This is a genomic window from Arthrobacter sp. 10L430, assembly GCF_056395245.1.
This window is the reverse complement of sequence record NZ_JBFTJD010000002.1, coordinates 114,046-228,685: the sequence shown is the minus strand read 5'-3', so window position 1 is coordinate 228,685 and position 114,640 is coordinate 114,046. Positions and strand designations below refer to the sequence as shown.

Genomic DNA, 114,640 nt, shown 5'->3' with positions numbered 1-114,640 from the left:
ACCGATTACACGTTCACTGTGTCGGCCACCAACAAGGCGGGAACGTCCGGGACCAGCGCACAGTCGGCGGCCATACGCGCAGCAGGAAAGCCGGGCACGGCCAACAGCGGCAGCGTGCGCGCGCCAGGAAACAGCGGACAGCTGGACGTGACGTTCACGCCGCTGACCGAAGCCCAGCGCAACGGCTCCCAAGCCGATGAAATCCGCTACCGCTGGTCCACCGCCTACGGCTCAGGGCCCATTGCCGCCGGCGGGGGAACCATCACGAACCAGCCCAACGGCAGGAACGTGACAGTCAACATCATCGCCACGTCCACTAAGAACAACGTGTCCGGGGACGCCAAGGCGATTGGATCAGCAGTGCCGTATGGCCCGCCCGCCACACCGGCGGTTTCCGGCGAGACGTCTGCCAAGGGAGACCCCCAGGTGCACTGGACATGGAGCGCACCCAACAACAACGGGCGGCCCATCAACCGCTATGAGGTCAACTATGACGGCACCGGCTTCAAGTCCGTCGGCCTGACCCGGCAGTACAACCACTCCGGCGGCGGCTGGGGCCAGCGGCATACCCTGGCGGTCCGCGCCTGCAACGGCACCAACGGGATCAAGGACTGCGGCGCGGCCGACACCGCAGCCTCCACTTCGGGGGCCGATCCCGCGCCGCCGCTGACTGAGGTCAGGGTCAAGAGAAGCGACAACAACAGCTGCCCCGGCAAGCCAGGCGTCGCGGATCGGTACAACGCCGCAACCCGCAGCTGCGGCGGGAGCGACGCCAACTGGGTGTCCTATTCGGACGGCTGGATCGCCACGCCCTGCTGGGCCGACATCTACAACAACAACGGCCGGTGGTACAAGATGAACGGCGGCCCGCACTCCGGCTGGTACGTCAAGGGCATCACGGTGGACGTCAGAGGCCCCGGCGTGGGCCAGTGCTGATCCCTCGAGCCCCGCAGGAAACATGAAGCATCACGGATTTAGCTTGCAAGTGCAGGCCGGACGGAAGAGGACCGACACATGACCATGACAACCGAGCAGGCCGAGTGGTTTGCAGCCACCTTTGAGAAGCTCGTGGCCAACGTGGGGCAGGCGGTTCTGGGCAAGGCCCACGTCATCCGCCTGACCTTCACGGCCATGCTCGCCGAGGGGCATGTCCTGTTCGAGGACGCCCCAGGGACCGGTAAGACGTCGCTGGCTCGCGCCCTGGCAGCGACTGTCAAGGGATCCAACAACCGTATCCAGTTCACCCCGGACCTGCTGCCCTCGGACGTGACGGGCGTGACCATCTACGACCAGAAAACGCAGAAGTTCGAGTTCCACAAGGGCCCGATCTTCAGCAACATCGTCCTTGCCGACGAGATCAACCGCGCATCGCCCAAGACCCAGTCGGCGCTGCTTGAAGTCATGGAGGAATCGCGCGTTACGGTGGACGGCACCACGTACGAGGCCGGCCGCCCGTTCATGGTGATGGCCACCCAGAACCCGATCGAGCAGGCCGGCACCTACCGGTTGCCCGAGGCACAGCTGGACCGCTTCCTCATCAAGACCTCCATCGGGTACCCGGACCACGCCTCCACGGTCCAGCTGCTGGGCGGCACCAACCTCAGGGACCGCTCCAAGGGCCTGCAGCCGGTCATCACCACCCAGGCAGTGGCGGACATGGCCGACCTCGCCGCAACCACCCACGTGGACACCGCGGTGCTCGAGTACATCTCCCGGCTCTGCGAGGAGACGCGCAATGCCCCGGAGACCCGCCTCGGCGTTTCCGTCCGCGGCGCGCTGGCCATGGTCCGGGCAGCCAAGGTCTGGGCGGCGGGCCAGGGGCGCAATTTCGTCCTGCCGGACGACATCAAGGACCTCGCGGCGGTGGTCTGGACCCACCGCTTCGTCATGGACCCCGAGGCCGAGTTCTCCGGGGCCACCCCTGAGGCCGTCCTCTCCCGGGTACTGGCCGACGTCGCCGCTCCGCAGCAGCGAGCGGCAGTCTAGGACGCGGCCCCCAAGGCACGGCAGCTACCGAACCGACACCCACCGAAGCATCGCTAACAAAGGTTTCCACATGTCCTCCGGCACTCCCTTTACCAGGCTTGCTGACCGCATCCGCCGGCCGTTCGGGGAACGGCGCCCCTTCGGCGAAGGGCGGCCCGTCACGAAGGCAGGCGGGCCCGGCAGGCTTCACCCGTCGGCAGTATGGTCAGAGGCCAGCAGCATGGCCGGCCTGGCCCTCGTTCCGGCCTGGCGTGCGGTCAGCCGGTGGTGGACACACCGTATCCAGCCCGTGCTGGCGGTGGTGAGCGTCCTCGGCTGGTCTGTTGTCGGGGCAGCGGTCCTCCTGTGGACTGCCGGACAGGCTTACGGCTGGCAGGAGGCCAAGGCCGCGGCCATCGCAGCGCTCGTGCTGTTCGTCATTGCCGTCGGTTTTATCCTGGGCAGGTCCTCGTACGGCGTCCTGCTGGATCTGGCCCGTACCCGGGTGGCGGTGGGGGACAGCGCAGTGGGGAGCATTGTGGTGTCCAACACCTCCGCGCGGCCTCTGCTGCCCGCAGATCTGGAACTGCCGGTTGGCTCGGCGACGGCCGTCTTCCACCTGCCGCGCATGAAGCCGCAGCAGGTGCACGAGGACCTGTTCACCATTCCCACTGCACGCCGTGCGGTCATCGTGGTGGGGCCCGTGCGTTCTGTCCGGGCCGATCCGCTGCACCTGCTGCGCCGCCAGGTCCTCTGGACGGAGCCCGAGGACCTCTACGTCCACCCGAAAACGGTGGCGCTGGCCGGTTCCGCGGCCGGATTCATCCGCGACCTTGAGGGCATGCCCACCACCGATCTTTCCAGCGCAGACGTATCGTTCCACGCGCTGCGCGACTATGTGCCGGGCGATGACCGGCGCCACATCCACTGGAAGACCACCGCGCGGACCGGCAAGCTCATGGTGCGCCAGTTCGAGGAAACCCGCCGCGCCCACCTGGCCGTCTCACTGTCCATCAACACCGATGAGTACGCCTCCGTACACGAATTTGAAATGGCCATCTCCGCGGCAGCCTCGATCGGCCGGCAGGCCATCCGCGAACAGCGCGAACTGGACGTCCTGACACAGGCGGGGCCACTCCGCTGCGAGACGGGCCGCACCATGCTCGACGGCATGACCCGGATCGTGGGCACCCCGCTGCGGAAGACCGCCGTCGACCTCGCCCGGACCCTGGCGGACACTGTCCCCAACGCGTCCGTCGTGTTCTTCGTGGTGGGCAGCCATGTGACGCCAACCCAGCTCCGCTCTGCGGCGGCCTCGGTGCCGCCGGGCGTCCGCAGCCTTGCCGTGCGGGTGGACGAGCATGCTGCACCGGCGCGGGCGAATATCGCCGACCTTACGGTGCTGACCCTCGGCGACCTGTCAGACCTTCCCGCCGTCCTGCGAAAGGCAGCCGCATGAGCCAGGCAACAGGACTCCGACGGCGGCGGCAGGCTTCGCCGCCGTCGTCCGCCTTCGCCGGCGGCCAGCCGCCGTGGCATTTCCTGCTCGACGCCGGTGCGCTCACCGTCCTGCTGGGCCTTGGCGTCCTCGGGTTCAGCCTCAGCTTCGGCGGCGACCCGTACTATCTCGTGGCAGGATTCGGCGGCATCATTCTTGGCCTGGCCATTGCTGCCTGCAACGCGCATTTCCGGCTGGGGCTTCTGATCACCACCGCCCTGGCACTTGGCGCGTATCTGGTTTGTGGCACCGCCCTCGCCGTGCCGGGCGCAGCCATCGCCGGAGTCATCCCGAGCCCGGACTCGCTTCGGACGCTCCTTCTGGGAGTCGTTTTCGCCTGGAAGGACATGCTCACCGTCGGGGTTCCGGTGGGTACGGCCGGGGGAGTGCTGATCGTCCCCTTCCTCAGCTCGCTCATCGCCGCGGTTGCCGCAGGAGTGCTGACCTGGCGGCTCAGGAGCCCGTACTGGCCCCTGCTGCCCGTGCTGCTCCTGTTTGTCACCGGCATCGCCTTCAGCACCAATGCGGGGTTCCTGACGGTGGAAAGGGGCGTTGCCCTGACTGTGGTGGCCATTGCGTGGGCGTCCTTCCGCCGGGACTGCCTGCGGAGCACCGACACGCGCAAGGTGTCGGTCAACCGTCCCCAGCACGACGCCGAAACCGCCGCACGGGTCCGGACGCGGCGGCTCGCTGCGGGGGCCGCCGTCATTGCGGCGACGGTGGGCGTCACGGCAGCTGTATCGCCACTGATCTCCGCAGGCGACGAACGCAGGGTCTTGCGCAACGTTGTTGTGCCGCCTTTTGATCCCAAGGACTACGTCACGCCTTTGGCGAGCTTCCGCAACTTCGTCAAGGACAAGAAGGACGACGCACTGTTTGTCGTCAAGGGGCTCCCCAAGGATGCCCGGGTCCGGCTGGGCGCGCTCGATGCCTTTAACGGCACCAACTACACCATGGACCCGAACGGGTCCGGCAACTTCAGCAAGGTGGGCGACGCCAAGTCGATCAACACACTGGCGGATCCCACGGGAACTGTCCCCACGAACGAGTACACCCTGGACATCACGGTGGCGGACTACCAGGGCTACTTCGTTCCCGGCGGCAGGAAGACCACCGGCCTCAGCTTCGCCCCGGGCTCCGCGAGCGCCGCGTCAGGGCTGTATTTCAATTCCGGAACCGACACGGCAGTGACCACGAAAGGCCTGTCCACGGGCGATTCCTACACCGTCCAGGTCTCGGATCCGGTGAAACTCGAACACGGCCAGCTGACCCAATACGACTTCGCCAAGGTGACGCTCCCGGATGCCTCCGAGATCCCGCCGGTGGTTGGTGCCCAGGCCAACGATCTCTCGGCCGATGCCCCCACGGCCATTGACCGGGTCCGGCAGATCGAAGCCCATTTCCAGAAGGCGGGTGCCTTCAGCAACGGGCTCATCGCTGACGGACAGCTGCCGAGCGTGTCCGGACACAGCGCTGCCCGCATCCGCGACCTGCTGACTGCCAAGCAAATGCTCGGCGACGACGAACAGTACGCCGTGGCCATGTCCCTCATGCTTCGCCACCTGGGGATCCCCGCGCGCGTGGTCATGGGCTTTTACCCGGACCCGAAGAGCCCCGAAAACGGTGCCGGCGAAATCAAGATCCTGGGCAAGGACGTCCATGCCTGGGTGGAGGTGGCCTTCGACCGTGTCGGCTGGGTCACCTTCGACCCCACGCCGCCCAAGGACAACATCCCCATCCCGCCGGACCCCGAAAATAAGTCAAAGCCCAAGCCTCAGGTCCTGCAGCCACCGCCCCCGCCGCAGGAACCGGCCGATCTTCCGCCGGATTCCTCACCTGACGCGCTGGACGCCGACGAAAAGAAGAACAACCCGTGGCTCTTTTGGGGACCGATCCTGAGTGCCATCGGCATTGCCGTGATTCCGCTCGGAATCCTTGCCATCCCGCTGGTGCTCATCGCCCTGCTGAAGTCGCGGCGGCGAAGGGCCCGATTCACGGACGGACACCCCGCCCAACGCGTGGGCGGCGGCTGGAACGAGGTGCTGAGCCTGGCCACCGACATGGGCGCGGCCGTGGACAGCCGCGCGACGCGGCGTGAGTCGGCAGCCATGGTCGCCGAGACCTTTCCGAGCACGAGTGCCACCACCACACTGCTGGCGCACCGGGCGGACGCTTCGATTTTCGGCGCCGGCCAACCCAGCGAGGAAGATGTCCGCGAGTATTGGACCATCGTTGACGGGTCGCTCAAGGAAATGACCGGGACGGTGGGCTTCTGGCGGCGCCAGCAGGCGCGCTTCTCGCCGAGATCGCTGCTGGGCGACGCCCGGAGCGCTCTCAACCGCCGTCGCGCCACCAATGTCAGGGGCGCCTTCAATGTCCGGAGTGCCTTCAATGCGAGGAGCGCCTTCAATGTCCGGCGGCTGTGGCCGTCGGCCACAGTGCGGCGCACGGCAGCCGGGGACGCCGGGAAGCAAACAGACCATGCCGGGACCGATCATGACTAACAGCTCGACGGAGCAGCGGAAGCCCTGCGGCCGCTGCGGGCAGCCGGTCCGTGCCGGCGCAAGCTACTGCGCCGCCTGCGGGGCGGCGACGCACCCGGCGAAATTTCCCGGTAGCATCCCGGTAGGGCAGGGGGAAGGAACGGAAATGGGAGCCAAACTGGAGCTGGTCCCGGCCGCGCCGGGCAAGCGCCTTGGCGCGGCGGTGCTTGACTGGCTGGCACCCGCGGTTGTCCTGGTGGTTCTCTTCTCCCTCGGGTTCGCCAGTGTCACGAGTTTGCACAGCGGCGGCTTCATCATCTATGACACCGGAACGCTGGTCCTGCTGGGAAGCATCGCGGTGGGCCTGACCCTCATCTACATGTTTGTCCTTGCCGGCTTCGAGGGCCGTTCCGGCAACACCATTGGCAACCAGCTCATGGGCATCCGCAGTACGGACAGGGACGGGTACGCACCCGGCACGGGCGCCGCCTTCCTCCGGGGGACCGTCACGGGGGCCGGGGTGCTGCCGGCAGTCCTCGCCGCCGCCGTGGTGGTGATCTTCAAGTGGTTCGACTCAGCCCTGTGGATCTTGGTTCCCCTTGCCCTTTTAGGATGTGCGTGGGCTTTCCTCGTGGTGCTGTCCAGCTCCTGGGACAGGAAAGGCGGGCTCCAGGGCTGGCAGGACCGTGCGGCGAAAACCCTCGTTTTTGACGTCACCGCCGGACGCAATCCCGTAACGTCGGGTGGCATCCAGGGACCGTATAGCTTCGCCCCGCTGGACCTTCCTCCCGTCCAGCAGGTGGCGTCACCGGTGGCTGTGGCCACCAGGACCGGCGGCCATGTGCACGACGCCGTGCCCTCCATCAGCCATCCGGACGACGGCGTCGACCGCACCCGGCTGCGCGGTGTCGGGCAGGATGCGCCCATTGCGGTGCTCAGGATACGGCTCGACGACGGCCGGGACTTCCGGCTGGAGCGGAACGCGCTGATCGGGCGCAATCCCGCTGCCGGTTCTGGAGAGTCGCAGGCGCAACTGCTCGCCGTGCCGGATCCCGGGCGGACCATTTCGAAGACCCACCTGCACCTGCTCACCGATGGCGCGGGCGTCTGGGTAACGGACCGGAATTCCACCAACGGCAGCGCCGTCACCACACCGGACGGCGTCCGCACGGCCTTGCAGCCGGGCGTCCCCTCATTTGTCAGCCCCGGAACCACCGTTCACTTCGGGGACCGCACCTTCACCGTAGGACAAGCATGAACTCACAGCAGGCAGCCCGCACCGAACCGGCCGGAAGCACGCCAGGCCTTAGCCTGAGCTACGGCTATGGAACGGACCGTGGCCTGCGCCGCGAGCTTAATGAGGACTCGTTCATTGCCTCCGACCCCGTATTCGCCGTGGCAGACGGAATGGGCGGCCACGAGGCAGGTGAAGTTGCGAGCGGCATGTGCGTGCGGGCCCTGGCAAAGATGCCCCAGCTGGCCACAGGAGCGCGGACAGCCACGGCATCGGTGGTGCAGCAGTACCTTGCCATGGCGGACGATTCCATCCGCACTGCGACCGGATCGCGGGCGGGCACCACGCTGACCGGCGTGGTGGTGGTGGAACAAATGGGCATACCCTACTGGCTGGTCATGAATGTCGGGGACTCCAGGACCTACCGGCTGAGCCAGGGCACGCTCACCCAGGTCAGCGTGGACCACTCCGAGGTCCAGGAGCTTGTGGACAGCGGGGAGATCACCGCCGAGCAGGCCACGGTCCACCCCCGCCGCCACGTCGTGACCCGGGCTCTGGGCACGGGCGATGACACGGAAGCCGACTACTGGCTGCTTCCGATCGAGGAGGGTGACCGTGTCATGGTCTGCTCGGACGGGCTTAACGGCGAGCTCTCGGACGACCAGATGCTCGGCGTCCTTAGCTCGGCAGCAGACCCGCAGGAGGCCGTTGACCTGCTGATCCAGGCCGCGCTGCGGAGCGGCGGCCGGGACAACGTTACGGTGATAGTGGTCGATGCCCGGAACGTCCTCAATGAAGATGGCGTCTCCACCACGGCGCCGAGGACGGCCTCCGCGGCGGAAGATGAGGACACGCTGCCACGTCCTGGGGGAAGGGATGGCTCTGCCGACAGCACCGAAGCCGCCGGAACTGAGGAAAATGCGCATGGCCGAAGCTAGCTACGTCCCGGGTGGGTGGTTTGGGCTGGTTCGTTCCGGTACGGCGGTCATCCTGGGCCCGGGATCCCCGCCGACACTCATCCGGACCGTATGGGAGCTGCTCCAGAACGGGCCCGAAGTGCACGAGGTGCTCCACGCCGTGACGGGCGGGCTCGGCATTCCGCTGTCCAGCTGCCCGCCGTTTGGGATCATCGGCTTCCGTGAATCACTGCGGGTCTTCCTCCGCGGCGACCTCGACCTCAGCGTCACCCTTCCGGCCGGACCGCTGAAGCTGGACGGCCGAAATGTCACCACCTGGACCGAGCGATGGCTGGACTCCCCGGAGCGGTTCAGCCTTTCGGTAACGGGCGAGGCGGCCCAATCCGGCGGGTTCAGTGCGTTGGAGTTGCCCGTGGCCGACGGCGTGGTCCTTCTCCAGGCCCTGCGCGTGGATGTGGCTGGCGCCGGAACCACTGCCGTCACCGGAACCACTGCCGTCACCGGAACCACTGCCGTCACCGGAACCGCCACCGGACCCACTGCCGTGACCGGGGCCCTGACGGAAGCATCGGCAGAAACCATGGTGGGGCTGGAAGAGACAGGGCTGCAAGACGCGCCGCTGGACGACCCGCCGCTGCAAGTCGCGCCGCTGGAAGACGACGGAACTCCCGCGGATGCGCCGCCGCCCGCCACAGAAGCCACGAGTTCGTACGACCATCTGTGGGAAAAAACCGTGATGCGGAGCATCGAGGACGCGGCCGTCCGCACCGGGGAGGACGACGACGGCGGGCCTCAGGCAGTCGCTGCGAGCGTGGAAACTGAGGCTCCTGGTCCTGGCTTTGCGCGTGAGGAGGACCTTCCGGCCGCACCAGCCGAGAGCCGGCCAGCGCCGCCAGAGGTGAGCCCGCCGGCGCCCGGAGGGTTGATTGATTCCGTGCCATGGGTCACCGGCGGTGAGAGTGCCCCGCGTCCGTCCGTGCCGCCGTCGTTCATCGCCATGCCGGATCACCGCGCCACCGCGGCGGAGACGTCACAGCCAGCGCAAATCCAGCCAGCGCAAATCCAGCCTGTGCAAAGCCAGCCTGTTCCAGCCACGGCCGGGGCGTCGGCCGGGGCGCCGGCACCGCCCTACTCCGCCGAGGGGGACCACGACGGACAGACTGTACTCAAAAGTGAACTCAGGGCCGCTCGCGGGCAGGCTCCGGCCGCGCCCGGCGCAACGCCCGGGGATGGCCCGCTGGTCCTGGCGCGCGTGTGCGGCTCGGGCCACGCGAACCCGCCCACCAGCGGCCAGTGCTCCAGCTGCGGCTCGCCGCTTCCTGATGTCGCTGTCCAGACGCCCCGTCCGCGGCTGGGACTCGTGCGGCTTTCCACAGGGGAGGTGATCGAGCTGGAGGAATCGCTGGTGATCGGGCGGCAGCCGTCCGTGTCCCGGGTTCAGGGCGGCTCCATGCCCCGGCTCATCCAGGTGGCCAGCCCCGGCGGCGACATTTCACGGTCCCACGTGGAGGTGCGGCTAGAGGGCTGGCACGTGATGCTGTGCGACCTCAAAGCCACCAACGGCACGGTGCTGATCCGCGAAGGGCAGCCGCCGCGGCGCCTTGCCCAGAATGAAATGGCGATCGTCCTCGACGGCGACATCGCCGAGCTTGGCGACGACGTTTCGTTGCGTTTTGAGGAGATCCTTTGAGTTCCAAGCGGCCCGCGGCCCCGCCGCCCCGCCTGCCCGGTTTCACTTACGTCAGCCTGCTCGGATCGGGCGGGTTCTCGGACGTCTATCTGTATGAGCAGGACCGGCCGCGCCGCAAGGTTGCGGTGAAGGTACTCCTGTCGGGGCTGAAGACGGAAGATGCGCGGCGGAGGTTCGAGTCCGAGGCCAACCTGATGGCGCAGTTGTCCTCGCACCCTTTCATCGTCACCATTTTCGAGGCCGAGGTTACGGCCGACGGCCATTCCTACCTCGCCATGGAGTACTGCTCGCGGCCCAGCCTTGACGTCCGCTACCGCGGGCAGCGCTTCAGCGTGGACGAAGTCCTGGCCATCGGCATCCAGGTGGCGTCCGCCGTCGAAACGGCACACCGGGCCGGCATCGCGCACCGTGACATCAAACCGGCCAATATCCTGGTCACCGACTACAACCGGCCGGCGCTGACAGACTTCGGCATCTCCGGAACGCTCGGCAGCGTCGCGGAAGAAGACGCCGGTATGTCCATTCCGTGGTCGCCTCCGGAACAGTTCCGGGAGGGAACTGTCGACGGCGTCATGGTGGACGTGTGGGCGCTGGGCGCCACGCTGTACACGCTGCTCGCGGGACGCTCACCGTTCGTCCTGCCCGGAGCGGACAACTCCCAGCGCGAGCTGATCTCGCGGATCACCGGCATGCCCGTCCCGGGGCTGGGCCGGGCCGACGTGCCCGAGTCGCTGGAGCTCGCCCTGGCAACGGCGATGGCAAAGTCGCCGGCCTCCCGCTACTCGTCCGCCCACGCCTTTGCCCTGGCACTGCAGCGCATCCAGGCGGAGCTGAACCTGTCCGTGACCCCGTTCGAGGTCCTGGAGGAGCGGCAGCAGGAGGACGTCCACCCCGACGACGGCGTCGAGGAAACCCGGGTCCGCAACGTTGCCTCGGTCGACCCGGAGAAAACAGGAAGTGCGCCCACCTTCCCGGCCCGGACCTGGCCCCTGAAGGGCGAAGTACCGGAACCAGCTCCCTCCGCCGCACCAGCTCCCTCCGCCGCACCAGATCGCCCGGCCGTGCCAGATCGCCCGGCCGTGCCAGATCGCTCGGCCGTGCCAGCCGTGCCAGCCACAGAGACCGCCGGCGGCGATGACTGGGCCCAGGCCACGGTCCTCCGGAGCAACCCGGCCGGGAGCGAGGGCGCGCCGAAAAGCGAAGAGCCCGCGCCGGATCACGGGAAGCGGAACCTCTGGCTGGCCATCTCCGGGGGGACGCTCCTGGTGCTCGCGATCATCGTGGGGATCGTGGTGGCGTCAGCTGCGCCGCAGCCCAAGGTCCTGCCCAGCGAACAGCCCAGCAAGCCGCCGGCGGACGCCCTGGACGACGGATCCGTGCCGGACGTCGCCAGGCTTGCGGGCAGCGCTGCTGCCGGCAAGGTCCGGTTCACGTGGACCAACCCGCAGCCGAAACCGGGAGACACGTACAAGTGGAGGATCAAGACCGTCAAGGGCGGCGGGAACTACCTGTCAACGTCCGCGACGCGCGTGGACGTGAGCCCCAATCCCGATGAAGCCACGTGCGTGCAGGTGATCATCGTGCGCAGCGACGGCTCGGCGTCGCCGGCAGGGGAGGATTCCATCGCGTGCGCCTGACGCCCCGGCACCAAAGGCCCGGCACCAAAGGCCCGGCACCAAAGGCCCCGCAGCCGCGGACAGCATGATGGCTCAGCAGAGCATGAACAGCCCAACAAGGAGACACGGAAAAATGGGAGATCTGGCGGTAGATTTCTGCGGCGAGTGGTACGAGCCGTCGGATGACGACGTCTTCAGCATCGGCCGGGAAGGTGATCTGGAAGTGGATGACAACCCGTACCTGCACCGGCACTTCCTGCAGATCGCCCGGTACGACGGCATCTGGTGGCTCAGCAACGTGGGCAGCATGCTCTCCGCCACCGTGGCCGATGCCTCCGGCGGCATGCAGGCCTGGCTTTCCCCGGGCGCCCGCCTGCCATTGGTCTTCAGTCACACCAACATCATCTTCACGGCGGGCCCCACGACCTACGAATTCGCCGTCCACCTGAAGACGCCCTCGTTCCGGCAGGAAACCCGAAGCGAGGACACCGCCGGCGACACCACCATCGGCCCGGTGGTCTTCACCGACTCCCAAAAGGCGCTGATCGTCGCGCTCGCCGAACCCATGCTCCGCCGGGAAGGCACCGGATTCAGTGCCATACCGTCGTCCGCGGCTGCCGCCAAGAACCTCGGCTGGGCAATCACCCGGTTCAACCGGAAGCTGGACAACGTGTGCGACAAGCTGGACCGGGTTGGCGTGGCCGGGCTCAGGGGAGGTGGCGGCAAACTGGCCACCAACCGGCGCGCCCGGCTCGTGGAGCATGCTGTCACCTCGCACCTGGTGACTCCTGACGACCTGCACCTGCTCGACAAGATGAGGGGGATTGACGAAGGATGAGAATCCGACTGACGCTCCGGCGCGAGCCCGCCAACGCCAAAGACCTCGCCGTCACGGTGGACGGACTGGCCACGGTGGCCGACATCGCCACGGAACTCTGGACTGCGGACCCGGGTCGGCGGCGCGAACCCGCCCCGTCCAACCTCTCACTCAGGATTGACGAGGCGTTTGTGGCCGGCGGAATGCGGGGAATCGTCCTCAACCGGGGCGACATCCTGCTGGAGTCCGGCCTGAGACCCGGATCCGTCGTCTCCCTGACCCAGGTCAGCGACCAGTTCGGCACCGCGGAGGCCGGCGGGTCAGCTGCCGGCCGCGGCCCTGCCGCCGCGACGCTCCGTATTTTGTCCGGGCCCGACGTCGGGCGCGAGTTTTCGCTGCCGTCCGGCACCAGTTACATCGGCCGGGACCGGGACGCGGACATCCGGCTCACGGACCCCCTGACATCGAAGCGGCACGCGCGTATCACCGTGGGGGAGAGCGTCGAGATCGTCGATACGAACTCCGCCAACGGGCTCCTGCTGGGTGGGCTGCCTGCCACCCGTGCCACGCTCAGCTCCTCGGACACCGTGACGTTGGGGGACACGGAAATCACGGTGGTGCCGCTGGCACGCAGCGGCGCGGCAGCACCGACGTCGCCCCTCGTTGATTTCAACCGGTCACCGCGCGTGGTTCCCCGGTTCAATCCGTCCAAACGCGTGCCGCCCGCGGGACCAAAACGCCAGGACCATCACCCGTTCCCCTACATCATGCTGATCGCCCCGCTGATGATGGGGGCCGTCCTTTTCGCTGTGACCCAGAGCCTGCTGTCGATGCTGTTCGTGCTGATGATGCCGTTGTTCATAGTGGGGCACTACGTGGACCAGAAACTGCAGACCAAGCGGGAACGGAAGGAACAGCTCAAGGAGTACCGGGAGTCCATGGCGGCGTTCCGTCAGGACATCGTTGCGCTTCAGCAGGTGGAACGAGCCGTGCGGCTGCAGGAGGCCCCGTCCGTCAGCGACACCGTCGACTCCATCTACAAGCTCGGCCCCCTGCTTTGGACGCACCGGCCCGAACACCCCGGCTTCCTGGGCCTCCGGTTCGGGCTCGGGACGGCGCCGTCACGCATTCCGTTTGAGGAGCCCAACTCCTCGGAAACGGAAGCGGAGTACCGGCGTGAAATCCAGGACTGCCTGGACCAGTTCCGGGACATCGAGGGCGTGCCCATCCTTTCCCAGCTGCGCTCCGCGGGGTCGTTCGGCCTGGCCGGCCCGCGCGGGCTGGTGGATGACGTTGCCCGGGGAATGGTTCTGCAGCTTGTGGGCCTCCATTCGCCGGCCGAAGCCGTGGTGGCAGCCATCACCTCCGCCCGTTCCCGGGAACGCTGGAACTGGCTGCAGTGGCTGCCGCATGTCGGCTCGAGCCACAGCCCGCTCCCTGGTGACCACCTGGCGGCCGGTTCTGCCAGCGGCGCAAGCCTGCTGGCGCGGCTCGAGGACCTGGTGGAATCACGCGAAACCGCCATCCAATCGACCGGTCCTGCCCACCGGCCCGGCATCCACGAGGAAAACGGGGACGTCCCGGCTCCTGTGCTGCCCTCGGTCCTGGTCATCATTGAAGACGACGCACCAGTGGACCGCGGACGGCTCACTCGTTTGGTGGAACGGGGGCCCGATGCCGGTGTGCACGTTCTGTGGGTGGCCACCGGCGTTGAGGCCCTTCCGGCCGCGTGCCGCGACTTCATGGAGGTCGACGGCGAACACGGCACCACCACCGGACAGGTCAGGCTGGGACGCCACACCTATCCCGTGAGCTGCGAGAGCCTCGACGCCGAACTCGCCGGCCAGCTGGCCCGCATGCTCTCGCCCGTGGTGGACGCCGGAAAACCCTTGGAGGACGACTCGAACCTGCCGCGGGCAGTGTCTTACGCGGCGCTGATCGGCAAGGACTTCCTGGACAACCCGGACGTCGTGGCCGAACGGTGGCAGGAGAACAACTCTGTCCGCTCCACCGCCGTCGCAAACCGCAAGGACAACGGGTCGCTGCGTGCACTGGTGGGCTCCAAAGGCATCGAGCCGCTTTACCTGGACCTCAAGAATGAGGGGCCGCACGCCCTGGTGGGCGGCACCACCGGCGCCGGCAAGTCGGAGTTCCTGCAGTCCTGGGTGATGGGCATGGCCACCGCCTACAGCCCGGACCGGGTCAGTTTCCTCTTCGTGGACTACAAGGGCGGCGCCGCGTTCGCGGACTGCCTTAACCTGCCGCATACGGTGGGCCTGGTCACGGACCTTTCCCCGCACCTGGTGCGCCGCGCCCTGACATCCCTCCGCGCCGAACTTCACTACCGGGAACGCCTGCTGAACAGGAAGAAAGCCAAGGACCTGCTGGCCCTGCAGCGCGAGGCCGATCCCGAAGCGCCGCCGTACCTGGTGATCGTGGTGGACGAGTTCGCGGCGCTCGCCACCGAGGTGCCGGAATTCGTGGACGGCGTGGTGGACGTCGCCGCCCGCGGCCGGTCCCTCGGGCTGCACCTGATCCTCGCGACCCAGCGCCCCGCCGGCGTCATCAAGGAGAGCCTGCGCGCCAATACCAACCTCCGGGTGGCGCTGCGCATGGCCGATGAGGACGACGCCACGGACATTCTCGGTGTCCCGGACGCCGCGTATTTCGACCCGTCCATTCCCGGGCGCGGCGCAGCAAAAACCGGCCCCGGCCGCATCCAGGGGTTCCAGACCGGCTATGCCGGCGGCTGGACCACCGAGCGGCCTCAGCGTCCGCAGATCGACATTGTGGAAATGGCCTTCGGCTCCGGGCCCGCGTGGGCCGCGCCCGTGCCTGAAACTGTGGCCAAGGAAGAGCCGGCCGGGCCCAACGACATCGCCAGGATGACGGCCAACGTCATCCGGGCGGCCGACATGCTTGCCATTGCGCCGCCCCGAAAGCCGTGGCTGAACGAACTGGCCATGACCTACGATTTCTCCCTCCTGCCAAACCCCCGCACCGACGAACGGCTCCTGCTGGGAGTTGCCGACGACCCTGCGCGCCAGGACCAGCCCACCGTTTTCTACGAACCGGACAAAGACGGCAACATGGCCATTTACGGCACAGGCGGTTCCGGCAAGTCGGCGGCGCTGCGGGGCATTGCCATTGCCGCAGCCGTCACTCCGCGCGGCGGCCCGGTTCAGGTCTACGGCATTGACAGCGGCTCCGCCGGACTGAAGATGCTCGATGAGCTGCCGCACGTGGGCGAAATCATCGACGGCGACGACGCCGAACGCGTGGGCCGGCTCCTGCGCTGGCTGCACGACCTTGCCGAGGACCGGGCCTCCCGCTTTGCCGAAGTCCGGGCGTCCACCATCGTGGAATACCGGAAGCTGGCCGGACTGCCGGACGAGAAACGCATTTTCGTCCTCGTGGACGGCATGTCCGCTTTCCGCGAGGCCTACGAATACACCCGGCTGTCCGGGCTGTGGGATATTTTCCTGCAGCTGGCCACTGACGGCCGTCCCTTGGGCATCCACCTCATCGTTACCGGTGACCGCCCCAACTCCGTCCCGCCGTCGTTGCTTGCCTCCATCCAGCGGCGGCTGGTGCTGCGGCTGTCCTCGGAGGACGACTACATGTCGCTGGACGTCCCCAAGGACGTCCTGGGCCAGGCGTCACCTCCCGGGCGCGGACTCCTCGGAAGCCACGAAGTGCAGCTTGCTGTCCTGGGCGGCAACTCCAACTTGGCGCTGCAGGCGCGCGAAGTCCACAAGCTGAGTGAGGCCATGCTGCGCCAGGGCGTCGAAAGGGCACCGCGGATCGAACGCCTGCCGGAGCAGGTGGATCTGGATGTCCTGCCGGCCGGACAGACTGACCACCCGGTGATCGGCGTCGACGACGAAACGCTGCAGCCCGCCGCGCTGATGGCCAAGGGTCCGCTGCTGCTGGCCGGCCCTCCGGGTGCCGGGCGGACCGTGGCGCTGGTGACGCTGGCTTACGCGCTGCGCCGTTCGAACACGGACACCGAGCTGGTCTACATCGCCTCTCGGAGATCCGCGGCCGCGTCACTGCCCGTCTGGAGCCGCTCCCTCGTCGGCGCGGACGACGTGGAGGAGGCGGTCGATGAGCTCACGGACCATTCCTCAGCCAACCCGGGAAAGCTCGCCATCTTCATCGAGGGGCTCACGGAATTCACGGACACACTTGCCGAATCCGGCCTTGAGCGGCTGGTCACGTCCTCGATCAAGGCGGACCAGTGGGTGGTGGGCGAATCCGAGACCTCCACCTGGTCCTCGGCATGGTCCCTGGCCCAGCCGTTCAAGTCCGGGAGGCGGGGACTGCTGATCAACCCGGGTGATATGGACGGCGACAGCCTGCTCAACACCCCGCTCGGACGGGTCGGTTCCGACTTCATTCCGGGCCGGGGCTACATCGTGGGCAGGGGCAAGGTGCGCAAACTTCAGATCGCGCTGCCGCCGGAAGACCGGAAGTAAGAAATTTGGCGATCCACGGAACCCTATAGGAAGATACCCGGGACACAACTCGGTGCGGGAGAGTCCTGCTCGCTGCTGCAAAGGTAATCCCATGATCCCACCCAATAGCCTGCGGACCGTGCTGGTCCCCGGACTCGCTGCCACGGTGCTGGCACTGACCGCGGCGGTGGGAATTGCCGGGGCCGTGCACGCGGAGTCCGGCTCACCGGCTCCCACCACCGCTCCTCCTCCGCCGGCCACGGCCGCACCCGCCCCCACCGCGTCCGCTCCGGCTCCGGCGCCCGTGCCACCCGCACCCAAGCCGGCACCCGCGCCGGTGCGAAAAGCCCCGGCCCCGGCCCCGGCGCCGGCCAAGCCGCAGCCGGCAGCACCGGTGGCCCCGGCCAAGGGCCCCGCCCCGGCGGTGCGGACTGCGGTTCCGCCCGCATCTGTACCGGACGCTGGCGTCATGCCGACGACGGCGGAACCGGTCGTTGCGGTTGCGCCCGCCACGGCGGGCCGCACGTCAGCCGGACCCACCACGAGTGCCGGGCCGTCCGGCGCCCCCGTGGATTCCAACTGGACCCGGCCGATCGAAACCCAGGCCGAGGCGAGCCACGAAGCCGTCGTCAGCGCGAACGGAAAAGGGCCGGGTGCCGGCATGTTCGGACTCTTCGCGCTCATGGGAGGGGTGCTGCTTGTTGGCCTTGGCGGACTCGCCTTCGCACTGTGGAGCCGGAACCGCCTCGCGTCCCACTGGTAGGCACCTTCCGGCGACCGATCCCGGTAAGCACTGCACCGTCGGCACAATGTCCGGGGTGTAGGGCAAGATAGGTCTGTGAGCACAGCATCAGGTCCCGCAGACATGGCAGCATCCGGAACTGACCAGCTCGAGCCGGAAGCGATTCCGTCTGAGTCGGTCCGCGGCGAATACGAGAATCTGGCGGACCTCGTCAGGAAGTACCGGTTCGCCTACTACCAGGAGGACGAGCCGCTCGTCTCTGACGCGGAGTTCGACACCCTGTTCCGGCGGCTCGAGGAGCTGGAGGCGCTCCACCCGGAGCTGGTGGCCAACGACTCACCCACCCAGGAAGTGGGCGGGGAAGTGTCGGCGGCCTTTGCCGCCGTCGAACATCTGCAGCGGATGTACAGCCTCGAGGACGTCTTTTCCCTCGAGGAACTCGAAGCGTGGATCGCCAAGGCTGAGGCCGGGATCGCGAAGGTCGGCAATCATCAGGCCTCCTGGCTGACCGAGCTGAAAATTGACGGCCTCGCGGTCAATCTGCTGTACCGGGACGGAAAGCTGATTCGGGCCGCCACCCGCGGCGACGGCACCACGGGCGAGGACATCACGCACAATGTGCTGACCATCAAGGAAATCCCGCAGGAGCTCAGTGGCTCCGGCTTTCCCGCCGAGATGGAAGTGCGCGGTGAAGTTTTCATTCCGTCCAAGGCGTTTGCTGAGTTCAACGAGGCACTGATCGAGGCGGGAAAGGCCCCGCTCGCCAACCCGCGAAACGCCGCCGCAGGCTCACTCCGGCAGAAGGACCCCGCCGAGACAGCCAAACGGCCCCTGAAGATGTTCGTCCACGGTATCGGCGCCCGCGAAGGCCTCGCAGCAGCCAGCCAGTCCGAAACCTACAGGCAGCTGGAGGAGTGGGGACTGCCCGTCAGCCCCTACTTCGAAGTGCTCGGCGGCCTGGCAGACGTGCTGAAATTCATCTCCAGGTACGGTGACAAGCGGCACAGCCTGCTGCACGAGATCGACGGCATCGTGGTGAAGGTGGATGATTTCGCCACCCAGCGCGCCCTCGGCTACACCACCCGCGTCCCGCGCTGGGCCGTTGCCTACAAGTACCCGCCCGAGGAAGTGCACACCAAACTGCTGGACATCGCCGTCAACGTCGGACGTACCGGGCGTGTCACCCCGTACGGCGTAATGGTGCCGGTGAAGGTCGCCGGATCCACCGTGGAAATGGCCACGCTCCACAACCAGGATGTGGTCAAGGCCAAGGGCGTGAAGATCGGCGACATCGTGGTCCTCCGCAAGGCCGGCGACGTGATTCCGGAGATCGTGGGTCCCGTGCTGGCGCTGCGCGACCAGCAGGATCCGCCGGTGCGTGACTTCGTCATGCCCACGGAGTGCCCCTCCTGCGGCACCCGTCTTGCTCCGGCAAAGGAGGGCGACGTCGACATCCGCTGCCCCAACGCACGGTCCTGCCCGTCCCAGCTGCGCGAGCGGGTCTTCCACCTGGCTGGCCGCGGAGGCTTCGACATCGAGGCCCTGGGCTGGGAGGCCGCCATCGCCCTGACGCAGCCGACGGAACCGGAGGTCCCTCCGCTCACCACCGAAGCTGCCCTGTTCGATCTCACGCCGGAGGACCTCGCCCCGGTGAAGATCCGGCGCGAGAAGCGGTCCAAGGGCGTGGGCACGGGGGAGTACGAACTCGTCCCGTACTTCTACAGCAAGGGCACCGCGAAAACGCCGTCCAAGCCCACCGCCACCACGGACAAACTCTTCAAGGAACTCGAAAAGGCCAAGACCCAGCCTCTGTGGCGGGTGCTGGTGGCGCTCTCCATCCGGCATGTGGGGCCGCGGGCGTCCCGGGCGCTGGCCACGCATTTCGGCACCATGGACGCCATCCGGCAGGCCTCGGAAGACGAACTCGCCGGCGTGGACGGGGTGGGCCCCACCATCGCCGCGGCGCTCACGGAATGGTTTGCCGAGGACTGGCACGTGGAGATCATCGACCGCTGGGCGGCTGCCGGGGTGCGGATGGAAGATGAACGTGATGAATCCATGCCGCGCACCCTTGAGGGGCTGACGATCGTGGTGACGGGAACGCTGGAAGGCTTCAGCCGGGACGAGGCCAAGGAAGCCATCCTGGTCCGCGGCGGCAAGGCGGCCGGTTCGGTCTCGAAGAACACCAGTTACCTCGTTGCCGGAGAAAACGCCGGCACCAAAATGGACAAGGCCGAACAGCTGGGCGTTCCGGTCCTCGACGAGGACGGCTTCCGGGAGCTGCTGACCAACGGTCCGGCAGCCGGGGCTGCCGACGCGGAGGCCGTTCCCGAGGTCTCGGACGATGACGGAAACGGCCCGGAATGAGCCCTGATCCGAACGGGCTGCTTGACGTGGCCCAGGCGGCGGCCGCCGCTGGCGCCGCCGTCCTGTCCACCCGGGGCGGCGATTCCCTGGCGGACGGCGCTGTCAGCAACAAAGGCGAGGCGGGGGACTGGGTCACGGCGTTTGATGTGGCCGCCGAGAACGCTGTCTGCAGCGCCATCCGCGCGGCGCGTCCGCAGGACACCATCACCGGCGAGGAACACGGCACTACCCGCCCGGAGAATCCCAGCGGGCTCCGCTGGTCCATTGACCCGCTGGACGGCACCACCAACTTCATCCGCAACATCGTCTACTACGCCACCTCCGTGGCGGTGGCCGATGCCGACGGCGTCTGGCTGGCCGGCGTCGTCAACGCCCCGGCGCTGGGGCGCGTGTACTACGCCTCAAGGGGCCACGGCGCCTGGCTCGAACAGGGCGGCCACCGCGTCCAGCTCACCGGTCCAGTGTCCGGCCGTGCGGGCCAGATCCTGGCCACCGGATTTAGCTACGATCCCGCTGTCCGTGCGGAGCAGGCCGCGGCGCTGGGCGGGTTCATGGAGGGGTTCGCGGATGTGAGGCGGCTCGGTTCGGCGGCCCTGGACCTTTGCCTTGTGGCTGATGGCACGCACGATGCCTTCGGCGAGCGAGGCCTCAACGAACACGACTTTGCCGCCGGAGCCCTGATCGCCGAGGAAGCCGGCTGCTGGGTGCGGCGTCCCCGGCTGACCAGCCCGCTGAACGGCGGGCCATCGGATGACGAACGGTTGGCAGCGTGGACGTGCGCGGGAACGCTGGAGATGTCCGGCAAGTTTCCGCTCTGAGACGATGAGCCGGACGCCAGTTGCCCGCCAGTGATAGTTCGATCACGGAAACAGCTCTTTCGCGCTGCGCATCCGGCCGCTGGAACTAGCATTGACAGGTGCAGCCGCAGATCAATATCCGTCCAGCAGTCCCCGCCGATTACGAGGCGATAGCCCGGATCACCCGCGATTCCTATCTGGCGGCGGGATATTTCGACAGTGCCGATCACCCCTACATGCAGCAGATCCAGGACGTGGCCAGGCGGGCGGAGCAGGCCACCATCTGGGTGGCCGAACGGAATGGCCGGATTGTGGGGTCCGTGACGCTGGCCGTTGCGGGCGAGCCGTATGCGGACATCGCCCTCGGCGACGAACTCGAATTCCGGATGCTCGTGGTGGACCCGGCGGTGCAGCGCAGCGGCGCCGGTCAGGCCCTCGTGGGAGCGATCATCGAGCACGCGAGGTCGTTGGAAGGCATCAGCGGCGTGGCCCTGACCACCGGCGGGACGTGGGAGAGCGCCCACGGCCTGTACCGGAAGACCGGTTTCCGGCGGGTTCACGAGCGGGACTGGTTCGTGCCGGACACCGACATAAAACTGCTGGTTTTCCGGCTGGACGTCTAGCCGCCCTAGAGTGGTGCCGACTCATTTCCACGGCCCCGTTCACCGGCTGCGTATGCGCCGGCCGGCAGCGGCCCCAGTGAAAGGCGCACCATGCGCAAGACTTTCGGCACCGGTTCCGTCTGGGAACAGACCCTCGGCTACTCCCGCGCTGTCCAGGTGGATAACACGCTGTACATTTCCGCCACCGCCGCCAGCGGTGAGGACGGCATCGTCGGCACCGACTTCTACGAGCAGACCAGATACATCCTCCAGAAGCTGGAGACTGTCCTGGCCGACGCGGGCTTCGGCTTGGCCGACGTCGTGCAGTCCAAGCTGTACCTGACGGACATCAGCAAGTGGGAAGACGCGGGCAAGGCCCACGGCGAGGTCTTCGGTGACATCCGCCCCACGCTGTCCCTCGTGCACGTCCTGCCGTTCCTCGACCCGAAGATGCTCGTGGAGATCGAGCTCGTCGCGCAGAAGAGCGTTAACTAGCCACCACCACTCGGCTGAGACCTCTGTCGGCCGGGCGAGGTGGGTTATTGGGGCGGGAGGCCGTAGCGGTGTTCCGGGCGGCCGGTGGTTCCGTAGCGGAGCTGGATCTCGACGGCGCCGTCATCGGCGAGCGACGAAAGGTACCGCTGGGCGGTGGCCCGGGAAACACCCACCCGCCCGGCCACGTCCGCCGCGGAATACTGTTCGCCCGGGACCAGGGATTCCAGCACCGCCGCTTCGGTGGCGGAGCGCGGCCTGGCCGACGGCGAGACGTCCCCCGGAATCAGAGCGCGCTTGGCCCGCTCCACGGTGTCCTGATCCAAGGACCCGGGCTGGGAAAGGATACGCCGGTACCGGGCATAGGACCTCAGCTGCTGGGACAGGGACTCTGCGGTAAAGGGCTTCAGCAGGTACCCGAGGGCGCCGCGGCGGAATGCCGTCCGCAGCGAGGCGGCATCGGACGCCGCGCTCAGGATCATCGTGTCGACGTCCAGCTGGTGCAGCAGGTCCAGGCCGGAGGCGTCCGGCAGGTACACATCCAGCAGCACCAGGTCCGGACGCAGGCTGTGGATGGACTGCAGGGCCAGCGACGCCGAACCCGCCGGCGGCAGCGCCAGGAAGCCCGCCACCGAGTCCACGTAGGCGGCATGGAGCTTGGCAACATGGAAATCGTCATCCACGATCAGCACCCTGAAATCCTCAGACATCATCGTCCTATCCTTGCTCGTCACTCAATCGTTGCGCCGTTGTGGTGCCCGGCAGCGTCGCCATGAACACGGCGCCGGGCCCCCCGGCGGCCCCGGGCTCCAGCATCCTGACGTCGCCGCCGCGGCGCCGCGCCAGCTGGCGCGCCAAAGCCAGCCCCAGGCCCTGGCCGCCGCCCGCGCGTACCGGGCCGGCCGCCGTCGTAAATCCTTCCGCGAACACCGACTCCGGATCGGCGTCGCCCTGCAGCCCGTCGCCGGAATCGGCGACGACGATATGCAGCGTCCCGCCGTCGTCCGATGGTTCGTCCAGCAGCTCAAGCTCCACCCAGCGCTCGCCGGCTGAGCCGGCCACGGCCGCGTTGACCGCGTTGTCGATGAGGTTGCCCAGGACCGTGGTGACATCCTGCGGCTCCGTGACCTGGCCGCGCACCAGGGTTTCCGGCCCGATCCGGAGCGCAACGCCGCGTTCGTCCGCTTCCACGCCCTTCGCGCCGACAAATGCCTGAAGGTAGGGGTCCTGCAGCAGCTCGGCCTGTTCCACCGGGAATTTCAGCGGCCCGGTGGCGGCGAGGCGCTCCAGATACTCGCGCGCCTGCTGATGCTGGCCGATGCTGATGAAGCCGGCGATCGTGTGCAGCTGGTTGGCAAACTCGTGCCGCTGCGCCCGGAGCGCCGTGGACATTGTGCCAACGGCGTCGAGCTGGCGCGTCAGCTGCTGGAGCTCGGTGCGGTCGCGGAGCATGACCACCCAGCCAAGGTCCTCCTGACGGTGCAGGGCCTTGCGGGCACTCGCCACCAAAACCTGGCCGCCGGCCAGAAGCTCCACGGCTTCGCCCTCCCGGGCATCGGCCTCTGTGAGCGCCTTGAGCTGGGCCGGAACCGGGGCCGCCGACCACAGCGTTCCGGTCAGGTCGGGCTGGCCCAGGAGCCGCTGGGCCGCGGCATTGAAAACGCTGATGCGGCCCTCGGCGGAAACGCCCACCACGCCCTCGTCCACACCCTCCAGCACGGCCACCTGGTCATGCACCAGGGTGCTGATTTCCTCAGGTTCCAGGCCAAGTGTGAGCCGCTGCAGCCGGCGACGGAGGAGGAATGACGCCAGGACTCCAGCCAAGAGGGCGCCGGCCGCCGTGACGGCGATGGGCACGATGTCCCGGGCAAGGCTCTGGCCGATGGTCTCGGTGGAATAGCCCACGCTGACCTCGCCGACGACGGTTTGGGGTGCGACGCTGGAACCGGCCGGGGAACCGGCCTCGGAGCCAGGCGAGCCAGGCGGGTCGGGCGCGAAAACCGGCACCTTGGCACCCGCCGAGGGTCCCAGTGTCCCGGTGTTGCGGGTGGTGACCTCACGTCCGGCCAGCGCCTCCGACGGATCAGTACTCACCCGCTCGCCCAGCCGCTCGGCGTCGGGATGGGCCAGCCGGATCCCGGTTTCGTCAGTGATCACCACGAACAGGGCGCCGGTCCGGGTGCGCGCCCCTTCGGCCGCCGCCATCAGCGGACCGGCAAGCAGTTCGGCCCGCGGGGGAGTGCCCGCCTGCCGGCTGATGGCCTGCACCTCGGCGCGGACCGAGGGATCCGAGGCCACCGTCCGGGCCAGCGTGAGCGCCTGGTTCTCCGCCTCGCGGCCCAGGCGTTCGAACGTCAGCCAGGCATGGACGGCGCCGCTGAGGAGCACCACCAGGAGCACCACGCCCAGCTGCAACAGCAGCGTCTGCGTGGAGAACCTGAGCGGCAGCCGTCGGGTCGTTCTGGCCATGGCGCTCCTCCTTCGGGCGGTCTTTCCGGCCCGTGGGGCCGGGCAGACGGGGTTGTGCGCAGGCCTTCGGACGCCCGTGAGCAAAATGCGCAAAATGCTCCCAATAAGCAGTATGCCAATCAATTGAGCCAAAGGCACTGCCGTGACCCGCGCCACTCTAACGTCTGTAGTGCGCATCACATCGAGGTGGTGCCAATCATCAAGAAGGAGCCGGCTGTGCTGGTATTACTTGGATTCGCCATGATCGCGGTATTCATGGTGCTGATCATGACGAAGAAGTTGACGCCAGTGCTGGCGTTGATCATTGTCCCCACCATTTTCGGTCTTTTCGCAGGCGCAGGCCTCGGCATCGGTGACATGGTCATGGACTCAATGAAGTCCATGACCTCCACTGCCGCCCTGCTCATGTTCGCCATCATCTACTTCGGCCTGATGATCGACGTCGGGCTGTTCGATCCGCTGGTCCGGTTCATCCTGCGCAAGCTCGGCAATGATCCCGCCAAGGTTGTTCTCGGCACCGCTATGCTCGCGGCCGCAGTCTCCCTCGACGGCGACGGCTCCACCACCTTCATCCTCACCACGGCAGCCATGCTGCCCATCTACCTCCGGCTGAAGATGAGCCCCGTTGTCCTCACCTGCGTGGCTGGCCTGGCTAACGGCACCATGAACATCCTGCCGTGGGGCGGCCCCACCGCCCGCGCTGCCACCGCGCTCAAGCTCGACGTCAACGACGTCTTCGTTCCCATGATCCCCTCGCTGATCGCCGGCCTGGTTGTTGTCCTCGTCTTCTCCTGGCTGCTCGGCCTGCAGGAACGTAACCGCCTCCGCGCCACGGCGCCGGAAATCTGGTCCGTGCCGGACACCGCCGACGCGTTCGACGGCGGAACGTCCGGCGGCGGTTCGGGAACCGGCCGCGGACGCAAGGGCACCGGAACCGCCCCTGTCCCCGCAACGGGAGGCCCCGCCGTCGGCGGCTCCTCCGTGGCTGTCCTGGAGCGCACCGAGACGCTCGCCGACAGCGACACCGGTCTCACGGACACGGCACTGGACCCCAACCGCAAGACCCTCCGGCCCAAGCTGCAGTGGTTCAACCTGGGCCTCACTGTCGCCGTGATGGTCATGCTCGTGGCCGACCTCGTGCCGCTGCCGTTCGTCTTCATGGTGGGCTCCGCCATCGCCCTGCTGGTGAACTTCCCCAAGGTCAAGGACCAGGGCGCCCAGCTCGTGGCGCATGCACCTTCCATCGTCGCCGTGGTGAGCATGGTCATGGCCGCGGCTGTCCTGACCGGTGTGCTCAAGGGCACCGGCATGGTAGAGGCCATGTCAGCCTGGCTCGTGGCCATCATCCCTTCCGACATGGGCCCGTTCATGGCAGTCATCACCGGCATCCTCAGCATCCCCATGACGTTCTTCATGAGCAACGACGCCTTCTACTTCGGCGTTCTTCCGGTCCTGAGCGAGACCGCCGCCCACTACGGCGTCAGCGCCGCGGAAATGGCCCGGGCCTCCATTACCGGCCAGCCGTTCCACCTGCAGAGCCCGCTGGTTCCCGCCATCCTGCTGCTCGTTTCGCTCGCCAAGGTGGACCTGGGCGACCACCACAAGAAAGTCCTGTGGCGGACCGCAGTCATCTCGCTCGTCATGCTCGGCGTCGGGATGCTGACCGGAGCCATCGGCGTCGGCTAGCAAACCAAACACCCGCACCAAGCAACGCGGGGTCACTTACGGCCCATTCCGGACCTCCGGATGGGCCGTAAGTGACCCCGCGTTGTTCGTCGTCCAACCCACGTAGACTGGTTCGGAAAACAATCCGAACTTGCAGGGGAGATCCATGGCTGCGATCAACCGTGACGACGTCGCGCACCTCGCGCGGCTCGCGCACATTGAGATGAGTGCTGAAGAGCTGGACAGGATGGCCGGCGAACTCGCCGTCATCGTAGATTCGGTGAAGTCCGTAAGTGAAGCCGCCGGTGATGACGTTCCGGCCACCTCGCACCCGATTCCGCTGACCAACGTGTTCCGAGAAGACGTCGTGGGGCACACGTTCACGGCCGAGCAGGCACTCTCCGGCGCTCCGGATTCCGATGAGAACCGTTTCAAGGTCCCGGCAATCCTGGATGAGGCATAAAAGAACATGACTGAAACCAACAGCAACCAGCTGATCCGCCTCTCCGCCGCCCAGCTGGCCGCAAAGCTTGCCGCCCGCGAAGTCACCGCCGTCGCAGTGGTGCAGGCCCACCTTGACCGCATCGCCGCCGTCGACGGCGGCGACCGCGGCGTCCACGCGTTCCTGCACGTCAACGCGGAAGAGGCCCTCGCCGTCGCCGCCGAGGTGGACGCCATCCGCGCCGCCGGCGGTGCCGCCGCCGAGGAGCTGCACGAACTCGCCGGCGTCCCCATCGCCGTGAAGGACCTCATCGTCACGGTCGGCCAGCCCACCACAGCCGGCTCCAAGATCCTCGAAGGCTGGCACAGCCCCTACGACGCCACAGTCGTGCAGAAGCTCCGCGCCGCGAAGATGCCCATCCTGGGAAAGACCAACCTGGACGAATTCGCCATGGGCTCCTCCACGGAGCACTCGGCGTACGGCCCCACCCGCAACCCGTGGGACCTGGACCGCATCCCCGGCGGCTCCGGCGGAGGTTCGGCAGCCGCCGTCGCCGCCTTCGAAGCGCCGCTGGCCCTCGGCACCGACACCGGCGGATCCATCCGCCAGCCGGGCGCCGTCACCGGAACCGTGGGCGTGAAGCCCACCTACGGCGGCGTCTCGCGCTACGGTGCCATCGCCATGGCGTCCTCCCTGGACCAGATCGGCCCCGTCTCCCGCACCGTCCTGGACTCGGCGCTGCTGCACCAGGTCATCGGCGGCCACGATCCGAGAGACTCCACCTCGCTGGCTGACCCGCTTGCGGACCTCGCAGCCGCGGCCCGGCTGGGCAACGTGGACGGCATGAAGATCGGCATCATCAAGGAACTCCACGGCGAGGGCTACCAGGCCGGCGTCGAGAACCGCTTCAATGAATCGCTCGAGCTGCTCAAGCAGGCCGGCGCGGAAATCGTTGAGGTCTCCTGCCCCAACTTCAAGTACGCCCTCGGCGCCTACTACCTGATCATGCCATCCGAGGCATCCTCTAACCTGGCCAAGTTCGACGGCGTCCGGTACGGGCTGCGCGTCCTCCCCGAGGACCCGCCGCTGACCATTGAGCGCGTCATGGCCGCCACCCGCGCCGCCGGCTTCGGCGACGAAGTCAAGCGGCGCATCATCCTGGGCACCTACGCCTTGAGCGCCGGCTACTACGACGCCTACTACGGCTCCGCGCAGAAGGTCCGCACGCTCATCCAGCGCGACTTCGACGCCGCCTTCACCAAGGCCGACGTCCTGATTTCCCCGACCGCCCCCACCACGGCGTTCAAACTGGGCGAGAAGCTGGACGACCCCCTGGCCATGTACCTCAACGACGTCGCCACCATCCCGGCCAACATGGCCGGCGTCCCGGGGCTGTCGCTGCCCGGCGGCCTGGCGGACGAGGACGGGCTGCCCGTGGGCATCCAGCTTCTGGCGCCGGCCCGTGAGGACGCCCGCCTGTACCGCGTGGGTGCGGTCCTGGAATCGCTGCTGGAAGAGAAGTGGGGCGGTCCTCTCCTGGACCGTGCTCCTTCGCTGCCGGCACCCGCACTCGCTGAGACTGTTCCGAGCCACGGAGGTTCACACTGATGTCTGACGCAACCCTGAGCTTCGAAGAGGCCATGGAGAAGTACGATCCCGTCCTGGGGTTCGAGGTCCACGTGGAACTGAACACCAAGACCAAGATGTTCTCCTCCGCCCCGAACGTCTTCGGCGACGAGCCCAACACCAACGTCAACGAGGTGGACCTGGGGATGCCCGGCGTCCTGCCGGTGCTGAACAGGACGGCGGTGGAGTCCTCCATCAAGATCGGCCTCGCGCTGAACTGCAAGATCGCCGAAAACTGCCGCTTCGCCCGGAAGAACTACTTCTACCCGGACACTCCGAAGAACTTCCAGACGTCCCAGTACGACGAGCCCATCGCCTACGACGGCTACCTGGACATCGAGCTCTCCGACGGCACCGTCTTCCGCGTCGAGATTGAACGGGCGCACATGGAAGAGGACGCCGGCAAACTGACGCACCTCGGCGGTTCCGCGGGACGCATCCAGGGCGCCGACTACTCCCTCGTGGACTACAACCGCGCGGGTGTTCCGCTCGTGGAGATCGTCACCAAGCCGATTGAAGGCGCCGGGTCCCGCGCCCCCGAACTGGCCAAGGCCTATGTTGCCGCGGTCCGCGAGATCGTCAAGAACCTCGGCGTCTCGGACGCCAAGATGGAACGCGGCAACGTCCGCTGCGACGCCAACGTCTCCCTCCGCCCGCACGGACGCGAACGCTTCGGTATCCGCTCCGAGACCAAAAACGTGAACTCGCTGCGCGCCGTCGAACATGCCGTCCGCTACGAGATCCAGCGGCACGCAGCCGTCCTGGACTCCGGCGAGCCCGTAATCCAGGAGACCCGCCACTGGCACGAGGACACCCGCACCACCACCTCCGGCCGTGCAAAGTCCGACGCCGATGACTACCGCTACTTCCCGGAGCCTGACCTCGTTCCTGTGGTTGCCTCGCGGGAATGGGTGGAGGAGCTGCGCGCCACGCTGCCCGAGCCGCCGGCCACCCGCCGCAAGCGGCTGCAGGCCGACTGGGGTTACTCGGACCTCGAGTTCCGCGACGTGGTCAACGCCGGCGTCATGGACGAGATCGAGGAAACCATCGCCGCCGGCGCCACGGCTTCCGTGGCCCGCAAATGGTGGATGGGCGAGATCGTGGGCCGCGCCAAGAACGCCGACGTCGACCCCGGCCAGCTGGGCGTCTCACCGGCCACCATTGTTGAGCTGAGCAAGATGGTGGACGACGGCAAGATCAACAACAAGATGGCCACCGAGGTGCTTGACGGCGTGCTCGCCGGTGACGGCACACCCGCCGAAATCGTCGAAAAGCGCGGCCTGGCCGTGGTGTCCGACGACGGGCCGCTCCTGGAAGCCATCGATGCTGCCCTCGCCGCGCAGCCCGACGTCGCAGACAAGATCCGCGCCGGCAAGTTACAGGCCATCGGCGCCATCGTGGGTGGCGTCATGAAGGCCACCCGCGGCCAGGCCGACGCCGGCCGCGTCCGCGAGCTGATCCTCGAGAAGCTGGGCGTCAGCGCCTGAGTTTCCACCCGACTGGGTCGCAGTTATCGTCGTTTTGAGCCGTCAAAACGACACCGACTGCGACCCAGTTGGGGGTTAACGGGGCGGTGGCGTCCATGTTCTCCATAAGGTCGCGGCCATAAACTGCGGGCTCAGGCTCAGGGCGTCACCGCGCCCTGCCGGTCCCTCGGGAGGATGCGCATGCCGGTTCAACAGACCAACAAAGTACGCCGGGCCAACAAAGTACGCCGGGCCAACAAAGTACGCCGGGCCCTGCTGGCGGGCGCCGTGGTGCTTGCCCTGAGCGGGGCCGGCGCCGCCGTCGTGTGGGCTGCGGGCGTGCCGGTAGCACCGTCCCAGGCAACGGCCTCGGAACCGACGTCGTCGGCAACGGCAACGGCAACGGCAACCAACCGGGCGCAGGCAGCTGCATTGCCGGGTGCCTCTTCGCCATCCGCGGCGTCTGCTGCAGTCTCGAAGGATGCGGGCACGGCGAAGGAAAAAGGCCGTGCCCGGGAGCTGCACGGCGAAAGTGTGGTCAGGAAAAGCGACGGAAGCCTGGAGTCCCGGGTGACGCAGTTCGGCACCCTTGACTCGGCCGGTGATTCGTCCATCACCGTCAAGAGCGAGGACGGTTTCAGCCAGAGTTACGCCATCATCGCTGACACCAGGACCTTCAGGTTGCCCAAGGCGGCGGCGGACGGCACCGCCCCCAAAGATAGCGCCGGCAAGCTCATCAAGCCCTCCGCCGCCACCGTTTCGGATCTCAAGCCGGGGGACGCAGTGCTCATCAAGGGCATCAGGAATGGTGAGGACCTCACCGCGATTACGGTGGTTGCGGGTCCCTCCGCCGCCAAGGGACTCGGCCAAGGTAAAGGCAACGGAAAGGCCAGCGGCAACGGCAAGCGCAAGTGAGCAGCCGTCAGTCGTGGACGAGGCTGGCCATGATGTCCTCCAACGCCTCGCAGACCAGCCGGACCGAAGCGCGCTTGAGGTTCTCGGGCCTTGCAAGGATGTCGATCCTGCGGCGGGTGCTGATGCCCCTGAGCGGCCGCAGCACGATGTCGGGGCTCAGCACGGGGCGCGCGGTGTGCCTGGGCAGCAGCCCGATCACGCCGCCCGCTGCCACCAGGGCCGCCACGGTGGAGTAGTCGTTGATCCGGTGGACGATGTTCAGCTCCCGGCTGGAGACGGCGGCGACGGCGGACAGCACATCCGCGGGGGAGTAGCCCGTGCGGCTGGTCACCCAGGGTTCGCCGACGACGTCGTCCGTTTCCAGCGACACCTGGGCAGCGAGCCGGTGCCCGGCCGGGAGCGCCACGTCAAGAGGCTCATGCGCCAGCGGTATCACCGCCACCCGCTCCTCCGGCCAGCGCGGGCTGTGGTCCATGCGGTGCGCCAGCACCAGGTCGTACCGCGCCGTCAGCGCGGGGAAGTCCTGTTGGGCCACGTCCTCGTCAAACAGCTGCACCTTCGGCTTGCCGGGTCCGTCCAGGAGCCGCGCGAGCGGCGCGAACAGCGCCTGTCCGGCGCTGTGGAACCCGCTGACCGTCACCGGCGCCACCGTGGACCCGTGGTAGGCGCCGATCGCCATGCGGGCGTCGGCCATGGCGCTGACGACGGCGGCCCCGGCGTCCGCCAGCACCTGGCCCGCCTCCGTGAGGACCAGGTTCCGGCCCTCCTTGCGAGTGAGAGGAACCTCGACGCTCTTTTGCAGCTGTGCCAGCTGCTGTGAGACGGCCGACGGCGTGACCAGCAGCGTGTCGGCCACGGCCTTGACGCTTCCCAGTGCCCCGAGTTCGCGCAGCATCTCAAGCTGGTGGATCTCCATGGATCCCATCCTATGCCTTAGCAACTACTAAATCGTCGATTGAGAAAAATCCCCTTGTGCTAATGCGTTGGAGTGACTCTAATGAAGGGAGACCCCGCCCGCATGCCGCTGCCGCGCATGCCAAAAGTTAGGAAGCCAATGAAGGCTCTGTTCAAGGCCGGCGCACACGCCGGATTCGAGCTCGTCGACCGCCCGGAGCCTGAAGCCGGCCCCGGCGACGTCAAGATCCGCGTCATCACCACGGGCATCTGCGGCACCGACCTGCACATCCAGTCCTGGGACGCCTGGGCCCAGGGCATCATCCAGGCACCGCTCATCGCAGGGCACGAGTTCTACGGCGAGGTTGTGGAGACCGGAGAGGACGTCCGGGACGTCAAGGTGGGCGACCGGGTCTCCGGCGAGGGCCACATCGTCTGCGGAATTTGCCGCAACTGCCGCGCCGGCCGCCGCCAGATGTGCATCCACACCGTGAGCGTGGGCGTACAGCGGGACGGGGCGTTCGCCGAATACGTCGTTATCCCGGAAACCAATGTCTGGGTCCACCAGGATCCTTCCGTGACGCCGGAGCTCGGCGCCATCTTCGACCCCTTCGGCAACGCCGTGCACACAGCACTGAGCTTTCCACTCGTAGGCGAGGACGTGCTGATCACCGGCGCCGGGCCCATCGGGCTCATGGCCATCGCCGTGGCGCGCCACGCCGGGGCGCGCAAGATCGCCATCACCGATGTGTCGGCGCCGCGGCTGGAACTAGCCCGCCAGCTCGGCGTTGACCTGGCCATCGACGTCTCCAGGACGCGTGTCCGCGAGGCGCAGCGCGAACTGGGCATGCGCGAAGGCTTCGACATCGGGCTGGAAATGTCCGGTCACCCCACCGCCCTGCCGGAGATGATCGACAACATGAACCACGGCGGCCGCATCGCCATGCTGGGCCTCCCCAGCCAGTCCATCGACATCGACTGGGGCAAGGTGGTCACGCATATGCTGACCCTGAAAGGGATCTACGGCCGCGAAATGTTCGAGACCTGGTACGCCATGAGCGCCATGCTGTCCTCCAACCCGACGCTGCACGCCAACATCTCCGCCGTAGTCACGGACGTACTGCCGGCAGCGCAGTGGGAGAAGGGCTTCGAAATTGCCCGCGCAGGAGTCGGAGGCAAGGTTGTGCTCGACTGGGTTGAAATGTGACCAGCGCCGAAGTCTAACCAGCGCTGAAGTATAACCAGCGCTGAGCACCAGCAACGACCCGACCCGAGACACTCCCACCCCCAGCATCAAGACACCAGACTTTCAACGAGCCGAGGAGCACACCGTGTATTCAGCAATCAAGGACCAGCTGCGCAGCGAACTGGAGGAGATCCGCGAGGCCGGCCTCTATAAGACCGAGCGCCACATCGACTCCGCCCAGGCCAGCCACATCACGGCCGGCCAGATCGGGCAAGCGGGGTCACCCGTGCTGAACTTCTGCGCCAACAACTACCTGGGCCTGGCGGACCACCCGGACATTATCGCCGCGGCCAAGTCCGCCATGGACGAGCGCGGGTTCGGCATGGCCAGCGTCCGGTTTATCTGCGGCACCCAGGACCTCCACCTGCAGCTTGAAGCCCGCGTGTCGAAGTTCCTTGGCACCGAGGACACCATCCTGTTCTCCAGCTGCTTCGACGCCAACGGCGGCGTTTTCGAATCGCTGTTCGGCCCGGAAGACGCCGTCATCTCCGATGCACTGAACCACGCCTCGATCATCGACGGCATCCGGCTCTGCAAGGCGCAGCGCTTCCGCTACGCCAACCAGGACATGGCAGACCTTGAGGCGAAACTCATCGAGGCGAAGGACACCCGCCGGAAAATAATCGTCACGGACGGCGTCTTCTCCATGGACGGCTACCTTGCGCCGCTGGAGGCCATCTGCGACCTCGCCGAAAAGCACGATGCCCTGGTGATGGTGGATGACTCCCACGCTGTGGGCTTCATGGGCGCCACCGGAGCGGGAACCCCGGAACACGCCGGTGTGTCTGACCGGGTGGACATCTATACCGGCACGTTCGGCAAGGCACTCGGCGGCGCCTCGGGCGGCTACGTCTCCGGCCGCAGCGAAGTGGTGGCGATGCTCAGGCAGAAAGCCCGCCCGTACCTGTTCTCCAACTCCCTGGCCCCGGCCATCGTTTCGGCCACCATCAAGGCACTGGACCTTGTGGAGACCTCCGGTGAGCTGCGGACCCGGCTGTTCGAGAACGCGGAACTGTTCCGCCGCCGCATGACGGAGGAGGGTTTTGACCTGCTCGACGGTGAACACGCGATCGTTCCGGTGATGTTCGGCGATGCCGTCGTTGCAGCAAAAGTGGCCGACCAGATGCTGCAGAACGGCGTCTTCGTTACGGCCTTCAGCTTCCCGGTGGTGCCGCGCGGCGCGGCCCGCATCCGCGTGCAGCTGTCCGCGGCGCACAGCGCCGACGACGTCGAAACCTGCGTGCGGGCGTTCGTCAAGAGCCGGAACGCCGTCGCCGCCTAGCATCTGCAAGGGTGCCTATCATCTGCAAGGATGTAGCCATGGCAGCAACTTATGACGTGGTGATCGTTGGCGGCGGGATCGCAGGACTGTCCTTGGCATCCGCCCTGGCCGGCAAATGCAGCGTGGCACTGGTCGAAGCCGAGCAGCAGCTGGCGTACCACACCTCCTCCCGCTCGGCCCGGCAGCTCATCCCCAGCTACGGCCCGCCCGTGGTCCAGGAGCTGACGGTCCGCACCCTGGAGCTGATCGCGGCCAGGGATGCCTCGCTGCCTGAACCTGTGCTGTCCCCGCGGAGCTTCATGCTGGTCGGCGACGAGGAAACCGTCAGGACCGAAGCCAGCGGCCACATGCGGATGGTCAGCCACGCGGAAGCGCTGGCGCTGTGTCCTGTCCTGGAACCAGGGTCATTCTCCGCTGCAGGCCTGGACACGGGATCGTTCGGCTGCAACGCGCCGGTCCTGCTTGACGACCACCGGGCACGCGCCGAAGCTGCGGGCGTGGACATCATCACCGGCGCCCGGCTGCATTCGGCGCAGCGGCTTGGCAGCGGCTGGGAGATCGGCGCCGGCCAGGAGGCCTTCCAGGCCGGCGTCGTGGTCAACGCGGCCGGGGCATGGGCGGACGAGGTGGCCGTCGTCAGCGGCGTGGAAAAGCTCGGACTCCAGCCGTACCGGCGCACGGCGGCGATTGTCGGCGTCGAGCATTCCCTGCCTGTTGGAAGCCCCATGGTGGCGGCAGCGGACGACTCCTTCTACTTTCGGCGGGAGGGCAACGATGTTCTTGTCTCGCCGTCGGAACACGTCGCCAGCGGGCCGGAGGATGCCCGGCCGTTCCCCGGCGATGTCGAGCGGCTCATAGCCCGCCTCAACACCTTGACCACGCTGGGGATCAGCGCCGTCCGCACTGCATGGACCGGCCTGCGCACCGAAGCGGCCGATGGCGTCCCCGTCGTGGGCTTCGACGCCGAGGCCACCGGATTCTATTGGCTGGCTGGCCAGGGCGGGTACGGCTTCCAGACTTCGTCTGCGATTGCCGAGCTCGCAGCGGCACAAATACTCACCGGACCCCAAAATGGCGCCGGACAGGCCACCGGTCCGGAATCCCGGACAGCGGAGGCGCTGGCCGCGACGCGTTGGTCCATCCGGCGCTGAAGAATGGGTTCATGACTACCCTCATTACCAACCTCGGCGAGCTGATGACCCAGGACCAGGAACACCGCGTCCTCCAAAATGCCGCCGTGGTGATCGAGGGCGAGCGGATCGCCTGGCTGGGGGCGGCGGCGGACGCACCGGCGGCGGACGAGTCGGTGGACGCGGGCGGCAGGGCCCTTCTGCCTGGCTGGGTGGACTCGCACACGCACCTCATTTTCGCCGGTGACCGGACGGCGGAGTTCGCAGCCCGGATGGCCGGAGAGAGCTACAGCGCAGGCGGCATCGCCGTCACTACCGGAGCAACGCGCAGCACCGGGGACTACGACCTCACCCGGCTCGCGATGGGCCGCGTGGCGGAAGCGGTGTCGCAGGGCACCACATATGTGGAGACCAAGACTGGGTACGGCCTGGACGTTGAGCAGGAGGCGCGCAGCGCGCGGATCGCGTCGACAGTGGCCGATGAAGTCACGTACCTTGGTGCGCACCTGGTGCCTGCGGACATGGACGCCGACGAGTACACCGACCTCGTGTGCGGCCCGATGCTGGATGCGGTCCGCCCGTACGTGACGTGGGCCGACGTGTTTTGCGAACGGGGCGCCTTTACCGAGGAGCAGTCGCGCCGTGTGCTTCAGGCCTGCCGCCACGCCGGACTCGGGCTGCGCGTCCACGGCAACCAGCTGGGTCCGGGCGCGGGTGTCCAGCTCGCAGTGGAGTTCGGTGCGGCCAGCGTGGACCATGTGAACTATCTGTCCGATGAGGACGTGGAGGCGCTGGCCGCCAGCTGGTCCGGCTGGAGTGCGGGGACAGGTGCCGGTTCGGATAATCGCGGCACCGTGGCCACCTGCCTGCCGGCGTGCGACCTTTCCACCCGGCAGCCCCTGGCGCCCGCCCGCCGGCTCCTGGATGCCGGCGTGCCAGTGGCCCTGGCCTCCAACTGCAATCCCGGGACGTCGTACACGAGCTCCATGGCATACTGTGTCACCACTGCAGTGCTGCAGATGCGGCTGACCGTCCACGAAGCGGTCCGCGCGGCGACGTACGGCGGGGCCCTTGCGCTGGGGCGCGGGTCCGGGACCGACGTCGACGGCGAACGCGCGGTGGGCTCAATCGCCGTCGGGCACCGGGCTGACTTGCACCTGCTCAACGCACCGTCGGCCACGCACCTGGCCTACCGCCCGGGCATGCCGCTGACGCACGCGGTCTGGCGCGCCGGAGTGCGCGAGAGGTAACCCTGATCCCTGGGGATAATGACGGGAACTGATCGTTTAGGGTCTGTTACAATCAACAAACGTCACTTTCTGGTGACGGTTTGATCCCCGAGAGGCTAGCTACGCATGACCCGCACCGACCGACTGACGGCAATCCTTGATCTCCTTGCCGAAACCGGGCAGGTGGAGGTGGAGGAAATCGTCACCCAGCTCGGCGTTTCGCCGGCAACGGCCCGGCGGGATCTGGACAGCCTGGCCAACCGGCGTCTGCTGACCCGGACCCGGGGCGGAGCCACGACAGGTGCCCTGGCCTACGACCTGCCCGGCCGGTACAACCGGGACGACCACGCGGCCGCCAAGCAGCAGATTGCCCTCGCCGCGTCCGCGCTTATCGCGCCCGGCATGGTCATTGGCCTCTGCGGCGGAACCACCAGTACCGCCCTCGCGCAGATCCTGGCAACCCGCGAGGACCTCAATTCCCCGTCCAACCAGCCCACGCTGACGGTGGTCACCAACGCCATCAACATCGCCGCCCAGCTGGCGGTGCGGCCCAACATCAAGGTTATGGTGACCGGCGGCATCCTGAACCCGCGGTCCTATGAGCTTGTGGGCCCCTACACGGACATCATCATGCAGAAGGTGGTGCTGGATATCGCGTTCATCGGCGTCAACGGCATTGATCCCGAAGTGGGACCCACCAATACCGGAGAAGGCGAAGCCTCCGTCAACGCTCTGCTCGCCAGCAGGGCCAGCATTTCCTATGTCCTTGCGGACTCGTCCAAGGTGGGCCGTCGGGCTTTCGCCACTATGGACGGGTACGCGTTCACGCGGCTGATTACCGATTCGGGTATCTCGGCCCAGGACAAAGCCGCCTTTGAAGCCATCGGCACGGACGTCATTGTGGCGCCGGAAACGCCCCGCACACGCAAGTCCTAAGGACGCTCCGGCCCAGGGAGAACCGCGCAGGCCCTAGAAGAACACGGGAGGTGCGTCGAGCACTGTCTCGTCCACGCGGCGCTGCACCCATTGCGTGAACGGCTGGTCGAGTTCGTACTTGCCGTCCTCGGTGCGCATCAGCATGCGGATCTCAGCGTTGTCCGGGTTGTTCAGCGACTCGAAGTATTCTACGGACCAGTGGAACCAGCGCATGCAGAACAGGCGCATGGTGAGGCCGTGCGTGACAAGGAGGGTATTGGCGGAGTAGTCCGGCTTGGCCCAGTGGCGGTAAAGAGTCTCCATGAATGACGAAATGCGGTCGTAGACGTCCGACCCGGACTCGCCCTCCCGGAAGCGGTAGAAGAAATGCCCGTAGGCGTTGCGCAGTTCTTTCTGGTCCTCGATTTCGCCGGCTATTTGGAAATTCGCCCAGTCCTGCTCACGGAGCCGCGGCTCCTCGACGACCCGTTCCGTGAGGGAGCCAAGGTTGAGCGCTTCGAGTGTCTGGTAGGCGCGCAGGTAGGGCGAGACGTAGACGGACACCTCTTGGCCGTCCAGCTCGCGCCGGATGCGCTCACCGGCAGCCTTGGCCTGCTCAATACCCAGGGGAGTCAGCGGAATCCGGTAGTCGGGCACCCTGTTGTAAATGGAGGTGTCGGCATTGGCGGCGGACTGGCCGTGCCGGATCATGATGATTTTCCCGGGCGCACTCATACTTCCCCAGCATAGGGGCCGCCGCGGAGGAGACAGGTTCCTGAAGTACTACAGTGTCCGGAAGCCAAACAGGAAAGTACCAGCAACTGCAGGCAAGATAGGAACATGTTGGTTCCTTCCCGCCGTCGCCTGCGGATCGAAGTCTGGATAGTCCTGGGACTGTCGTTGGGGCAGTCCGCCGTGTACTCCGTGGTGCAACTCCTGGACAAGATGACCCGGGCGCCGCTGGCGCAGGGCACATCCACGCTGAACCGCTCGCAAAGTACACGGGAATATTTCGATCTGACGTACCAACTCCTGGACATCATCTTCGCGCTGGTGCCCCTCTTGCTGGTGATCTACTTCCTGACGGAGCACCGCCAGACGAAGGCAGGAACGGGCTACGTGGGTGGCTCTGCATTCCAGAAGCTGGGTTTCAATTTCGCCCGCCCCGGAAGGGACCTGCTGCAGGGCGTGGGGCTGGCCGCTTTGATCGGCATACCATCACTGGGCCTCTATGCGGCGGGGCGGGCGCTGGGCATCACGACGGCGATCATCCCCAGTGCCCTGAACGCGTACTGGTGGACGGTTCCCGTGCTGATTCTCTCCGCGGCGCGGCACGCGGTCGTCGAGGAAGTCATCGTGGTGGGCTACCTCCTGGACCGGTTCGGGAAGTTCGGCTGGTCCATGCCGCTGTCAATCTTTGCCAGTTCCATGCTCCGCGGCAGCTACCACCTGTATCAAGGGTTCGGGCCCTTCATTGGCAACGCCATCATGGGCGTGGTGTTCGCCTGGGTCTACACCAAAACCCGACGGGTGATGCCCCTGGTCATAGCCCATGCACTGCTGGACATTGTGGCGTTCGTCGGCTTCAGCCTGTTCGGAAAGGCCGTCGGGCTGGGCTAGGCATTGGGTAATCAGGCGTTAAAGTAATTCGGCCGCCATCGGTGGGTGACGTCGTTGGCACCCGCTGATGGCGGCCGAAGCTTGTTGGCAGCGCTGCGTCAGATTGTGACGGCGCCCGCTGCAGTTTCAAACGTGACGGACAGGATGCCCGGGGTTCCGTGCGGAGCCACCCAGTTCACGGCGACGTCCTCGAGGGGCCGCTCTACAGGTTCGCCGAGCCATTCGGTAACGCGCTCGGCGGAGCCTGCGATGGTGAGACTGGACATCTTGACGTTGCTGTCATAGGCGTTGGACGGGTGAAGCCCCGGATCGCCTTCCCACTTGAGCATGTACGGAACCTGCGGGTCTGCAATGAGGCCCAGGATTCCGATCTGCTTCCACACGAGTTCACGGCCGTCCGGGAACTTGCGGTTGCCGTTGACGGCGGAACGTCCCAGACGGTCCTCAAACGGGGCGAGGTCGTCCACTTCGACGCACCATCCCATCCAGCCGCCACCGGCAGCGGACCGTGCGCGCACGGCCTGCCCGAACGGAGCTTTATCCGACGCCGGGTGGTCCAAGACCTCCACGACCTCAAGGTACTTGTGCCCGGCGAGCGGGATAATCATGTTTCGGGTTCCGAAACGGGGGTGCACTCCACCCTTCACGGCTTCGACGCCGAGGGCGGACGAAATACGTTCGGTGGTGGCAGCCAGGCCATCGTGTTCACAGGCGTAAGAGACGTGATCCATGCGCATGCCCTCATCTTGGCATCTTGTGACGCGGCTCTCAGCTAAGGGCAGCCTAACCCTCATGGGACGTCCGGGCTGTGCGGAAGTTTCGTCGCAAGCTTTGAACGGCTTTGGCTCCCGATGGTGTTGCCGGGAGTCACACAGCCGTCACAATCTTCGCGTGGGCGGCGCCCTCTTTCGTAAACTTGCCCTAGGTCATGAGTGCCAGCAACAGCCCCGGCTTGCTGGCCGGCAACCCTCCTTCCGCGGTGGGGTGCCCCGGGTGAAGACCTGGCCCGCCGGTCAGCTGGCGGCGGGCAAGCGCGTAGAAGAGGTTTACCTATGACGATTTCCGTCACCCGCACAGAAGTTCCGAATGTCGAAGTTACGGATGGCGCTGCGGTTCCCGTTGGCACCGCGGTTACGGACGGCACGGCAGTTAAGGATGGGACAGTCCAGTACGTCAGCATCGGCAACCTTGAGCTTGAGGCCGGCGGATTCCTGCCCGACGTTACCCTCGCCTATGAAACCTGGGGGACGCTCAACGAGGACTGCTCGAACGCCATTCTCGTGGAGCACGCCCTGACGGGCAGCACGCACGTTACCCGCGGCACGGATGACGAAGAAGGCTGGTGGGAGCAGCTGGCCGGTCCCGGCGCCCCGGCGGATACGGACAGGTTTTTCGTCGTCTCCATCAACATCGTCGGCGGCTGCTACGGATCCACGGGGCCGTCGTCGGCTGCTCCGGACGGCAGGCCGTGGGGTTCACGCTTCCCGCTGGTCACGCTCCGCGACACCACCGCGGCCGAAGCGCGGCTTGCGGACCAGCTGGGCATCAGCAGCTGGTACGCCGTCCTTGGCGGCTCCATGGGCGGAGCCCGGGCGCTGGAGTGGGCCGTCACCTACCCGGAGCGGGTGCGGCGCTGCGGCGTTATTTCCATCGGCGCCAGCAGCACGGCCGAACAGATCGCCTTCGCGCAGGCACAGACGCTGGCGATTCGGCAGGATCCTCACTTCAACGGCGGCGACTACTACGCCGGCCCGGTGCCCGAGGCCGGACTGGCGCTGGCACGGCGGATTGCGCACATCACCTACCGGTCCGCGCAGGAGCTGGATTTCCGGTTTGGCCGGAACGCCCAGGCCAGCGAGGCGCCGTTGCAGGCGGATGCCCTTGCTGCCCGCGGCCGGTACCAGGTGGAAAGCTACCTGGACCACCAGGGGAGCAAGCTCGTGGGGCGCTTCGACGCCAACAGTTACATTGCAATCACCGAAGCGCTGATGAGCCACGACATCTGCCGCGGGCGCGGATCGCTGAAGGAGACTCTGGCGCGGACCACCGCCGACTTCTTTATTGCGGCCGTAAGCACAGACCGGCTTTACTTCCCCTCGCAGTCCCGGGAGCTAGCAGACGCACTGCCGGGGGACGTGGACGTCCATGTGATCGAGGCGCCGATCGGCCATGATGGCTTCCTCACCGAGATTGGGCAGCTGGACGCGCAGCTCCGGGGAGTCTTTTTCGCCTGAATCTTGCTTGAATCTTCGCCTGAGCCGACGCTGAGCGGACGCTGCACCCAAGCTGGACACCCTGGCGCCAGCATCTCCCGAATGTGCATTTATGCAGATGCGTTCTGCACTTTTTGTCGTTGAGCTTGCAGCAATGGCAGACCATACTCGTTGGAACCGGTGATTCGTGGTGCACATCACACACGTCCGCCAAAGTCAGGTCCCAGTGGCGTCGAGGGAGACGCCGAAGGAGTTCACAATGAGTACGGAAAACTCCGCCGCAAGGCGCGTAGAGGAACCCGATGTCAAGGCATCAGGCCTAAAGAAAGTCGTTACGGCCTCCATGGCCGGCACAGTAGTCGAGTGGTATGAGTTCTTCCTCTATGCCTCCGCAGCCACCCTGGTGTTCGGCAAGATGTTCTTCCCCAATTCGGGGACGGAGCTGGACGGGATCATCGCCGCATTCGTCACGTACGCGGTCGGCTTCGTTGCCCGGCCTATCGGCGGCATCGTCTTCGGCCACTTCGGGGACAAGTTCGGCCGGAAGCAGCTGCTCCAGCTGAGCATCATTCTCGTGGGCATTTCCACGTTTGCGATGGGCTGCCTGCCCAGCTTTGCGCAGATCGGCTACTGGGCACCGGCCCTGCTGGTGTTCCTGCGCTTCGTCCAGGGCTTCGCCGTCGGCGGCGAATGGGGCGGCGCAGTGCTCCTCGTGGCAGAGCACAGCCCGAACAAGTCGCGCGGGTTCTGGGCCAGCTGGCCGCAGTCCGCCGTTCCGATGGGCAACCTGCTGGCCACCGGCGTCCTCTTCACCCTGTCCTCCACGCTGTCGTCCGCGGACTTCCTCGGCTGGGGCTGGCGCGTTGCGTTCTGGCTCTCCGCGGTGATCGTCATCATCGGCTACTACATCCGCACCAAGGTCCAGGACGCACCCATCTTCCTGGAGGCCCGCAAGGAAGTCACGGTCGAGAAGAAGGGCTACGGCGTAGCCGAAGTGTTCAAGCGCTACCCGCGCGGCGTCTTCACCGCCATGGGCCTGCGGTTCGCGGAGAACATCCTCTACTACCTCGTCGTTACGTTCTCCATCACCTACCTGAAGGTCGTGGTCCAGACCGACACTGCCCGGATCCTGCTCCTGCTGCTCGTGGCCCACTTCATCCACTTCTGCGCCGTGCCGCTCGTGGGCAAGCTCTCCGACTCATTCGGCCGTCGCCCGGTTTACATGGCCGGAGCGATTCTCGGCGGAACCTGGGGCTTCTTCGCCTTCCCCATGATGGACACCGGCAATGACATGACCATCCTCGCGGCGATCACGATCGGCTTGCTGTTCCACGCCCTGATGTACGCAGGGCAGCCGGCGATCATGGCCGAGATGTTCCCAACCCGGATGCGCTACTCAGGCGTCTCCCTCGGCTACCAGGTGACGTCGATCGTCGCCGGTTCACTGGCGCCGATCATCGCCACGTCGCTGCTCGGCAGCTTCAAGTCCTCCACCCCTGTTGCCCTTTACCTCGCGGCAGCCTGTGTGGTGACCGCCGTCGCGGTGTTCTTCCTCAAGGAAACCCGCGGCGTCTCGCTCCGGGACGTCGACGCCGCCGACGCCCGCGGCACCGCCGACCTCCTGGCGGCTGCGAGGAAGTAAGCGCGGCCATAGCCAGAAGCAGCTGCCCGGACCCGCGACTGACGCAGGCCCGGGCAGCTGTGTGTCAGCCATCGATGCAGAAGACAGGAATCACCATGCGAGCAGCCATCCTTTATTCCACAGTTCCGAGTCCCACCGATTCCTCCGGAACCAGCTACGCGGAGGCGAAGCCGCTCGTGGTGCAGGAACTGGACCGACCGGAACCGCGCGCCGGAGAGCTCGGCGTTGCCATCACGTACTCCAGCCTTTGCCACTCAGACCTGTCGGTGGTGGACGGCTCCAGGGTGAGGCCGCTTCCCATGGCGCTCGGGCATGAGGCCGTGGGCCGCGTCGTGGCCATGGGAGCAGGCATTACGGACATTTCCGTGGGGGACCACGTGGTGCTGGTCTTCGTGCCGAGCTGTGGGGATTGCCGGGCCTGCCGCTCGGGGCGCCCCGCACTCTGCCACCGGGCCGCTGAAGCCAACGGTTCCGGCGACCTCCTGCACGGGGAAGCGCTGCTGCGGACGCCGTCGGGGGAGCGGATCAACCACCATCTCGGAGTCTCTGCCTTTGCGGACTACGCAGTGGTGGCCAGGGAATCCGTGGTGGCCATTGACGACGACGTCCCGGACACGGTGGCGGCCATGTTCGGCTGCGCCGCACTCACCGGCATGGGGGCAGTGCTCAACACTGCCGCCGTCACCGCCGGCCAGTCGGTTGCGGTTTTCGGACTGGGGGCCGTGGGGCTCTCCGCCGTCATGGCGGCGGCCCTCGCGGGCGCCTCGGCGGTGATCGCCATTGACCCCAACACGAGCAAACACCAGCTGGCACTGGAGTGTGGCGCAACGGCAGTGGGCACGCCGGATGATGCGCCGCGGCTGATCGCGGAGGCCACCGGCGACGGGGTGGACGTTGCGATCGAAGCCGTGGGTTCGGCCCGGGTGATTGCGTCCTGCCTGGAGCACGTGACGAGGGGCGGCGCCGTGGTCTCGGTAGGCCTCCCGCATCCGTCCGCGGAGCTGACAGTCCCGGCCCTTCAGTTCGCGGGCGCAGGCAAGCGGCTGCTGGGCTCCTACATGGGTGACGCCGTGCCCAGGCGCGATATTCCCCTCTATCTGGGCTACTGGCGCGAGGGCCGGCTGCCCGTTGAGCTGCTGCACACGGATACGAAGCCACTGGCCGAGATCAACGAGGGGCTCGACGCCCTGGCCGCCGGAAAAGTGGTGCGGCGGCTGTTCGAGGCCTGACGCCATTCAGCGAGCCAGCAACTCCTGGCGTTCCTGCACTTCCTCCCGGATCGCCGCAATGACGGCCTGCACCCGGCCGGACCGCAGCGATTCGGGGCGCGCCACCGCCCAGATGGGGAGCTGTCGCTGGAAGTCGTGGGGAAGCACCGGCACGAAGTCCGGCTTGCCCGCCACCATGAAATTCGGCAGCAGGCCGATTCCCGCACCAAGGCGCACCGCCTCCACCTGGGCAAAGATGCTGGTGGCCTGGAAGCTGGACTTCGGCATCGGCAACTGCGAGGAGCGGTGTCCCAGCTCTGCCACCTGGAGCGCAGATTCAACGTAGGACACGAAGCCGTGCTGCCCCACGCCGTCGAGCGTTTCAGGCAGGCCGTGCTCGGCGGCGTACGCAGGGCTGGCGTAAAGCCGCAGGAAATAGTTGGTCAGGAAAATTGTCTGAGCGTTGCTGACATCGGTCCGGCCCACCACGACTTCGAGGTCCACGCCGGACCGGTTCTGGCTGACCTTACGGGTGGCGCTCAGCATCTCCACATTCAGCAGCGGGTGCCGGTGCTGGAGCCGGACCAAGGCGGGCGTGACGAATTCGGCACCGAAGCCGTCCGACGTGCTGATCCGCACCAGCCCGGAGAGGGCATTTTCGTCGCGGCCGATGAGGCCGGACAGCGATCCCAGCGTCTCCTCAATGGCTTCGGCGGCGGCCACCGCCGACGCCCCAAGCTCCGTGAGTTCCCAGCCGTGAGGGCTGCGTTCCAGGGTGCGCCCGCCCAGCTGTTTGTCGAGGGCCAGGATCCTGCGGGAAATCGTGGTGTGCGTGGTGCCCAGCGTCTCGGCTACGGCGTTGAACCGGCCCAGGCGGGCCACGGTCAGCAGGATCAGCAGGTCGTCCGGACTCGGAAGCCGCCTCACGTGGTGTGCCTTTCACTCGTATGTGCATCAGTGCACATGCCCTCTGTACTTTTTCCCCTTGATTGCACTGTAACAGGGTGTGATGGTGGACACAGAACTTCCGGCTAGGCCGGACACGAAGCAAAGGAGCTTATGCCATGGCAGTAGTCGGTTGGATCGGTCTGGGGAACATGGGCGGTTCCATGTCAGCAAACCTGGCAAAGGCAGGGCACGACGTGCGGGGATTCGACCTGAATCCCGCCGCCGTCGCCGCCGCAGAAGCTGGCGGAGTAAAGCCGGTGAAGAGCATAGCGGACGCCGTGAATGGCGCCGACGTCGTTTTCACCATGCTGCCCAAGGGCGAGCACGCCAAGGCCGTTTACCTCGGCGAGGAGGGCGTCCTGGCGCTCGCCGACGCCCGGACGCTGCTGGTGGACTCCTCCACGATCGACATCGCCTCCGCCCAGGAACTGCACGACGCCGCTGCTGCCGCCGGCTTCCGCTTCGTTGACGCGCCCGTTTCAGGCGGCATGAGCGGGGCCAAGGCGGGAACCCTCACCTTCATGGTGGGCGGCGAAGCCGGCGCCGTGGCTGAGGCCACAGGGTACATCGAGCCCATGGCGTCCAACATCATCCCCACCGGAGGTGCCACCACCGGGCAGGCTGCCAAGATCTGCAACAACCTGATGCTCTTCATCAACCTTGCGTCCACGGCCGAGGGTGCCGTGCTGGCAGACCGGCTCGGCCTGGACAAGCAGGTGTTCTGGGACATAGCGTCAGTCTCCTCGGGGGACAGCTGGGCCCTGCGCACCTGGTATCCCGTTCCGGGCGTGGTCTCCACCGCCGCCTCAAACAACGATTTTGCGCCCACGTTCACGACTGAGCTGGCCAACAAGGACATCGGCCTGGCCATCAGCGCCGCCGAGGACACCGGAACGCCCCTCGAAATCGGCAAGCACGTCCAGCAGCTGTTCCAGCAGCTCATCGACGCCGGCGAGTCGGGCAAGGACTGCTCCATGATCATCAAGCTCGTAGACGGCTCGCTGGGGTCCGCCCAGTAGCAGCCGAGTTCAGGAAATCCCACCAGGCCCCCTTCGCCGGACCGGCAGGTACATTCGCCGTGCCCCGGATCGCCTTGCACTAAGAAAGAGACACCCATGGAAACCATTCCGCATTTCATCAACGGCAGCCGCGTCGGCGATGCCGATCGCTTCGGCCCTGTCTTCAACCCGGCAACGGGGGAGCAGGAGAAGGAGGTTGCCCTCGCCTCCGCCGCCCGGGTCGAGGAAGCCATCACGGCCGCCAAGGCCGCCCTTCCCGGATGGCGGGCCACCAGCCTGGCCAAGCGCACGAACATCTTCTTCCGGGTCCGCGAAATCCTGACGCAGCGAAAATCAGAACTGGCGGCCATCCTCACCAGCGAACACGGCAAGGTGCTTTCCGATGCCGAAGGCGAGATCTCCCGTGGCCTCGAGAACATCGAGTTCGCCACCGGACTGTCCCACATGCTCAAAGGCGAGCGTTCAGAGCAAGTCTCCAGCGGCGTCGACGTTCACTCCGTCCGCCAGCCTGTCGGCGTAGTGGCATGCATTACTCCCTTCAACTTTCCGGCGATGGTGCCGCTGTGGATGATCGGCAGCGCGCTGGCCTGCGGCAATACCGTGCTGCTGAAGCCCAGCGAGAAGGACCCGTCCTCGGCCGTGTTCATCGCTGAGGTCTTCGCCGAGGCCGGGCTGCCGGCGGGCGTGCTGAACGTGGTCCACGGTGACAAGGAAGCGGTGGACGTCCTGCTTGACCACCGGGATGTGAAGGCTGTCAGCTTCGTGGGGTCCACGCCTATCGCGCAGTCCATCTACAAGCGCGCGGCCGATCACGGCAAGCGCGTCCAGGCCCTCGGCGGAGCCAAGAACCACATGGTGGTCCTGCCCGACGCCGACCTCGACATGGCGGCCGACGCAGCGATCTCCGCGGCCTACGGATCCGCCGGTGAACGCTGCATGGCAGTCAGCGTGCTGGTGGCCGTCGGGAACATCGCCGACGACCTCGTGGCCGCAATCACCAGCCGCATGGCCACACTGAAGATCGGTCCCGGCACCGACCCGTCATCGCAGATGGGGCCGCTGATCACCGCGGAACACCGTGACAAGGTCGCCTCCTACGTGGCCGGCGCCGAAAACGAAGGTGCCACGGTCGTCGTCGACGGCCGCTCGCAGCAGTTCGATTCGAACGGCTTCTTCATCGGCGTCAGCCTCGTGGATCACGTGAAGCCCGGCATGAAGGTCTACGACGACGAAATCTTCGGCCCGGTCCTGTCGGTTGTGCGCGTTGATACCTACAACGACGCCGTCCGGCTGGTCAACGAGAACGAGTTCGGCAACGGCGTTGCCATCTTCACCCGCGATGGCGGCGCCGCGCGGCAGTTCGAGTTCGACGTCGAAGTCGGCATGGTGGGCGTCAACGTGCCGATCCCGGTACCCGTGGGCACCTTCTCCTTCGGCGGCTGGAAGAACTCCCTGTTCGGCGACACCCACATGTACGGGCCGGACAGCATCCGCTTCTACACGCGGGGCAAAGTGGTCACCACCCGGTGGCCGGACCCGTCCACGTCCGTCATCGACCTCGGATTCCCGCAGGTCGACTAAACGGCCAACGAAGCGTCAGGCCGCCAGGCCCCTGGTCCGCAGACAGCCCGTGCCCCGCGATTGGGTTGCGGCCGCTGGTCAATGTCCGAGCCACAACGCGCAGACGCGACGTTAAATGTCGGTGGTGCCTGGAAGACTCAGTTCATGGATGCAGAGTCTTTCTACGGTCTTGGATCGGGTGCCTAAAATGGCTTCCAGGGCCGCGGGTGCTGTGACGGTCACCGAGGTGGCTGGCTTGCTCGCTGCTGTCCGCCCGAGCGCCGACAGCGCTGGGCTGATCGACCAGCTGCGAGGACTGGAGGACCTGAAGTCCGCAGCGGCTGCGTTGCAGGCGCGCATGACTGTGGCCTTCGATCTGCAGCAGCGCCGCGCCCAGGCCCGGGCCGGTGTTCCGGCGGCGGAACTGGGCAAGGGCGTCGCCGCGCAGATTGCCCTGGCCCGGCGGCAGTCCCCGGCCCGCGGTGGGCGGCTCCTAGGCCTGGCGAAGGCCCTCGCCACCGAAATGCCGCACACCCTCGCGGCCCTTGAGGCCGGTCAGCTAAACGAGTGGCGCGCGACGCTGCTGGTGAAGGAAACGGCGTGCCTGTCCGCCGTGGATCGCTGTGCCGTCGACGAGGAACTGGCGGCCGACGCCGGGACGCTGAGCGGTGCCGGTGACCGGGCCATCATCGCCGCGGCGCGTGCCGTGGCCTACCGGCGGGATCCGCGTTCCGTCACGGAGCGGGCCAGCCACGCCGCCGCGGAACGGCACGTCAGCCTCCGCCCGGCCCCGGACGCCATGGCGCTCCTGACCGCCCTGCTCCCGGTCACCGCAGGGTCGCGGTCCATGCCGCCCTGACCCGGCACGCGGACTCCCTGCGCTCGGCCGGGGATCCCCGCTCCCGCGGACAGATCATGGCCGATGGCCTGGTCGAAAGGATCACCGGCACCCCCGGCGGGATCACCGGGATCGAGATCCAGCTCATCATGACTTACCGCACCCTCTTCCAGGGCGACTCCGAACCGGCCCGCCTCCCTGGCTACGGTGTGGTCCCGGCAGGCTGGGCCAGGAGTGCCGTCACGCCAGCACGCGCACGGGCAGGGCCGCGGCTTCCCACAACGATCCAGCCGTAGCTTCCGCTTTCGCAGAGCCGGCCCCGGGGAATGCCGCCGTCAACGTCTGGCTGCGCCGGCTCTACACCGCACCGGGCACCGGGGAGCTCGTCGCGTTGGACTCCCGGGCCAGGCTCTTCCCGGCCGGGCTACGCCGCTTCCTCCAGGCCCGGGATGAGACCTGCCGCACGCCCTACTGCGACGCCCCGATCCGCCACCACGACCACATCATCCCCTGGCACTCCGGCGGCACCACCACCGGCACGAATGGCGCCGGGCTCTGCGAAGCCTGCAACCACACCAAAGAAACCCCCGGCTGGACAGCGAAGCCCCGCTCCGGGCCCATTGGCACGGGCTGGCTTAGGCACACCCTCGAGATCCGGACCCCGACCGGCCACACTTATCACTCGACCGCACCCCCACTGCCCGGAACGCCGCAATCCGGCGTTACGTTGCCAGGTACTACGTTGATGGGCATTAGGTTGACGGGCACTGGGTTGACGGGCACCGGGTTCTCAAACCGCCGTCAACGCCGCGAACTCCTCCAGCGCGGCAAGACGCTCAAACTCGCCAGCCGCAATGGTGCATTGGCGGCGTAAAGCCGCTCCCAATCGTAAAGACGCCCCCACCATGGGGGCGTCCACGAATTACCTCATCACTCGTCGGCAACCCTCATGGCCGAAGGCGGCGGCGTCGCCGGATAATTTCGGATGAAGCCGGCCGCCAGTTGCCTGGGCCTAACCGTTCATGATGTCGTTGCGCCGGGTCATGTACTCCTCCATGGAGATTTCTCCGTTGCTGTACTGCTGATCGAGTTCGGCCAGTTTGCGCGCGCGGAAACCCTGCGGGGCCGACGGCGGCGGGGGCGTCGAGGGGGCAGCTCCATGCTGTGGCTGCGGGTGGTGCGGCCGGGGAGGGCTGGCATTGAATCCCGGGCTGTCCTCGTAGGGGACCTGTCCCTGATAACCCTGACCCTGGTACCCCGGGCCCATGGATCCAGGCTGACTCGGGCCAGCGTCGGGGTACTGGGAGTTCGGGTACTGCGGGCTCGGGTACGGCTGCCCCGGGTATGGCTGGTCCAGCGGAGGAAGCTGCTGCTGGCCTCCGCCCGGGGGAAGGCCAAAGCCGCCGCTGAGGTAGTCCTGCTGGGTGTAGCCGTCCCGCGGCTGGTTGCTCGGCCGGCCCTGGTAGGAACCCGGGAACTGGTCCGGATACTGTCCGGAGAAATTCTGGCCTTGGTTCCGCCTCTGGACGGACCTCCGGTACATGCGCATTCCCATGGGGATGAGGAACGACAAAACAATGATCCAGAAAAACATGTTGTTCACGGTGCTGGGCCTCTCATGAGTGTCAATCCAGCTTAGTCCCCGGATCAAGGAGTGAGCCGGACAAGGAGCGGAGGCCGCCGGGTCACGAGACGCTGCCAGGGTTCGAGACGCTACGCAGTGCTGTCCGTGCAAGCCCCGTGCCGTCCGCTCAGATGCGGGTCGTCGGCATTCCGAGGAACCCGCTATACCTTTCCACGGCCTGGGCCACCGCCGCCGCTGTTCCCTGGCCGTGCGTGGCCGCCTCCGATGCACCTCCGGCCGAAGCGCCGCTGGAAACGGCCATCCGGACGTCGAGTTCGCAACGCTGGTCGGGCGTAGCGGGCCGTACAAAGGTGTGCCGCCACGAGCCAGCCATCGCGCCGTCCAGCAGAACCACATGCATGGGAGTGTCATCCACCGGAAGGGCCGGGGCGACCCCGCCGAGGTATCCGCGGGAGGCCGAGTACCCCATGACGTATTCGTCATAGCACTGGATCAGGTCGATGCGGGGGGAGTCGATGCGCGGGGAATGGTTGACAACGCCGTTACCGGCGCCGGCATCGCCGCGGGGGAAATCTTCCGGGCCGCGATAAAATACGACGCCGTCAATCACCGCGGTCTCCAAAGCCGTCGGATCGTCCGCCAGGACAAGCGACAGCCCCTGCCGCACGTCCGCCATCGTCAGCCCGGACCAATCTGCGCAGTCCTTGACTGTGGCGGGTCCGCGGCTCCGGAAGTACCGCATTGCCAGGGCAGCGAGGGACTGTTCCCTTGGCGCCGTCGCCTGATTGGACGCCGCCGCTGTGACACGTTCGTCGAATGCTGCATACGTCTGCCGGAGCGCGCCACCGGCACTCCGCACGGGCGTGCCGCTCACGAGCACGCCGCTGATCTCGGCGTGCATGATGAGGTACGCCAGGACGAGTCCCTTCGCGGGGAATCCCGCGCGCTGCAGTTCCGCCCCCAGCTGCTCCCGTGTGCGGTGCCGGGCGCCTGCGACCGCCGCCGCAAGTACCTCGCCGCTTCTTCCGGCCGTGGCCGCATCAATCCCGGTCCGTCGGTACATGCCGCCGTTGGCCTGGTGCAGGCGCGGTGCGGACAGGGCCCGGAGCCAGGGCAGATCATCGCGGTGCACAAAGTGCCACGTGGGCCGGAGGATATGCGTCCGCAGGATCCGCCCGTCAGCGACGGCCCGCTCCACGTCGTCCGCCGTAGCGCCGGGCGTCCGCTGGGCAAGCGACCAGCGGGCATACGAAAACTCCTGCGCCTGAACGGCCAGCAGGTTTTTCAGGGCGTCCTCAGACGAGGCCGCCAACGGGGCGCGGAGCTGTTGGCTTTCCAGCCTGATCCGGACGACGTCGTCCCGGCTAAGTCCGGGGTCGCTTCGTGCGGTGCCCGTCGTCATGCCGCGTGACCGTACGCGGCGTCGCGGCGGCTACCGGCGCACAGCATCTTCGGACCCGAGCGGACCTTCGCCGGAGCCCAGCGGGACACCTGGGCCGAAGACGGGTCCCGGCGTCGGGCGTTTGGGGGTGATGCCGTCACCGGAGGAGCGGTGCCGCAACCGGCGGACCACCCACGGCACGAAGTACTCCCGCGCCCAGACCAGGTCCCCGGTGCGGGCTTCGCGCCAGCTGCGCGGCGGCAGCGGTTTGGGCGACAGGGGTTCCAGGCTGTGCTGTACGTTCAGCGCATCGAGCACCATGGCAGCAATCGTGTGGTGGCCCAGCGGGGAGAAGTGCAGGCGGTCCTCGTTCCACATCTGCGGATCCTTCAGCTGCCTGAGCGACCACATGTCGGCGATGATGGCATCATGCCGGGCGGCGATGGTCCGGAGATTCTCGTTGTAGATGGCCACCTTGCTGCGTACCCGGCCCAGCACCGAGGACCCGGTATCCGGGCCGTTGAAGAGGACCACCGTTGCACCGCTCATCCCCAGGATCTGCACCACTGGGTCGAGCTTTTCGGCCAGGGCGTCAGGGTCCCCGCCGGGGCGGATGAGATCGTTTCCTCCTCCTGAAAGGGTCACGAGGTCAGGTTTCAGGGCCACGCACGGGGCAAGCTGCTGGTCGATGATCTGCTGAAGCAGCCGGCCGCGCACGGCCAGGTTGGCGTAGGCGAAGTCGTCATGGCCGCGTCCCAGTTCCTCCGCCACGCGGTCGGCCCAGCCGCGGTAGCCGCCCGGGCTGCTCGGTTCGGGGTCGCCGATTCCCTCCGTAAACGAGTCGCCCATTGCGACGTATCGGCTCCATGGGTGGCGGCCTGACGGGCCTTGGGGACTCTGCATCGATTCCGTTCCGCTCACCTTCACATCCTGCCCTGTCCCTGGCTACCTGCGCCACCGTAGGTAGCCACCGACAGGTAACTGTAAGAATGGACCCATGACTTTAGCCGACTCATTTCCTGCCCCCGTCGTTTTGTGGTCCAAGCCGGAGGAAGCCCGGACCGGCAAGCCCCTGCTGGTCCTGCTGCACGGCTACGGAGCAAACGAACAGGATCTCCTCAGCCTGGCGGACATGCTCCCGGACGACTTCGCAGTGGCGTCCGTCCGCGCCCCCATTGCCATGGGCCCCGGCTTTTCCTGGTTCCCTTTGACCGGCTCGATCGAATACTCCGTCGATGCGGTCAAGGCTGCCTCCGGCTATATTCTTGACTGGATCGACGCCGTCAAGGCCAACCATCCGTCCGTCACGCTCCTCGGGTTCTCCATGGGAATGGCCATGGCCACCACCCTGCTTCGGCAGCGCCCCGCCGACTTTGCCGCCGTCGTCGGGCTCTCAGGTTTTGTTGTGGATGCGGGCGCCGACGGAGAGTTCCGGGACGCCGAGCTGGACGGCACTGTGCCCCTGTTCTGGGGCCGGGACCAGCAGGATCCCGTCATCACGCCGGACAAGATCGAGTACACGATGGGCTGGGTCCGCAGCCATGTGAAGCTGACCAAGGTCCTGTACACCGGAATGTGGCACGGGATCAACGCCCAGGAAATCGGCCACGTGTCAGAGTTCCTCACGCACGAGGTCCTGAGCAAGTAGCCGTTCGCGGCTAAAGTTCTGGCGTCCCCGGGATTATGCGCCGGCCGCGCTGATCCGGACGGTGCGGTTGTTGACCGTGACAGTGTCACCGTGATGGAGCTGCCGGCCGCGCCTGTCGTCGATTTCGCCGTTGACCTTGACCAGGCCGTTCTTGATCAGCTCAGTGGCCTCGACGCCGTCCTCCACGAGGTTCGCGAGTTTCAGGAGCTGACCGAGCCGGATCATGTCGTCGCGGATGGGGATGTCTTCGATTTCCTGGTTGCTCATACAAGCAATAATGCCCGAATTAAGGTGAACCCAATGACCCACGCACCGCGGCTGCCCCTTGCCGCAGGCCTTCCGATGGCCGTGGCCGCCGGCCTCGCCATCCCCGTCCAAGGGCGGATCAACGGTGCCCTCGGCGCCCGCCTCGGAGACGGAATCGCCGCCGCCGTGGTCAGTTTCAGCACCGGACTGGTGCTGATGATCCTCGTCTCGCTGGTCCTGCCCCGGGGGCGGGCCGGCCTTGCCCGGATCCTGCCCGCCGTGCGGGAGCGGCACTTCCCGCCGTACTACGTCCTCGCCGGCGGCATCGGCGCGTTCTTCGTCTTCGCCCAGTCCTTCACGATCGGGCTGCTCGGGGTCGCCCTGTTCACCGTGTCCACCGTCACGGGCCAGACGCTCAGCGGGCTGCTCGTGGACAGGCTCGGAATTGGTCCCGGCGGCAAGAAAGCGGTGACGGGCATCCGCGTGATCGGCTGCATCCTCACCATCGCTGCAGTGGCCTGGGCAGTGTCGCCCCGCTTCGGGGCAGGCGCCCCCTCCGGCGGAACCTCCGGCGGAGACCCCGCCCAGCTCATCCTGCCGGTGATTCTTCCCGTCCTGGCCGGGTTCCTCATGAGCTTCCAACAGGCGATGAACGGCACCGCCACCATGCACTACGGCACCCCGATCGCCGCCACCCTGGTGAATTTCGTGGCCGGCACCACCGTGTTGTGGGTCGCCTGGCTGATCAAAGTGGCCGTCGCCGGTGCTGGCAACCCGCTGCCGGCCGAGTGGTGGTACTACCTCGGCGGCCCGATGGGCTGCGTGTTCATCGGCATCGGAGCCCTTCTGGTGCGCAGCCTCGGTGTGCTGGTGACAGGGCTCGGCATGATCGCGGGCCAACTCCTGGGCTCGTTGGGGCTGGATCTCCTGGTTCCGTCGCCCGGCACAGTGGTGGAGGTTCCCACGGTGCTCGGCACCCTGCTGACCCTCGGAGCCATCGTCGTCGCCACGCTTCCGTGGCCGCGGGGAGCGTTCCGGAGGTAGCGCCCGGTAGGCTAGGACACGCAGCTTCCTGCACCGTTTTCCCCTTCGCATACCCCCGCCCGGCAACCAGCCGGAGTTCCGGGGCAAGACACCGCGGACCGCACCCAGCGGCCCTGTAGAAATTGGAGTTCCCATGGCAGCAAAATCCGTCCTCGACCAGGTCATTTCCCTTTCCAAGCGGAGAGGCTTCGTTTTCCAGGCCGGCGAGATCTACGGAGGCTCCCGTTCCGCCTGGGACTACGGCCCCCTCGGTGCAGAGCTGAAGGAGAACATCAAACGCCAGTGGTGGCAGTCCGTGGTACGCGGCCGCGAAGACGTTGTCGGCCTTGACTCCTCGGTGATCCTGCCCCGCCAAGTATGGGAAGCTTCCGGCCACGTCGATGTCTTTTCCGACCCGCTGGTGGAATGCCTTTCGTGCCACAAGCGCTACCGCGCGGACCACCTCGAGGAAGAATACGAGGAAAAGAAGGGCCGCCCAGCCGAAAACGGCCTCAAGGACATCGCCTGTGCCAACTGCGGCACCCGCGGCGAATGGACCGAACCGCAGGAATTTTCCGGCCTCCTGAAGACCTTCCTGGGCCCCGTTGCCAGTGAGGAGGGCCTGCATTACCTGCGCCCGGAGACCGCCCAGGGCATCTTCGTGAACTTCAACAACGTGCTCACCACGTCCCGGAAGAAGCCGCCGTTCGGCATCGGCCAGATCGGCAAGTCCTTCCGCAACGAGATCACGCCAGGAAACTTCATCTTCCGCACCCGCGAGTTCGAACAGATGGAAATGGAATTCTTCGTCGAGCCCGGGACCGACGAGGAATGGCACGAGTACTGGATGAAGGAACGCATGGCCTGGTACACCGGCCTGGGCATCCGCGAAGAGAACCTCCGCTTCTTCGTGCACCCGCAGGACAAGCTCAGCCACTACTCCAAGGGCACCACGGACATCGAATACCGCTTCGGCTTCCAGGGCTCCGAATGGGGGGAGCTCGAGGGCATCGCCAACCGCACGGACTTCGACCTGTCCACCCATGCCAAGGCCTCCGGCACCGACCTGAGCTACTTTAACCAGGCCACGAACGAGCGCTACACCCCATACGTCATCGAGCCGGCCGCCGGCCTGACCCGTTCCTTTATGGCCTTCCTGGTGGACGCCTACACGGAGGACGAGGCCCCCAACGCCAAGGGCGGCGTGGATGTGCGCACCGTGCTGAAGCTTGACCCGCGCCTGGCACCGGTCAAGGCCGCCGTCCTTCCGCTGAGCCGCAACGAAGACCTGTCCCCGAAAGCCAAGGACCTCGGCACCCAACTCCGCAAGAACTGGAACATCGACTTCGACGATGCCGGTGCGATCGGCCGCCGCTACCGCCGCCAGGACGAGATCGGAACCCCGTTCTGCATCACCGTGGACTTCGACACGCTGGATGACCAGGCTGTCACCATCCGTGAGCGCGACACCATGAGCCAGGAGCGCGTCTCCCTGGACAAGGTGGAGGGCTACCTGGCCGCACGGCTGATCGGCGCTTAACCGTGGCAATCCAATACCGCGAATGGCGCGAGGGCGACGACCTCGTGCTCCTGCAAATCTGGGGCGATCCGGAAACCGTCCAGGCCGGACAGTTCCGGGGGACGCTGGCGCCGTCAAGCAACGCACCCTGGCGGCGCTGCATCGTGGCCGAGGACGTCGTTGACGGCGTCGGTATCCCGGTTGCGGCCGGGGTGGTCCACGAGGCGACACTGCATCCGGAACGCCTGTGGGCCTACATTGAGGTGGCTCGGGACCACCGCCGCTCCGGCATTGGTGCCACGCTGCTCATGATGCTGCGCCGCGAAACCGAAGCATCGCCGTCGGGGGTTACCCGGCTGCGGTGCAAGGTGGAGCCGGGGACACCCGGCGCAGCGTTCGCCGAGGCGGCGGGGCTCGCTCAGATCCAGCGTTCGCAGCTCGTGGTGGTGGAGCCGGCGGCCCTGAAGCTTCCGGTGTTCGGGGACGGCTCGGAGGAAGCCGCAGCGGACCGGGTGGAGGACCTGGCTACGGGCTCGGTGGAGCTGTCCGACGTTGTGGGCCGGTACTACACGTCCGTCCATGACTGGGACAGCCCAGGCCAGCTGAGCATCCCCACGGTCCAGCGGCTGTTCCTCGATGAGCTCAGCGGCGCCCACGGGGCGATCGTACTGCGCGCACCGAAGGCCAGCGCCTTCGGCCAGGGTGTGCCGCCGTCGAAGAAAGGCAGGCTGCAGGCCTTCGCCGTCAGTTACGCCCAGCTCAGCCCCGAACAGGGAGAGTCGGAGCATCCCTCCGACGTGTTCCTCGGCCACGAGCCGGAGATGGACGCAGATCAGGCGCAGGCCGCGGTCCGTGACCTGCTGGCGCTCATTGCGTACCAGCACCCGGTCCTCATGGAACTGGACGATTCGATGACAGCGCTCCGCGCCGTCGTCGAACCCCTGATGGAAGCCGGCAGGGCCCGCCGCCAGGGTTCCGAGACGTTCGTCGTCTCCGACTAGTCCGGACCACGGCGGCGGCCCCTGGCCAGGTCCTGGGCGTCCATCATTTGGCGTTCAGTCTCGGAGGGGGCGCCGCCGCCGAGGTCGGCGGGCATCCACCAGTCGCCCGGTCTCGGGACGACCGGGAAGCTGTCGATGCACGTGTCGATCCCGTTCTGCAGCGTTTCCCGGAGCTTCGCGGTTTCGGCCTCGGCATCGATGTCCGCCGCAAGGTTCACCGGCAGGCCAATGTGGATGCGGACCGGTGCGCGCCAGGCTCGTCGTGCCGAGAATCCGTGGCCGCGCGTCAGCAGCCGGTGCGCGCCCCAGATGGACACGGGGATCACCGGTACGCTGGCCTCGGCTGCCATCCGCACAGCACCGGTCTTGCACTCGCGCACCTTGAAGCTGCGTCTGACTCCGGCCTCCGGAAACACGGCGAGGTATTCCCCGGCACGGAGTCGGGCCACGGCGGCATCGTAGGCAGCCGAACCGGCGCCGTAGCCCACCACCACGTGCCCGGTGGCGCTGATGGCCGGACCGGCGAGCCAGTGGTCCGCCGCGCCCTGGTGGATGAGGAAGCGGAGCTGAGCGCGGGCGTGCTTCCAGACCACCAGTTCGGCCGCGGCAAAGTCCACGTAGCCAAAGTGCGTGACGGCAATGACTGCCCCGCGGCCGGGCTGTACCAGGCGTGATGCCCCGTTCCGTGGATCAGGGGCGGGCAGGTTCTCCCCGCCCGTGACCATGACCCGGACCCGGAACAGCCACCGCAGGAAGAGACCCGTGCGGACGAACAGCCGGTAGAAGCGGTCGTTCGGTTTGGGTGTCCACGTCACGGCTGTGTCCTGTTGCGCGTCTGGTGAGGGGGCCACGGGATGAAGCCGCTTGTCGACTTCACATACTCCCGGTAACCGGGGCGCCCGGACATGGATTTCTCCGTGAGCGGCTTCCCGGTCTTGCCGGCCAGCATCCAGATCATGAGCGCAGGGGAGAGGACCGTGAGGACCCCGGGCCAGGAATCCGCCGCGACCAGGAAGAGGCCCGCCCAGACGGCGGCGTCGCCGAAGTAGTTCGGATGCCTGGTATACCGCCACAGCCCGGTGTCCAGGACGGTCCCCCTGCGGGACGGATCCTTCTTGAACTGCGCCAGCTGCCAGTCGCCCACGGTCTCGAAGCCGAACCCGGTGACCCAGAGCAGGGCGCCGGCCAGGGACAGCCACCCCAGGGCACCGGCAGCGAACATGCCCACCTGGACGGTCAATGAGACGAAGAACATCACCAGGCCCTGCGGGAGGTAGACGCGGCGGAGGGCATAGGCATTCCGGGAGCCTGCCGCGTCGTCGAGCATCGCAGCATAGCGGGGATCTTCATGACCGCCGCGGGCCCGCAAGCCGATATGCACGCCGAGCCGGAGCCCCCAGACCGCGGTCAGGGCGAGCAGCAGCAGGCGACGTCCGCTGTCACCCACTCCGGCCGACAGCACGAAGGAGACCGCCGCCACGGCCACGAAGCCCGGACCCCACGCCACATCCATGACGGAGTGCCTGCGCTGGGCAGTGGCCACGGCGAACGTCACGGCCAGTACCAGCACGACGGCGAGCGCAGTCCACGGCAGGCTGGCCAGCAAGCTGTCAAGCGGGAACGGGGTCACAGCACTTCCGGAATAGCTTGGGCGGACGGCGGGAGCAGCCGCTCCAGCGCCGCTGCAGGGGCCGGCGGGCGGCCGGCGGGGGTGCCGGTTTTCTCGATGAAGGCCGTCATCAGGAAGCCGGTGGCCAGGGTGTGCCAGAGGCGCACGCGCCGGAACATGAAGTGCCCGGCGCGCCTGAGCGAGACGTACCGGAGAACCTCGGCGTCCGGTGCCGCCCGCCGCGCAAACCGCAGGGACGCCGTCGGGCTCGTCCAGCGGTCCCGATCGCCGTGGACGATGAGCACCTTCCGCCCGGCCACCGGAGTCGCAGGGGTTGCGTCGTTGAGCCAGGGGGCGAGTGCCACCACGGCATCCACCTGTTCCTCGTCGGCCGCGCAAATGGCGGTCAGGCCACCCATGGAGTGCCCCAGCAGGTAGACCGGCACGCCCGGGTGCTGGTCGCGGATCTTGGCCATGGCCCAGCGGGCATCCTTCAACGGCGACATGTCCTCGCCATTCCAGCCGCGCACGCTGTTCCGCAGTATCCACACCGCAAGGCCATGTTTGCTGCCCGCCCGGTGCAGGTGCCGCGCGAACGGCACCATCCTCGCGGGGCTCAGGTGCCGGGCCTGGACAGGTTCGAACGAATGCGAACGGCCGCCGTGGAGGACCAGCGCCACCCCGCGGGTGACGCCGGCCGGATTCAGGACGGTCAGCACAGCTTCCGACGGCGGTGCCTCCCGTCGTGCGTCAGCCGGCGGCTGAGCTTGCGGCGACTCAGTTTGCGGTGGCGTGGCGTCTTGCGACGGCGCCCCCTCGGGATTGGCAGTGCTGCGGTGGCTCACTCCGGCATCCTCCGACTTTCTGGCGTCCATTTATCAACCCTATGGCGACCGCCGTAGAGTTCAAGCATGAGGTCTAACTGCTGATGGGTTCCGGTCACTCCCACGGTCATACGGGTCATTCGGAGCCGACGGTCCAGGCGATTGCCGCCCGCAGGAAGGCAAACCGGATTCTGGCCGCCGTCCTGATTCCCCTGACCCTGCTGACACTGGCGGCCATGGCGGCGCTCTGGCCGTCCGGCAGCAAGGAAGGCCTGACGCTGGCGAGCCCGTACACGGCGGCACCCGGCGTCACCTTTGATACCGGCCGGATCCAGCGCGTCGTCATTGAAGACTGCACGGGCGGGACAAGCCAAAACCCGCAGCAGGGCGGCCAGTCCGGGGGCGGATCCCAGTGCACCTTCGCCTTCACCGAGCCGGACAAGGGCGGCAGCCCCGTCAAAGTGGTGATCAACCCGGACGTCGCCAAATCGCACGGCGTGGACGTGGGGGACAACATCCGCTACCTGAACCTCAGCAACGCGCAGGGCGCCGCGGCCGGCGACGCACCGGCCGCCCAGGGGTCCCCGGCCTACATCTTCGTGGACTTCGTCCGGACCATGCCCATCATTCTGCTGGCCGTTCTGTACGCCGTGGTGGTCGTGACCGTGGCACGCTGGCGCGGGTTGCGTGCCCTGATTGGCCTCGTCGGAGCCTACTTTGTGCTGGTGAGCTTCATGCTTCCCGGTCTTGTGGAGGGAAAGCCGCCGCTGCTGCTGGCCGTGGTGGGCTCCACGGTGATCATGATCGGGGTGCTGTACTTCGCGCACGGTTTCTCGGCGCGGACCTCGACCGCGCTGCTGGGCACCATGTTCGGCCTGGGCATCACGGCATTACTGGCAGCCTGGGCAACAGACGCCGCGAACCTCGCGGGCGTGGGAAGCCACGACGCCGCCACCCTGGCGAACATCTCGGGCAACATCTCCATTTCAGGCATCATCCTGTGTGGACTCATCATTTCCGGGCTGGGCGTCCTCAACGACGTCACCATCACGCAGTCATCCGCGGTCTGGGAGCTGTACGAACTCGCCCCCGCCACCAGCGCCCGCAAGCTGTTCACCTCAGCCATGCGGATCGGCCGGGACCACATCGCCTCCACCGTGTACACGATTGCCTTCGCCTATGCCGGCGCAGCCCTGCCCACGCTCATCATCGTGATGCTCTACGACCGGCCGCTGGGGGAGGCGCTCACCAGCGCCGAACTGTCCGAGGAAGTCATCCGCACGCTCGTGGGATCGATCGGCCTCGTCCTGGCGATTCCGGTCACCACACTGATCGCCGTGCTCGTGGTCAAAGCCACCGGCATCCGGACCGGCGGCCAGGGCTCAATCACGGCCGACGACGTCGACGACACCGGCGCGCTCGCGGCCGCAGCAGCCGTGGCCGGCAGCGAACGTCCGACGGCGGTTGCCTCCGGCGCCGCACCCCTCGCGGAGACACGGCGCGGCCGCCGCGAAGCCCAGCAGCTGAGGGCCGGAGAATAGCACTTGTGCCCGATTTGCCCGCCTTTGAGACAATGGACGGGTGACTGTAGTAGCAACGCCTCCCGCCCCCAAGCTGGAACTCCCGCCCCTGGAGCTCGGGCCGATCACGGTGGACACCCCCGTGATCCTGGCCCCGATGGCCGGCATCACCAACTCTGCCTTCCGCAGGCTCTGCCGTGAATACGGCGGCGGACTGTACGTGGCGGAGATGGTCACCTCCCGCGCCCTCGTGGAGCGCACCCCGGAATCGCTGCGCATCATTTCCCACGACGACGACGAGAAGGTCCGCTCCGTCCAGCTCTACGGCGTGGACCCCGCCACCGTGGGCCAGGCCGTGCGCATGCTGGTTGACGAGGACCGTGCGGACCACATCGACCTCAACTTCGGCTGCCCGGTCCCCAAGGTCACCCGGCGCGGCGGCGGCTCGGCCCTGCCGTGGAAGATCGATCTCTTCACCTCCATCGTGCAGACGGCGGTCAGGGAAGCGTCCAAGGGCGGCATCCCGCTGACCATCAAGATGCGCAAGGGCATTGACGAGGACCACCTGACGTACCTCGACGCCGGCCGCATCGCCCGCGATTCCGGAGTGGCCGCCGTCGCCCTCCACGGCCGCACCGCCGCGCAATTCTATTCCGGCCAGGCCGACTGGTCCGCCATCGCACGCCTGCGCGAGGCCCTCCCGGACATCCCCGTCCTGGGCAACGGCGACATCTGGTCCGCCGAGGACGCGGTGCGCATGGTCCGCGAAACAGGCGTGGACGGCGTGGTGGTCGGCCGCGGCTGCCAGGGCCGCCCCTGGCTCTTCGGGGACCTGCAGGCGGCCTTCGAAGGCAGCGAGCAGCGCCACCGCCCCGGCCTGCGGCAGGTGGCGGAAGGCGTCTACCGCCATGCCGAGCTCATGGTCGAAACCTTCGGCAACGACGAATACAAGGCCCTGCGCGAAATCCGCAAGCACATGGCCTGGTATTTCAAAGGCTATGTGGTGGGCAGCGAACTGCGCACCCGGCTGGCCATGGTGACCACCCTCGAAGTGCTCCGCGCCACTCTGGATGAGCTGGACATGGATTCCCCGTACCCGGGCATCGACGCCGAGGGTCCGCGCGGCCGCGCCGGCTCGCCCAAACAGCCGGCGCTGCCCAAGGACTGGCTGCTGAGCCGGCAGATGGACGCGGACCAGACCCGCGACATTGCCGCCGCGGAACTGGATGTGTCCGGTGGGTGAAAGCCAGGTGGCTGAAAACCACATTGCCGGGAGCCCGATGACCCAGGCCCGCCGGCCGCCGCAGTTCCTGCCCGGCTACGAAGCCTTCGATTCCGCCCGCTGGGTGGAGGAACCGCCCAAGAGCACCTACCGTTCGGACTTCGAGCGGGACCGTGCCCGGGTGCTGCACTCCTCGGCGCTGCGCCGGCTCGGTGCAAAGACCCAGGTGGTGGCGCCGGACACGGATGACTTTGTCCGCACGCGCCTGACCCACAGTCTCGAGGTGGCGCAGGTGGGCCGTGAACTGGGACGTGCGCTGGGCTGCGATCCCGACGTGGTGGACACCGCGTGCCTCAGCCACGACCTCGGACACCCGCCGTTCGGCCACAACGGCGAGTCAGCACTTAACGAGATGGCCCACGCGATCGGCGGCTTCGAAGGCAACGCCCAGACCCTCCGGCTGCTGACCCGGCTGGAGCCCAAGGTCCTGGACCTGCAGGGCAGGCCGGCAGGCTTGAACCTGACCCGGGCAAGCCTGGACGCTGCGGCAAAGTACCCGTGGTCTGCCCTGGACGCGCCCGTGATCCATGGGCAGCGGACCAGCAAGTTCGGCGCCTACGAGGACGACCTGCCCATCTTCAACTGGATCCGGGAAGGTGCGCCCGGGCGGCGGTCTTGCCTGGAAGCCCAGGTCATGGACCTCGCGGACGATATTTCCTACTCGGTGCACGACGTCGAAGACGCCATCGTGGCCGGCCACTTCCAGCTGCGCTGGATGGACAACCCGGACCACCGGGCCCGCGTGGTGGGCTACGCCAAGCAGTGGTACCTGCCGCACAACGACCCCGCGGCGATCGACGCCGCCCTCGCCAGGCTCGAGGCCACGGACGTCTGGGTCCGTGAGGCCGACGGCAGCCGCAAGTCCATGGCGGCCCTGAAGGATATGACCAGCCAGCTCATCGGACGGTTCTGCCAGAGCGCGCTGGAGACCACCCGCGCCGTTTACGGGCCGGAACACTTGACCCGCTACAACGCCGAGCTCATGGTGCCGGACGAAACAGTCATGGAAATCGCCGTGATGAAGGGCCTCGCCACCACGTTCGTGATGACCACCGACCACCGCCAGCCCATTTACGAGCGGCAGCGTGAAGTCCTCCATGCCCTGGTGACCTCTTTGAACGCCTCGGGTGACCGGCACCTCGAACCGATGTTCGCGGCCGACTGGCGGGACGCGGCCGACGACGGCGCCCGGCTCCGGGTGGTCATCGACCAGGTGGCCTCACTGACTGACGGCTCCGCGCTGGCCATGTACGAACGGCTCGTGGGCAGCCTGCCCTCGCTGTGGTGACGGCGGCAACAGTCAGCTCCACGCCGTGCGTCCCGCCGTCGCCGGCGTATCCAAAGTTGTCATACCCCGGGTCTAGGATGTCTTTGTGGCTGGACTGATCAAACGTGACGATATCGACGAAGTCCGCCAGCGTACCGACATCAAGGAAGTCATTGACGGGTATGTGACCCTCAAGGGCGCCGGGCTGGGCAGTTTCAAGGGCCTGTGCCCGTTCCACGACGAGCGGTCCCCGTCGTTCACCGTCCGGCCCCAGGTGGGCCGCTACCACTGCTTTGGCTGCGGCGAAGACGGCGACGCCATTTCCTTCGTCCAGAAACTTGACCACTCCTCCTTCCAGGAGGCCGTCGAAAAACTTGCCGCCCGGATCGGTTTCGAACTCCGCTACGAAGACGGCGGCACCGGCCCCAGCCGGGAGGACGTGGGCAAGCGGCAGAGGCTCCTGGACGCCCACAAACTGGCCGACGAATTCTTCCGCGCCCAACTGCTGACACCCGGCGCCACCGAAGGCCGCAACTTCCTCCACGGCAGGGGTTTTGACCGCGCCGCGGCGGAACAGTTCGGCGTCGGCTACGCCCCGCAGGGCTGGGACGCGCTGCTCAAGCACCTCCGCGGCCGCGGCTACACAGACGCTGAACTGAGGCTGACGGGCATGTTCTCCGAAGGCAACCGGGGGATCTACGACCGGTTCCGCGGGCGCCTGATCTGGCCCATCCGTGATATTGCCGGCGACACCATCGGCTTCGGTGCCCGCAAACTCTACGAGGACGACCAGGGCCCCAAATACCTGAACACGCCCGAGACTACGCTGTACAAGAAATCCCAGGTGCTCTACGGCATCGACCTCGCCAAACGGAACATCGCCAAGGACCGCCAGCTGGTGGTGGTGGAGGGGTACACCGACGTCATGGCCTGCCACCTGGCGGGGATCCCGACGGCGGTGGCCACCTGCGGGACGGCGTTCGGCGCCGACCACATCAAGATCGCCCGGCGGCTGCTGTCCGACGACGGCACCGGGGGAGAGGTCATCTTCACCTTCGACGGCGACGCGGCCGGCCAGAAGGCCGCCCTCCGGGCGTTTGAAGAGGACCAGAGATTCGTCGCACAGACCTACGTGGCCGTCGAACCCACGGGAGCCGACCCCTGCGAGCTGCGCCAGGCCAAAGGCGACGCGGCTGTCCGCGACCTCATCGGGACCCGGCGACCGCTGTTTGAATTTGCCATTAGGGCCTCCCTGAAGCGGCACAACCTGGACACGGTGGAGGGCCGTATCGCTGCCCTGCGTGAAGCCGCGCCCGTCGTGGCGCAGATCCGCGATGCCGGCATACGCCCCGGCTACGCCCGCGAGCTGGCCGGCTGGCTCGGCATGTCCGTCGAGGAGGTCAGCGGAGCGGTGGCCGCCGCCGCGAAGCGCGCCGCCCAGGGCGGAGCCCCCTCCCATGGTGCGGGGCCCGGCGTCGGTGCGCTGCCGCCGTCGGGCGTGGTGCCGTCCTTCAACCGTCCCGACCCCCGGGACCCCGTGGCGTCCATGGAGCGGCAGGCGCTGGAAGTGGCCCTGCAGGAGCCCGGAATGCTGGAGGGCGGGACCTGGGACCGGTTCAGCGCCGCCGGGTTCCGGACCCCGGCCTACCAGGCCGTCCACGACGCCATGCGCGCCTCAGGGCCCGGGCTGACCGGTGACCCCGTGCGCTGGGTGGAGCAGGTGATGCACGAGGTCCCGGAACCGCTGCGGCCGCTGGTCTCGGAGCTTGCCGTCGTCCCGCTGCCCGCCAGCAACGCCGAGGGCGTCCTGAAGTACTGCCGCGATATCCTGGCCCGGCTGTTCGAACTCCAGATCACCAGGGTCAAGGCAGAGAAGATGGGGCAGCTGCAGCGCCTCGACGCGTCGGCCGATCCTGAGGAATTCCAGCGGCTGAACCGGGAGCTGATGCAGCTGGAGATGGAGCGCAGGGCCCTTCGCTCGGACGCCTGAGGCGCCACCGGCCGGCACCGGGGGAGCTCGATTTCGTTTCCCGGCGGGGTGTTTGCTAGGCTAGTACCCGCTTCATTCCTCCTTAGCTCAATTGGCAGAGCATTCGACTGTTAATCGAAGGGTTGCTGGTTCAAGTCCAGCAGGAGGAGCGCACAGTCCCCGTTCCGGCCTCCGGAACGGGGACTTTTTTATACCCGGGCGGGGTATTTCTCCGCTCGGCCGGGCCGATTTCCCATAGCGCCGGAACCTTTGCTAATGTCATACCTGCTTCATTCCTCCTTAGCTCAATTGGCAGAGCATTCGACTGTTAATCGAAGGGTTGCTGGTTCAAGTCCAGCAGGAGGAGCGCACAAAGTCCCGCAGCCGGCTCAACGCCGGCTGCGGGACTTTTTTCATGTTCTGGTGTGGGCCTGCTTTCAGACGAAATCCATCTCGACCTGGAGGAACCGTTCGGCCTCGGCCACGGCGGCTGCGAAGGCCTCACTCTCGGTGGGCGGGGTGCGGGGCTGCCGCGGATGCCACTCGTGCGGCGAGGAGTGCACGCGGGTGAAGCCGCCGTCGGGCGGGGCATAGAAGATGCCGAAGCGCTGCACAGGCCACTCCGGGGAGGTCTCCGGGGCCACGAGCAATGCCGCGTTGAAGGCCGGATTGAACCATTGGGCAATGGGGCGGCGGCGGTCCTCGGTGAAAAGTCCCGCCGCATAGAGAGCTGCCGACTGCGCACTGGTCTGGGTGCACAGCCGGTCCCACCACAACGGCAGTATGCCAGCGTCGCACCGCTGCCACGTGGCCGGGAGTGGGTGATGATCCTGCCAGTGGGGCACGTATCAACTTTATCTCGCAGCGGGCCGCGCGGAACAGACCCGTGCGGAGCCTCCGGGGCGCCGGGGGGTACCTGTCCTCAGGGCCGGTTCCAGGGCCCCGGATTGACCCGGTACAGCAGCGCGGAGCCCGCCACGGCACCGAGGATGATGCCCATCGCAGCGTTGCCAACGGCCCTGCCGGCAAAGTAGCCTGCCACGCCGCCAAGGATCGCTCCGAGGAACAGCCCGCGGCGGTTGCGGTGCGGTTTTCGAGTCATGCGGCCAGCGTACCCGCGGACAGTGTGCGTCGGTGGCTCCGCGTATTGCTGGACCTTGGCTTGCTGGGCCCTGGCATTGCTGGGCCCTGGCATTGCTGGACCTTGCCTTGCTGATTCCGCGAATCAGTGGATCGACGGCACGGTCCTGGGGCGGACCACGATCCACAGGGCTGCGGCTGCGAGGAAGATGCAGCAGGCCTGGACTGCACCCATGGGCGTGGCCGAACTGCCGCCCAGCCAACCCACCACCGGTGAGATGATGCCGGCCATGAGGAAGGTGGAGGCACCCAGCAGGGACGCCGCCGTGCCCGCCTGCGCGCCGTGGCTGGCCAGGGCGAGGACCTGGACGCTCGGGAAGGTGAAGCCTGTCCCGAGGATGTAGAACCAGAGCGGGACCATCACGCCCCAGAGCCCGAATCCCAGCTGGTCGAAGAGGACGATCAGCAGGGCCATCAGGAACATCCAGGCGGTGGAGCCGGCCAGAATCCATTGGGGCGGGACCCGCCGGATGAGCCTCGAACTGGTCTGGACCCCGGCCACGATACCCAGTGAATTGATGCCGAACAGCAGGCCATATTGCTGGGGCGTGAAACCGTAGACGTCCTGGAAGAGGAATGGCGACGCGGACAGGTATGTAAACAGGCCGCCGAAGTTCATGCCGCCGACCAAAAGGAGGCCGACGAAGATCCGGTCGGAGAAGAGCGTCCGGTAGCGTTCGCGGGCCGTCATGCCGGACTGGCCGCGTTTCTCACGCGGCAGCGTCTCGCGGACCAGCAACGTCGCGGCGACGATCACCAAAGTCCCGTAGCAGGCCAGGAAAACGAAGATGCCGGGCCACGGCATGGCCAGCAGCAGCTGGGATCCGATCACCGGAGCAAGGATGGGTGCCAGGCCGTTGACCAGGGCCATGCGGGAGAACATCCGCACCATGGCGTAGCCGCTGAAGAGGTCGCGCACCATGGCCATGGCCACCACGCCGCCGCCGGCGGCACCGATGCCCATCAGGACGCGGAACAGGCCGAGGGTTCCGATGTCTGTGGACAGCGAAGCCCCCACGGAGGCGGCAATGTGCACGGCGGTGGCCAGGATGAGCGGCAGCCGCCGGCCGAACTTGTCGCTGAACGGGCCCACCACCAGTTGCCCGAGCGCGAAGCCGACGGTGGTGCCTGTCAGGGTCAGCTGGACGGCGGCCTCCGAAACGTTCAGGCTTGCCTCCAGCGCGGGGAAGGCGGGCAGATAGAGGTCCACCGTGAAGGGTCCCAGGGCGGTGAGGGCACCAAGAAGAAGGATGTACCGGAATTTCTGGCGGCGGCTCAGGGCATCGCCCGGGTTGGTGGTGGTCACAGAGATCAATCCTAGGGCGCAAAGATCATACTTTTACAGCGTTGGAGGGCTCGCCGGGAAGAAATTCCAGAAGTTGCGGCTGACCCTGAATGATAGTTTTGTCAGCGGGGGCGCGCTGAGCCACACGCGGGCCCCGCAACAGCCGAAGAAGAATCGACTAGGGAACCAGTTAGGCGGAACCTATGAGCGGGCGTCACAGCGGGCGGGCCAACCAGGGATTGCGTATAACTGCGCTGCCAAAAACGTTGAAACTCATCTTTAAACTGGCGCCGCGCCAGCTCAACGACGAGATCGCCCTTGCCAAGTTCGAGGTCAAGCGCAAGGGCAAACAGCTCGGCGTTGCCGGAGCGTTCTTTGGTGTGGCCGCCGTCTTCCTGGCGTTCCTGGTGACCGGGCTGATCGTCGCAGCCATCATGGGGCTCGCCACCGTGATGCCGGCCTGGCTCGCGGCGCTTCTGGTGTGCGCGGTATTCCTCCTCATCGCGCTGATTGGCGGGCTTATCGGCCTCCGGAAGTTCAAGAAGGCCATGCCGCTGGTCCCCGAGGAAACCATCCGCGGCCTGAAGCATGACCTTGGGATCGCCAAGGAGGGCTCGGACTTCGACGCTGCCTTGCTGGATCCCAACTCGCCCCAGGCCAAGGCCGCCAAGGAAGCCAAGGCTGCGGCCAAAGCCAAGGCCAAGGCGGACAAAGAAGCGAAGGCTGCCGCAGAGGCCGTTGACGTGCCGGCCGTTACTGAGCCCGAACTTCACCGCCGCCTGGCGCAGCGCCGCGAACACCTGACGGGGGTCCGCGACGAACTCGGCGAGGAAATCGACGTCAAGACCCAGGCCCAGGCCCTGCTCGGCACAGCCAGGCACCGCCTGGACCAGGGCAAGGACAAGCTCAAGGACGGCAAGGAGCGCGCAGGCGAAAAGTTTGCGGCCCTGTCCGCTTCAGTGTCTTCCTCCGGAGGCACGGCCGCAGGTTCCTTGCCGGAACAGCTGGAGGCACGGTGGAAGCCGCTGCTCGCCTTCGCCGCGTCCACCGCCGTTCTGCTTGCCCTGCTGCGCAAACTGTTCAAGAGCTGAGTGTTGCCCTGAACTCTGACAGGAAGACACCGCCGGCCATGGAGAGGGGGACCGGATGAGGTTTATCGGCGCTGGTTCCCGACCCGGCCAGCCGCACGTCGATCAGGATCTGGTCTTCACTGTCCCGAATCTCATCACGGTGTTGCGCTTTATGGGCGTGCCGCTTTTCATCTGGCTCGTGCTGGCACAGAAAGAATACGGGTTCGCCGTGCTGGTGCTCGCCATCATGGGCAGCACCGACTGGGTGGACGGCTACGTTGCCCGCCGGTTCAACCAGGCCTCCAAACTGGGCCGGGTCATGGACCCTATCGCTGACAGGCTGGCGCTGCTCTCCGTGGCGGTGACGCTGGTGATCGCCGGTGTGGTGCAGTGGTGGTACCTGGCTGCGCTCGTGATCCCCGACGCCGTGTTGCTGACCATGTCGCTCTTCTATTTCCACAGCCATCCGGATCTGCCGGTCAGCCGGATCGGCAAGGCCCGCACCGGACTGCTGCTGCTGGGCACTCCGCTCCTGGTGGTGTCGAAGCTGGACATTCCTTCAGCCGCTGCCTTCTTTGTGGCCGCCTGGATCGTGCTCGGCCTGGGGCTGATCGGCCACTGGATAGCGGCCTACAACTATTTCTGGGCCATTCGCCGGAAGGGCACGATGCTTACAGCCGACGGCGGGGACAGCTGATGGTGTGGCTGGCGGTTTTCCTTGCGGTGATGGGCGCCATTTTCCTTGCCTTTGGTGCCCAGCGCCAAGGCAGCGCGGTCAAGGCCGATACCGGCGGCCTGGCCCTCAGCTCCAACGGATTCCTTCGCCTCCTGCGCAACCGGCGGTGGGTCTTCGGTTTGCTCCTCCTGTGCACCGGCATGGTGATGAATGCGACCGCGCTGGTAACAGCCCCATTGACCGTGGTGCAGCCGATCGGCGCCATCGCTTTGGTGATCACCACCGTGGTCAATGCCAAGGATCAGGGGTTGAGCATCAACCGCGCTACCGTGGTGGCCATTAGCGCCTGCGTCACCGGCTCCGCGCTGTTCGTCCTGCTTGCCGTGAACGTCACGCAGGAAAACCACCATGTGAGTTCCGACGACGAACTCACCATTGTGCTGCTGCTCGCCCTTGCCGTGGGTATTTTCGGCACCCTCGCGGCCATGTTCAAGCACCGCCTGAGTGCCTTTGTCTACATTCTTGGCGCCGGCGTGCTGTTCGGATTCGTGGCGGTGTTGACCAGGATTATCGGCAAGCACCTGCTCGACCCCAACGGCCTGGGCCTGCTGAACGTGCAGTGGTACACCGTGCTCGCCATTGCTGCAGCAGGCGGGCTCGGATCCTGGTTTGTCCAGAGTGCCTACTCCACCGGGCCGCCTGACCTCGTGATCGCCGGCCTGACCGTCATCGACCCCATTGTGGGCATCGCGATCGGCATCGCCATCCTGGGTGAGCTGCGGCCCGATGTCCACGCCGTGATGGCGATTGCCATGGGTACGGCGGCAACCCTTGCTATCGTGGGAGTAATCGCCCTCTCCCGGCACCATCCCGAGGTCACCAAGCGGAAGAAAGACGCTCGGAAGGCCGCTGGCAGGGCGTCCCACTAGCCGACTTTTCACAGCGGGCCAGGCGCAAAACGTGCCAGCGGCCACCCGGCGTGGACAGCCGCAGCTGAACACGCCGTGACCACCAGGAGCTCTCCACGTGACCATGCCCGATGCCCAGCGTCCCCTGACCATCCTCATTGCGGCCGACACCTATCCGCCCCACGTCAACGGAGCCGCTCAGTTCGGCTACCGGCTGGCGAAAGGCCTGACCGGCCGCGGACACAATGTCCATGTCCTTGCCTGCCGGCCAGACAAGGGCAGGAGCTTCACGGAGTTCCGCACGGAAGCAACCGTCCACCGCCTTCGCTCGCACGGCGTCTTCACGCATGAGTATTTCCGGATCTGCCTTCCCTGGGAGATCAAGAAGGAGATCAGCCTCCTGTTCGACAAGGTCCAGCCGGACGTGGTGCACATCCAAAGCCACTACATGATTGGTGAGCACGTGCTCTACGAGGCCGTGAAGCGCGGCATCCGGATAGTTGCCACGAACCACTTCATGCCGGAAAACCTCAATCCGTTCCTGCCGTTCCCGCAGTGGTTCAAGGACATCATCGGGAAGATTTCCTGGCGGGACATGGGCAAGGTGATGGGCCAGGCTGACGTCGTCACGACGCCCACACCGCTGGCGGCGAAGGCGATGCACCAGCATGCCTTCCTGCGCAAGGTCCTGCCGCTGTCCAACGGCATCGACTCCGCCGCATACGAACTGAAGCCGGACGAGGTCATCGAGCCGCACGCCCATCCGACAGTGCTGTTTGCCGGCCGCCTGGCGGAGGAGAAGCACGTCGATGTGCTGATCAAGGCCGTGGCGGCCGCTCCCGCGGACTTGAATGTTCACCTGGAGATCGTTGGCGGCGGCGAGGTCCGCCCTGCCCTGGAGTCCCTCGTCCACCGGCTTGGACTGCAGGGCCGGGTGAAGTTCCTGGGCCTTGCCAGCGACGAAGAGCTCCGCGAGGCCTACATCCGGGCGGACATCTTCTGCATGCCGGGAACCGCCGAGTTGCAGTCCCTCGTTACCCTTGAGGCGATGTCCGCCTCCACTCCCGTGCTGCTGGCCGACGCCATGGCGCTACCGCACCTGGTGCGGGACGGCGAGAACGGCTACCTGTTCGCTCCGAATGACAGTGCGGACCTGTCAGAGAAGCTGACGCGGATCCTGCGCCTGCCGGCCGAGGAGCGGAAGGCCATGGGGCACGCCAGCCGCTGCATGGTGGAGCCCCACAGCATCCAGGGGACCCTGCAGACCTTTGAGGATCTATACCGCGGCGCGAGCTACGACGACAAAGTGGTCTAGAAGGACGTCGTCTGGAAGAAGGTCTTCTGGAAGCAGGCCGTCGAGGGGCGCGTGGTCTAAAGCCGTTCGCCAGTTTGCTAGAGTGTTTCTGCCCCTCAGATGACGGGCCCCGGTCCGGGGCCCCGGAATCGGGGGGGCGGGGGGCTATAGCTCAGCTGGTTAGAGCGCGGGACTCATAATCCTAAGGTCCTCGGTTCAAGTCCGAGTAGCCCTACCCGTTCTGCACAGAGCCGTGACCGACGTTTCAACGTCGGTCACGGCTCTTTCTGCTTTCCGGGGGGCCCGGTCTCCGGGCCCGCCTCGTTCCACGGGGAAGGATGTCGTTTCCGTGGGCTTTGTTTACCGCGGCAACTGCGGTAAGTTACTGGTCAGTAACATACGCCAGGTGCAATGCCCGGAGTCTCTCAGGTCACTGCTGATCACCGCGAAGGAACACCATGTCCGAAGCCGCAATTGACATCAACAACCTTCCCTACGCCGACGGAGACTTTTTCGCCTTCGAGCAGTTGCTCAACAGCAAGGAGCAGGACCGGCTGGCCGAGATCCGCGCTTTCCTGGCCCGCGAGGTAAAGCCCATAGCGGTGGACTGCTGGAACCGTGGCGAGTTCCCGATGGAACTGATTCCTAAGCTGGCCGAGATCGACCTCGTCAGCCCAGTTCGGCGCCAGGGCTACTCCAACCTCTTTGCCGGCATTGTGCACGCGGAAGTCACCCGGGCGGATACGTCCATCGCCACGTTCATGGGCGTCCACGACGGCCTTTTCACCGGATCCATTGAAGCGCTTGCCTCCCGGGAACAGCAGGATGCCTGGCTGCCGGACATTTACTCCCTCAAGAAGATCGGCGCCTTCGGCCTGACGGAACCGCTGGGCGGCTCCGACGTTGCGGGCGGAACCCGCACCACGGCACGGCGCGACGGCGACCACTGGATCCTCAATGGCGCCAAGCGCTGGATCGGTAATGCCACGTTCTCGGACTGGGTGGTCATCTATGCCCGGGATGTGACCGACAACCAGGTGAAGGGCTTCCTGGTGGACACCACCCTCCCCGGGTTCAGCGCCACCAAGATCGAGAACAAGATCTCCCTCCGGACGGTCCAGAACGCGGACATCACACTCGAGAACGTGGCAGTCCCGGAGTTCTTCAAGCTGGCCAACGCCGACAGTTTCCGCGACACCAACAAGGTCCTCAAGGTCACGCGCCTCGCCGTGGCCTGGCAGGCTGTGGGCCAGCAGCTGGCCGCCTTCGACGTCGCCCGCCGCTACGCCGTGGAACGCCATCAGTTCGGACGCCCGCTGGCCTCCTTCCAGCTGGTGCAAAGCCAGCTTGTGCAGATCCTGGGGAATGCCGTCAGCTCCATGGGCATGATGGTCCGCCTGTCACAGCTGGAAGACGCCGGGCAGGCCAAGGACGAACAATCAGCGCTTGCAAAGGCCTTTACTACCGCCCGCATGCGGGAAAGCGTGGCCATGGGCCGCAGCCTGCTGGGCGGAAACGGCATCGTCACCGACTTCGAGATGGCCAAGATCTTCGCCGACGCCGAGGCCGTCTACTCCTACGAAGGGACGCACGAAGTGAACACCCTGGTCACGGGGCGCGCCATCACCGGCGTCTCGGCCATCGTCTAGTCGTCCGGCCATCGTCTAGTCGGCGCCTGTACCCGCCGGCTGCCCCCTCCTGACGCGTTCGGTCAGCCGGGAGGATCCCGCTCCAGTGGCAGAAGGACCGATGGCCTCAGATCCAGGACGAATTGCAGTGGATTCACATAGTCGTCTCCCCGGCGCACACCCCAGTGAACGCATGGCGTCGCCCCGCAATGCCCGGGGAGCAGCGTGCCCAGGGGGTTTCCCTTGCCCACGGCGTCGCCCTTCGAAAGTGTGCTGCGCACGGGTTCGAAGCTGCTGCGCAGACCGTTGCCGTGGTCAACGGTGATGACGGGCCGGTCCACCACAACTCCCACGAAGCTGACGGTGCCGTTCTCCGGGGAGATGACCGGGGCGCCGTCGGACGCCGACCTGAGGTCCACGCCGCGGTGCCCGCTGAGCCACGGCTTGTCCGGCGGATCGAAGGCCCGCAGCACTGCGGGCCGGGGAGTGAGCGGCCAGATCCACGACGACGCAGCGGGCGGCACAACCGCCGGACTGAGCCCGGTGCCCGGCGGACCGTTTCCTGGAACAGCCGAGGGCGCCGCGGCCGCAGCGGCGATCAGGAGAGCTGTCAGGAGGACGGAGGCTTTCATCTGTCCAGCTTTGCGCCTATGCCGGATGGTGAAAACAGGCGTCGCGCCGTATGTGGAAAACGCCCGCGGAGTCGTGGAAGTTGGTGCATCGGCGGCGGACCGCTGTAGTACACTTGACGGAGCAGTTTGCTGTGCCCTCAACGTATTCCAATTCTCTTGGGTAGCGTCAGCACGCCCCATTCAGGAGTGCGGGGGAGCAGCAGCTGACTACGCGTATCCAGCCCTCCAGCACCGGAAGCCACAGGTTCCCGGCGGAGGATTGTGCCTCTTGCGGTCAGGTCCGGCAACGGTCCTGATGAGAAGCGCAATGGATGCCAGGAGCAACGCCTGCCTTGGGCGAAGCTAATTAACCGTCAACTATTGGCAGGGTAAGAGCGGCCTACGGGCTCTCTCATGAATGACCTGCCGGAAGGAGCGTCGGCATGCCCGTCGTAACCATGCGCCAGCTGCTTGACAGCGGCGTCCACTTTGGACACCAGACACGTCGTTGGAACCCGAAGATGAAGCGATTCATCTTCACGGAGCGCAACGGCATCTACATCATTGACCTCCAGCAGTCGCTGTCCTACATCGACCGCGCGTACGAGTTCGTCAAGGCCACCGTTGCACACGGCGGCACCGTGCTCTTCGTCGGTACCAAGAAGCAGGCCCAGGAAGCAATTGCCGAGCAGGCCACCCGCGTTGGCCAGCCGTACGTCAACCAGCGTTGGCTCGGCGGTATGCTGACCAACTTCCAGACGGTTGCCAAGCGTATCCAGCGCATGAAGGAACTCGAAGAGATCGACTTCGACGACGTCGCCGGTTCCGCTTACACCAAGAAGGAACTGCTGCTCCTCCGTCGCGAACTCACGAAGCTTGAGTCCAACCTCGGTGGTATCCGCAACCTCACCAAGGCACCCTCCGTGCTCTGGATCGTGGACACCAAGAAGGAACACCTGGCTGTTGACGAAGCCAAGAAGCTCAACATCCCGGTTGTGGCCATCCTGGACACCAACTGCGATCCCGACGAAGTCGACTTCCCGATCCCGGGCAACGACGACGCCATCCGCTCCGTGAACCTCCTGACCCGCGTTGTTGCTGACGCTGTTGCAGAGGGCCTGATCGCCCGCAACCAGCGTGCAACCGGCACTGCCGAGACCCCGGAAGAGCCGCTGGCCGAGTGGGAGCGCGAACTCCTCGAGGGCAGCAAGGCCGAGGCCACCGCTGCTGAGGCACCTGCTGCTGAGGCACCGGTTGCAGAGGAAGCCCCGGCTGCTGAGGCACAGGCTGCTGAAGCTGCTCCCGCTGCAGAGGAAGCCCCGGCTGCTGCCGAGGCCACCGACGCCGAGAAGTAAACAACTCCACCGGGATTTCCCGACGCTGTTCGCGGCGCCGGGGTAACTGACAGGATGGCGGCTCACCAGGTGAGCTGCCGTCCTGTCGGTCCGTACACCACATACATTTTCTAGACAGAGGGGTTCACATGGCGAACTACACTGCCGCTGATATCAAGGCTCTGCGCGAGCGCACCGGCGCCGGCATGATGGATGTCAAGAAGGCTCTCGACGAAGCCAACGGCGACGCCGAGAAGGCTATCGAGATCATCCGCATCAAGGGCCTGAAGGGCGCTACCAAGCGTGAAGGCCGTTCCACCGCTGAAGGCCTGGTTGCTGCCAAGGTCGACGGCAAGGTCGGCGTGATGATTGAAGTCAACTGCGAGACCGACTTCGTGGCCAAGGCTGACAAGTTCATCCAGCTCGCCGACAGGGTCCTGGCCATCGCCGTCGAGTCCGGCGCAGCCGACCTCGAGACCCTGCTCGCCACCGACGTGGACGGCAAGCCGCTGTCCGAGGTTGTTGTCGAAGAGGGCGCCATCCTCGGCGAGAAGGTAGTAGTCCGCCGCATCTCCCGCATCGAGGGTGCCACGGTCGACGCTTACCTGCACAAGACCTCCAAGGACCTTCCGGCCCAGGTCGGCGTTCTGTTCGCCGTTGACGGTGAAGGTGAAGCTGCTGCCACCGCAGCCCACGACGTCGCGGTCCACATTGCAGCCATGGCCCCGAACTACCTCTCCCGCGAGGATGTTCCGGCTGACCTGGTCGCGTCCGAGCGCCGCATCGCCGAGGAGACTGCCAAGGCCGAGGGCAAGCCCGAAGCCGCCATGACCAAGATTGTGGAAGGCCGCGTGACGGGCTTCTACAAGGGTGAAGTCCTGGTCGACCAGGCCTTCGCCAAGGATGCCAAGAAGTCTGTTGCGCAAATCCTCGAAGAGGCCGGCGTCAAGGGAACAGCCTTCACGCGTTTCCGCGTCGGTTCCTAGTCAGACACGCAAGGGGGTGGTCACTTCGGTGGCCGCCCCTTTTGCATGCACCGGCCACAGCGGAATATGAGCTTTGGCCGCACAGCACGATAACCTAGCTCAGAACTCACCAACGGGAAGGCACCATGGAAGCCGTCAATACTTCAGTCCAGTCAGAGAAGAGCAGGCGCCGGGTCCTCCTGAAGCTGTCCGGTGAGGTCTTCGGAGGCGGCAAGCTCGGTGTTGACCCGGACACCGTCCGCGGAGTCGCCAAACAGATCGCCGCAGCCGTTCCCGACGTCGAGGTTGCCATAGTGGTGGGCGGCGGCAACTTCTTCCGCGGAGCCGAACTGTCCCAAAGCGGAATGGACCGCTCGCGTGCCGACTACATGGGCATGCTGGGAACAGTCATGAACTGCCTGGCACTCCAGGACTTCCTTGAGCAGGCCGGCGTCGGGACCCGTGTCCAGAGCGCCATCACCATGGGACAGGTCGCCGAGGCGTACATTCCACGCCGCGCCATCCGCCACATGGAGAAGGGCAGGGTGGTCATCTTCGGTGCCGGCGCCGGCCTCCCGTACTTTTCCACGGACACGGTGGCCGCGCAACGCGCCCTCGAGGTCCACGCGGACGTGGTGCTCATGGCGAAGAGCGGTGTGGACGGCGTCTACACCGCCGACCCCAAGAAGGATCCGACCGCCGAGAAGCTGGAAAAGCTCAGCTACGACGACGCGCTCCGCCGCGACATCCGGGTCATGGACCAGACGGCCATGACCATGTGCAAGGACAACAACCTCTCCATGGTGGTGTTTGGCATGGAAGGCGAAGGCAACGTCACGCGGGCCATCCGCGGTGAAGAGCTGGGAACGCTGGTCACCCCCTAGTTACAGCTAGGATATTTCTAGGAAGGTTCCGTCCATCGGGCGGGACCAGGATTGTGAAATGCCCCGGTCCGCCGGGAACCGATTTCTGAGGAGAGACCGTGATCGAAGAAACCTTGCTCGAAGCCGGGGACAAGATGGACAAGGCAGTCGAGGTAGCCAAGGAAGACTTCGCCTCGATCCGGACGGGCCGGGCAACCCCGGGCCTCTACAACAAGGTGATGGTGGAGTACTACGGAACACCCACGCCCCTTCAGCAACTGGCGTCCTTCGCGGTTCCCGATGCGCGCACCATCCTGATCACCCCGTACGACAAGACCGCCCTGCGCGACATTGAACGTGCCCTTAGTGACTCTGAGGTCGGAGCCAACCCGTCCAACGACGGCAACGTTATCCGCATCACCATTCCCGACCTCACTCAGGAACGCCGCAAGGAATACGTGAAGATCGTCAAGTCCAAGGGCGAAGACGCCAAGGTCTCCATTCGCAACATCCGCCGCAAGGCCAAGGAAACCCTGGACCGTCTGGTCAAGGACGGCGAGGCCGGCGAGGACGAGGGCAGCCGAGGGGAAAAGGAGCTCGACGCCATCACCAAGCAGCATGTCGACGGTATCGATGAGCTGCTGAAGCGCAAGGAAGCAGAGCTGCTCGAAGTCTGATGGGCCAAGCACAGCAGGCCCCCGGAGCGCGGGCGCGATCGCGGACCCGGCAGCCGAGGCCTAATCCGACGCCCGGAGCCGGGCGCAACCTGCCGGCGGCAACCGCCGTCGGACTGGCCATGCTCTTCGCAGTGCTGGGCGGGCTGCTGTTCCTGCCGCTGGGTTTCGTCGCAGTGACCACCACGTTCGCCGTCTTTGGAGTGTGGGAAATCTTCCGCGCACTGGAGGCCAACGGCACGCGGCTGCCCATTGTCCCGGTGATGGTGGGCACCGTGGCCATGCCGTTTTCGGCCTACTTCGGTGGGCTGGAAAGCCTGTTGTTCGCCTTGCTGGCCAGCAGCGTGGCTGTTCTCCTGTGGCGCTCGGTCGAAAGCGCCGTCGGCTCGTCACGCAGCATCTTCGCCGGTGTCTTTACCCTGGCGTGGGTTCCCTTCCTGATCAGTTTCGCCGCACTGCCGCTCCACGTTGCGGTGGGCGTGACCCCCATAGGACTGTGGCCCGGCGGAACGGTGCCCGAGGGTGCCTGGCAGGTGGTCATTCTGCTTCTGCTGGTGGTCTCCAACGACACCTTCGGCTACCTGGTGGGCGCTTCACTGGGCAAGCACCCGATGGCTCCCAAGATCAGTCCCAAGAAATCGTGGGAAGGTTTTGCCGGATCCATTGCGGGGGCGATGGTGATTGGCATCCTGGCCTGTGTCTTCGTACTCGGGAAACCGTGGTGGGTGGGAGTGATTCTCGCCGTGGGAATGGTGGCATCCTCTACCGCCGGCGATCTTGCGGAATCCATGGTCAAGCGCGAACTCGGCATTAAGGACATGAGCAGCATCCTTCCCGGCCACGGCGGGGTCATGGACCGGCTGGATTCCATCGTCTTCGCGTCCCCGGTGGCCTTCCTGCTGTTCGTCCTCGTCTCCGGGGCCTGACAGCTACCCGGCACGGGGCGGCACACCGCAACGCCGTAGAATGGTGCGGTTACGACTTAGCTGAAAAGCATTGAAGGAAACATGGTAAGAGTGGACAGCAAACGGCAGATTCCCGCGTCTTTCGAACGCGTGGCCCGCACCGTATACGGTTATAACGCCAAGCAGGTGGACCAGTTCCTGCAGCGGGCCCGCGTTTCACTCGAGACACCCGAGACGGCCGTCCACCCCATCCGAAGCGCCGACGTCCGGGCCGTGTCCTTCGACCCCGTCAAGGGCGGATACGCGGCCACCAACGTGGACGCGGCGCTGGACCGGCTGGAGGATGCCTTCGCCCGGCGTGAACGCGACGAACTCATAGCCGAGCAGGGAGAAGAGGCCTGGCTGCGGCAGATCGGGCAGCTTTCCGGAACCCTGAGGGGCCGGCTCCACCGGCCCGACGGCGAGCGGTTCCGCCGCCCGGCCAAGAAGAAGGCGCGCAGCTACAGCACCAAGGACGTGGACCGGCTGTGCATGGACCTGATCGGCTACCTCGAAGAGGACAAGCCGCTCAGCGTCGATAACGTCCGCCGCGCCGTGTTCCGCCCGGCCGTGGGCCAGGACGGCTACGAGGAAACCCAGGTGGACGCCTTCCTGGACCGGGTGGTCGAACTCATGGCTGCCATCGACTGACCCCAACATGACGCAGCACTCCGACCGCCGTGGAACGCGTGTGACTTAACGCTCTGTGGCGAGGGGCCGTTCTGGCGTATGGAGCCTGGTCATCACCTTGGTGATCGTTCGCGGGACCCGTTTTTTCGTGGCCCTGGACGTCAGGATCATGACAGCGAAGGCGGCGGGCACTGTCCACGCTGCGGGCTGCGCCAGCCAGAAGGGCGTGCCGGCAGCGCCGAGTGCACCGCCGGCCACCATGGCTCCGCCGCACAGCAGGCCGCCTGTCGCCATGCCAGCGATGGCCCCGGCGTCCGTAAGGCCCCGCCACCAGATGCCCAGCAACAGCACCGGGCAGATGGTCGAGGCCGTGAAGGCGAACACCAGTCCCACGCTGCCGGCCAAAGCCAGGGAATCCGTCATGAACGCCAGGCCCAGCGGAACCGTCGCGGAAATGAGCGCGGCCAGCCTGAATCCGCGGACGCTGCCGCCGAGCACATCCTGGCTGATCACGCCGGCGAGGGAAACCACGAGTCCCGACGTCGTGGAGAGGAAAGCGGCAAAGGCGCCCGCCACGACCAGCGCGGACAGCAGTTCGCCGGCCGGTCCGCCGATGAGGCGTCCGGGCAGCAGCAGGACGAGTGCGTCGGCCTGCCCCGCCTGGGCAAGTCCCGGCGCGAACATCCGGCCGGCGAGCCCGTAGGCCGTGGGGAACAGATAGAACACGGACAGCAGCCCCAGCACGATCAGGGTGGTCCGCCGGGCTGAATGCCCGTCCGGGTTGGTGTAGAACCGAACCAGCACATGCGGCAGCCCCAGCGTCCCGAACAGCAGGGCGACCAGCAGCGAGATGTTCTGGTACGGACCGGCGGGGGCCAGCCCCGTGGGGTTCGTGGCAGCAGCGGCCACCGCGGGGGAGCCGTTTTCTGTCAAGGCGAGGACGATGAAAACAAACGGTACGGCCAGCGCGGTGAGCTTGAGCCAGTATTGGAAGGCCTGCACGAAGGTGATGGAGCGCATCCCTCCGGCCACGACCGTCAGGCACACGACCACCACGACGGCGGTGGATCCCACCCACGCCGGCAGGCCCGTCGTGGTCCGGATCGTGAGGGCAGCGCCATGGAGCTGGGGGACGATGTACAGCCAGCCCACGATAACCACGGCGAGGCTTGTCACCCGCCGCACGGCCCGGGAATCCAGCCGGGCCTCGGTGAAATCGGGAATCGTGTAGGCCCCCGAGCGGCGGAGCGGGGCGGCCACGAACAGCAGGAGCATCAGGTACCCGGCCGTGTAGCCCACGGGGAACCACAGGGCATCGGTGCCGGACAGCAGAATCAGTCCGGCCACGCCCAGGAAGCTCGCGGCGGACAGATACTCGCCGCCGATCGCGGATGCATTCCACCACGGCCGGACGGTGCGGGACGCGACGTAGAAGTCGCCGGTGGTCCGGGAAATCCGGAGCCCGTAGAAGCCGATGACGGCCGTGGCGACGGAGACGGCTGCGATGGCAACGATCCCCACGGCGGGGTTCACCGGGCCATCACCTGTCCTCGGCGAGGTCGCGGTAGCGGGCCTCGTTCCGCGTGGCGCTGCGGATGTACAGCCAGGCGCTGAGCCCCGTCACGGGGTAGATGCCTGCGCCCAGAAGCAGCCAGTCGAAGGGGATGCCGGCAACCCGTGACTCCGCCAGCCCGGGGATGGCTGCCAGCAGGAGCGGGAAGGCGCCCAGGATCAGGAGGAAGCCGCCCGCCACCACGAGGGCAAGCCGCAGCTGCGAGCGGATCAGGGACCGGACGAAGACCTGCCCCACCGCTGATTCCTCTGCCGCTTCCCGCGACTGGAGGACAGGCCTGGCCGCGGAGCGCGGCGCCGTCACCCTGATCCGCGTCATGCCTGCGGCCGGATGCGGGTCGCTTCGAGCTTCTCCCTGACAGCCGGCAGAAGCCGCCGGCTGATCGGCAGTTCGGCGGCCTCCACAGTGACACTGGGGCGGGCTGCGGCCAGCTTCAGGTGCGTGACGTGGGACAGTGCAATGAGGTAGGAACGGTGCGTCCTGATGAAGCCGGCGTCCGCCCACTGCTGCTCCAGGTCCGCCAGGGGGACCCGGATCAGATAGCTGGCATCGGCGGTGTGGAGCCGGGCGTAGTCGCCCTGCGCCTGGACATACATGACGTCGTCGCGCCGGATCATCCTGGTGGTGCCGCCCTGGTCAACCGTGATCATCTCAGGCGCCGCGCCGCCGTCGCGGATCAATTCGCTGATCCGCCCCACAGAACGGGCGAGCCGCTCGGCACGCACCGGCTTCAGCAGGTAGTCCACCGCCGCCAGCTCGAACGCCTCAAGCGCGCAGTCCTCGTCGGCGGTGACAAATACGACGGCCGGCGGCCGGGGGCTGCGGGAAATCACCCTTGCGATGTCCAGGCCGGACACCGCCGGCATGTGGATATCGAGGAAGACAGCATCCACGGACTCAGCTTCCAGAGCCCGCAGCGCCTCGGCCCCGGATGATGCGCGGTGGATTGTGCCGATACGGTCATCCTTGCCCAGCAGGAAGGCGAGTTCTTCAACGGCGGGCAGCTCGTCGTCGGCGACGAGGACGTTAATCATGCTTCTAGGTTATCTTCCGGTCCGGGAGGGTTCAGGCGTCATGGCCAGGCTGGGACTTCGGAACCCGCATGGTGATCAGCGTCCCTTCCCCTGGAGCCGTCTCGATCACCAGTCCGTGGTCGTCACCGTAGACCTGGCGAAGGCGTGCGTCCACGTTCCGCAGGCCAACGTGTTCGCCGTCCGTATGCCCCGCGAGCATGGACTGGAGCTGCACCGGATCCATCCCCACGCCGTCGTCCTCGATGGTGACTTCCGCGAATGCGCCGGAATCGTTCGCCGCGATAGTGATGTGCCCGGGCCCCTCCTTCGCTTCCAGGCCGTGCCGGACGGCGTTTTCCACCAGTGGCTGCAGGCTCAGGAAGGGAATGACCGTGCTCAGCACTTCGGGGGCGATCCGCAGGCTCACCTGGACCCGATCGCCGAACCGTGCCCGTTCCAGCAGGAGGTACCGGTCGATGCACCGCAGTTCCTCGGCCAGGGTGGTGAAATCGCCGTGCCGGCGGAACGAGTACCGGGTGAAGTCCGCGAACTCCACCACAAGCTCGCGCGCCCGCGCGGGGTCGGTATTGATGAAGGATGCGATCGCGTTCAGGGAGTTGTAGATGAAGTGCGGACTGATCTGCGCCCGCAGGGCCCGCACCTCCGCCTCCATCAGCAGCGTCCGCGAAGCATCAAGTTCGGCCAGCTCCACCTGCGCTGCCACCCAGTCCGCCACTTCGCTCGTGGCGCGCACCAGGCCGGCGCCGGCGGACGGGGCAAAGGCCGCAACCACGCCCACCACGCGGGACCCGGCCCTGATCGGCGCAATGACGGCGGAAGCAATGCGCCCGACGGACAGGACGGGATATTCCCCGGCGCTGATCACCTGGGTCCGTCCGCCCGTGAGCACGTCCGCGGCGAGGCCCATCAGCCGCGGCCTGAGCTCATCGGCGGCACCGTCCCATGCCAGCACCCCGGACACGTCCGTGATGGCCAGTGCGTCGCAGCCCAGCAGGGCCCGCAACTGTTTGCTGGCTTTCGAGGCCCCCGCGGGATTTAGTCCCGTCCGCAAGTGCTGGCCGGCTTTCGAGGCCGCGTGCAGCGTGTTGTAGGTGGCCCGCTCGGCATCGGTGCCGAGCTCGCGGAAGGAACGGAGCACCTTGAGTCCAACGCCGACGACGACGGCGATCGCCAAGGCGATGACCGCAAAGGCCGCCGCGGAATAAAGGGGAGAGTCGGGCATGCAGCCAGCGTAGCGCGTGCCGTTTGCCGCAGCATCGCGACCGCTAGGCGACCGGTTTTCCGCGACCACTGGTCACACCGCCCAGGAGGGAGCACAGTGATGGGAGTCACATTGGCGGAGGATTGTGCGGCCGGCGGTGTGGGAGGCAGTCTCAATGAGGAGGAATGATGGGTAATGATGCCCGAACTCCGGACGTAGCGGCGTCCGCGGACTTCAAGGAAGTCCAAGCCACCGAGCAGTTCAAGGAACTGCGCAAGCGCCACCGCAGCTTTGTGTTTCCCATGGCCATTGCATTCCTGCTGTGGTACTTCGCCTATGTGCTGCTGGCCGACTACGCCGCGGACTTCATGTCCATCAAGGTGTGGGGGAACATCAACGTCGGGCTGATCATGGGCCTGCTGCAGTTCGTCACCACATTTGCCATCACCGGGTGGTACGTCAGCTACTGCAACAGGAGGCTGGACCCCATCGCAGCGGAGATCCGCCACGGTATTGAAGGACACGAATTCGACAGAGCGGGCAACCGCGTGGGCGGGGAAACTCCATGATCAGCATTCCAGCGGCGGTCGACGTCGCCGCGCTCAAGGACACAACCCTCCTGAACATGGGGATCTTCGGCCTGTTTGTCGCGGTCACCATGGTGATCGTCCTGCGGGCGAGCCGGAACAACAAGACCGCGGCTGACTACTACGCCGCCGGCCGGTCCTTCACCGGATCGCAGAACGGAACGGCCATCGCGGGCGACTACCTGTCCGCGGCCTCGTTCCTGGGCATCACGGGCGCCATCGCCGTCAACGGCTATGACGGCTTCATGTACTCCATCGGCTTCCTGGTCGCGTGGCTCGTGGCACTCCTCCTGGTGGCGGAACTGCTCCGCAACACCGGTAAGTTCACCATGGCCGATGTCCTCTCCTTCCGCCTCAAACAGCGCCCGGTCCGCATCGCGGCAGCCATCTCCACGCTGGCCGTCTGCTTCTTCTACCTCCTCGCCCAGATGGCCGGCGCGGGCAGCCTGATCTCCCTGCTGCTGGGCATCAGCGACTGGGGCGGCCAGGCCCTGGTGATCATCGTCGTGGGCGCCCTCATGATCATGTACGTCCTCATCGGCGGCATGAAGGGAACCACGTGGGTGCAGATCATCAAGGCGATGCTGCTCATCGCGGGTGCCGCCGTCATGACCTTCTGGGTCCTGGCGATCTACGGCTTCAACCTCTCCGACCTGCTGGGCGGCGCGGTGGAAACGGCGAAGAACCCGGCAGTGCTGAACCCCGGACTGCAGTACGGCAAGACCGAAACCTCCAAGCTGGACTTCATGTCCCTGGGCCTTGCCCTGGTCCTCGGCACGGCAGCCCTGCCGCACGTGCTGATGCGCTTCTACACCGTGCCCACGGCCAAGGAAGCCCGGAAGTCCGTGGTGTGGTCCATCGGGCTGATCGGTCTGTTCTACCTCTTCACCCTGGTCCTGGGCTATGGCGCTGCCGCACTGGTCGGTGCCGACACCATCAAGGCAGCCCCGGGCGGGGTCAACTCCGCAGCTCCGCTGCTTGCCTTCTACCTGGGCGGACCGCTGCTCCTGGGATTCATCTCGGCGGTGGCCTTCGCCACCATCCTCGCCGTGGTGGCCGGGCTCACCATCACGGCTGCGGCGTCCTTCGCCCATGACATCTATGCCAGCGTCATCGCCAAGGGAAAGGCCGACGCCGACACCGAGGTCAAGGTGGCGCGACGCACCGTGGTGGTCATTGGCATCATGGCGATTCTCGGCGGTATCTTCGCCAACGGGCAGAACGTGGCCTTCCTGGTGGCGCTCGCGTTTGCCGTCGCGGCCTCCGCCAACTTGCCGACCATCATCTACTCGCTGTTCTGGCGCAGATTCACCACCCAGGGCGCCGTCTGGAGCATGTACGGCGGCCTCGCCTCGGCGATCATCCTGATCGCGCTGTCCCCGGTGGTCTCCGGAGCGAAGACGTCCATGCTTCCGGGCGCCAACTTCGCCGTCTTCCCGCTCAGCAACCCGGGCATCGTGTCCATCCCGCTGGCATTCTTTCTGGGCTGGCTTGGCACGGTCCTGGACAAGAAGAGGGAGGACACCACCAAGCAGGCCGAGATGGAGGTCCGTTCACTGACCGGCGTGGGCGCCGAGAAGGCCGTCGACCACTAGCCCCGTGAGCGATGATCCAGGCCGCTGACATGGCGGCATGACGGAAGCCCCCGCGCGGCTGAACTGCACCTCCGAAAGTTGGAGCCGCGCGGGGGCTTCCCGTCTTAAGGGCTGCTTTGTCGCAGTGCTCTGACGGCGGCGGTCAGGGACCGTGGTGTCCTCCCGCGCCGCTGTCGAAATGGCTTCCGTGCGGGACGGCGAACTGTCCGGCGGCGGAGGCCGCGAGTCCCGGCGTCGCTATGGCAGCCACGGCGACAGCTCCCGCGAAGGCCGCTGCGAGCATCCGTCCTGAACCGGAAGCGCCGGCCGGGCTGCCTGTGCCGGGGAGTCCGCCGTCGTCCGTCCTCCCAGGGCCCTGGCGGCGCAGCCAGCCTTGGGCGGCGATGATGGTGAGGGTCAGCAGCAGGGCGGCGAGGTGGCTGACGTTGAGGCCAGCCATGTTGCCGCTGCCGCCGGTGACAATCGCCAGCAAGTGGACGGCAGCGGCGGCCGGCAGCAGGACGGCGGACCAGCCTGGCAGCGGAAAGCTGCTGTTTCTAAGGGCCGCCACAGTCCAGCCCAGCAGGGCGACTCCCCAGATGGCCGCAGCTGTGGCAAGGGGCATTGGCCATGGGTGGCCGGGCAGGCCTCCGGCCGCGAACAGGCTGGAGGAAATCGCGAGGTTGACCGCCGCCGTGCCGAAGCCTGCAAAGCCGGCGAGCAGCCGGACGGCCGTTTCCCGTGGGTTCTCCAGAGGCAGGACTGCCTGGCCGCCGTTCATTAGGCGCGGACTGCGGCGGGGGTTTTCTCGACGGACAGGCCGACGCCCAGCAGCAGGACGGCGCTTGCCAGGTGCAGCACGTTGTCGGCACCGTTGAGGGCGATGATGTTCAGCGGCGAGCTGAGCAGGAACAGGCCAAGGATGCCCACCAGTAGGTACACGGCGCCTACGCCTGCGTTGATGGTCCGGGCGGCCGGGACGTTTTTAAGCCCCGCATACAGCAGTGCCGCGCCGATGGCGAGGTGAATGACGTTGTGCAGGGGATTGACTTCGAAAATGATGAGGTTGGCGCCTTCGGTGGAGAAGAAACCGATTCCCGAGGTCACGGCGAATCCGACAAGCCCCACGAGGAGGTAGACGGCTCCGAAGACGGTGGCAATGAGGCGGTTCGGTGAATTGCGCATGGCCCGAATCCTTCCGGTAGGGCCGGGACACGCGTCCCGGCCGGGTTGCGGAGCCCCGGACGGGACTCTCGGAAGCAATTCGGACCACACCGGCCGGTGGATGGGTGACGGTCAGGTCTTGGGCTTGAGCCGGATGGTGACCATCTTGAGCTCGTCCGTCCCGGCGAAGCGGTAGACGAGTTCGATGTCCCGCCCGTTGCACTGAATGAGGCCCGCCACGTCGGCGATGTTGGTGCCGTTCTGGGCACTGACTTTCAGGTCGTCGTAAGACGTGGTGCACGACGGGTCCAGGTTCAGGCTGCGGACCCCCGAGGCGAAGTCTTCCAGGGACAACTGCTGCTTCAGGGCAGGGTCCATAAAGTCGTTGTAGGCCTTGTTGGTTTCGCCTGAAATGACGAGCCTGGTGAAATCATCGGCGAGATCCGAGGCAGGGCGTGTTGCCCCGCCCACGAGATTCACCAGAAGGGTGACTCCCACGGCAACCAGGAGCAGGACGCCGCCCACGATCCCCAAAACGATCCAGAGGCCTTTCCGGCTCTTTGCCGGAGGCTGGCCCGGCAGGCCGAAAGGAGTAGGGGGCAGGGTGTTCCTGCCGAACCGCTGCCGGGTATACGGCTGCTGGCTGGTCGGCTGCTGGCCGCCCGGCCCGTTGGGAGGCGTCGGCCCTGGCTCACGCGGGTCCGGGGTGGTGCTCAAGGTGGGCCTTTCCGGCAGCCGCTGCACCGGCGCGCCTGGTTGTTGGGCCCGCTGCCGGCGCCCGGTCACTTCACGTGGGATTAGCCTATAGCCCGGTCCCGGCAGCACGGGAACGGGACAACGGGTTCAGCTCTGGTCGGTCGCTGAGCCACGGTCCAGGAGCGGCTGGATCCGGAAAGGGATCAGCTCGCCCATGGCCAGCGCCGTATCCGTCCTGTCCACGCCGTCGCAGGCGAGGATTTTTCCGTTGATCCGGAAGAGGTCTTCGGCGTCGAGGGCCACAACGCGCAACAGGAGGTCTGCCGAACCTGTGAGCCCGTAGCCTTCCAGGATTTCCGGCACGCTGGCCAGTTCCTCTGCCAGGCTTCCGAGCTTCTGCTGCTGGACGTGCACCGAGATGAAGGCCATCAGGGGGTAGCCGAGGGAGACCGGGTTGATGCGCCGTTCAAACGAAAGGAAGACGTGTTTCTTTTCGAGCTGGGCCATCCTGGCCTGGACCGTGTTCCGCGACAGGCCGAGCTTCTGGGCCAGTGCCACAACAGTCCGCCGGGGATCGCGCGCCAAGGCCGAAAGGAGCCGGGTATCAGTGCCATCCAAAGCTTGCATAATGCGCAAGGCTAGCACGGTCTGGGCCGTTCATATGATGCATTGTGCTCAGTTTTTGCGGCGGTGGTTGTACCGCCTGAGCATTGTGAGTATGGTCACAATTATCCGGAGCAACGGCGCCCGGAAGGCCGGAATGCGGCGGGATCACGAGTCCTTCCGCGGGACGGTGACACGACGTCAGAAGGTTGCACAACTGTGTTGACAGACGAGTTGGGCCAGGGCGGTACAGCCGCCGGGGGCCCGGGCAACAGGGCAGGACATCAAGGCGGGGCCGGCCAGAACCTGGTCCAGCTGATCACCCCCACAGGGGAACGCGTCAGCCACCCGGAGTTCGACCCCTGGGTCCAGGACATTTCAGACGAGCAGCTGGGCACCCTGTACGAGGACCTGGTGGCCATCCGGCGGATCGATACGGAAGCCACGGCGCTGCAGAGGCAGGGCGAGCTTGCCCTCTGGCCGCCGCTTTTGGGCCAGGAAGCGTCGCAGATCGGTTCTGCCAGGGCGCTCCGGGACGACGATTTTGTTTTTTCCAGTTACCGCGACAACGGAGTTGCCTACTGCCGCGGAGTGGATCTGACCGACATTGTGCGTGTCTGGCGGGGCAACGCATCCTCGGGCTGGGACCCCTACACGGTCAACATGGCGACGCCCCAAATCATCATTGGCGCCCAGACCCTGCACGCCACCGGCTACGCCATGGGCATCCAGAACGACGGCGCAGATTCCGTGGCCATCAGCTATTTCGGCGACGGCGCCACGAGCGAGGGCGACGTCAATGAGGCCTTGGTCTTTGCAGCCAGCTTCCAGGCGCCGGTGGTGTTCTTCTGCCAGAACAACCACTGGGCCATCTCCGAACCGGTCCGGCTCCAGTCCCACATCCAGATCGCGGACCGCGCGGCAGGTTTTGGCATCCCCAGCATGCGCGTGGACGGCAACGACGTCCTGGCCGTCATGGCAGCCACCCGGGTTGCCCTGGACCGCGCCCGGCGCGGCGGCGGCCCGACTTTCATTGAGGCCGTCACTTACCGGATGGGCCCGCACACGACGGCGGACGACCCCACCCGGTACCGCGACGCCAACGAACTGGAGGACTGGGCCGCGAAGGATCCGATCCGCCGCGTCAAGGCGCTGCTGGACCGAAAGGGCCTGCTGACCGAGGAATTTGAAGCCGCCGTGCAGCAGAAGGCCGATGCCGTGGCCCGCGAGATGCGTGCCGGCTGCATCAATATGCCGGAACCGGAGCCGCTGGACGTTTTCAAACACGTCTACAGCACGCCGAACTCATGGCTGGACCGCCAGCAGGACCATTATTCCCGTTACCTGGCATCCTTCGGTGATCCCGCAGGAGCCCATTCAGAGGAAGGTGCACGCTGATGACCCAGATGACCTTTGCCCGGGCAATAAACTCCGGGCTTCGCAAGTCCCTCGAAAACGATCCCAAGGTCATCCTCATGGGCGAGGACATCGGAACCCTTGGCGGCGTCTTCCGTGTGACGGACGGGCTGCAGAAGGACTTCGGCAAACACCGCGTGGTGGACACCCCGCTGGCCGAATCCGGAATCATGGGCACCGCGGTTGGGCTTGCCTACCGCGGCTACCGTCCGGTGGTGGAGATTCAGTTCGACGGGTTCATTTACCCTGCCTTCGATCAAATTGTGTGCCAGGTGGCCAAGCTTCACTACCGCACGCAAGGCGCCGTGAAAATGCCCATCACGATCCGCGTTCCGTTCGGCGGAGGAATCGGTTCGCCCGAGCACCACTCCGAATCTCCCGAGGCCTACTTCACGCACACTTCGGGCCTCCGCGTGGTCAGCCCGTCCAGCCCGCAGGATGCGCACACCATGATCCAGCAGGCCATCTCCTGCGATGACCCGGTGCTTTACTTCGAGCCCAAGCGCCGCTACCACGACAAAGGCGAAGTGGATGAGTCCCTTGACGCTGCCGGTTCTCTGTCAATGGAAAAGGCCCGGGTGATCACGGAGGGCCACGACGTCACGCTAGTGGCCTACGGGCCGCTCGTGAAGACCGCCCGCGACGCCGCGATGGCAGCCGCTGATGAAGGCGTGTCCGTGGAAGTCATTGATCTCCGCTCGCTGGCTCCGGTGGATTTTGCCACTGTGGAGGCGTCCGTGCGTAAGACCGGCAGGATGGTGATCACGCATGAGGCCGGACAGTCAGGCGGCCTGGGCGCCGAGCTTGCCGCCAGCATCACCGAACGCTGTTTTTACCATCTCGAGGCGGCGCCCGTCCGCATCACAGGCTTCGACGTGCCGTACCCCTACTCCAAGCTCGAGATGCACCATCTTCCCAGCCTCGACAGGATTCTCGACGGCGTGGACCGCGCGCTCGGCCGCCCGAATTCGCTGAGCGGGCTGGAAGGATGACCGCCACCATGATCAAGGAATTCCGGCTCCCCGATCTCGGCGAAGGCCTGACCGAATCCGAAATCGTCAGGTGGAAGGTGAATGTCGGAGACACCGTCACCCTGAACCAGATCATCGCCGAGGTGGAAACCGCCAAGGCTGTGGTGGAGCTTCCGTCGCCCTTCGCGGGAGTGATTACTGCCCTGCATGAGCAGCCCGGCACCGTGGTGGAAGTCGGCAAGCCGATCGTCTCCTTCGAGGTGGAGGGCGACGCCGGCGGCCAGCCCGACGCTGGCGGGGAGACCGAGGCGGCCCCCGCCAAGAGGGAACCGAACCTCGTGGGGTATGGTGCCGTCGTCGAAAGCTCCGGCCGCCCGGTGCGCAGGCAGCGCAACTTCGCGGCAGCGTCGATGCCGCTGGTTGAGCCTGTGCAATCCCCGCCTGTCGAAACTAGGCCTGTGCAAACCCCGCCTGTCGAATCCACGCCTGCCGAACGTCCCCGGTCCACGCCGCCGGTTCGTAAGCTGGCCAAGGACCTCGGGGTGGCTTTGGGGGAAGTTCTGGGCAGCGGCCCGGGCGGGCTCATAACCCGGGATGACGTGCGGAATTTCGTGGGCGGCGGGGACCTCCCGGCCGCGGCCCAGGAGCTCGCGGCGGCAGGGGCCGGGCAGCCCCAGGGGCGCGGTGGGTACGGTCAGGGCGAGCGCGAAGCCCGCACACCTATCAAGGGAGTCCGCAAGTTCACGGCGGCAGCCATGGTGTCCAGTGCTTTCACTGCGCCGCACGTCACGGAGTTCCTCACCGTTGACGTCACGCCTGCGATGGAGCTGCTGGCCCGGCTCAAGTCCGGCAAGGCCTTTGCGGGGCTCAAGCTGACGCCGCTGACGCTCGTGGCCAAAGCAGCCCTGATTGCCCTGCGGCGCAATCCCACCCTGAATTCCCGGTGGGACGAAGGCAACCAGGAGATCGTGCAGTTCAACTATGTGAACCTCGGGATTGCGGCGGCGACACCCCGCGGCCTCACCGTTCCCAACATCAAGGACGCCGACCGGATGACGCTGGCCGGGCTGTCCACGGCACTCACCGAACTGACCGAGACGGCCAGGGCCGGCAAGACCAGCCCGTCGGACCTTTCCGGCGGCACCATCTCCATCACCAACATCGGGGTCTTCGGCATCGACGCCGGCACGCCCATCCTGAACCCGGGCGAGGCCGCGATCCTGGCCATGGGCGCGGTGCGGAAGATGCCGTGGGAATACCAGGACCAGATCGCCCTCCGGCAGGTCATGACCCTGAGCCTCTCCTTCGACCACCGGCTGGTGGACGGCGAGCAGGGTTCAAGGTTCCTGGCGGACCTCGGTGCCCTCCTCGCCGATCCCGGCATGGCGCTCGCGATGGGCTAGAACGCAGAAGCTGCCCTGGCCCGCATGACCGTTGACTGGCAGCAACGGTCATGCGGGCCAGGGCCGCTCATGCGCGCTATGCCGGGGGAACGGGGGCCGGGGGAGCGGCGGGGGCAGTCAGTGCCGCGAGTGCCATGTTCTCCAGCAGCGGCCTGGCCGACTTGATGGCCATTCGCCGGCCATGGTTCCTCACCGAGTGGGGAGTGGAGTTGATCAGCCCGAAGGTCGCATGGGCACGCATCCGGAGGTCTGCTGTGTCCGTCTCGGTGTGGATTCCCGCCAGCACGTCAACCCAGAGCTCCACGTAGCTGCGCTGCAGTGCCCGGACCTCCGCCTGGTCCTCGTCGGAAAGGTTGCTGAAGTCCCGGTCCTGGACACGGATCACATCGGGGTTGCTCAGTGCGAAGTCCACATGGAACTGCACCAGCCTGACCAGGGCCGCTGCAGGGTCCCCGGCATCGGCCACCACGCGCTGTCCGCCGTCGAGCAGGTCCTGGCTGACGCTCAGCAGCAGGGCGCCCAGCACGGCCTGTTTCCCCGGAAAGTGGCGGTAGACGGCCGGCCCGCTGACGCCGGCGGCGGCCCCGAGGTCCTCCAGGGAGACGCGGTTGAAGCCGTTGACGGCGAAGAGCGATGCGGCGGCGGACAGCAGAGCCTGCCGGCGGGTTTCCTTGGCTCGGCTGCGCTGGGTGGCACGGGTCGGTTGGGCTCCCTCGGCCAGGGCGTCCGGCTGTGAGCGCTGCCTGCTGCCGGCAAGCCGGCCCTGCTCCGTGATCGGCACATTTCCTCCTCGCAACTGCAAACTCTAGCAACCCGCGGCTGTGTTGGACATCACAGTTAATAGAGACTAACCTAAATCTCAGTTACACGGCACTAACCGAAAGCAGCCAGGCCGGGCAGTCGGGCCGGTCAAGGAACGGAAGCAGTCAATGGAGACACTCGCCAGCCGGCTGGATCCCACCAGCGAGGCCTTCGCGGCCAACAGCCTTGCGCAGCAGGCGCTCGCAGGCGAGCTGCGCAAGCGGCTCGCCACGGCAGCCATGGGCGGTCCGGAGAAATCCCGCGAGCGCCACATGGCCCGCGGAAAACTCCTTCCGCGCGAACGGATCGACCAGCTCCTCGACGACGGCAGCCCCTTCCTGGAGATTGCCCCGCTCGCAGCAAACGGCATGTACAACGACGATTCGCCGGGTGCCGGGGTGATTGCCGGCATCGGGCTGGTCCATGGCCGCCAGGTCCTGGTCATCTCCAACGACGCCACCGTCAAGGGCGGCACGTACTACCCGATGACGGTCAAAAAGCACCTCCGGGCCCAGGAAATCGCGCTGGAAAACAAGCTGCCCTGCATCTACCTTGTGGACTCCGGCGGCGCCTTCCTGCCGAAGCAGGACGAGGTCTTCCCGGACAAGGAGCACTTCGGGCGGATCTTCTACAACCAGGCCCGGATGTCCGCGGCCAAGATCCCGCAGATTGCCAGCGTGATGGGCTCCTGCACCGCCGGCGGCGCCTACGTTCCTGCCATGAGCGACGAAACGGTCATCGTCCGCAACCAGGGAACGATCTTCCTGGGCGGTCCGCCGCTGGTAAAGGCCGCCATCGGCGAGATCGTCACGGCCGAGGAACTCGGCGGCGGAGACGTCCACTCCAGGATCTCCGGCGTCACGGACCACTTGGCCGAAAACGATGAGCACGCCCTGCAGATCGTCCGGGACATCGTCTCCACCCTGCCGCGGCCGGCCGCGCCCGCCTGGGACGTGGACACCGCGGTCGAGCCTGCAGTGGACCCTGCCGAGCTCTACGGCGCTGTCCCCACGGACGTCAACGCGCAGTACGACGTCCGCGAGGTCATCGCGCGGCTGGTGGACGGCAGCAGGTTCCATGAGTTCAAGAAGAATTACGGCACCACCCTCGTGACCGGCTTCGCGAAGCTGCACGGCCACCCCGTCGGGATCGTGGCCAACAACGGCGTGCTGTTCAGCGAGTCATCGCTCAAGGGCGCGCACTTCATCGAGCTGTGCGACCAGCGCGGCATCCCGCTGGTCTTCCTGCAGAACCTCTCAGGCTTCATGGTGGGCAAGGACTATGAACAGGGCGGCATCGCCAAGAACGGCGCCAAAATGGTCACCGCCGTGGCCACCGCCCGCGTGCCTAAGCTGACCGTGGTGATCGGCGGGTCCTTCGGCGCCGGCAACTACTCGATGTGCGGCCGGGCCTATTCCCCGCGTTTCCTCTGGATGTGGCCGGCGAGCCGCATCTCCGTGATGGGCGGCAACCAGGCCTCGAGCGTGCTGGCCACCGTCAAGCGCGACCAGTATGAGGCCGCCGGGCGGGAATGGTCGGCCGAGGACGAGGAAGCCTTCAAAGCCCCCATCAGGCAGCAGTACGAGGACCAGGGCAGCCCCTACTACTCCACCGCGCGCATCTGGGACGACGGCGTGATCGACCCCGCGGAAACGCGCACCGTACTGGGCCTTGCCCTTGACGTCGTCTCCCGCGCCCCGCTGCCGGAGACGTCCTTCGGCCTCTTCCGGATGTGAGCAAGCAGTGACTAATCCAGCAGTAACTAATCCAGCAGTGACAGCGATGACCAATCCGGCGGTATCCGCTTCCGATGCGGGGACCGAACCGGCCATGTTCCATACTGTCCTGGTCGCCAACCGCGGCGAGATCGCCTGCCGGGTGATCCGGACGCTGCGTGCCCTGGGTATCCGGTCGGTGGCCGTCTACAGCGATGCCGACGACGGCGCCCGCCACGTGCGGGAAGCGGACACTGCCGTGCGGATCGGGCCCGCTGCCGCGGCCGAAAGTTACCTCAAGATCGAGGCGATCATCCGGGCGTGCAAGGACACCGGCGCGCAGGCGGTGCACCCGGGGTACGGCTTCCTCAGCGAGAACGTCGAGTTTGCGCGGGCACTCGCGGCGGCCGGCATCGCCTTTATTGGCCCCGGCATCGAATCCCTGGAGGTCATGGGGGACAAGATCCGTTCCAAGAATCATGTGGCCGGTTATGGCGTTCCGGTGGTTCCCGGCATCGCCGAGCCGGGCCTGACGGACGAGGATCTGATCAGCGCCGCCGCGGCCGTGGGATATCCGTTGCTCATCAAGCCGTCCGCGGGCGGCGGCGGCAAGGGCATGCATGTTGTTGAACGCCCGGAGGACCTTCCTGCCACCCTGGCCACAGCCCGGCGCGTTGCCGCGAGCGCATTCGGCGACGACACCCTGTTCCTGGAGCGGCTGGTCATGGCTCCGCGGCACATTGAAGTGCAGGTGCTGGCCGACGGCCACGGCAATGTGATCCATCTGGGGGAGCGCGAGTGCTCCCTGCAGCGCCGGCACCAGAAGGTGATCGAGGAAGCGCCGTCGCCGCTGCTGGAATCCTTGAACGACGGCGGTGCCACCCGCGCGCGCATCGGCGAAGCCGCCTGCCAGGCGGCCCGCAGCGTGCACTACAGCGGAGCAGGAACCGTGGAGTTCCTCGTCTCGGACAACGCCCCGGACGAGTTCTTCTTCATGGAGATGAACACCCGCCTGCAGGTGGAGCACCCGGTCACCGAAATGGTCACGGGCGTGGACCTCGTGGAGTGGCAGGTGCGCATCGCCGCCGGTGAGGTGCTCACTGTGGCACAGGACGACGTCGTGCTTGACGGCCACGCCGTTGAGGGGCGCGTGTACGCGGAGGTTCCGGAGCGGAACTTCCTGCCGTCCTCCGGCGAAGTGGTGCTGCTCGATGAACGCGGGATCATCTTTACCGCCCTGGCAGACCTTGACTCCGCGAGCCCTGCGTCAGCGGACCCGCACATCCGCATCGACTCCTCCCTGCAGACCGGGCTGGAGATTTCCAGCGACTACGACCCCATGCTGGCCAAGGTCATCGCCTGGGGCCCGGACCGCCAGTCGGCGCTGGACAAGCTGGACACGGCCTTGGGGCGGTACACCGTTCTCGGTGTCGGGACCAATGTGGAATACCTGCGGCTCCTGATCAACGATGACGACGTCCGCGCCGGCCGCCTGGACACCACGCTGATTGACCGCAAGATGCCGAGCCTGACGTTCCGGAGCGCAGGGGATGCGGAGCTCATGGCCGCGGCCTTGCAGTTCTGGGTCATGGACGAAGGTCCTGACGGCGTCGCATCCCCGTGGGACACCGTCCGCGGCTGGCGGCTGGGCCGGCCCGCGCCCTGGAGGATGAGCTTTGGCCTTCCCGGCGGTGACCTTGCCACCGTGGCCGTCACCTGGCTGAGCGACCTGGACCTGGGACACGCCCTGGTCCGGGTCAATGACGGCCCTGAGTACAAGGTCATGGTCCTGGGGCTGGCCAGCAGTTCCATCGACCTGGACGTTGACGGGCAGGAGTTCACGTTCGCGCTGGGATCGTTCTGGGAGGACTACCCCCGGGAAGGGCGCCCGCAGAACGTCTACGTGGGCAGCGGCGGCTGGTCCTGCGGACTCGAAGTGCTCAACCGCGAGTCCCGGCTTGCGAGGGTGCTGGCCGCCATCGAGCGTGAAGTGGGCGCGGCGGACCCGGAAGTCCGCTCGCCCATGCCCGGGACGGTCGTTTCGGTGTCCGTGCACGACGGCGACACGGTGGAAGCCGGTGAGGTGCTGCTCTCGGTGGAGGCCATGAAGATGGAGCACCAGCTCGTGGCAGAAGTGGCCGGGACGGTGCACATCACGGTCAGGACCGGGGACCTGGTGAAGGCCGACCAGGTGCTCGCCACGATCCACGCGGACCCGGCGGCCGGCAATGTCCCGGACCCTGCCGCCGACATAACAGAACCAACAATTCAAGATCCAACACATGAACGTAAGGGAGCCTAGCTATGGCCGATTTTGAGCTCAGCGAGGAATACCAGGACCTCAGCAACACCGTCCGCGAGTTTGCCGATGAGGTAGTGGCGCCGGTCTCGGCCAAGCACGACGAAGAACACAGCTTCCCGTACGAGATTGTCTCGCAAATGGCGGACATGGGGCTGTTCGGTTTGCCGTTTCCGGAAGAGTCCGGGGGCATGGGCGGAGACTACTTCGCGCTGGCCCTCGCGCTGGAACAGCTGGGCCGCGTGGACCAGTCCGTGGCCATCACCCTTGAAGCAGGCGTTTCACTGGGCGCCATGCCCGTCCACCGCTTCGGGACCGAAGCCCAGAAGCAGGAGTGGCTGCCGCTGCTCGCCTCCGGAAAGGCGCTCGCAGGGTTCGGGCTGACCGAACCGGAGGCGGGCTCCGACGCCGGCGGCACGAAGACCTCCGCGAGGCTGGAGGACGGGCAGTGGGTCATCAACGGCAACAAGGAATTCATCACCAACTCCGGCACGGACATCACCAGGCTGGTGACCGTGACCGCCGTGACCGGCCAGCATGAGCGCAAGGACGGCAGCATCAAGAAGGAGATCTCCACCATCCTGGTGCCCACCAACACGCCGGGGTTCAAGGCGGAGAAGGCCTACAACAAAGTGGGCTGGAATGCCTCGGACACCCATCCGCTGACGCTGAAGGACGTCCGTGTTCCGGAGGCCAACCTGCTCGGCGAACGGGGCCGGGGCTACGCGAACTTCCTGTCCATCCTCGACGAAGGCCGCATCGCCATCGCGGCACTGGCCACGGGGGCAGCCCAGGGGTGCGTGGATCTCTCGGTCAGGTATGCCAAGGACCGCAGGGCGTTCGGCAACAACATCGGCAAGTACCAGGCCATCTCCTTCAAGATTGCCCGCATGCAGGCACGCGCCCACACGGCCCGGCTGGCGTACTACGACGCGGCCGCCAGGATGCTCGCCGGCAAGCCGTTCAAGACCCAGGCGGCCATCGCTAAGATGGTCGCAGGCGAGGCGGCCATGGACAACGCGCGGGATGCCACCCAGGTGTTCGGCGGCTATGGCTTCATCAACGAGTTCACCGTGGCACGCCACTACCGCGATTCCAAGATCCTTGAGGTCGGGGAAGGCACCACGGAGGTCCAGCTGATGCTGATCGCCCGCGAACTCGGGCTCTGAACGGCCCGGGGGCTGAGCCTGACGAGACACCTGAAAGGATCAACGATGATTGACAAGGTTGTTGCCAGCGCTGCGGAGGCCGTTGCGGATATTCCCGACGGCGCGTCGCTCGCCGTCGGGGGGTTCGGTCTCTGCGGGATCCCGGTGGCCCTGATAGATGCCCTGCATGAGCACGGCACCAAGGACCTGGAGACGGTGAGCAACAACTGCGGCGTGGACGACTGGGGTCTCGGGATCCTCCTCCGGGACGGGCGCATCCGGCGGACCATCAGCTCGTACGTCGGGGAGAACAAGGAGTTCGCCCGGCAGTACCTTTCCGGTGAACTTGAGGTCGTGCTGACACCGCAGGGCACGCTTGCCGAGAAGTTGCGCGCCGGCGGTGCCGGCATCCCCGCGTTCTACACGAAAGCAGGCGTGGGGACCCAGGTGTCCGAAGGCGGGCTGCCACAAAAGTACGACGCCGACGGCGGCATCGCGATCGCCTCCGAACCGAAGGAGGTGCGGACCTTCAACGGCGTGGACTACGTCCTGGAAGAGTCCCTCGCTCCTGACTTCGGCCTGGTCCACGCCTGGAAGGGCGACCGGCACGGGAATCTCGTCTTCCACGCCACGGCCATGAACTTCAACCCGCTGTGCGCCATGGCCGGCCGGACCACCATTGCCGAGGTTGAAGAGCTGGTGGAACCGGGGGAGCTGGACCCCGAACACGTCCACCTCCCCGGCATCTTCGTCCAGCGGGTCGTCGTGGCGTCGCAGGGCGAAAAGCGCATCGAAAAGCGGACGGTGGCACTCTCGGCGCCGTCCGCAGCCGGTACCACCGACCAGGCAGGAGCGTAGCCATGGAGTCGATCAGCTCACAGGGGGCGCCGCCCCGTCCCGAGGCCGTCCGCCACGAATACCGGCGTGCCGCAACGTCGCACCCGGAAGGCAAGGGCTGGACGCGGAACGAGCTCGCTGCGCGGGTGGCGCAGGAGCTCACGAATGGGCAGTACGTCAACCTTGGCATCGGGATGCCCACGCTGATCCCCAATTACATCCCCGCCGGTGTGGAGGTGGTCCTGCATTCGGAGAACGGCATCCTGGGCGTCGGCCCCTATCCCGGCGAGGACGAGGTCGACCCCGACCTGATCAATGCCGGCAAGGAAACCGTCACCGTCAACAAGGGGGCAGCTTTTTTTGACTCCTCGTTGTCGTTCGGCATGATCCGCGGCGGGCATGTGGACGTGGCAGTGCTCGGCGCCATGGAGGTCGCCGCCAACGGCGATCTGGCCAACTGGATGATCCCGGGCAAGATGGTCAAGGGCATGGGGGGCGCCATGGACCTGGTGTTCGGCGCCAAGAAGGTGATCGTGATGATGGAGCACCTGGACCGCAACGGCAAACCCAAGATCGTGGAGCGGTGCACGCTGCCGCTCACGGGCCAGGCATGCGTGGACCGGATCATCACGGACCTCGCCGTGATTGATGTGGTCGCCGACGGCAGGTCATCCAGGCTGGTCCTGCGCGAGCTGGCTCCCAACGTGTCTGTGGAAGATGTGGCTGCGGCCACCGGCGCCGAGCTGTTCGAAGAAGACCAGGAACTGACTGTATGACGGCGGGCCACCCGGAACAGAAGGCCGATGGGGTTTCGACCGGCTCTACCAGCGTCAGCCCCCGCGTTGTTGAACAGCGGGGCCTCTACTTCGACGAATTGGAGGAAGGGGTGGTCTACGCCCACCGGCCGGGCCGGACGGTCACCGAGACCGACAACGTCCTCTTCACCACCATGACCATGAACACGCAGGGACTGCACCTGGACGCGGCGTGGAGCGCGGGGCAGCCGTTCGGCCAGCGGCTGGTGAACTCGATGTTCACCCTGGCAACCGTCGTCGGGCAGTCCGTCACCCAACTCACGCAGGGGACCATTATCGCGCAGCTTGGCCTGACCGATGTGTCCTTCCCCGGCCCGCTCTACCACGGCGACACTTTGTACACCGAGACCGTCATCACCGGGAAAAGGCTCTCCGGATCGCGCCCGGGCCAGGGGATCGTCACCATGAAGCACACCGGCCGCAACCAGGACGGCGCGGTGGTTGCCTTGGCGACACGCAGCTGCCTGATGTGGACCCGGGAGGCGCACCTGAAGGCGGAGACGGAAGCGCAGAAGCAAAAATAATCGGACAATGACTGTATGACTTTCGTGATGGGCCCCGCCCTGCTGTTCTGCCCCGCTGACCGCCCCGAACGCTTCCAGAAGGCCGCTGAGCGCTCCGATGCCGTCATCATTGACCTCGAGGACGCGGTGGCGGCGCCGGACAAGCAACGGGCCCGGGGGGCGATCCTGGCCCAGCTCGGCAGTTCCGGCGAAGGGCCGGAGCTCGACCCCAGCCGGACCATCATCCGGATCAACCCGGCCGGCACGGAGGACTTCGAGAAGGACCTCCATTGCCTGGCGCACACGCCATACCGGACGGTGATGCTGGCCAAGACCGAAAGCGCGGAGCAGCTGCGGGCGCTCGAGGGCTTCCACGTGATCGCGCTGTGTGAAACGGCCGCCGGGATTGTGAACGCGCCGGCCATTGCCGCCGCACCCAACGTGGTGGCGCTGATGTGGGGGGCAGAGGACCTCCTCGCGTCCCTCGGCGGGACGTCCAGCAGGAAGGACGACGGCGGCTACCGAGCCGTTGCGCTGCATGCCCGGTCATCGGTGCTGCTCGCGGCAGGGGCCTTCGGCAAGGAAACAGTGGACTCGGTCTACGTCAACATCCCGGATCTCGAGGGGCTGACCGAGGAGGCCCGGGACGCCGCGGCGTCCGGCTTCAGCTCAAAGGCCTGCATCCATCCGAACCAGGTCGCTGCGGTCCGCGCGGCCTACGCACCGGCCGACGAGGACGTCGCCGCCGCCCGGGAGCTGCTGGAGGCCGCACGTACGGCAGGAACCGGAGTGTTCCAGTTCAAGGGCAGGATGATCGACGGGCCCATCCTCAAGCACGCCCAGTCCACGATTCGGCGGGCCGGGGTCTCTGCCTAGCGGCAGCCCCAGCACGGGCCGTTCCTTACTGCCGCCGCCCCGGAGCGTGCCTTAGGGAGAGCGGCGGGATGGCTTCATACAGCGGAGTCCGGATCCAGCGCTGGCCGGTCTCGCGGAACTCGGCCCGGCTGGAGAAGCGGTACAGGTAGGTGCGGGCGCGCACCCAGCGCGGGCGTTCGCCGTCGAACGGATCATTGCGCAGCAGGCGCAGCACCGCATGGTCGGCCTCCAGCAGCTTGGCCAGGAGGGTGTAGAACCATTCCTCGTGCACGGTGCGCAGGGGGAGGAACCACATGAGCCAGTCGAGCCGCAGGTGGTAAGGGGCCCACTGGCGCGGCAACCTGCGGACATCGCCGGGTTTGCCCTTGAAGCCGTACTCCCGCCAGTCCTCCGAGTCGGGCTCCTCCTCCATGGTGCCTTCCACAGCCACCTCAATCCGTTGCTTCGTCACCGTGCCGAACGCGCCGTAGGTGTTCACCAGCTGCCAGCGGTTGAAACTGGCGTTCATCAGCTGGTGGTGCGAAAACAGGTTGCGGACGGGCCAGTAGCTGAGCGCCGCGAGCAGTAGTGTCACTGCGAGGGTGATGACGAGCCACCACAGCGGCGTTTGCCGGCCGTCATCAGCCGTGTGCCGGTCCAGCGGAATCACCGGCAGCACCGCATGCGCCACGGGATCGCTGACCGCCGCGAAGGCCAGCACTATGGCGATCCAGTTCAGCCACGCGAAGTTGCCGCTGGCCACGAGCCACAGCTGCGTAAAGATGATGATGCCGGCCGCGATGCTGGCGACCGGCTGCGGGGCGAAGAGGAAGAAAGGCACCACAAGCTGGGCGAAGTGGTTGCCCACCACCTCCAGCCGGTGGAACGGCCGGGGCAGGAGATGCGCCTGCCGGCTAAGCGGTCCCGGCATGGGCTGCGTTTCATGGTGGTAGTACAGCGCCGTGAGGTCGCGCCATTCCCGGCCGCCGCGGATCTTGATCATGCCCGCGCCGAATTCCAGCCGGAACACCAGCCAGGCCACGAGGATCAGGATGGTCCGGGGCGGATCCGTCTGGTCGGAGCCGAGAAAGGCCACCGTGAACCCGGCCTCGAGGAGCAGCATCTCCCAGCCGAAGCCGTAAAACGTTTGTCCCACGTTGACGATCGACATGTACAGCAGCCACAGCGCAAGGAAGGCGATCAGTGACAGCCACGGCGGCCCCAGCTGCGGAAGCCCGGCAACCAGGGTGGCTGCAACGGCCAGTCCGGTGCAGCACACTGAACGCAGCAGCCGGTCGGAGTAGCGCCAGCGGAACAGCGTGGGCCTCCGCAGCCTGCTGAACCCCTCCAGATAGTCGGGTACGGGCAGGAGTCCGCGCTCGCCGAGCAACGCAGGGAACTGGTTCAGGGACGAAAGGAACGCAACGAAGTAGAGCGCGGCGATGCCACGCTGCAGCACCTGCCGGGCGAATTCGAAGTCCCGCGCGTCGAACCAGGAGGCCCAGTCCACCCTTCCACGTTACGCCCGCCGCGGAGGGCGTCAAGGCACTTCCGTGCGGCGGCAGCCTCGATCGTTGAGGAGTGCCCGACGGGACAACCAGTCGCGGCAGTAGGATCGGAACATGTTTGCACTGGTGCTCATCGCGGTCGTTGCGGGGGCCTTGGCGCAACGGCTTGCCGGCCTGGGCTTCGGGCTCCTGGTCTCGCCGGTCCTCGTGGTGCTCCTGGGTCCGTTCGACGGCGTGATGATCATCAACCTCTGCGGCGCGGCCTCGTCACTGCTGATCCTGTCCAGGGTGTGGCGGCACGTCATCTGGCGGCGCTACCTTGGCCTCGCGGCTTCGGCGCTGACCGGCGTAGTGCCCGGCGCCTGGCTGGCCAGCCACGCCCCGGAGGCGCCGCTGGAGGTCTGCATCGGAGCCCTTTTGATCCTGGGGCTGCTGGCTTCTCAGCGGCTGAACCGCAGCGACTGGCGGGTCTCGGGCCCGGTTCCGCTGGTCTCGCTGGGATTTACCAGCGGACTCATGAACGCGGCGGCGGGCGTGGGAGGCCCGGCCATTACGGCCTACGCCATCGTGACGCGCTGGGAGCAGAAGAGCTTCGGAGCCACCCTGCAGCCGTACTTTGTGACGACCGGGCTGTCCTCGCTGCTGAGCAAATACCTGTTTTCCGGGGGCCACCTTCCGGCCCTGGAAGGCTGGCAGTGGCTGGGCATCCTGGCCGCAATGGTCCTCGGGATCGTGGCCGGCGATCTCCTCTCCGGCAGAGTCCGGCCCGGGGTCGTCCGCAGGATTGTTGTGGCGATCGCCTACGCCGGAGCTGTGTCCACGATGGCCAAGGGCGTGGTGGAGATGGCATTGGGCTAGCCTCCTGCCACGTCGCGGCATGCGGCAGGCGTCTGCTGTGCGGGATACTTAAGTCATGCAGACTTCGGGCGCCAGCCGTTCAGCCAGCCGACCAGCAGCGGGCCAGCCGCGCAGAATCGTCCTTCTCGGATCCACCGGTTCCATCGGCACCCAGGCAATTGACGTCGTCGACGGCGCCCCGCACCTTTTCGAGGTCGTGGCGCTCAGCGCCGGCGGCGGCAACCTGGAACTCCTCGCACGGCAGGCCGTGCATACGAGGGCGCGCGCGGTGGGCGTCGCCTCCGGCGATCCCCGCCGCCTGCAGGACCTGATCGATGACGCCGCCCGGGCGGCCGGGCTCGCGCGGTACCGTCCGGAGATCATCGCCGGCCCGGACGCCTCCACCAGGATCGCCGCCGTGGAAGCGGATGTGGTGCTCAACGGCATCACCGGCTCCATCGGCCTGGCGCCCACGCTTGCCGCCCTCGAGGCCGGAGCAACACTCGCGCTGGCCAACAAGGAGTCGCTGATTGTGGGCGGCTCCCTCGTCAAAGCCGCCGCCGCGGAGGGCCAGATCGTGCCGGTGGACTCCGAACACTCCGCCATTGCCCAGTGCCTGCGCTCCGGCTCTGCCGCCGAGGTGGACAAGCTCATCCTGACGGCGTCCGGCGGCCCGTTCCGCGGCCGCACCCGTGAGCAGCTGGCGGACGTCACCCCGGAAGAAGCTTTGGCCCACCCCACCTGGGACATGGGCCTGATGGTCACCACCAACTCCGCCAGCCTGGTCAACAAGGGATTGGAAGTGATCGAGGCGCACCTGCTGTTCGACATCCCGCTGGACCGGATCGACGTCGTGGTCCACCCGCAGTCAGTGGTCCATTCCATGGTGCAGTTCGTGGACGGCTCCATCATCGCCCAGGCCTCGCCGCCGGACATGCGCCTGCCCATCGCGCTCGGTCTGGGCTGGCCTGACCGTGTTCCGCAGGCGGCCACGCCCTGCGACTGGACGCAGGCCACCAGCTGGACCTTCGAGCCGCTCGATGTGAGCGCCTTCCCGGCCGTCGGGCTTGCCAAGGACGCCGCCAAGCAGGGGAGCACTTATCCGGCTGTATTCAACGCAGCCAACGAGGAGGCTGTGGTGGCCTTCCATGAGGGCCGCATCCGGTTCACGGACATTGTGGATACCATCGAAGCTGTCCTCAGCGAACACCCGGGTTCCTCCCGGTTAACGGTCGAGTCCGTGCTGGATGCTGAAAAGTGGGCACGAGCCCGCGCCCACGAACGTTTAGCAGTGAGCAGTCTCTAGGAAGCAGCAGATCGAAAGCATGAGTCCCGTTATCCTCTTCATCCTCGGTGTCGTCTTCGTTGCCGTCGGCATCGCGGTGTCCATTGCCCTGCACGAGGTGGGGCACCTGCTTCCCGCCAAGCTGTTCAAGGTGCGCGTCACCAAGTACATGATCGGCTTTGGCCCCACTGTCTGGTCCACCAAAAAGGGCGAGACGGAATACGGTTTCAAGGCCCTTCCGCTGGGCGGCTATGTGTCGATGATCGGCATGTACCCGCCCAACAAGGTCGACGGCTCGGTGCGTCCCTCCAGCACCGGGATGTTCCAGACGCTCGCCACCGAAGCCCGGTCCATGGCCCACGAAGAGGTGGGACCCGGGGACGAAAACCGCGTGTTCTACCGGCTTCCGGTCTGGAAAAAGATCATCGTGATGCTGGGCGGACCGGCGATGAACCTGCTGATCGGCGTCGTGCTCACCGCCGTGCTGCTCATGGGGTTTGGTGTCGCCACGCCGACGACGACCATCGCCGACGTCTCGAAGTGCCAGGTCAAGGCGGGGGAGACCGTCGATCCGAACTCCGCCGCCTGCAAGCTGACGCCTGCCGCCTCCGCCGGTATCAAGCCGAACGACGTCATCACGTCCTTTGACGGCAAAGCCGTCACCGGCTGGGATGAGCTCACCGGCTGGATCCGCGCGTCCGCGGGACGCAAAGTCAGCATCACCGTGGAGCGGAACGGCGCACCGGTGACCACGACCGTCACGCCCGTGCTGTCGGCGCGGCCGGTTATCGGCGACGACGGCCGGCAGGCGAAGGACTCCCAGGGCAAACTCCGGTACCAGGACGTCGGCTTCCTCGGCATTGGTGCGCAGACAGCGCTCGTTGCCCAACCGGCGTCGTCCGTCCTGCCCATGGCGGGGGAGAACATCCGGCAGGTTGCCGGCGTCATCCTCAATCTTCCTGCCCGTGTTGCCGGAGTGGCGAAAGCCGCCTTCAGCGAAGAGCCGCGGGACCCGAACGGTCCCATCAGTGTGGTTGGTGTGGGCCGGGTGGCCGGCGAAGTTGCCGCAATGGAAGACGTGCCGGTGCAGTCCAGGCTCGCCGCCCTGGTGGGCCTGCTGGCGGGCCTGAACTTCGCGCTTGCGGTGTTCAACCTGGTGCCGTTGCTGCCGCTCGACGGCGGCCATGTGGCTGGGGCTCTGTATGAAGCGGCCCGGCGGCGCGTTGCAAAGCTCTTCGGCAAGCCCGACCCGGGTGCCTTCGACATTGCCAAGCTGCTTCCCGTGACCTACGTCGTGGCAGCCCTGCTGATGGGGATGGGTGCGCTGCTGATTTATGCGGACATCGTGAAACCGGTAAATCTCTTCGGATAAACCCCAAACAGCTGATATCGAGTAATCAGTCGATTTTGAGAGATTTACCATAATCAGTCTGAAGTGATTGATATTGAGCGGTATGCCGCTTACGGTTGAGCAATGTACGTCATGACAATCGACCAGCGGGGGAGCAGTACCGATATTGACCGGGTGCCCGAGCTGCTGGACGGACTGCGGCGGCTTTCCCGGGGCCGCTTTGAACGTTCAGTGGGGGATGAGATCCAGGGCGTCCTCGACATGCCGGCCGACGTGGTGGAGGTGGCCCTCTCCGCGCTCCGCAGCGGCCGCTGGTATGTGGGGATCGGCATCGGCCCAGTGAATGAGCCGCAGCCGGTCAGTCCCCGGGAGGGATCGGGGGCCGCCTTCGTGGCGGCACGACAGGCCGTGGACCGTGCCAAAGCTGCCGCCAGCCACGTTCCGGTGGCGGTGGTGTCGGGCGGTGTCCGGCGCGGTACGGCGGCCGCGGGCGATGCGGAAGCCGGAGCCAGGGCGTGCGCCAATGCAGAAGCTGTTTTGCGCCTCGTGGGGAGGCTCATCAGGGAACGGACTGAGGCCCAGTGGCGGGTGGTAGACGCGCTCCGGGCCAAAAACGGACGCGATCCCGGCCGCCACGGACAGCAGAAGCAGGTTGCCCAGGAACTGGGAATCAGCGAACAGTCGGTGAGCCGGGCCATCATCCGGTCCGGATGGCAGGAAGAATGGGCGGCGAGACCGGCGGTGGAAATGCTGCTGGCCACCGCCCATGGGCTGATCCTTGACGCGTCCGGCCCGGAAGCACCCAACCGAGGAGAACGGTGAACGCACTCTGGATCACACTGGCCCTGGTGGCGGCAGGGTTCGTGGGCTGGCCCGTGACGGCACTGGTGTTCAGGCTCGCCCGGACTATCGACGACAAGGCGGATGCCACCGCTGGCACGGCAGGCAACGCCGACGATCCTTCGGCCGATGTGACGGTGGACCCCGGGACCACCGGGGATCCCCAGGACGCCGCGGATTCCAAAAGCACGGCAGATTCCAAAGGCACGGGCGCCGGCAACACGGTGGACGGCGACATTACGGTCACCCGGGAAACATCACCGGAGCCGCCCGCAACGCGGATCCTGCGCGGCGGAGCCATCATCGGAGTGCTTGAGCGGCTGGCCGTCTGCCTGGCCATCCTGACGGGTCAGCCCGTGGCCATTGCCTACGTGGTGGCCATCAAGGGCCTGGGGCGCTTCGCTGAACTCAAGGAGACCCCCGTGGCCGCGGAGCGCTTCATCATCGGGACCCTCACCTCCATGCTCTGGGCAGCGGGTGTCGCGGCCTTTACGAAGGTGGTGCTCCTCGGGTAGGGCGGCCGCGGGATAGGGTATCTGTATGACTGTTTTCGCTGTTGAGTACGTATACGATGCCGAGTCCGCGGATGTCCGTGCCGCCACCCGCCCGTCGCACCGCGAATGGACCGCAGGGCTGGCCGAGGAGGGCGTGCTCCTCGCGAGCGGCCCTTACGGTGACGGCGCCGGTGCCCTGCTCATCTTCAAAGCCGCCGACGAGAACGCGCTGAACGACATCCTCAAGCAGGACCCCTTCGCCGCCGCCGGCGTCATCTCCGGCACACGCACCACGGAATGGGCTCCGGTGACCGGCCTCCTGGCCGACCACGCCTAGCCCTTCCCGCTAATTTTCTTCGATACAAGGAGTCCACGTGACCTCGGTCAGCCTGGGAATGCCATCCGCACCGCCCCCCGTCCTTGCTCCCCGCCGCAAGACACGGCAGATCAAAGTCGGCTCGGTGGGCGTCGGGTCCGATTCGCCCGTCAGTGTGCAGTCGATGACCACCACGCCCACCACGGACATCAACGCCACCCTGCAGCAGATCGCCGAGCTGACGGCGTCCGGCTGCGACATCGTCCGGGTTGCCTGCCCGTCAGCGGATGACGCCGAAGCCCTCCCGATCATCGCCAGGAAGTCCCAGATCCCGGTCATCGCCGACATCCACTTCCAGCCGAAGTACGTCTTCGCGGCCATCGAAGCCGGCTGCGCCGCCGTGCGCGTCAACCCCGGCAACATCCGGAAGTTCGATGACCAGATCAAGGAAATCGCCAAGGCAGCCAAGGACCACGGCACTTCCATCCGCATAGGTGTCAACGCCGGATCGCTGGAGCCGGGCATCCTGAAGAAGTACGGCAAAGCCACCCCGGAAGCCCTGGTTGAGTCCGCGGTGTGGGAAGCGTCCCTGTTCGAGGAGCACGGTTTCCACGACTTCAAGATCTCGGTCAAGCACAACGACCCGGTCATCATGGTGGCGGCGTACGAGATGCTCGCCGAGAAGGGGGACTGGCCGCTGCACCTTGGCGTGACCGAGGCAGGCCCCGCGTTCCAGGGCACCATCAAGTCGGCCACGGCCTTCGGGGCCCTGCTCTCACGCGGCATCGGTGACACCATCCGTGTCTCCCTGTCCGCCCCGCCGGTCGAGGAGATCAAGGTGGGCAACCAGATTCTGCAGTCCTTGAACCTGCGTCCGCGCAAGCTGGAAATTGTGTCCTGCCCGTCCTGCGGCCGTGCCCAGGTGGACGTCTACACCCTGGCCGAACAGGTGACCGCCGGACTTGAAGGCATGGAAATCCCGCTGCGCGTAGCTGTCATGGGCTGCGTGGTCAACGGACCGGGCGAAGCACGCGAAGCTGACCTGGGAGTTGCGTCCGGCAACGGCAAGGGCCAGATTTTTGTGAAGGGTGAGGTCATCAAGACTGTCCCTGAGAGCCAGATTGTTGAGACACTGATCGAAGAGGCCATGCGTATCGCGGAAGAGATGGGGGAGGCCGATGGCGAAGATGCTGTCAAGGGTGGCCCCGTGGTTAGCGTCTCATAAAGACGGAGCCGCTCCGGACCGTGTGACCGTGCGGGCACTGGGTGCTGCGGATACGGCCGGGTTGCGCGAGTTGGCCGCTGCTGATCCCGTGGCGAATGTCTTCATCCTGGCGCACCTGGAATCTACGGGCACGGCCGCCCCGACTCCAGGGGGCGCCAGTGTTCTGGGCGTTTTCGACGACGGTTTGCTGGTTGGTGCCTGCTGGGCCGGCGCCAACCTGGTGCCGGTCCAGCTCGCGCCCGCGCTCACCGGGGCGGTGGCTGCCGCGGCGCACCGCTCCGGCCGGAGGTTTGCGTCCATCTTCGGTCCGGCGCACACAGTGCTTGCCTTGCACGATCACCTGGAGCAATTGGGACATGTGGCGCACGAAGTGCGCCCGGACCAGCCCCTCATGACCATTGCCGGTCCGCCGGCCGTGGAACCCAACTGGCAGCTGGGGTTCGGCCAATACGCTGACTTCGACACCATTCTCCCGGCCTGCGCGGCGATGTTCGAGGAGGAAGTGGGCTATTCGCCGTACCTGGGAGGCCGGGACTTCTATAGCCGCCGGGTCGCGGGACTGATCCGACAGGGGCACTCCCTGGTTCACCTCAGCGACGGCGAAGTGGTGTTCAAAGCCGAGCTTGGCGCCGTGACCACCGACGTGACGCAGGTGCAGGGGGTGTGGATGAACCCCAGCTACCGCGGACTGGGCTTGAGCGCCGGGTACATGGCTGCCGTGGTGCTGCTCGCCCAGAAAATGGCGCCGGTCACCAGCCTCTATGTCAACGACTACAACTCCCGCGCCCGCGCCACCTACGAGCGCGTAGGCTTCCGCCAGGTCGGGACTTTCGCCACGGTGCTTTTCTAAGGCCAGTGCTTTTCTAAGGCCAGGCTTTTCTAATGCCAGTGCATTTCTGAGCCCGGTGCTTTTTCTGAGACCGGGCTTGAAATGGGTGACCGCCATCACATAGGTTCTACCTGACCGTGCCTTCGGGTGCGGATGGTCTCAGAGAATTGGCGGCATGACCGGCCGCGGAGCCACGCCGCCACAGGGATGACCAGCCGGAGACGGCCAGGGGCTTCCGCTGTGGGGCGTGGCTCTTCTGCGGCAGCTCCCGCCGGGAAGCGCCTGTTGGCGGAGCGCGCGGAAGCCCCGGCGCCGCCTTGCCGGTAGATTAGTACCCAGACAATCAGCACTTTCCCCCAGAAACGGATACTGACCCGTGGTCCTTAGACTCTCCAAGCTATTCCTGCGCACGCTGCGTGAAGATCCCGCCGACGCCGAGGTGGCCAGCCACAGGCTGCTCGTGCGCGCCGGATACATCCGCCGTGCCGCGCCGGGTATCTACACGTGGCTGCCCCTGGGGCTGAGCGTGCTGCGCAGGGTGGAACAGGTAATCCGCGAGGAGATGACCGCCATCGGCGCCCAGGAAGTCCACTTCCCGGCCCTGCTCCCCAAGGAACCCTACGAGGCCACGAACCGCTGGACCGAGTACGGCGAGGGCATCTTCCGGCTCAAGGACCGCAAGGGCGGGGACTACCTGCTGGCTCCCACCCATGAGGAGATGTTCACCCTGCTGGTCAAGGATTTGTACTCCTCGTACAAGGACCTTCCGCTGAGCATCTACCAGATCCAGAACAAGTACCGCGACGAAGCACGTCCCCGTGCCGGCCTGCTGCGCGGCCGCGAGTTCATCATGAAGGATTCGTACTCCTTCGACGTCGACGACGCCGGCCTGGACGCGAGCTACAACGCGCACCGCGGCGCCTACCTGAAGATCTTCGAGCGCCTTGGCCTCGAGGTTGTTCCGGTGGCAGCCACGGCAGGTGCCATGGGCGGTTCCCGGAGCGAGGAGTTCCTGCACCCCACCGAGATCGGCGAAGACACGTTCGTGCGCTCCGCCGGCGGCTATGCGGCGAACGTGGAGGCCGTGACCACCGTGGTTCCCGCCGAGATCGACTTCACCAACGCTCCGGCGGCCGAAATAAGGGACACGCCGAATACCCCGACCATCGACACCCTCGTGGCCGCTGCCAACGAGCTCGCTCCCCGGAGCGAGGCCGACGGCGGCGATTGGACGGCCGCTGACACGTTGAAGAACGTGGTCCTCGCCGTGACGCTGCCGACGGGTGAGCGCCAGATCGTGGTCATCGGTGTCCCCGGCGACCGTGGCGTCGACCTGAAGCGCGTTGAGGCGAACATCGGCGCTTTCCTGCCAGTGGCCGGCGAAATTACGGTGGAGGCGGCGGGCGAAGAAGACCTCGCCAAGAACCCGCTCATCGTCAGGGGCTACCTTGGTCCGTGGATGTCCCTGGACACGCCGCTGCTCGGCACGGAGGGCGCATCCAGGCTCCTCTACCTCGTGGACCCGCGCATCGTCAGCGGCACGTCATGGGTGACCGGTGCCAACATGGCCGGCAAGCACGTGTTCGGCCTCGTGGCTGGCAGGGACTTCGGCTGGGACGGTGTGATCGAGTGCACCGAAGTTCGCGCAGGCGACGAAGCCCCGGACGGCTCGGGCCCGCTTGAGACCGCCCGTGGCATCGAGATGGGGCACATTTTCCAGCTCGGCCGCAAGTACGCGGAAGCGCTTGAGCTGAAGGTCCTGGATCAGAACGGCAAGCAGGTGGTGGTGACCATGGGTTCCTACGGCGTGGGCGTGACCCGTGCCGTGGCTGCCCTCGCGGAATCCAATCATGATGCCCGAGGGCTGGTCTGGCCGCGGGCAGTGGCTCCGGCCGACGTCCATGTCGTGGCCGTGGGCCGCGGCGAGGAGATCTTCGCCGCGGCGGAGCAGCTCGCCTCGGAACTCGAGGCCGCCGGCCTCGAGGTTATTTACGATGACCGCCCCAAGGTCTCCCCGGGCGTCAAGTTCGGCGACGCTGAGCTCATTGGCGTGCCCACCATCCTCGCCGTCGGCAAGGGACTTGTGGACGGCGTTGTAGAGATCAAGGACCGCCGCAGTGGCGAGGCGGAGAACGTTGCAGTGGACAAGGCTGTTGACTTCGTGGTCAACGCCGTCCGCAACAACTGACCGCCCGAAGCCGCCAGAGTGGTCTCGGGTTTCGAATCGATCCAGCTCGCCACTGTGATCCTGATAGTGGTGGCCGGCTTCGCTGCCGGCTGGGTGGACGCGGTGGTGGGCGGCGGCGGGCTGCTGCAGCTTCCTGCGCTGCTGCTCGTTCCGGGGATCACCCCGGTGCAGGCCCTCGCCACCAACAAGATGGGTTCCATCTTCGGCACCAGCACCAGCGCCGTCACCTACTACGGCCGGGTCCGGCCTGACCTGAGGACTGCGCTGCCCATGGCGGCCATTGCTCTGGCCGGCAGCTTCGGCGGGGCCTTGCTGGCTGCCCGGCTGCCGGCCGAGGTGTTCAAGCCGATCATCGTGGTGGCGCTGGTCGCCGTCGCTCTGTTTACGGCGTTAAGGCCGGACGCCGGGCACCTGACGGTCCTCAGGCACGACGGCGGCACCCACTATGTGGTGGCCTGCACCATCGGTGCCGTGATCGGCTTCTATGACGGATTGATCGGCCCGGGCACGGGCTCGTTCCTGGTGATCGCACTGGTCTCGGCGATGGGATACGCGTTCCTTGAGGCAAGCGCCAAGGCGAAGATCGTCAACATGGCCACGAACGCCGGTGCGCTGTTGTTCTTCCTGCCGCACGGCTCCCTGCTCTGGGGGGTCGGCCTGGTGCTGGGTCTGGCAAACATGGCCGGCGGCTATTTGGGGGCGCGCACGGCGGTGAAGCAGGGGAGCCGGTTCGTGCGCCTCGTCTTCCTCGCGGTGGTGGGCGCCCTGATCATCAAACTCGGCTTCGACGTCTGGCAGGAAAACTTTGCCTGACCCTTCGCTTGAGGGGGAGTTCCCGGCCCGACAGAATCTGGTGGGAGCCCCCTCGTAACAACCCCCGGGGTCGGCGTAGCATGCATCTATGTCAGCGGGTGCGGAGCCCTACCAGGAAGCCCTTGCGGCGGCCGTGCGCCATGCCACCCAGTGGCTCGCAAGCCAGCCGACCCGCCCCGTGGGTCCGCGGCGGGCGGCCCGGGAGTTGGCCGCAGCATTCGGCGGCGAGCTGCCGCAGGCCGGCATGCCTCCGGCGGACGTGGTGGACTACCTCGCCAGCCATGCGGAACCCGGGCTCATGGCCATGCCGTCGGGCCGCTTCTTCGGCTGGGTCATCGGTGGCACCCTGCCGGCCGCAATGGCGGCGGACTGGCTTGTCAGCTCATGGGACCAAAACGCGGTCCTCCGCTATGCCACCCCCGCCATGGCGGCCATCGAGGAAGCAGCAGGAGGCTGGCTGCTGCAGTTGCTGGGCCTGCCGGAGGACTCCGACGTCGGCTTCGTCACCGGAGCCACCATGGCCAACTTCACGGGTCTGGCGGCCGCACGCTGGCGGCTGCTCAAAGACGCCGGCTGGAACCTGGACCGCGATGGGCTCTTCGGCGCGCCGCGGATCCACTGCCTCGTGGGGGAGGAGCGGCACGAGACGATCGACCTCGCCCTGCGCTATCTGGGCCTGGGCAGTCCAACCGTGGTGGCGTCCGACGACCAGGGGCGCATCGATGCCGCGGAGCTGGACTGTGCCCTTGACCGTGCGCTGAGCTCGGGCCCGGCTCCGGTGCTGGTGTGCCTGCAGGCCGGCAACCTGCACTCGGGCGCCTTCGACCCCTTCGCCGCGGCGATCGCAGTGTCCAAGGCGCACCGCGCGTGGGTGCACGTGGACGGGGCATTCGGGCTTTGGGCCGCTGCCGTCCCCGAGTTCGCCGGGCTGACGGCAGGGCTCGGACGGGCCGACTCGTGGGCCACAGATGCCCACAAGAGCCTCAATGTCCCCTATGACTGCGGCGTCGCCGTCGTCAAGGACGCGCAGGCACTGCGCAGCGCCATGGGGCTGAACGCGAGCTACCTCGTCCAGGATGCGGATGGTGCTGGTGATCCCAGCCAGAAGGTTCCGGAGCTTTCGCGCAGGGCCAGGGGTGTGCCGGTGTGGGCCGCGCTGAAGTCACTCGGCCGGGATGGCGTGGCCGAGCAGATCCGCCGCCTCGCGGCCTCCGCGGCCCGGCTCGCGGAAAAGCTTGCGGTGCTTGACGGCGTGGAAGTGCTGAACGACGTCGGCTATACGCAGATTTCCGTCGCTTTCGGTGACGACGCCACCACCCGTGAGGTGGCGGCGAGGCTCATAGCAGACGGCACGGTGTGGATGTCCGGTTCGCGCTGGCACGGCAGGGAGGTGCTGCGGATCTCCGTCAGTAACTGGACCACCGACGCCGCCGACGTCACCACGGCAGCCGAGGCGGTCCGGGCGGCCCTCGAAGGCGTCCGGACCGGCGCCCGCTGACCGCCGGGCCGAAGGCCCTTATGCCGGATTCGTCTGCCCGGCTGCCCGCCCGGGTTCAGGCAGCGTGCGCGGATCAGGGAGCCCGTCCAGGGTGCGTCCCGCCAGCGTGCTGGCAACCCACAGCGACCGGGCCAGATCTCCGCCGTGGTCCCGCTTCGAGGCGTAGTGGAGGGCGTTGTCAACCTCCCGCGCGAGGCTCCACTGCCGGGCTGCTTCGTCGTCAAGCCCGGCCGCCGTGCTGAAATCGCGGCACCGTGCCCGCAGGCCTGCCGCGGGATCCACGGCGGGCAGGTCAGCCATCCGGTTCCACAGCACGGGGGCCACCGCGAACTCCGCCTCGCCCACCATCGGCTGCGGATCGATGGCCGCGAAATTACGGTGTCCAGGCTTCTCCGTGGCGCCGGGGCGGGCCAGGACGTTGAGGAAGTGGAAGTCGGTGTTGACCAGCACGTCGGCTCCTGAGCGGCGGCCCACGGCACCCCTGGTCTGGCACACCTCCAGCGCAGCCTCAAGGAGCCAACGGGGAAAAGGCCTCCCCAGCTGCTCCCATTCGGCCGGCAGATCGTCGCTCCATTGCTCGGCCCGGGCGGCCACGTGCAGAAACTCCCGCCATTGCGGCTGACCGTCCGGAACGAGGCTCAGTTCCCGCATGAGCCCGCCCCACACCTCGACGGCGACGTCCATTGGCTGGGTCTGGAGCGACCGGCCGGAGTCCAGGCGCTCCAGCAGCATGGAGCAGGTTCCTGCATCGGAAGCGAGCAGGCGGACGGCTCCCCGCCCGTTCCACAGGGCCAGGGCATGCCGTTCCACGACCGCCTCGTCGTGGGGGAAGGCAACCTTCAGGGCTGCACGTGTGCCGCCCGCAAGCACCGGCACCACAATCCCGCCGTGGCCGCTCCAAGGGAACGTTCCCGGCATAAGGTCCAGGTCGAGCTCCCACTGCTCCATGCGGCTGCGGATCAGGTCGGGGAGGGAAGCAAGCCATGCCCGGCCGACACTGCTGCTGGAGTAGCGGCGCGCCAAATCGGGCGGAACGGGAACGGCTGGTGGCTGGCTCATCGGTTCCAGCGTAGTTGACCGGGCTGTCGCAGCCCTGGAATTGCGCTAGACGATCCCGCTGGCTCCGAGCAGGTTGCCCAGGGCGAATGTCGCCGCCAGGGCAAGTCCGCCGCCCACCACCACGCGAACAGCGGCACGCACCCTGGATCCGCCGCCGATCCAGGCTCCCAGGGCGCCGGTCAGGGCCAGAGCCACCAGTACGGCGCCGAAGGTCACGGCAACGCGGATGTTTTCAGGCGGCAGCAGGATGGCGAGCATCGGCAGGATCGCGCCCAGGGTGAATGCTATGGCCGAGGCAAACG

Annotated in this window: 102 protein-coding genes, 3 tRNA genes, 1 pseudogene and 1 riboswitch (2 of these 107 running past the window's edge); of the genes and pseudogenes, 77 read left to right on the top strand and 29 right to left on the bottom strand. The window is 66.6% G+C overall.

What is annotated here, in order from left to right; all coding sequences use genetic code 11:
- From AC1DDG_RS03270 to AC1DDG_RS03200, 15 genes are all read left to right on the top strand, one after another.
- Positions 1-936, top strand: the 3' portion of a protein-coding gene (locus AC1DDG_RS03270; RefSeq protein WP_476874933.1) for an Ig-like domain-containing protein. Its footprint begins 5,169 nt before the window's first position; only the last 936 of its 6,105 coding nucleotides appear in the window; its start codon lies beyond the left edge, outside the window; the stop codon is at positions 934-936.
- A 78-nt stretch (positions 937-1,014) separates the two neighbouring features.
- On the top strand, positions 1,015-1,986 hold the full coding sequence (locus tag AC1DDG_RS03265) for an AAA family ATPase (RefSeq protein WP_476874932.1): 972 nt from the start codon (positions 1,015-1,017) through the stop codon (positions 1,984-1,986).
- 70 nt (positions 1,987-2,056) lie between these two features.
- On the top strand, positions 2,057-3,424 hold the full coding sequence (locus tag AC1DDG_RS03260; RefSeq protein WP_476874931.1) for a DUF58 domain-containing protein: 1,368 nt from the start codon (positions 2,057-2,059) through the stop codon (positions 3,422-3,424).
- Positions 3,421-5,967, top strand: a complete 2,547-nt coding sequence (locus AC1DDG_RS03255) for a transglutaminase-like domain-containing protein (protein ID WP_476874930.1) — start codon at positions 3,421-3,423, stop codon at positions 5,965-5,967. The genes AC1DDG_RS03260 and AC1DDG_RS03255 overlap by 4 nt, the downstream gene beginning before the upstream one ends.
- A 145-nt stretch (positions 5,968-6,112) precedes the next feature.
- Positions 6,113-7,204 carry an RDD family protein gene (locus AC1DDG_RS03250; protein ID WP_476874929.1) on the top strand — a complete coding sequence of 364 codons (1,092 nt, stop codon included), beginning with the start codon at positions 6,113-6,115 and terminating at the stop codon, positions 7,202-7,204.
- The gene (locus AC1DDG_RS03245) at positions 7,201-8,118 is read left to right on the top strand and encodes a PP2C family protein-serine/threonine phosphatase (RefSeq protein WP_230119904.1); all 918 of its coding nucleotides are present in this window, start codon (positions 7,201-7,203) and stop codon (positions 8,116-8,118) included. Before AC1DDG_RS03250 ends, AC1DDG_RS03245 begins: the two co-directional genes overlap by 4 nt.
- Positions 8,105-9,787: an FHA domain-containing protein gene (locus AC1DDG_RS03240; RefSeq protein ID WP_476874928.1), complete on the top strand. Its 1,683-nt coding sequence runs from the start codon at positions 8,105-8,107 to the stop codon at positions 9,785-9,787. The genes AC1DDG_RS03245 and AC1DDG_RS03240 overlap by 14 nt, the downstream gene beginning before the upstream one ends.
- A complete protein-coding gene (locus AC1DDG_RS03235) occupies positions 9,784-11,424 on the top strand; it encodes a serine/threonine-protein kinase (RefSeq protein WP_476874927.1) in 1,641 nt (546 codons plus the stop codon). Before AC1DDG_RS03240 ends, AC1DDG_RS03235 begins: the two co-directional genes overlap by 4 nt.
- Positions 11,425-11,536: 112 nt before the next feature.
- Positions 11,537-12,241, top strand: coding sequence for an FHA domain-containing protein (locus tag AC1DDG_RS03230; protein ID WP_476874926.1), 705 nt, complete (start codon positions 11,537-11,539; stop codon positions 12,239-12,241).
- Positions 12,238-16,698 carry an FtsK/SpoIIIE domain-containing protein gene (locus tag AC1DDG_RS03225; protein WP_476874925.1) on the top strand — a complete coding sequence of 1,487 codons (4,461 nt, stop codon included), beginning with the start codon at positions 12,238-12,240 and terminating at the stop codon, positions 16,696-16,698. The genes AC1DDG_RS03230 and AC1DDG_RS03225 overlap by 4 nt, the downstream gene beginning before the upstream one ends.
- Before the next feature lie 91 nt (positions 16,699-16,789).
- Positions 16,790-17,440 carry a hypothetical protein gene (locus tag AC1DDG_RS03220; protein ID WP_476874924.1) on the top strand — a complete coding sequence of 217 codons (651 nt, stop codon included), beginning with the start codon at positions 16,790-16,792 and terminating at the stop codon, positions 17,438-17,440.
- A 102-nt stretch (positions 17,441-17,542) separates the two neighbouring features.
- Positions 17,543-19,786 carry an NAD-dependent DNA ligase LigA gene (gene ligA, locus AC1DDG_RS03215; protein WP_476875020.1) on the top strand — a complete coding sequence of 748 codons (2,244 nt, stop codon included), beginning with the start codon at positions 17,543-17,545 and terminating at the stop codon, positions 19,784-19,786.
- Positions 19,783-20,604 carry an inositol monophosphatase family protein gene (locus AC1DDG_RS03210; RefSeq protein ID WP_476874923.1) on the top strand — a complete coding sequence of 274 codons (822 nt, stop codon included), beginning with the start codon at positions 19,783-19,785 and terminating at the stop codon, positions 20,602-20,604. The genes ligA and AC1DDG_RS03210 overlap by 4 nt, the downstream gene beginning before the upstream one ends.
- Before the next feature lie 98 nt (positions 20,605-20,702).
- The gene (locus tag AC1DDG_RS03205) at positions 20,703-21,206 is read left to right on the top strand and encodes a GNAT family N-acetyltransferase (RefSeq protein WP_476874922.1); all 504 of its coding nucleotides are present in this window, start codon (positions 20,703-20,705) and stop codon (positions 21,204-21,206) included.
- A gap of 90 nt (positions 21,207-21,296) precedes the next feature.
- Entirely contained in the window at positions 21,297-21,680 is a 384-nt protein-coding gene (locus AC1DDG_RS03200; RefSeq protein WP_476874921.1) for a RidA family protein, read from the top strand.
- A gap of 44 nt (positions 21,681-21,724) precedes the next feature.
- Here AC1DDG_RS03200 and AC1DDG_RS03195 read toward each other — a convergent pair whose 3' ends face one another.
- Positions 21,725-22,387 (bottom strand): response regulator, encoded by a 663-nt coding sequence (locus AC1DDG_RS03195; RefSeq protein ID WP_476875019.1) that lies wholly within the window; start codon positions 22,385-22,387, stop codon positions 21,725-21,727.
- Positions 22,388-22,394: 7 nt separating this feature from the next.
- Complete coding sequence (locus AC1DDG_RS03190; protein ID WP_476874920.1) at positions 22,395-24,146, bottom strand: sensor histidine kinase; 1,752 nt, start codon at positions 24,144-24,146, stop codon at positions 22,395-22,397.
- Between AC1DDG_RS03190 and AC1DDG_RS03185 the strand changes: the two genes are divergently transcribed.
- The 5 genes from AC1DDG_RS03185 (at position 24,042) to AC1DDG_RS03165 (ending at position 30,260) form a co-directional block, all read left to right on the top strand.
- On the top strand, positions 24,042-25,832 hold the full coding sequence (locus AC1DDG_RS03185; protein WP_476874919.1) for a CitMHS family transporter: 1,791 nt from the start codon (positions 24,042-24,044) through the stop codon (positions 25,830-25,832). The two genes, AC1DDG_RS03190 and AC1DDG_RS03185, sit on opposite strands and share 105 nt — an antisense overlap.
- 145 nt (positions 25,833-25,977) lie before the next feature.
- On the top strand, positions 25,978-26,274 hold the full coding sequence (gene gatC, locus AC1DDG_RS03180; protein ID WP_141940678.1) for an Asp-tRNA(Asn)/Glu-tRNA(Gln) amidotransferase subunit GatC: 297 nt from the start codon (positions 25,978-25,980) through the stop codon (positions 26,272-26,274).
- Positions 26,275-26,280: 6 nt separating this feature from the next.
- Positions 26,281-27,861 (top strand): Asp-tRNA(Asn)/Glu-tRNA(Gln) amidotransferase subunit GatA, encoded by a 1,581-nt coding sequence (gatA, locus tag AC1DDG_RS03175; RefSeq protein WP_476874918.1) that lies wholly within the window; start codon positions 26,281-26,283, stop codon positions 27,859-27,861.
- A complete protein-coding gene (gene gatB, locus AC1DDG_RS03170; RefSeq protein ID WP_476874917.1) occupies positions 27,861-29,366 on the top strand; it encodes an Asp-tRNA(Asn)/Glu-tRNA(Gln) amidotransferase subunit GatB in 1,506 nt (501 codons plus the stop codon). The genes gatA and gatB overlap by 1 nt, the downstream gene beginning before the upstream one ends.
- Positions 29,367-29,546: 180 nt before the next feature.
- Entirely contained in the window at positions 29,547-30,260 is a 714-nt protein-coding gene (locus AC1DDG_RS03165; RefSeq protein ID WP_476874916.1) for a hypothetical protein, read from the top strand.
- Positions 30,261-30,267: 7 nt separating this feature from the next.
- Here AC1DDG_RS03165 and AC1DDG_RS03160 read toward each other — a convergent pair whose 3' ends face one another.
- On the bottom strand, positions 30,268-31,176 hold the full coding sequence (locus tag AC1DDG_RS03160; protein ID WP_230118985.1) for a LysR family transcriptional regulator: 909 nt from the start codon (positions 31,174-31,176) through the stop codon (positions 30,268-30,270).
- 138 nt (positions 31,177-31,314) lie between these two features.
- Here AC1DDG_RS03160 and tdh point away from each other — a divergent pair, with 138 nt between their 5' ends.
- The 5 genes from tdh to AC1DDG_RS03135 all read left to right on the top strand — a co-directional run bounded on the left by tdh (position 31,315) and on the right by AC1DDG_RS03135 (position 36,977).
- Positions 31,315-32,361, top strand: coding sequence for an L-threonine 3-dehydrogenase (gene tdh / locus AC1DDG_RS03155; RefSeq protein ID WP_476874915.1), 1,047 nt, complete (start codon positions 31,315-31,317; stop codon positions 32,359-32,361).
- Positions 32,362-32,485: 124 nt separating this feature from the next.
- Positions 32,486-33,682, top strand: a complete 1,197-nt coding sequence (locus tag AC1DDG_RS03150) for a glycine C-acetyltransferase (protein ID WP_476874914.1) — start codon at positions 32,486-32,488, stop codon at positions 33,680-33,682.
- Between the two features lie 38 nt (positions 33,683-33,720).
- The gene (locus AC1DDG_RS03145) at positions 33,721-34,833 is read left to right on the top strand and encodes an NAD(P)/FAD-dependent oxidoreductase (protein ID WP_476874913.1); all 1,113 of its coding nucleotides are present in this window, start codon (positions 33,721-33,723) and stop codon (positions 34,831-34,833) included.
- Positions 34,834-34,844: 11 nt separating this feature from the next.
- Positions 34,845-36,062 carry an imidazolonepropionase gene (gene hutI / locus AC1DDG_RS03140; RefSeq protein WP_476874912.1) on the top strand — a complete coding sequence of 406 codons (1,218 nt, stop codon included), beginning with the start codon at positions 34,845-34,847 and terminating at the stop codon, positions 36,060-36,062.
- Between the two features lie 105 nt (positions 36,063-36,167).
- Positions 36,168-36,977, top strand: a complete 810-nt coding sequence (locus tag AC1DDG_RS03135) for a DeoR/GlpR family DNA-binding transcription regulator (RefSeq protein ID WP_230118990.1) — start codon at positions 36,168-36,170, stop codon at positions 36,975-36,977.
- Between the two features lie 33 nt (positions 36,978-37,010).
- Here the strand turns inward: AC1DDG_RS03135 and AC1DDG_RS03130 are convergent, their stop codons facing one another.
- Positions 37,011-37,691: a histidine phosphatase family protein gene (locus tag AC1DDG_RS03130; RefSeq protein ID WP_230118991.1), complete on the bottom strand. Its 681-nt coding sequence runs from the start codon at positions 37,689-37,691 to the stop codon at positions 37,011-37,013.
- Between the two features lie 105 nt (positions 37,692-37,796).
- On the opposite strand from AC1DDG_RS03130, the gene AC1DDG_RS03125 reads away from it, so the two are divergent.
- Positions 37,797-38,576, top strand: coding sequence for a CPBP family intramembrane glutamic endopeptidase (locus AC1DDG_RS03125; RefSeq protein WP_476874911.1), 780 nt, complete (start codon positions 37,797-37,799; stop codon positions 38,574-38,576).
- A gap of 98 nt (positions 38,577-38,674) precedes the next feature.
- On the opposite strand, the gene AC1DDG_RS03120 is transcribed toward AC1DDG_RS03125, so the two are convergent.
- Entirely contained in the window at positions 38,675-39,313 is a 639-nt protein-coding gene (locus tag AC1DDG_RS03120; RefSeq protein WP_230118993.1) for a VOC family protein, read from the bottom strand.
- 187 nt (positions 39,314-39,500) lie between these two features.
- Positions 39,501-39,616, top strand: a riboswitch (SAM riboswitch).
- A 12-nt stretch (positions 39,617-39,628) separates the two neighbouring features.
- Between AC1DDG_RS03120 and metX the strand changes: the two genes are divergently transcribed.
- From metX to AC1DDG_RS03105, 3 genes are all read left to right on the top strand, one after another.
- Complete coding sequence (gene metX / locus AC1DDG_RS03115; RefSeq protein ID WP_476874910.1) at positions 39,629-40,810, top strand: homoserine O-acetyltransferase MetX; 1,182 nt, start codon at positions 39,629-39,631, stop codon at positions 40,808-40,810.
- A gap of 238 nt (positions 40,811-41,048) precedes the next feature.
- Positions 41,049-42,431 (top strand): MFS transporter, encoded by a 1,383-nt coding sequence (locus AC1DDG_RS03110; RefSeq protein ID WP_476874909.1) that lies wholly within the window; start codon positions 41,049-41,051, stop codon positions 42,429-42,431.
- 95 nt (positions 42,432-42,526) lie between these two features.
- Positions 42,527-43,660 carry a zinc-dependent alcohol dehydrogenase family protein gene (locus AC1DDG_RS03105; RefSeq protein ID WP_476874908.1) on the top strand — a complete coding sequence of 378 codons (1,134 nt, stop codon included), beginning with the start codon at positions 42,527-42,529 and terminating at the stop codon, positions 43,658-43,660.
- Between the two features lie 6 nt (positions 43,661-43,666).
- Here AC1DDG_RS03105 and AC1DDG_RS03100 read toward each other — a convergent pair whose 3' ends face one another.
- Positions 43,667-44,566, bottom strand: a complete 900-nt coding sequence (locus tag AC1DDG_RS03100) for a LysR family transcriptional regulator (protein WP_476874907.1) — start codon at positions 44,564-44,566, stop codon at positions 43,667-43,669.
- A 137-nt stretch (positions 44,567-44,703) separates the two neighbouring features.
- Here AC1DDG_RS03100 and mmsB point away from each other — a divergent pair, with 137 nt between their 5' ends.
- The 3 genes and pseudogenes from mmsB to AC1DDG_RS03085 all read left to right on the top strand — a co-directional run bounded on the left by mmsB (position 44,704) and on the right by AC1DDG_RS03085 (position 48,878).
- The gene (mmsB, locus tag AC1DDG_RS03095; RefSeq protein WP_476874906.1) at positions 44,704-45,606 is read left to right on the top strand and encodes a 3-hydroxyisobutyrate dehydrogenase; all 903 of its coding nucleotides are present in this window, start codon (positions 44,704-44,706) and stop codon (positions 45,604-45,606) included.
- A 96-nt stretch (positions 45,607-45,702) separates the two neighbouring features.
- A complete protein-coding gene (locus AC1DDG_RS03090) occupies positions 45,703-47,187 on the top strand; it encodes a CoA-acylating methylmalonate-semialdehyde dehydrogenase (RefSeq protein WP_476874905.1) in 1,485 nt (494 codons plus the stop codon).
- Between the two features lie 187 nt (positions 47,188-47,374).
- Positions 47,375-48,878: pseudogene (locus tag AC1DDG_RS03085) on the top strand (HNH endonuclease).
- A gap of 138 nt (positions 48,879-49,016) precedes the next feature.
- Here the strand turns inward: AC1DDG_RS03085 and AC1DDG_RS03080 are convergent.
- From AC1DDG_RS03080 to AC1DDG_RS03070, 3 genes are all read right to left on the bottom strand, one after another.
- Positions 49,017-49,598, bottom strand: a complete 582-nt coding sequence (locus tag AC1DDG_RS03080) for a hypothetical protein (protein WP_476875018.1) — start codon at positions 49,596-49,598, stop codon at positions 49,017-49,019.
- 157 nt (positions 49,599-49,755) lie between these two features.
- Complete coding sequence (locus AC1DDG_RS03075; protein ID WP_476874904.1) at positions 49,756-50,991, bottom strand: winged helix DNA-binding domain-containing protein; 1,236 nt, start codon at positions 50,989-50,991, stop codon at positions 49,756-49,758.
- 30 nt (positions 50,992-51,021) lie between these two features.
- Complete coding sequence (locus tag AC1DDG_RS03070) at positions 51,022-51,873, bottom strand: SGNH/GDSL hydrolase family protein (protein WP_230119044.1); 852 nt, start codon at positions 51,871-51,873, stop codon at positions 51,022-51,024.
- 94 nt (positions 51,874-51,967) lie between these two features.
- Between AC1DDG_RS03070 and AC1DDG_RS03065 the strand changes: the two genes are divergently transcribed.
- Positions 51,968-52,618 (top strand): alpha/beta hydrolase, encoded by a 651-nt coding sequence (locus AC1DDG_RS03065; RefSeq protein ID WP_476874903.1) that lies wholly within the window; start codon positions 51,968-51,970, stop codon positions 52,616-52,618.
- Between the two features lie 33 nt (positions 52,619-52,651).
- On the opposite strand, the gene AC1DDG_RS03060 is transcribed toward AC1DDG_RS03065, so the two are convergent.
- Positions 52,652-52,885, bottom strand: a complete 234-nt coding sequence (locus AC1DDG_RS03060; RefSeq protein ID WP_230119004.1) for an RNA-binding S4 domain-containing protein — start codon at positions 52,883-52,885, stop codon at positions 52,652-52,654.
- Positions 52,886-52,918: 33 nt separating this feature from the next.
- On the opposite strand from AC1DDG_RS03060, the gene AC1DDG_RS03055 reads away from it, so the two are divergent.
- The 3 genes from AC1DDG_RS03055 to AC1DDG_RS03045 all read left to right on the top strand — a co-directional run bounded on the left by AC1DDG_RS03055 (position 52,919) and on the right by AC1DDG_RS03045 (position 56,407).
- Positions 52,919-53,908, top strand: a complete 990-nt coding sequence (locus AC1DDG_RS03055) for a DMT family transporter (protein WP_476874902.1) — start codon at positions 52,919-52,921, stop codon at positions 53,906-53,908.
- 133 nt (positions 53,909-54,041) lie between these two features.
- Positions 54,042-55,427 carry a glycine--tRNA ligase gene (locus tag AC1DDG_RS03050; RefSeq protein ID WP_230119006.1) on the top strand — a complete coding sequence of 462 codons (1,386 nt, stop codon included), beginning with the start codon at positions 54,042-54,044 and terminating at the stop codon, positions 55,425-55,427.
- A 2-nt stretch (positions 55,428-55,429) separates the two neighbouring features.
- Entirely contained in the window at positions 55,430-56,407 is a 978-nt protein-coding gene (locus AC1DDG_RS03045) for a GNAT family N-acetyltransferase (RefSeq protein ID WP_476874901.1), read from the top strand.
- Here the strand turns inward: AC1DDG_RS03045 and AC1DDG_RS03040 are convergent.
- Genes AC1DDG_RS03040 through AC1DDG_RS03030 form a run of 3 tightly spaced genes read right to left on the bottom strand, consistent with a single transcriptional unit; the run spans position 56,404 to position 58,891 of the window.
- Positions 56,404-57,222, bottom strand: a complete 819-nt coding sequence (locus AC1DDG_RS03040) for a lysophospholipid acyltransferase family protein (RefSeq protein WP_476874900.1) — start codon at positions 57,220-57,222, stop codon at positions 56,404-56,406. The two genes, AC1DDG_RS03045 and AC1DDG_RS03040, sit on opposite strands and share 4 nt — an antisense overlap.
- Entirely contained in the window at positions 57,219-58,037 is an 819-nt protein-coding gene (locus AC1DDG_RS03035) for a DUF1295 domain-containing protein (RefSeq protein WP_476874899.1), read from the bottom strand. Before AC1DDG_RS03035 ends, AC1DDG_RS03040 begins: the two co-directional genes overlap by 4 nt.
- A complete protein-coding gene (locus tag AC1DDG_RS03030; protein ID WP_476874898.1) occupies positions 58,034-58,891 on the bottom strand; it encodes an alpha/beta hydrolase in 858 nt (285 codons plus the stop codon). The genes AC1DDG_RS03035 and AC1DDG_RS03030 overlap by 4 nt, the downstream gene beginning before the upstream one ends.
- Positions 58,892-58,944: 53 nt before the next feature.
- On the opposite strand from AC1DDG_RS03030, the gene AC1DDG_RS03025 reads away from it, so the two are divergent.
- The 6 genes from AC1DDG_RS03025 (at position 58,945) to AC1DDG_RS03000 (ending at position 65,245) form a co-directional block, all read left to right on the top strand.
- A complete protein-coding gene (locus tag AC1DDG_RS03025; RefSeq protein WP_476874897.1) occupies positions 58,945-60,381 on the top strand; it encodes a YibE/F family protein in 1,437 nt (478 codons plus the stop codon).
- A 40-nt stretch (positions 60,382-60,421) separates the two neighbouring features.
- The gene (gene dusB, locus AC1DDG_RS03020; protein ID WP_476874896.1) at positions 60,422-61,603 is read left to right on the top strand and encodes a tRNA dihydrouridine synthase DusB; all 1,182 of its coding nucleotides are present in this window, start codon (positions 60,422-60,424) and stop codon (positions 61,601-61,603) included.
- A gap of 37 nt (positions 61,604-61,640) precedes the next feature.
- On the top strand, positions 61,641-62,930 hold the full coding sequence (locus tag AC1DDG_RS03015) for a deoxyguanosinetriphosphate triphosphohydrolase (RefSeq protein ID WP_476875017.1): 1,290 nt from the start codon (positions 61,641-61,643) through the stop codon (positions 62,928-62,930).
- An 85-nt stretch (positions 62,931-63,015) separates the two neighbouring features.
- Positions 63,016-64,899 (top strand): DNA primase, encoded by a 1,884-nt coding sequence (dnaG, locus tag AC1DDG_RS03010; protein WP_476874895.1) that lies wholly within the window; start codon positions 63,016-63,018, stop codon positions 64,897-64,899.
- Positions 64,900-64,975: 76 nt separating this feature from the next.
- Positions 64,976-65,048: transfer RNA gene (locus AC1DDG_RS03005), tRNA-Asn, on the top strand.
- 124 nt (positions 65,049-65,172) lie between these two features.
- Positions 65,173-65,245, top strand: a tRNA-Asn gene (locus AC1DDG_RS03000).
- A 70-nt stretch (positions 65,246-65,315) separates the two neighbouring features.
- On the opposite strand, the gene AC1DDG_RS02995 is transcribed toward AC1DDG_RS03000, so the two are convergent.
- The 3 genes from AC1DDG_RS02995 to AC1DDG_RS02985 form a co-directional block, all read right to left on the bottom strand.
- Positions 65,316-65,723: a hypothetical protein gene (locus AC1DDG_RS02995; protein WP_230119013.1), complete on the bottom strand. Its 408-nt coding sequence runs from the start codon at positions 65,721-65,723 to the stop codon at positions 65,316-65,318.
- A 77-nt stretch (positions 65,724-65,800) separates the two neighbouring features.
- The gene (locus AC1DDG_RS02990; RefSeq protein ID WP_230119014.1) at positions 65,801-65,980 is read right to left on the bottom strand and encodes a hypothetical protein; all 180 of its coding nucleotides are present in this window, start codon (positions 65,978-65,980) and stop codon (positions 65,801-65,803) included.
- A 123-nt stretch (positions 65,981-66,103) separates the two neighbouring features.
- Positions 66,104-67,324, bottom strand: coding sequence for a multidrug effflux MFS transporter (locus AC1DDG_RS02985; protein ID WP_476874894.1), 1,221 nt, complete (start codon positions 67,322-67,324; stop codon positions 66,104-66,106).
- Positions 67,325-67,506: 182 nt separating this feature from the next.
- Between AC1DDG_RS02985 and AC1DDG_RS02980 the strand changes: the two genes are divergently transcribed.
- From AC1DDG_RS02980 to AC1DDG_RS02955, 6 genes are all read left to right on the top strand, one after another.
- Complete coding sequence (locus tag AC1DDG_RS02980) at positions 67,507-68,394, top strand: phage holin family protein (RefSeq protein WP_476874893.1); 888 nt, start codon at positions 67,507-67,509, stop codon at positions 68,392-68,394.
- 55 nt (positions 68,395-68,449) lie between these two features.
- Positions 68,450-69,070, top strand: a complete 621-nt coding sequence (locus AC1DDG_RS02975) for a CDP-alcohol phosphatidyltransferase family protein (RefSeq protein ID WP_476874892.1) — start codon at positions 68,450-68,452, stop codon at positions 69,068-69,070.
- Positions 69,070-69,978, top strand: a complete 909-nt coding sequence (locus AC1DDG_RS02970) for a DMT family transporter (RefSeq protein ID WP_476874891.1) — start codon at positions 69,070-69,072, stop codon at positions 69,976-69,978. The genes AC1DDG_RS02975 and AC1DDG_RS02970 overlap by 1 nt, the downstream gene beginning before the upstream one ends.
- Positions 69,979-70,075: 97 nt before the next feature.
- On the top strand, positions 70,076-71,272 hold the full coding sequence (locus AC1DDG_RS02965; protein WP_476874890.1) for a glycosyltransferase: 1,197 nt from the start codon (positions 70,076-70,078) through the stop codon (positions 71,270-71,272).
- Between the two features lie 140 nt (positions 71,273-71,412).
- Positions 71,413-71,486 (top strand) — tRNA-Ile (locus tag AC1DDG_RS02960).
- 223 nt (positions 71,487-71,709) lie between these two features.
- Positions 71,710-72,900: an acyl-CoA dehydrogenase family protein gene (locus tag AC1DDG_RS02955; protein ID WP_230119020.1), complete on the top strand. Its 1,191-nt coding sequence runs from the start codon at positions 71,710-71,712 to the stop codon at positions 72,898-72,900.
- 62 nt (positions 72,901-72,962) lie between these two features.
- Here the strand turns inward: AC1DDG_RS02955 and AC1DDG_RS02950 are convergent, their stop codons facing one another.
- On the bottom strand, positions 72,963-73,511 hold the full coding sequence (locus AC1DDG_RS02950; protein ID WP_476874889.1) for a M23 family metallopeptidase: 549 nt from the start codon (positions 73,509-73,511) through the stop codon (positions 72,963-72,965).
- A 422-nt stretch (positions 73,512-73,933) separates the two neighbouring features.
- On the opposite strand from AC1DDG_RS02950, the gene rpsB reads away from it, so the two are divergent.
- The 6 genes from rpsB to AC1DDG_RS02920 all read left to right on the top strand — a co-directional run bounded on the left by rpsB (position 73,934) and on the right by AC1DDG_RS02920 (position 78,921).
- Positions 73,934-74,845 (top strand): 30S ribosomal protein S2, encoded by a 912-nt coding sequence (gene rpsB / locus AC1DDG_RS02945; protein WP_476874888.1) that lies wholly within the window; start codon positions 73,934-73,936, stop codon positions 74,843-74,845.
- Between the two features lie 128 nt (positions 74,846-74,973).
- Positions 74,974-75,810, top strand: a complete 837-nt coding sequence (gene tsf, locus AC1DDG_RS02940; protein WP_230119023.1) for a translation elongation factor Ts — start codon at positions 74,974-74,976, stop codon at positions 75,808-75,810.
- A 125-nt stretch (positions 75,811-75,935) separates the two neighbouring features.
- Complete coding sequence (gene pyrH, locus AC1DDG_RS02935; RefSeq protein WP_230119024.1) at positions 75,936-76,673, top strand: UMP kinase; 738 nt, start codon at positions 75,936-75,938, stop codon at positions 76,671-76,673.
- A 98-nt stretch (positions 76,674-76,771) separates the two neighbouring features.
- Positions 76,772-77,329 (top strand): ribosome recycling factor, encoded by a 558-nt coding sequence (gene frr / locus AC1DDG_RS02930; protein WP_230119025.1) that lies wholly within the window; start codon positions 76,772-76,774, stop codon positions 77,327-77,329.
- Complete coding sequence (locus tag AC1DDG_RS02925) at positions 77,329-78,252, top strand: phosphatidate cytidylyltransferase (RefSeq protein ID WP_476874887.1); 924 nt, start codon at positions 77,329-77,331, stop codon at positions 78,250-78,252. Before frr ends, AC1DDG_RS02925 begins: the two co-directional genes overlap by 1 nt.
- Positions 78,253-78,333: 81 nt before the next feature.
- Positions 78,334-78,921, top strand: a complete 588-nt coding sequence (locus AC1DDG_RS02920) for a DivIVA domain-containing protein (RefSeq protein WP_476874886.1) — start codon at positions 78,334-78,336, stop codon at positions 78,919-78,921.
- Between the two features lie 45 nt (positions 78,922-78,966).
- Here the strand turns inward: AC1DDG_RS02920 and AC1DDG_RS02915 are convergent, their stop codons facing one another.
- From AC1DDG_RS02915 to AC1DDG_RS02900, 4 genes are read right to left on the bottom strand one after another with little or no spacing between them, the layout of a single operon-like run.
- Positions 78,967-80,433, bottom strand: coding sequence for a sodium/solute symporter (locus AC1DDG_RS02915; RefSeq protein WP_476874885.1), 1,467 nt, complete (start codon positions 80,431-80,433; stop codon positions 78,967-78,969).
- A gap of 7 nt (positions 80,434-80,440) precedes the next feature.
- Complete coding sequence (locus tag AC1DDG_RS02910) at positions 80,441-80,791, bottom strand: DUF485 domain-containing protein (RefSeq protein WP_476874884.1); 351 nt, start codon at positions 80,789-80,791, stop codon at positions 80,441-80,443.
- Positions 80,788-81,507 carry a LytR/AlgR family response regulator transcription factor gene (locus AC1DDG_RS02905; protein ID WP_476874883.1) on the bottom strand — a complete coding sequence of 240 codons (720 nt, stop codon included), beginning with the start codon at positions 81,505-81,507 and terminating at the stop codon, positions 80,788-80,790. The genes AC1DDG_RS02910 and AC1DDG_RS02905 overlap by 4 nt, the downstream gene beginning before the upstream one ends.
- A gap of 31 nt (positions 81,508-81,538) precedes the next feature.
- Positions 81,539-82,729, bottom strand: a complete 1,191-nt coding sequence (locus AC1DDG_RS02900) for a sensor histidine kinase (protein WP_476874882.1) — start codon at positions 82,727-82,729, stop codon at positions 81,539-81,541.
- 167 nt (positions 82,730-82,896) lie between these two features.
- On the opposite strand from AC1DDG_RS02900, the gene AC1DDG_RS02895 reads away from it, so the two are divergent.
- Positions 82,897-83,277, top strand: a complete 381-nt coding sequence (locus AC1DDG_RS02895; protein ID WP_476874881.1) for a DUF485 domain-containing protein — start codon at positions 82,897-82,899, stop codon at positions 83,275-83,277.
- On the top strand, positions 83,274-84,890 hold the full coding sequence (locus tag AC1DDG_RS02890; RefSeq protein ID WP_230119033.1) for a solute symporter family protein: 1,617 nt from the start codon (positions 83,274-83,276) through the stop codon (positions 84,888-84,890). The genes AC1DDG_RS02895 and AC1DDG_RS02890 overlap by 4 nt, the downstream gene beginning before the upstream one ends.
- 142 nt (positions 84,891-85,032) lie before the next feature.
- On the opposite strand, the gene AC1DDG_RS02885 is transcribed toward AC1DDG_RS02890, so the two are convergent.
- From AC1DDG_RS02885 to AC1DDG_RS02870, 4 genes are all read right to left on the bottom strand, one after another.
- Positions 85,033-85,650 (bottom strand): hypothetical protein, encoded by a 618-nt coding sequence (locus AC1DDG_RS02885; RefSeq protein WP_476874880.1) that lies wholly within the window; start codon positions 85,648-85,650, stop codon positions 85,033-85,035.
- Complete coding sequence (locus tag AC1DDG_RS02880) at positions 85,650-86,054, bottom strand: DUF4383 domain-containing protein (RefSeq protein WP_476874879.1); 405 nt, start codon at positions 86,052-86,054, stop codon at positions 85,650-85,652. Before AC1DDG_RS02880 ends, AC1DDG_RS02885 begins: the two co-directional genes overlap by 1 nt.
- Before the next feature lie 111 nt (positions 86,055-86,165).
- Entirely contained in the window at positions 86,166-86,750 is a 585-nt protein-coding gene (locus AC1DDG_RS02875; protein ID WP_476874878.1) for a hypothetical protein, read from the bottom strand.
- Positions 86,751-86,876: 126 nt separating this feature from the next.
- Positions 86,877-87,356 (bottom strand): Lrp/AsnC family transcriptional regulator, encoded by a 480-nt coding sequence (locus AC1DDG_RS02870; RefSeq protein WP_230119037.1) that lies wholly within the window; start codon positions 87,354-87,356, stop codon positions 86,877-86,879.
- Between the two features lie 195 nt (positions 87,357-87,551).
- On the opposite strand from AC1DDG_RS02870, the gene pdhA reads away from it, so the two are divergent.
- Genes pdhA through AC1DDG_RS02855 form a run of 3 tightly spaced genes read left to right on the top strand, consistent with a single transcriptional unit; the run spans position 87,552 to position 91,122 of the window.
- Positions 87,552-88,730, top strand: a complete 1,179-nt coding sequence (gene pdhA, locus AC1DDG_RS02865; protein WP_476874877.1) for a pyruvate dehydrogenase (acetyl-transferring) E1 component subunit alpha — start codon at positions 87,552-87,554, stop codon at positions 88,728-88,730.
- On the top strand, positions 88,730-89,740 hold the full coding sequence (locus tag AC1DDG_RS02860; protein WP_230119039.1) for an alpha-ketoacid dehydrogenase subunit beta: 1,011 nt from the start codon (positions 88,730-88,732) through the stop codon (positions 89,738-89,740). Before pdhA ends, AC1DDG_RS02860 begins: the two co-directional genes overlap by 1 nt.
- Complete coding sequence (locus tag AC1DDG_RS02855; protein WP_476874876.1) at positions 89,737-91,122, top strand: dihydrolipoamide acetyltransferase family protein; 1,386 nt, start codon at positions 89,737-89,739, stop codon at positions 91,120-91,122. Before AC1DDG_RS02860 ends, AC1DDG_RS02855 begins: the two co-directional genes overlap by 4 nt.
- A gap of 76 nt (positions 91,123-91,198) precedes the next feature.
- Here AC1DDG_RS02855 and AC1DDG_RS02850 read toward each other — a convergent pair whose 3' ends face one another.
- Positions 91,199-91,843: an SACE_7040 family transcriptional regulator gene (locus AC1DDG_RS02850; RefSeq protein ID WP_476875016.1), complete on the bottom strand. Its 645-nt coding sequence runs from the start codon at positions 91,841-91,843 to the stop codon at positions 91,199-91,201.
- A 208-nt stretch (positions 91,844-92,051) separates the two neighbouring features.
- On the opposite strand from AC1DDG_RS02850, the gene AC1DDG_RS02845 reads away from it, so the two are divergent.
- Genes AC1DDG_RS02845 through AC1DDG_RS02815 form a run of 7 tightly spaced genes read left to right on the top strand, consistent with a single transcriptional unit; the run spans position 92,052 to position 100,116 of the window.
- A complete protein-coding gene (locus tag AC1DDG_RS02845) occupies positions 92,052-93,659 on the top strand; it encodes a carboxyl transferase domain-containing protein (protein ID WP_476874875.1) in 1,608 nt (535 codons plus the stop codon).
- A 46-nt stretch (positions 93,660-93,705) separates the two neighbouring features.
- The gene (locus AC1DDG_RS02840) at positions 93,706-95,940 is read left to right on the top strand and encodes an acetyl/propionyl/methylcrotonyl-CoA carboxylase subunit alpha (protein ID WP_476875015.1); all 2,235 of its coding nucleotides are present in this window, start codon (positions 93,706-93,708) and stop codon (positions 95,938-95,940) included.
- A 2-nt stretch (positions 95,941-95,942) separates the two neighbouring features.
- Positions 95,943-97,106: an acyl-CoA dehydrogenase family protein gene (locus AC1DDG_RS02835; RefSeq protein WP_230120612.1), complete on the top strand. Its 1,164-nt coding sequence runs from the start codon at positions 95,943-95,945 to the stop codon at positions 97,104-97,106.
- A 45-nt stretch (positions 97,107-97,151) separates the two neighbouring features.
- Entirely contained in the window at positions 97,152-97,943 is a 792-nt protein-coding gene (locus tag AC1DDG_RS02830) for a CoA transferase subunit A (RefSeq protein WP_230120610.1), read from the top strand.
- Positions 97,944-97,945: 2 nt separating this feature from the next.
- On the top strand, positions 97,946-98,698 hold the full coding sequence (locus AC1DDG_RS02825; RefSeq protein ID WP_476874874.1) for a CoA transferase subunit B: 753 nt from the start codon (positions 97,946-97,948) through the stop codon (positions 98,696-98,698).
- On the top strand, positions 98,695-99,261 hold the full coding sequence (locus AC1DDG_RS02820; RefSeq protein ID WP_476874873.1) for a MaoC family dehydratase: 567 nt from the start codon (positions 98,695-98,697) through the stop codon (positions 99,259-99,261). Before AC1DDG_RS02825 ends, AC1DDG_RS02820 begins: the two co-directional genes overlap by 4 nt.
- A 15-nt stretch (positions 99,262-99,276) precedes the next feature.
- Positions 99,277-100,116 (top strand): HpcH/HpaI aldolase/citrate lyase family protein, encoded by an 840-nt coding sequence (locus AC1DDG_RS02815; protein ID WP_476874872.1) that lies wholly within the window; start codon positions 99,277-99,279, stop codon positions 100,114-100,116.
- A 25-nt stretch (positions 100,117-100,141) separates the two neighbouring features.
- Here AC1DDG_RS02815 and AC1DDG_RS02810 read toward each other — a convergent pair whose 3' ends face one another.
- Positions 100,142-101,605 carry a lipase maturation factor family protein gene (locus AC1DDG_RS02810; protein WP_476874871.1) on the bottom strand — a complete coding sequence of 488 codons (1,464 nt, stop codon included), beginning with the start codon at positions 101,603-101,605 and terminating at the stop codon, positions 100,142-100,144.
- A 112-nt stretch (positions 101,606-101,717) separates the two neighbouring features.
- Here AC1DDG_RS02810 and AC1DDG_RS02805 point away from each other — a divergent pair, with 112 nt between their 5' ends.
- The 11 genes from AC1DDG_RS02805 (at position 101,718) to AC1DDG_RS02755 (ending at position 113,279) form a co-directional block, all read left to right on the top strand.
- Positions 101,718-102,461, top strand: coding sequence for a TSUP family transporter (locus AC1DDG_RS02805; RefSeq protein ID WP_476874870.1), 744 nt, complete (start codon positions 101,718-101,720; stop codon positions 102,459-102,461).
- Positions 102,462-102,516: 55 nt separating this feature from the next.
- The gene (dxr, locus tag AC1DDG_RS02800; protein WP_476874869.1) at positions 102,517-103,746 is read left to right on the top strand and encodes a 1-deoxy-D-xylulose-5-phosphate reductoisomerase; all 1,230 of its coding nucleotides are present in this window, start codon (positions 102,517-102,519) and stop codon (positions 103,744-103,746) included.
- Between the two features lie 19 nt (positions 103,747-103,765).
- Positions 103,766-105,097, top strand: a complete 1,332-nt coding sequence (locus tag AC1DDG_RS02795; RefSeq protein WP_476874868.1) for a M50 family metallopeptidase — start codon at positions 103,766-103,768, stop codon at positions 105,095-105,097.
- 102 nt (positions 105,098-105,199) lie between these two features.
- Entirely contained in the window at positions 105,200-105,898 is a 699-nt protein-coding gene (locus AC1DDG_RS02790) for a MarR family transcriptional regulator (RefSeq protein ID WP_476874867.1), read from the top strand.
- Positions 105,895-106,431, top strand: a complete 537-nt coding sequence (locus tag AC1DDG_RS02785) for a hypothetical protein (protein WP_476874866.1) — start codon at positions 105,895-105,897, stop codon at positions 106,429-106,431. Before AC1DDG_RS02790 ends, AC1DDG_RS02785 begins: the two co-directional genes overlap by 4 nt.
- A 25-nt stretch (positions 106,432-106,456) precedes the next feature.
- Positions 106,457-106,747, top strand: coding sequence for a YciI family protein (locus tag AC1DDG_RS02780; protein ID WP_230120591.1), 291 nt, complete (start codon positions 106,457-106,459; stop codon positions 106,745-106,747).
- A gap of 37 nt (positions 106,748-106,784) precedes the next feature.
- Positions 106,785-107,951, top strand: coding sequence for a flavodoxin-dependent (E)-4-hydroxy-3-methylbut-2-enyl-diphosphate synthase (ispG, locus tag AC1DDG_RS02775; RefSeq protein ID WP_230120589.1), 1,167 nt, complete (start codon positions 106,785-106,787; stop codon positions 107,949-107,951).
- Positions 107,914-108,801, top strand: a complete 888-nt coding sequence (locus AC1DDG_RS02770) for a GNAT family N-acetyltransferase (protein WP_476875014.1) — start codon at positions 107,914-107,916, stop codon at positions 108,799-108,801. The genes ispG and AC1DDG_RS02770 overlap by 38 nt, the downstream gene beginning before the upstream one ends.
- A gap of 355 nt (positions 108,802-109,156) precedes the next feature.
- Positions 109,157-110,968 (top strand): proline--tRNA ligase, encoded by a 1,812-nt coding sequence (locus AC1DDG_RS02765; protein ID WP_476874865.1) that lies wholly within the window; start codon positions 109,157-109,159, stop codon positions 110,966-110,968.
- 18 nt (positions 110,969-110,986) lie between these two features.
- On the top strand, positions 110,987-111,781 hold the full coding sequence (locus tag AC1DDG_RS02760) for a sulfite exporter TauE/SafE family protein (RefSeq protein WP_476874864.1): 795 nt from the start codon (positions 110,987-110,989) through the stop codon (positions 111,779-111,781).
- Positions 111,782-111,869: 88 nt separating this feature from the next.
- On the top strand, positions 111,870-113,279 hold the full coding sequence (locus tag AC1DDG_RS02755; RefSeq protein ID WP_476874863.1) for a pyridoxal phosphate-dependent decarboxylase family protein: 1,410 nt from the start codon (positions 111,870-111,872) through the stop codon (positions 113,277-113,279).
- Positions 113,280-113,297: 18 nt separating this feature from the next.
- Here AC1DDG_RS02755 and AC1DDG_RS02750 read toward each other — a convergent pair whose 3' ends face one another.
- Positions 113,298-114,338 carry an aminoglycoside phosphotransferase family protein gene (locus AC1DDG_RS02750; RefSeq protein ID WP_476874862.1) on the bottom strand — a complete coding sequence of 347 codons (1,041 nt, stop codon included), beginning with the start codon at positions 114,336-114,338 and terminating at the stop codon, positions 113,298-113,300.
- Between the two features lie 45 nt (positions 114,339-114,383).
- Positions 114,384-114,640 carry the 3' end of a VIT1/CCC1 transporter family protein gene (locus AC1DDG_RS02745; protein ID WP_476874861.1) on the bottom strand. The gene runs 487 nt beyond the window's last position, so the window shows 257 of its 744 coding nt (coding positions 488-744); its start codon lies beyond the right edge, outside the window; the stop codon is at positions 114,384-114,386.

Coding starts and splice junctions, on each gene's coding strand:
- AC1DDG_RS03265 (WP_476874932.1), top strand. CDS start 1,015: ATGACCATGACAACCGAGCAGGCCGAGTGGTTTGCAGCCACCTTTGAG.
- AC1DDG_RS03260 (WP_476874931.1), top strand. CDS start 2,057: ATGTCCTCCGGCACTCCCTTTACCAGGCTTGCTGACCGCATCCGCCGG.
- AC1DDG_RS03255 (WP_476874930.1), top strand. CDS start 3,421: ATGAGCCAGGCAACAGGACTCCGACGGCGGCGGCAGGCTTCGCCGCCG.
- AC1DDG_RS03250 (WP_476874929.1), top strand. CDS start 6,113: ATGGGAGCCAAACTGGAGCTGGTCCCGGCCGCGCCGGGCAAGCGCCTT.
- AC1DDG_RS03245 (WP_230119904.1), top strand. CDS start 7,201: ATGAACTCACAGCAGGCAGCCCGCACCGAACCGGCCGGAAGCACGCCA.
- AC1DDG_RS03240 (WP_476874928.1), top strand. CDS start 8,105: ATGGCCGAAGCTAGCTACGTCCCGGGTGGGTGGTTTGGGCTGGTTCGT.
- AC1DDG_RS03230 (WP_476874926.1), top strand. CDS start 11,537: ATGGGAGATCTGGCGGTAGATTTCTGCGGCGAGTGGTACGAGCCGTCG.
- AC1DDG_RS03225 (WP_476874925.1), top strand. CDS start 12,238: ATGAGAATCCGACTGACGCTCCGGCGCGAGCCCGCCAACGCCAAAGAC.
- AC1DDG_RS03220 (WP_476874924.1), top strand. CDS start 16,790: ATGATCCCACCCAATAGCCTGCGGACCGTGCTGGTCCCCGGACTCGCT.
- ligA (WP_476875020.1), top strand. CDS start 17,543: ATGGCAGCATCCGGAACTGACCAGCTCGAGCCGGAAGCGATTCCGTCT.
- AC1DDG_RS03210 (WP_476874923.1), top strand. CDS start 19,783: ATGAGCCCTGATCCGAACGGGCTGCTTGACGTGGCCCAGGCGGCGGCC.
- AC1DDG_RS03200 (WP_476874921.1), top strand. CDS start 21,297: ATGCGCAAGACTTTCGGCACCGGTTCCGTCTGGGAACAGACCCTCGGC.
- AC1DDG_RS03195 (WP_476875019.1), bottom strand. CDS start 22,387: ATGTCTGAGGATTTCAGGGTGCTGATCGTGGATGACGATTTCCATGTT.
- AC1DDG_RS03185 (WP_476874919.1), top strand. CDS start 24,042: ATGGACGGCGCCGCTGAGGAGCACCACCAGGAGCACCACGCCCAGCTG.
- AC1DDG_RS03190 (WP_476874920.1), bottom strand. CDS start 24,146: ATGGCCAGAACGACCCGACGGCTGCCGCTCAGGTTCTCCACGCAGACG.
- gatC (WP_141940678.1), top strand. CDS start 25,978: ATGGCTGCGATCAACCGTGACGACGTCGCGCACCTCGCGCGGCTCGCG.
- gatA (WP_476874918.1), top strand. CDS start 26,281: ATGACTGAAACCAACAGCAACCAGCTGATCCGCCTCTCCGCCGCCCAG.
- gatB (WP_476874917.1), top strand. CDS start 27,861: ATGTCTGACGCAACCCTGAGCTTCGAAGAGGCCATGGAGAAGTACGAT.
- AC1DDG_RS03165 (WP_476874916.1), top strand. CDS start 29,547: ATGCCGGTTCAACAGACCAACAAAGTACGCCGGGCCAACAAAGTACGC.
- AC1DDG_RS03160 (WP_230118985.1), bottom strand. CDS start 31,176: ATGGAGATCCACCAGCTTGAGATGCTGCGCGAACTCGGGGCACTGGGA.
- tdh (WP_476874915.1), top strand. CDS start 31,315: ATGAAGGCTCTGTTCAAGGCCGGCGCACACGCCGGATTCGAGCTCGTC.
- AC1DDG_RS03145 (WP_476874913.1), top strand. CDS start 33,721: ATGGCAGCAACTTATGACGTGGTGATCGTTGGCGGCGGGATCGCAGGA.
- hutI (WP_476874912.1), top strand. CDS start 34,845: ATGACTACCCTCATTACCAACCTCGGCGAGCTGATGACCCAGGACCAG.
- AC1DDG_RS03135 (WP_230118990.1), top strand. CDS start 36,168: ATGACCCGCACCGACCGACTGACGGCAATCCTTGATCTCCTTGCCGAA.
- AC1DDG_RS03130 (WP_230118991.1), bottom strand. CDS start 37,691: ATGAGTGCGCCCGGGAAAATCATCATGATCCGGCACGGCCAGTCCGCC.
- AC1DDG_RS03125 (WP_476874911.1), top strand. CDS start 37,797: ATGTTGGTTCCTTCCCGCCGTCGCCTGCGGATCGAAGTCTGGATAGTC.
- AC1DDG_RS03120 (WP_230118993.1), bottom strand. CDS start 39,313: ATGCGCATGGATCACGTCTCTTACGCCTGTGAACACGATGGCCTGGCT.
- metX (WP_476874910.1), top strand. CDS start 39,629: ATGACGATTTCCGTCACCCGCACAGAAGTTCCGAATGTCGAAGTTACG.
- AC1DDG_RS03110 (WP_476874909.1), top strand. CDS start 41,049: ATGAGTACGGAAAACTCCGCCGCAAGGCGCGTAGAGGAACCCGATGTC.
- AC1DDG_RS03105 (WP_476874908.1), top strand. CDS start 42,527: ATGCGAGCAGCCATCCTTTATTCCACAGTTCCGAGTCCCACCGATTCC.
- mmsB (WP_476874906.1), top strand. CDS start 44,704: ATGGCAGTAGTCGGTTGGATCGGTCTGGGGAACATGGGCGGTTCCATG.
- AC1DDG_RS03090 (WP_476874905.1), top strand. CDS start 45,703: ATGGAAACCATTCCGCATTTCATCAACGGCAGCCGCGTCGGCGATGCC.
- AC1DDG_RS03080 (WP_476875018.1), bottom strand. CDS start 49,598: ATGTTTTTCTGGATCATTGTTTTGTCGTTCCTCATCCCCATGGGAATG.
- AC1DDG_RS03075 (WP_476874904.1), bottom strand. CDS start 50,991: ATGACGACGGGCACCGCACGAAGCGACCCCGGACTTAGCCGGGACGAC.
- AC1DDG_RS03070 (WP_230119044.1), bottom strand. CDS start 51,873: ATGCAGAGTCCCCAAGGCCCGTCAGGCCGCCACCCATGGAGCCGATAC.
- AC1DDG_RS03065 (WP_476874903.1), top strand. CDS start 51,968: ATGACTTTAGCCGACTCATTTCCTGCCCCCGTCGTTTTGTGGTCCAAG.
- AC1DDG_RS03060 (WP_230119004.1), bottom strand. CDS start 52,885: ATGAGCAACCAGGAAATCGAAGACATCCCCATCCGCGACGACATGATC.
- AC1DDG_RS03055 (WP_476874902.1), top strand. CDS start 52,919: ATGACCCACGCACCGCGGCTGCCCCTTGCCGCAGGCCTTCCGATGGCC.
- AC1DDG_RS03050 (WP_230119006.1), top strand. CDS start 54,042: ATGGCAGCAAAATCCGTCCTCGACCAGGTCATTTCCCTTTCCAAGCGG.
- AC1DDG_RS03030 (WP_476874898.1), bottom strand. CDS start 58,891: ATGGACGCCAGAAAGTCGGAGGATGCCGGAGTGAGCCACCGCAGCACT.
- AC1DDG_RS03025 (WP_476874897.1), top strand. CDS start 58,945: ATGGGTTCCGGTCACTCCCACGGTCATACGGGTCATTCGGAGCCGACG.
- AC1DDG_RS03015 (WP_476875017.1), top strand. CDS start 61,641: ATGACCCAGGCCCGCCGGCCGCCGCAGTTCCTGCCCGGCTACGAAGCC.
- AC1DDG_RS02990 (WP_230119014.1), bottom strand. CDS start 65,980: ATGACTCGAAAACCGCACCGCAACCGCCGCGGGCTGTTCCTCGGAGCG.
- AC1DDG_RS02980 (WP_476874893.1), top strand. CDS start 67,507: ATGAGCGGGCGTCACAGCGGGCGGGCCAACCAGGGATTGCGTATAACT.
- AC1DDG_RS02975 (WP_476874892.1), top strand. CDS start 68,450: ATGAGGTTTATCGGCGCTGGTTCCCGACCCGGCCAGCCGCACGTCGAT.
- AC1DDG_RS02970 (WP_476874891.1), top strand. CDS start 69,070: ATGGTGTGGCTGGCGGTTTTCCTTGCGGTGATGGGCGCCATTTTCCTT.
- AC1DDG_RS02955 (WP_230119020.1), top strand. CDS start 71,710: ATGTCCGAAGCCGCAATTGACATCAACAACCTTCCCTACGCCGACGGA.
- AC1DDG_RS02950 (WP_476874889.1), bottom strand. CDS start 73,511: ATGAAAGCCTCCGTCCTCCTGACAGCTCTCCTGATCGCCGCTGCGGCC.
- rpsB (WP_476874888.1), top strand. CDS start 73,934: ATGCCCGTCGTAACCATGCGCCAGCTGCTTGACAGCGGCGTCCACTTT.
- tsf (WP_230119023.1), top strand. CDS start 74,974: ATGGCGAACTACACTGCCGCTGATATCAAGGCTCTGCGCGAGCGCACC.
- pyrH (WP_230119024.1), top strand. CDS start 75,936: ATGGAAGCCGTCAATACTTCAGTCCAGTCAGAGAAGAGCAGGCGCCGG.
- AC1DDG_RS02925 (WP_476874887.1), top strand. CDS start 77,329: ATGGGCCAAGCACAGCAGGCCCCCGGAGCGCGGGCGCGATCGCGGACC.
- AC1DDG_RS02920 (WP_476874886.1), top strand. CDS start 78,334: ATGGTAAGAGTGGACAGCAAACGGCAGATTCCCGCGTCTTTCGAACGC.
- AC1DDG_RS02910 (WP_476874884.1), bottom strand. CDS start 80,791: ATGACGCGGATCAGGGTGACGGCGCCGCGCTCCGCGGCCAGGCCTGTC.
- AC1DDG_RS02905 (WP_476874883.1), bottom strand. CDS start 81,507: ATGATTAACGTCCTCGTCGCCGACGACGAGCTGCCCGCCGTTGAAGAA.
- AC1DDG_RS02900 (WP_476874882.1), bottom strand. CDS start 82,729: ATGCCCGACTCTCCCCTTTATTCCGCGGCGGCCTTTGCGGTCATCGCC.
- AC1DDG_RS02895 (WP_476874881.1), top strand. CDS start 82,897: ATGGGTAATGATGCCCGAACTCCGGACGTAGCGGCGTCCGCGGACTTC.
- AC1DDG_RS02890 (WP_230119033.1), top strand. CDS start 83,274: ATGATCAGCATTCCAGCGGCGGTCGACGTCGCCGCGCTCAAGGACACA.
- AC1DDG_RS02885 (WP_476874880.1), bottom strand. CDS start 85,650: ATGAACGGCGGCCAGGCAGTCCTGCCTCTGGAGAACCCACGGGAAACG.
- AC1DDG_RS02880 (WP_476874879.1), bottom strand. CDS start 86,054: ATGCGCAATTCACCGAACCGCCTCATTGCCACCGTCTTCGGAGCCGTC.
- AC1DDG_RS02870 (WP_230119037.1), bottom strand. CDS start 87,356: ATGCAAGCTTTGGATGGCACTGATACCCGGCTCCTTTCGGCCTTGGCG.
- AC1DDG_RS02860 (WP_230119039.1), top strand. CDS start 88,730: ATGACCCAGATGACCTTTGCCCGGGCAATAAACTCCGGGCTTCGCAAG.
- AC1DDG_RS02855 (WP_476874876.1), top strand. CDS start 89,737: ATGACCGCCACCATGATCAAGGAATTCCGGCTCCCCGATCTCGGCGAA.
- AC1DDG_RS02845 (WP_476874875.1), top strand. CDS start 92,052: ATGGAGACACTCGCCAGCCGGCTGGATCCCACCAGCGAGGCCTTCGCG.
- AC1DDG_RS02840 (WP_476875015.1), top strand. CDS start 93,706: ATGACCAATCCGGCGGTATCCGCTTCCGATGCGGGGACCGAACCGGCC.
- AC1DDG_RS02835 (WP_230120612.1), top strand. CDS start 95,943: ATGGCCGATTTTGAGCTCAGCGAGGAATACCAGGACCTCAGCAACACC.
- AC1DDG_RS02830 (WP_230120610.1), top strand. CDS start 97,152: ATGATTGACAAGGTTGTTGCCAGCGCTGCGGAGGCCGTTGCGGATATT.
- AC1DDG_RS02825 (WP_476874874.1), top strand. CDS start 97,946: ATGGAGTCGATCAGCTCACAGGGGGCGCCGCCCCGTCCCGAGGCCGTC.
- AC1DDG_RS02820 (WP_476874873.1), top strand. CDS start 98,695: ATGACGGCGGGCCACCCGGAACAGAAGGCCGATGGGGTTTCGACCGGC.
- AC1DDG_RS02815 (WP_476874872.1), top strand. CDS start 99,277: ATGACTTTCGTGATGGGCCCCGCCCTGCTGTTCTGCCCCGCTGACCGC.
- AC1DDG_RS02805 (WP_476874870.1), top strand. CDS start 101,718: ATGTTTGCACTGGTGCTCATCGCGGTCGTTGCGGGGGCCTTGGCGCAA.
- dxr (WP_476874869.1), top strand. CDS start 102,517: ATGCAGACTTCGGGCGCCAGCCGTTCAGCCAGCCGACCAGCAGCGGGC.
- AC1DDG_RS02795 (WP_476874868.1), top strand. CDS start 103,766: ATGAGTCCCGTTATCCTCTTCATCCTCGGTGTCGTCTTCGTTGCCGTC.
- AC1DDG_RS02790 (WP_476874867.1), top strand. CDS start 105,200: ATGTACGTCATGACAATCGACCAGCGGGGGAGCAGTACCGATATTGAC.
- AC1DDG_RS02780 (WP_230120591.1), top strand. CDS start 106,457: ATGACTGTTTTCGCTGTTGAGTACGTATACGATGCCGAGTCCGCGGAT.
- AC1DDG_RS02770 (WP_476875014.1), top strand. CDS start 107,914: ATGCTGTCAAGGGTGGCCCCGTGGTTAGCGTCTCATAAAGACGGAGCC.
- AC1DDG_RS02755 (WP_476874863.1), top strand. CDS start 111,870: ATGTCAGCGGGTGCGGAGCCCTACCAGGAAGCCCTTGCGGCGGCCGTG.
- AC1DDG_RS02750 (WP_476874862.1), bottom strand. CDS start 114,338: ATGAGCCAGCCACCAGCCGTTCCCGTTCCGCCCGATTTGGCGCGCCGC.